Raw genomic sequence first — 94,345 nt, forward strand, 5'->3', positions numbered from 1 at the left:
CATTGTAAGATTGTACCGTATCCTTGAGTCCACCAATCTCCCGCACGATTGGTAATGTACCATAACGCATGGCAATCAATTGCCCAATGCCGCAAGGCTCATACAGGGAAGGCATAAGAAATAGATCTGCGCCAGCATAAATCTGATGAGCCAATTCATCATCGAACATAATATTTGCTGATACCTTTCCAGGATACTGCCAGGCCATATACTTAAAGAAGTTCTCGTATCTGGCCTCTCCAGTTCCTAAGACAACAAGCTGAATATCATAAAATTCTTCTCCTACCGCTGCAGCCTGCTTTACTAAATTAAAAAACATATGCTCTATTAAATCGAAACCTTTAGGGCCTACAAGACGAGAAACCAAAGCGATGATTGGAACATCCTCTCGAACTGGCAACCCCAAACGACGCTGCAGGTTTGTTTTATTTTTCATTTTCTGTTCCAAATGCTCTACATCATATTGACTGCAAATGTATTTATCATTCTTTGGATTATACACATCATAATCAATGCCATTTACAATACCAACTAAGTCTCCTTGGCGTTTCCGTAAAAACCCATCCAACTCTTCGCCGAAAAAGGGGTCTTGAATTTCTTGGGCATAGGTCCGACTTACTGTAGAAATCATATCGGAATAGGCTAAGCCCCCCTTCATAAAGCTAACACCTTCATGAAACTCTACACCTTCGGCGTTGAAATAACGCCAATCCAGGCTTAAAATGTCATGTAATATTTCCTTCGGGAAAACACCTTGGTAACGTAAGTTATGAATGGTAAATAAGGTTTTAATTTGTTTATATGCAGGCACATTTCGATAGTGAGCATCAAATAGAACACTAACCATTCCCGCATGCCAGTCATGGCAATGAATTACATCTGGCATAAAATCAATCTTAGCTAGTGATTCCAATACGGCACGGCAGAAAAAACCAAATCGTTCCGCATCATCATGATATCCATAGCACCCGTGGCGTTTAAAATAATATTCATTATCTACGAAATAGAAAGTAACACCTTGATAAACAAACTCTAATATTCCACAATATTGCTGCCGCCAACCAACCTGCACAAAAAAATGATTTTTAAACTCCATTTGTCGCTTAAAGCCATCAGGAATATCTAGATAATTAGGCATAATAACTCTAGCATCAACACCCTGCTTAATTAACTCTTTGGGTAATGAGCCAATTACATCCCCTAACCCGCCTGTCTTAGCAAAAGGTACCGCCTCTGCGGCTGCGATTAATACTTTTATCATAAGTTAAATCACCCTTCCTTTCTTTATTACAAGAGGATAACTAGCCTCACCCTTTAACTGCTTGTTTGCCGTTATGTATACATCTTTATCACAAATCACATTGTCTAACATAACTCCTGAAGCAATTATGCCTTTCTGCATAACAACACTATTTTTAATATATGCCCCCTTCTGAACTTTTACGCCACGAAATAAGATGCTATTTTCTACTCGCCCTTCAACATAACACCCACTGGCAATTAGAGAATTGCTTACTTCAGAATCCTGCATAAATTTGGCTGGAGGTTCATCTTTGGCCTTTGTATAAATCAAGCCAGACTTGAAAAACAATTCCTTCCAAATATTTGGATTGAGTAGTTCCATACTGTGCTGAAAGTAACTTTGTAAAGACGAAATACGAGCCACATAGCCTTGATGATGATATCCATATACTTTATATTTATTACTATTTTTAATGATACAATGTTTAACAAAGTCATAGTCACCATAGGAGATACATTGATTCACTAACTCGATCAGCAATCTTTTTTCCATAATAAACATTTCCATGCACATATTCTGATATCCACCTGAGTCTTTAAACTCTTTAATGGCAGAAACCTGTCCATCGGCTTTTATCTCCAATATATTCGCTCGCAAACAATCATGAGTGCCGCAATTTGCCTTAGTATACAAAATAGTAATATCCGCCCCTGTACTTTTATGAGCAGCTAGGGCTTCTCGGTAGTCCAAATTTGTCACCATGTTGGCCCCTGCAATGATTACATATTTCTGACGGCTTTGATAAATATAATCTAGATTGCTATAAATATTTTCTACATCTCCTCGATGAACCTGCATAGGGGTTTTGGTATAGGCAGGAGGTAGGATAAATAATCCATCTCGTTTACGAGCCAAATCCCAATCCTTACCTGAGCGCAAATGGTCCATTAAGGACCGGTATTTATGCTGAATAAAAATCCCTACATTAGAGATCTCTGAATTTACCATATTGGATAAAACAAAATCAATTAGACGATAGCGCCCTGCAAAAGGAACAGAAGCCAAGGATCGAGATCGACTTAGTTCTCCTAAATATTCTTCTGCTTCATTAAGATTAATAATTCCCATTAAATCTAACATAACTTGCTATTCCCCCCTTTTGCAAAAATCATCATCTGTTAGGACACAAGATATACTTCCTACCACCTTAGTATGAGGTGGTATCATCATATCTGCATCCAATACTACAATTTCCTGTTCTCCTGCTACTTGGTCTGCGGCTACAATACTTCCTTGTTTTAAAACAGTCTTACGACCGATAATCGCCTTATCAATCACCACATTATCCTCAATATGGACACTCGACATTATAATAGAGTCTTTGATCTTTGCTCCCTCTCCAATATATACATCCCGAAAAATGACCGAATTCTCTACCTCTCCTAAAACCAAACATCCCTCACTGATAATAGAGTTCCTAACCTTGGCCGTTGCCGAGGTGTAATGGGGAGGGCGAGGCGGATTAGCGGAATAAATGCGCCACTTAGGATCGTACATATTCAGCTCCGATTCCTCGCCTAATAAGTCCATATTTGCCTGCCAGTAGCTTTCTACAGTCCCAACATCTTTCCAATATCCTTTAAACGGGTAAGCTGTCAAATTTCGTTTATCGGCTAACATTTTTGGTATAATATCATGACCAAAATCATGAGTAGAACTTATATCTTGTTCATCTTCCGCTAAATATTTTTTTAAAAGGGCCCAACTAAATATATAAATTCCCATCGAAGCCAGATTGCTTTTTGGCTCTGCAGGTTTCTCATCAAATTCAATAATACGGTTGTCACCATCCGTATTCATAATACCGAAGCGACTGGCTTCCTCCCAAGGCACTTCGATTACAGCAATAGTGGCATCGGCTTTTTTGTCTTGGTGAAATTCTAACATTAAGGAATAATCCATCTTGTAAATGTGATCTCCGGATAATATCAACACATATTCTGGATTAAACCCCTCAATAAAGTTACTATTTTGGCAAATCGCATCCGCAGTTCCCTTATACCACTCTCCTCCTTGCTCTTTCACAAAGGGTGGTAAAACATATACTCCGCCATTCATTCTATCTAAGTCCCAAGCACTGCCAATACCAATATAACCATTTAATGCTAACGGTTTATATTGGGTAAGTACCCCTACTGTGTCAATGCCTGAATTGTTACAATTACTCAAAGGAAAATCAATAATACGATATTTCCCACCAAAAGGAACCGCTGGTTTGGCTACTTTTTGCGTCAAAATACCGAGACGACTTCCTTGTCCGCCTGCTAACAACATCGCTACACACTTTTTCTTGTGCATAATAACGCCCCCAGTATTAAATATCATTTATCTGTTCTAGTTCCTTATGTTTTAAATAGATGGTAGCCAAAGGGGGAAGAGTGATCTCTACTGACTGTGACTGGTTTTGCCAACTTACTGATTCTGCAGTTACTATCTTTGCATTTTTTTGCCCAGAACCACCGAACTCTTCCCAATCACTATTAAATACTTCCTGATAATTTCCCATAGCTGGTACCCCAATTCTGTAGGATTCATGTACCTCAGGTGTAAAATTACATATAACAAGCAGGGTTTCCCCCTGAGCCATTGCTTTACGCATAAAGCAAATCACGCTTTGCGTGTAGTCACTGCAGTCTATCCATTGAAATCCTTGCCAGTTTCCATCGACTTCCCACAACGCTTTTTCACGCTGATAAAAATGATTTAATTCACGGCAATAGTTCTGCATCTTTTTATGCATAGGAGATTCGAGGAGATGCCAATCTAAGCTTTCATGATCTTGCCACTCAATAAACTGTCCAAATTCACTACCCATAAATAAGAGCTTTTTCCCAGGATGAGCTATCCAGTAACCATAAAAGGCACGGAGATTAGCAAATTTTTGCCAATAATCGCCAGGCATTTTATTCAACATAGACTTTTTGCCATGAACCACCTCATCATGAGATAAAGGTAAGACAAAATTCTCAGAGAAAGCGTACATTAATGAAAAAGTCAATAAGTGGTGATTCCACTTGCGATGGACGGGGTCAATGGCCATATAACGCAGCATATCATTCATCCACCCCATATTCCATTTGAAGTTAAAACCTAGCCCACCACTATAAGTTGGCCAAGAAACCATCGGCCAGGCCGTAGACTCTTCTGCCATCATGAGAACATGAGAATTTCGTGCAAATACTACTTCATTTAGCTTGCGTAAAAAAGCTGCCCCTTCTAAATTCCCATTGCCTCCATATTGATTCGGAGTCCACTGCCCCTCTTCTCTCCCATAATTTAAGTATAAAATATTAGAAACAGCGTCAACACGAATTCCATCAAGATGATATACATCTAACCAAAACAAAGCATTTGAAATAAGAAAACTAAGCACTTCTTTGCGGCCTAAATCAAAATTAGCAGTACCCCAGCCTACATTCTCACCCCGCTGCACATCAGGATATTCATATAAAGGTGTTCCATCAAAACGCCTAAGTCCATGATCGTCTTTACAAAAATGTCCTGGAACCCAATCCATAATTACACCAATACCACGATTATGACAACAATCAATCAAATACATAAAATCTTCCGGAGTCCCATATCGACTAGTAATCGCAAAATACCCTGTAGCCTGATAACCCCAAGACCCATCAAAAGGATGTTCGGCAACAGGCATAATTTCAATATGGGTATATCCCATAGATACTACATATTCAGGGAGGATCTCTGCTAATTCACGATAGGTTAGCAGCCGATTTCCTTCCCCTCGCCGCCAGGAACCTAAGTGCATCTCATAAATTAGCACGGGTTGCTGATACGCAGGTTTTTTCTTTTCCAGCTGCCATGTTTCATCCTGCCATTGATAACGATTCAAATCATAGACAATTGACGCTGTATCTGGCCTTAACTGAGCATAAAAAGCATAGGGGTCTGCCTTTAGCAATCGCTGCCCATCTAACGTATCAATTTCATATTTATACAGTTCTCCAACTCCAAGATGAGGAACAAATAATTGCCAAATTCCAGACTGTCCTACCCGCTTTAGGACATGCTGATGGCCTTGCCAATTATTAAAATTCCCAACAACTTTTACCCCTTTCGCATTGGGTGCCCAAAGGGTAAAACGTACACCACGAGCCCCGTTTTCCTCAATTCCATGGGCTCCTAAGAGTTGATAACTACGAAAGTGACTGCCTTCATGAAACAAATATAGATCCTCTTCACTGACTGGTGAAACATCAATTCCCATACAATCCCTCCACCTTTCCCCTGGATCTAAGATACAATAATCTCTACAGGTTTTGTATGCCAAATGTCTTCTGCATATTCCGCGATTGTACGATCACTAGAAAAGACTCCTGCTTGCGCAATGTTATGAATACTCATTTGCGTCCATTTCCCTTTATTTTTATACTGTTTATCTAATTCGGATTGGCAGTCTGCATAAGCAGCAAAATCTTGTAGAACAAAAAATTCATCATTTTCTGTCAGTATAGAATTGTAAAGAGGCCTGAACTCCTCTTTTTGATAAGGTAAAAATCCATTCACCAGCTGCTCTAAGACAGTTTTAATCCGTATATCACTATTGTATACATTCCAAGCATTGTAACCGCCATGTATGTAGTAATCGAAGACCTGCTGACTCGTCAGACCGAAAATAAAAATATTATCATCGCCGACAGCATCATGAATCTCCACATTTGCTCCATCTAAGGTACCAATGGTAAGAGCGCCGTTGAGCATAAATTTCATATTTCCTGTACCAGAGGCTTCTTTACTTGCCGTAGAAATTTGCTCACTGACATCTGCAGCAGGAAACAACATTTCCCCAAGTGACACACTATAATTTTCTAAGAAAATTACCTTTAACTTACCTTTTATTGTTTTATCCTTATTAATTAAAGAAGCCAAGACACTGATTAACTTAATCGTCTGTTTTGCAATATAATAGCCAGGTGCTGCCTTACCAGCAAAGATAAAGGTGCGGGGGGTAATAGGCAGATCCGGATTTTCCTTCAAGCGATTATACAAATCCATAATATGAAATATATTCAGCATTTGGCGTTTATAGGAATGAATACGCTTTATGTGAACATCAAAGATAGAACGCACATCTACAGTAACGCCGGTTTTTTCTTTAATATATTTAGCCAGTATTTTTTTCTTATTTAATTTTGCCTTACGCACTCGATCCTGTACCGTCTTATCTGTGGCGAATTTGGAGAATTCCACTAAATTCTGTGGTTCTTTGATCCAACTTGGCCCGATACATTCCGTTATCAAAGCAGCCAATTCAGGATTTGCTTTCAGCAGCCACCGTCTATGGGTAATACCGTTCGTCTTATTGTTAAACTTTTTCGGATAAAATTGGTGAAAGTCCCGCATAATATGCTCTTTTAAAATATCTGTATGTATTTGCGCCACTCCATTTACACTATGACTGCCAACGACAGCAAGTCTTGCCATATGCACAAGGTCATCAGCAATGACTGCCATTCCTCTAATTTTTTCCCACTGTCCTGGATACCGTCCCCATAATTCATGGCAAAATCGTTCATTGATTTCGTGGACAATCATGTACATTCTCGGCAATAAGCTCTTAAACATACCTACTGGCCAAGTTTCTAAGGCTTCTGGCATGATAGTATGATTCGTATAAGAAATGGTTTCTGTCGTAATTTTCCAGGCATCATCCCAAGATAAACCTTCTTCGTCCATTAACAAACGCATTAACTCCGGTACTGCGATAGCGGGATGTGTATCATTAATATGCACAGCGACCTTTTTAGGAAATAGCTTCATAGAGGTGTGTCTCTTCTTATACCGCCTAACAATACTTTGTAACCCTGCGGAAACGAAGAAATATTGTTGTTTTAAACGTAAAAGCCGTCCTTCGTAAAAATTATCTTGAGGATAAAGAATCTTAGAAATCAAGCCAACAGAGGTTTTATAGCCCATAGCCTCCAGATACTCGCCCCGGTTAAAGGAAGCGAAATCGAATCCATCATTAATAGACTCAGCACTCCATAGCCGCAAAGTATTCACCGTATTATTTTTATAACCAGCAATGGGAACATCATAAGGCACAGCTAAGACAGCCTCATAATTTTCATGGGTAAATACCCATTTATCACCTTGCTGGTTACATTGAATTGTTCCACCAAATTTTACTTCTACCGACTTATCTGCTTTACGAAATTCCCAAGCATAGACATCTTGAAGCCAATTGTCGGGTAATTCCACTTGATTATGATCCACTATCTTCTGCTCAAATAAGCCATATTTATAACGAATACCGCAGCCATGGCCTGGCAAGCCAATTGCAGCCATTGATTCTAAAAAGCAAGCAGCTAAGCGCCCCAACCCTCCATTGCCAAGACCAGGATCGGATTCTTCCTTTTCTAAATCATCTAATTGTATACCTAGTTCTGCCAGGGCTTCTCTATAAGAATCCTTAACCCCACTATTTACTAAATGCATGTCTAAGGCCTTACCTAAAAGAAACTCCATAGAGAAGTAATATACCTGCTTATCCCCATTCGCAGTATACTGCCTGTTAGTTTCTATCCAATTTTGACTAGTGCAATCACGAATAACACGACTTAAGGCCATATATTTATTTGTGATAGACGCTTCCTCAAGTCCCTTGCCAAACATAGTTCTCAGTTTGTTTACAAAAACGACTTTAAACTCATCCTTATCCATTAACATGGAAGCTTGTCCCCCCTATTCAAAATTACATTTAGTTACCCAAACATTGGATTTTATTATGATTTATTTGGATTTTTTTGTTATTCTTCTTTTAGTATTATTTTCTCATTTGTTAGTAAAATCCCTTCTTTTTATATTGTAAATTTTTGCATTATTTTGTAAATTATTATTTATTTTTCCGCTATTTTTTTACAATGTTTAATTTATAAAAGAAAAATGTGAGGATATACTGTTTATCAAAGTATATCCTCAAAATCCTTTTATCCTTTTATATGCGACTTTTTCAAATTCCACATTTTGTAAGAGTATTCTTGTATCGTTCTATCGCTGGAGAATATGCCCGAGTGAGCAATATTATGAAGGCACATTGATTGCCACTGTTCCTGATTATGGTACTTAGCATCAAGCAATCGTTGGGCCTCTGCATAAGCAGAAAAATCTTTTAGCACAAAGAACTCATCATTATTACGTAGCAAATAATCATACAGAGGTCTAAATTCTTCTTTTTCATCATGTAGGAAGCCATTTACCAATTGCTCCATTACTTTCTTTACCCGCCCGTCCTGATTATATATATCCCACGCATTATATCCTCCATGGGCATAATAAGCTAATGCTTGCTCTGCTGTAAGGCCAAAAATAATGATATTGTCTGGACCTACGGCTTCCTCTATTTCAATATTAGCACCATCTAACGTTCCAATTGTGACAGCTCCATTCATCATAAATTTCATATTCCCTGTACCAGAAGCTTCCTTACTAGCTGTTGAAATTTGCTCGCTAACATCCGCAGCTGGAAAGATTATCTCACCAATTGATACACCGTAGTTCTCTATAAAGACTACTTTTAATTTATCTTGGATTGTCTTATCATTATTAATGATTACCCCAAGGCTATTAATTAACTTTATCGTTTGCTTTGCAATATAATATCCTGGAGCCGCCTTGCCGGCAAAAATAAATGTCCTTGGCATTATATCAAGATTAGGATTTTCTTTTAACTGGTTATATAAATGCATAATATGCAACACATTTAGTATCTGACGTTTATATGCATGAATACGCTTAATTTGCACATCAAAGATAGATTGAGTATTTATCGTTATATTATATTTTGCTTGAATAATCTGGGCTAATTTCTCCTTATTCTGCAGCTTTATATCCGCCAATTGCTCTTTAAAAGCAACATCTTGATCAAATCTTCTTAGAAGCAGTAGTTCACTTGGATTGGCAATCCAATTCTCGCCAATTGATTGATTTATTAATTCTGCCAAGGTTGCATTGGCCTTTAATAGCCAACGCCGATGGGTGATACCATTTGTTTTATTATTAAACTTACGGGGATCATATTCATAAAACTTATGCATTATATATTTTTGCAAAATTTGAGTATGTAACTTGGCTACGCCATTTACGCTGTAACTGCCCACTACTGCCAAACGGGCCATGTGCACCAACCCATAGGAAATAATCGCCATATCTCCAATATAACCCCATCGCCCCGGATAAAGATCCCATAGTTCTTGACAAAATCTCTTATTTATTTCCTCGATTATCATATAAATACGTGGTAATAAGGATTTAAATAGTTCTACTGGCCATGTTTCCAGTGCCTCAGGCATAACGGTATGGTTGGTATAAGATATTGTTCTCGTTGTAATTCGCCATGCTTCATCCCATTCAAGCCCTTCTACATCGATTAGAATGCGCATTAATTCAGGTACCGCTAGGGCTGGATGAGTGTCATTAATATGAACCCCAATCTTTTCAGGGAAAGAATAAAAACTCCAATACGTCCGTTTAAAACGACGAATGATGCTTTGCAAACCCGCCGAGACAAAAAAGTACTCCTGTTTTAATCGTAATAAGCGCCCCTCTACAAAAGTATCATCCGGATACAGGTATTTGGAAATCCTTTCTACGGAATTCTTGTACTCAAGAGCTTTTATATACTCTTCTCTGTTGCAACTTGTTAGATTGACATCACTTTGTGCTAATTCAGCACTCCACAACCGCAACGTATTTACCGTATTGACATGGTATCCTACCATAGGAACATCATAAGGTACAGCTAATACCACCTCTACATTTTCTTGCACATAATGAATTCTACCATCTGCATCCTCTCTTATAACTACTTGCCCGCCAAATTTAACCTCTACCGATTTATCTGGCTTACGATATTCCCATATATATCCATCATTGAGCCAGTTATCTGGCAGTTCTACTTGGTAGTTCTCGACAATCTTTTGCTCAAACAGACCATAAGTATAACGAATACCACAACCATGCCCCGGAAACCCTAATGCTGCCATCGAATCGAGGAAACAAGCCGCTAGCCGCCCTAATCCTCCATTTCCTAGCCCCGCATCAGGCTCCTCATCTAATAATGTATTTAAATTAATTCCTAGCTCGGCTAACCCTGTCTCGCAAACTTCTCTTAGTCCCATATTTATCAAATTCATTTCCAGCAGCTTGCCTAACAAAAATTCAATCGAAAAATAGTAAAGCTGTTTTTCCCCGCGAAACCGGTATTGCCGATTTGTTTTTATCCAGTTAGGACTTATATAATCACGCAGAAGACTTCCTAATGCCACATATTGATCATGAGTACTTGTTTCATCAATGCTTTCTCCATGTAATGCCTGTAATTTAGCGCAATAAAGCTTTTTAAAACTTTCTTTATTTATCAACAAAAAAAACCTCCTGAAAGACTCGATTCTGAAGGATTATCTTTTGTTTCCACTGTTTCGCCTATTTTATATGATAGTCCCCTTCTCTACTACCAGAGGATAATTCGTCTCTCCCTTGAGCCACTTTCCCTTAGTAATACAAACATTTTTATCACATATCACATTTTCAATAATGGCATTTTCAGCAATTTCACACTTTTGCATAATGATACTATCCTTAATATATGCTCCTTTATGAACCTTAACTCCACGAAACAATATGCTATTTTCTACCCGCCCTTCAATAATACATCCATTGGCTACCATTGTATTGAAAGTCCTGGCATTCTCTTTGTACTTAACAGGAGCCTCGTCTTTCACCTTTGTATACACCAATCCCGATCTAAAAAATAGCTCTTCCCACTTTTCCGGCTTCAATAATTCCATGTTATGCCGATAATAATTTTTTATGGAATCAATTCTAGCTATATAGCCTTTATAAGGAAAGCCAAACATCTTTAATTGATTTACATTTTTTATGAGAACATCCTTTACAAAATCCCATCCACCCCGAGTATGGCAATCTTTAATCATCTCTACTAATAAGCTTTTCTTTATAATGTACATTTCCATGGACACTTTTCGCGAAGTGGTCTTTTGAGATATAACCCCCATATCTACGATACGGCCATCAGGCTGACAATCTAAGATAGCATATTGGGATACATCTTCTTCGAGATCATCTTCTTTGTACAATACCGTAATATCGGCCCCCGTGTCTTGATGAAATTTAAAGACTTTGCGGTAATTCAGATTACAAACTATATGACCGCCAGCAATTAACATATATTCCTGTCTGCTACTCTCAATATAATCTAAATTATTGTAAAAGTTTTCAATATTACCCCGACATCCCCCAGGCGAGCACGGATTCTGATTGGGGGGCAAAATAAACAATCCATCCCTTTTCCTCGCTAAGTCCCAATCCTTACCAGACCTTAGATGATCCATTAATGCCCGATATTTATCATGTACCAAAATTCCTACATTCTGCATCCCTGAATTCACCATGTTAGACAACATAAAATCTACGAGCCGATACCTGCCGCCAAAGGGAAGGGCTGCTAAGGGCCGTCCCTTTGTAAGTTCTTTTAGTAAATCCTGACCTTCGTTTAAATTAATAATACCCATTACATTTTGCATTTTATCCCACCTGTTTCTGTGTACTTATCATACTATTATCTAAAACTTGCGCATTACTTGGAATCACGATATTTTCCTCAATCACGGTAATCTCCAACTGGTCTTTTGCACCAATAACAGCGCCTCTTTCTACCAGGCTCTTACGACCAATAATTCCACGATATACTTGAGCATTCTCACAAATCGTTGCATAAGGCATAATAATTGAATCTTTAATGACGGCTCCTTTACCAATATGTGCCCCTGGGAAAATTACAGAGTGATCAACTTCACCTAAAATCGAGCACCCCTCGCCAACTAAAGAGCGAGTTAAGCTGCCTGTTACCCCTACATAATGAGGCGGTCTCGTCGCATTCACCGAGTAAACACGCCAATTAGGGTTATGTAAATCTAGCTGAGGATCATCTTCTAATAAATCCATATTTGCTTCCCAAAAGCTCTCCACTGTCCCTACGTCCTTCCAATAGCCCTTAAAATAATAAGCGTATAAGCGGTGGCCATCCGAAAGCAGCTTAGGGATGATATCTTTGCCAAAATCATGGCTAGAAAGAGCATTTTTTCTATCTTCCTCCAAGCTTTTTCTTAGTAAGCGCCAATTAAAAATATAGATACCCATGGATGCTAAGTTACTCTTAGCGTCTTTAGGTTTTTCTACAAATTCGGTTATCCTGCCTGTTGTATTCGTATTCATAATGCCAAATCGAGAGGCCTCGTGCCATGGTACTTCTATGACAGAAATAGTAGCTTCTGCTTTTTGTTTCTTATGATGTTCTAGCATAAGAGAATAATCCATATTGTAAATATGGTCACCTGATAACACTAGTACATAATTTGGATTCATCATATCAATAAAATTTAAGTTTTGATAAATAGCATCTGCCGTTCCCTTATACCATTCTGCACTTCCCTCTTGGGCATAAGGAGGTAAAACATAAACGCCCCCATCCCTACGATCTAGATCCCATGAACTGCCGATTCCAATGTAACTATGCAAAGCCAAAGGACGATATTGAGTTAATACTCCTACCGTATCAATTCCCGAGTTATGACAATTGCTTAAAGGAAAATCAATAATACGATACTTACCTCCGAAAGGCACGGCTGGCTTTGCGATCTTCTGCGTTAGACTCCCTAACCGACTACCTTGCCCCCCTGCCAATATCATGGCAACACATTCCTTTTTACGCATAGAATAAATCCTCCATTCATTTTCTAACCACACTACAAAACTTCATGCAGCCCATTGCCTATCCTATGCACTACTGTTTATCCTCATGACTAATTTATTGTGCATTTATAAACTGTAAATTTTTACCTATTTCTTATTTGACGTAATACTATAAATTCCCTTTGGGGAATTTGTAATCCGTAAAACAAAATAACCACAGAATTAGGGAGAATTCTTCAATAAATACCATCACCTTCTCTTTCTTTGCAAGAGTTGAAGTTATTTCTTAGCAAAGCGAAGCCAGTTACTAATAGATAAAAAAAAAAAATCAGATGTAGTTATACTAACTACATCTGATTTTCTATTCATTTTCCACTAAGTTCACAAATACATTCACTAAATGAGGATCAAATTGAGTTCCTGCGCATCCTTTTAACTCCGCTAATGCCTCATGCTCTTTCATCGCTTTACGATAAGGACGATCGTTTGTCATAGCATCATAGGCATCTACAATTGTTAGCATACGGCATTCTATGGGAATATTATCTCCCTGGATACCAAAGGGATACCCCTGACCATCCCACCATTCATGATGCTTAAGTATCCATTCCGCAATCGGCTCTAGATCAGGAGCCGACCGGGCAATACGATAACCGATCTCAGCATGCTGCCGCATAACAATTGTTTCATCTACAGTTAAACGACTAGGTTTAAACAAAATGTGATCTGGAATCCCAACTTTACCAAGATCATGAAATTGTGCAAATAAACGAAGATCTGCTAACTTTTGTTCCGGCAAACCAATAGCTGCCGCGAGAGCGACAATCAAGTTTTTCAGACGGTCACCATGTCCTTCCGTAATAAAATCTCGAGCTTCTAGAGCACTCATCAGCGCTTGAACAATCGCGCTCTTTGTACTTTTATGCCTGTGTAATTTCTCTCTATACATGTAGTTATCTGCTTCCTTAAACAGAGCATCTACATCCGTAGGCATTTCTTTGCTTACAGCAAACCCCATAGATAAACTAATTGGTACTTTAGGACTTGTTTCATTATATTCTTCTATTATTGTTCTCATTCTTGAACACGCGGTTTTAAGAGCAAGTATGGAATTAGTCGTAAGAAGTATTGCAAATTCATCCCCACCAATACGCGCTATCAAATCATCAGGACGAAACGACTTCTTTAGAACTTGAGCAACTGCTTTTAAAACTTCGTCACCCATACTATGCCCCAAGGTATCGTTAATCAACTTCAAGCCGTCTAGATCACAAATAATCAATCCGATAGGAATCTCTCGAGCATTCCCTCTGCGTTTCATTTCTTCTTCAAAATAGGCACGATTATATAAACCTGTCATTGCGTCATGTAAACTAATATAAGCAAGTTTCTCTTCAATCTGTTTGCGATCGGTTACATCCCGGATAATGACCAGTACCTCTTCTTTACCGCTTGGTAAAATCCTTGCTTCATAATGATATTGCCCTTGGTCCACCATTACCTCAAATTCATACAGTTGAAAGGTTTCTTTTATAATCGCTTGCTCAATTGCAAGCATTATCTCCTCGGAAACCCCCTCACGAAATACTTCAATAACGCTTTTGTAAACTTTATCTGATAACAAGTAATAGGGTAATTGTCCTTTTATTTTACTTTCAATTAAAGTCCCATTGCGTTTAATTAAAAACATGTCATCCGGCATTGCATCAATCAATGCTTGATTATTCGCTTGCATCTTATAAAGTTCCAGCTCTCTTTTTTTTCTTTCTCTAATATCACGAACTACGGCCAATATGCGGTCATCATCGCCAATTTTAGCATATTTTAAATTTATTTCAACCCAAATATGTTCTCCTGCTTTGTTTTTGATTATCCATTCGAAAAGCTGTGGTTTACCCTGGGCTGCCCGACTAAGCCACTCCCTTGCTTCTTTTCTGCCGTAGGGAGATTCCTGATTCCCCAATCCATCTAAACCTTGTAAAATTATCTCATCATGTGTTAATCCATATAGTTCTTGCGCTTTTTTGTTACTATCTATAATCTCATATGTCTTAGCATCATGTACAAATATCCCATCATTGGCAGTATCAAATATTGCGTGATAATTAGCTTGGGAGATCTCTAGAGCCTTCTCTGCATATCTTCTTTCTTTTAATTCGTTTTTATATGTTGTCAAAAGGTTTGTACTATCCAATGCAATGGAGGTTAATTCTGCGAAACGATTGAGTAAGTCAACCTCGCTGGCTGTAAATTTTCTTTCAGGTTCTGCATAAGACAAGCCTAATGTACCAAATACTCTACCCTCCGATTTAAAAGGTACTTGTATCGTGCAATGCATTTGATCAAAATAGGAATCCTTCAAGCGTTTATTCCAAGTGCTATAGTCATCTACGATCATCGACTCTCCTGTTCTATACACTTCACCTACAAGACCATCGATAAGTCGATCTGTCCTTCCCGCATCTTGGTTATATTCCCCAATGCCGACAAGTCTTTTGTAAACCCCTTTTGGGGCATCAATTAAGCAAATATATCCGTGAGGCGTCCCAACTAGCCTGGCTGCACTTTCTACAATATCTTTGATTAATTCGCTGGAATCAAGCCGGTTCATAAGACCCATTGCAGTTTCATTTAAAGAACCCAATACTAAATTTTGTTTTTGAATCTCTTGCTCCCGACTTAATAACTCATCTAGCTGCTGACGCAGCTCCTCTTCAGAAGCTAACCTTTCTTCGCCTAAATTCTCAAGAGCAATATTTTGTTCCATTAATATTTTATGAGATTGTTTTACCATGCCATACAAGAGCCATCCTGTACATAAAACAAAAAACCAACCTTTAGAAATAGAAAGCAGCGTTATTATTCCAGGATCGGAAAATACTCTTTCTATTATTTTATCCGAAAATAAAATCCACATGATTCCAATGCAGATGTAAGTAACTGTAATACGCAACGCATTCCATCCAATAAAATTCATAACAATCACCACCCATTCATTGTTATTTTTCTACTTACTAATTCCAATATTTTTATCCATAAGGTGGATTGATTCCCATACCTTTCCTTATCCTTCGACATTTTTTTTATTTTTCCTATTTAAGATACCATTTTTTCTAATAAATACTAAATAATTCTTATTACAAGTTCTCAGTAAGACAAAAAAGCCATTCCCGTAGGAATGGCCTTTTTAATTACTATATAATGCAATCTTTTTATCAGCTTTTAAACGCGTCATAAATCTTTTGATATTCTGGCGTTGGAGAAATTGGTGTATAAATATACAGATGAACTCCATTCGGATCGTTAACTACAAAACTTCTCTCTCCCCAATGCTTGTTCTGTAGCTCTTGATAAATATTAACTCCCTCTTCCTTTAAACGATGGTATTCGGCATCTACATCATCTACCTGAAAAGAAAGAATTAGACCCTTACCATTAAAAAATTCGCCCTCTTCTCTTTGAGGCAATGTAAAACTTATGCCATTTGTCGGCAAATCCTTTGCAATTAACTCTATGTACCAATCACTTTCATAGACAAGTTGAAAGCCAAAATGACGGATATAAAATTCTTTGGATTCTTGCAACTTATTTGTATTAATCGTTGAATCAACACGTTTTATTTTCATGCAAAATCTCTCCTCTCACTACATCGTGAATCTTTATTTTAGAAAATTGAAATTCAATATAGATATGTTGTAAAAGTAAGTTAGTACCACATATTAATTATATTATTTATTCCACGTTTTATACTAAACTCCTCCAAAAAAAACAGCATCAAACATAACACAATCCTTTTTCTTCCTTATCAGCCTAACTCTCATTAAAAGTAACGGTACTTCACACCCCATTACTTTTGATGAGCTGGATAAAAGCCTCAACTACTTCTGACTTAAACTGCGTTCCTGCTCCTCGCTGTAATTCTTTTAGTGCCTCTTCAACACTCATTGCCTCTCGGTAAGGACGCTGATTTGTCATTGCATCATAGGCATCTACAATTGCAAAAATGTAGTTCTATATCTATTCTCACGCCTTACCTTTTTCATTTAGCAACTAGCAGCCAAGAAAATACCGCTGTTTTATGTATCTCAGCGGTATTTTGGGATTAACATCTTCGGTTGCAGTTTTAAATTTCTATCCTAGGCTTAAGTAGTCGGTAATTCCTCTCGCAATTGCCGCCGCTAATTGATCTCGCTTGGCCTCATCAGCAAGTAATATTTCTTCATCCTTATTTGAAATAAAGGCCGTTTCGACAAGAACCGCAGTACAATTTGCAATACGCAAAACAAAAAAATTCCCGGTTTTCACACCACGATCAGCCGTCCCTATACTGCTAACTATTTGTTGTTGAATACAGGCAGCAAGTTTTTCGCTATCACTTCCAAGTTCATAGCAATAGGTTTCTGTACCTTTTGCATTTGTATCAACAGCTGCGTTGCAGTGTATAGAAATAAACAAATCAGCTCCAAATCGATTCGATGCATCTGTAATTTGAGACAGTGTATTTTCTTGTACCTCTAAAACATCACAATCCACAGCACGAAGATAATTCGCAACCCGTGACATTAAATCACAATTGACATCTGACTCTTGCAAACCCGTAGGTCCAACTGCACCACTATCCCGTCCAGGATAATGCCCTCCATTAATAGTTATTTTCATTTTCCACGCCCCCTTTATAAAATCATTTATAGTTGATTACATTATTTTCCAACTTATAATTCAACCAACAAAAAAATTATTTTAATAATAAGTTGTAACACTGTACCTTATTTATAGATATTTCATATTATGCTACCAAATCATGAACTGCCCAAGCAAAACAAAATACCCCGCATTCTGCGGGGCTCACATTACTAATAATTTGCTATATATACTTAATCTTTACAAGTTATTGTCTACAAATTGTATAGGTCTTTTGCCAACTTATGGTTACTAATGCTTGTATTCAAAAAACCTAATGCATTCCAGAAATCACATCTAAACTTATCCATTATTATATTAATAGTTAAACCTTCCACATTAAATTCATCTAATATTATCCTATCAGTTAGATAGGCATCAAGTACCCCTTGTAAGCTTGAATCGATGATACTTAAATCATAAAATATCATGTCTATCTCACCTTCATCTGAATAGCCTTCTTCCAATAGTATATTATTTATAGTCGTTTTATCAAAAGTAATCATATTCCCTCCTATTTTCTTCTCTTTTCCCTTTCGTCATATTTTTAGGATATACTACCGTAGGAAATATTTCCTCCCCTAAAAGGTGTAGACTTTAATATTTTTTCATGAAAAATCCTTATTTTTTTATCATATCGAATACTCTGGAAAATCAAATTACGGCTAAACAAAAACGTCTCTCAGAAAAGTAAGGCGCCTTATAATTGCTAATACTTATTTATCTAAAGTTAAATTGGAATTGCTTTAGCTCGGCGCAAGAATAGGTACTGATCTATACGCTCAATATAAAAGGCTCCTGAGATAATTCTCAAGAGCCTTGATTTCATTGGAAGCGATATGTAGATTCGACCTACAGATCGGCTCATTCAAAAGAAGGTTTTATAATTGTCACATGTACAGAATCCTTTATTCCTTGGGTTTAAAACCTATAGTTCTTTCAAATAACCAGCCGTGTAGTTTATTTTGACATCTTTTTGAGGTTTACGATTATTATTATATTATATTTTGTGGATAACCCTGTTAATAAGATGTGAATTATTGTGGATAACTTTATTTCATTTCTATTAGCAGTGCAAGAATATAATGATTTGATGTAATAATGAGAAGTGACTATATAAAAAGGAAGCTAGCCAGTATTAAATCTAAATTACCTTACAGGTAGCAACAAAAAAGCAGACAAGTAATCTTGTCTGCTTTTCTTTATAACCAATTGCACCACTGAGCCCGCTCATTTTCACTCCACAGGCGCAACCATCAGATTTCACTGGAGCCGATATGCAGATTCGAACTGCAGACCTACTCATTACGAATGAGTTGCTCTACCAACTGAGCTATACCGGCAATCTACCTTTACTATTTTATGCTTCTACTACCGCAAAGTCAAGATCTCTGCCTGTACTTAATATTACAAAATTTAATGTACCTTAACTTATTTATATAGTTGACTTACCAGGACTCCAAAGCCAACTACCCAACAGTACCAGGCAAATGGACGCATTGCATTAATTTCGTTAGTACCGAACCATCTCATTAAAGCCCATACGCTTAAAAAAGCTGCTATACCAGATGCAATACCTCCAATTAAGGAGATTTGAAATAAACCAGTAATGTCAGTATGAATAAGTTTGGGAACTTCAATAATGCTAGCCCCAATTATTATCGGGGTGGCAAGCAGCATGGAAAACCGAGCAGAGTCCTTATGTTTTAAGCCCATCCAAAATCCCGCCGTCATTGTAGCACCAGAACGAGAAAAGCCTGGAACAAGTGCTAACGATTGAAATAAGCCGATTATAGCCGCTTGTTTATAACTAAGATCGTCAATACTCTTCTGCCCCTGTCCTCCTCCTCGTAATTTTTCGCCCCAATATAATATGCCGCCATTAATAATCAAGAAAAACGCCGCACTGCTTACATTACTAAACATATGGCGAAGTGGGCTTTCTAGGAAAAGTCCAATTAAAGCAGCTGGAATAGTACCAACTAATATAAGAAACATCAACTTTCTTGACTTATCATCTTTGTTGAATATAGATGCCATAATTTTTGTCCATTCTGTTCCGAAATACAATAAGAGAGTTATAGCAGTTCCTAAATGTAACATAACTAAAAACGGAAGAAAATGTTCCTTCAAAAAGGCGGGATCTAAATTCCAATTAAAGAAATATGGCGTTAAAACACCATGCGCTACACTACTGATGGGGAAAAGTTCTGTAATTCCCTGAACGATTGCAAAAATAAGAGTTTGAAGTACGGTCAATGTAAGAACCCCTTTGTTGTGTTATTTTTAAAAGAAAGAGACAAGCTCTAACTCCAGATAAGTCATACCTTGAATTACCCCGCCTATAATCCGAAAGGTTACTGCACAAAGTGGCTTATTTACCCTTTGCATCAGTCATACTATTCTTATGAACTACTCCAGTACTGTCTCCTTGAACGTCTGCGCTTGGACTATTCATATTTTTAGTCATCTTGGGATCAGAAATCTTTTTTCCATTTGCAGAAGTAGTCTCAGTTTCATTAGAGATGGGAATTGCAGTTATCTTAACAGTATTTACAATATTTTTATTACCATCTGTAGTTTGTTTATCTAAATTCGAGGGTTTTTGAGTAACTGGTGAAGACTCAGCTACCCTTATTTCCTGCGGCACTGAATTTGTATATTCTTTGGCTAATCGATCCGTTACTTGTGCATATCGCTCGTCTACTGTAATACCTTGTATTTGAGCAACCTTAGACCTAAGCACCTTTATATCAGGCAACCAGTAACTAACATCTTGTATCCAACATGGAGTACCTAATAACAATTCCGTATGTAGGCCTGATTTTGCTGCCTCGTTTATAACAGGGATTAGCTTAGCCATATCTTTTGTTGACATATCGGTTCTGACTGCTGCAACGAACTCTTTAATAACATCAGGTAGTTTTATAATAAGCTGGGGTTTGCTGATTTCCTGTAATAATGCTTTCATAAACTTTTGTTGTCTGCTTACACGACCTATATCGCCTTCTTCATCTCTATAACGTACATATTCGATAGCAGTTTTTCCATTTAGTTTTTGAACACCAGGGTGAAGATCAATGTACAATCCTCCATCATCATCATATGGATCAGAGTAATACATTCTTTTATCTATATCAATAGTAATTCCACCAACTGCATCAATCATGCGCACAAACCCCTGAATATTTATGACTACAGTATAATCTAATGGTATACCCATCAGATTTTCAACAGTAGATTTAGAAAGTTTAGAGCCACCAAAGGCATAGGCATGATTAATTTTATCCCACCCATGCCCATCAATTTTCACGCGAGAATCGCGCGGAATAGAGAACATGGTGATTGTTTTTGCCCTTGTATCTATCGTAACGACAAAATTGGTATCAGATCGCCCCACATCATCTTCACGTGTATCAACGCCAAGAACCAATATATTAATTTTTTCTTTCATGAAAAATGTATTCGCCAACGTGCTGGTTGCAGAAGATCGCCCTAATAGTACATAATAAACACCTGCGACTAAAAATATAATAATTGTTAATAACATTGCAGCTCGCCCTTTTCTGAGATGACGAGTTTGTTTTTGTCCCATTCTTACACCTCTCTGTCCTCCGGAACCAAAATGCCATCTATTCCATACCATATAGCAATGTTCTATTAAGGAGTGGATTTGATGAGCCTCTTGCTTTTTAGTATTTTGATTGCTATAGCAGCAAACCTTGATAATCTTGGAGTAGGCATTGCCTATGGCGTTCTAAAAATTAAAATATCACATATGGCCAACTTTACTATTGCAGTAATATCTTTTATTGCCACATGGATATCAGCCAAAGCTGGTGAAGTAATCAGTTGTTATTTAAGCCCCCAAATTGCAATTATCATAGGGGCAACCTTACTTTGCGGAGTGGGGATATGGGTTATCTCTCAGCCGATTATTACAGCCTACAAAATGAATCAACCAATAGTAGATTTACAAATATTTAATACAAGAATATACATGGGGCCCTCAGAAATACTACGTTATCCAGAAAGAATTGATTTAGATAACTCAAGAGATATTGGTTATTGGGAAGCTATGTTACTTGGCACTGCTCTTTCGATAAACGCATTAGCAGGTGGACTTTATGCTGGTACAGCCGGAATATCATCATTATTGCAAGCAAGCCTAGTGGGAATAGTTAGCTTTTTTACAATAGCTGCTGGATATTACTTTGGCAAAAGATACGCCGCAGAACAACTGGGTAAGTATGCAACCATAGTCTCAGGTACATTATTAATAGCAATAGGGGTTCATCAGCTATTTTGCTAACAAAATAAAACTATTGATAGAAATATATTAATAAGCCCTGCATCACCGGAGTAGTGCAGAACTTATTTGATATTTAGTTAATTAACACTTTTCCTGCTATAACCAACAATATAAACTCCAATGGCCACGAAAACGGTTCCTACTAAAGATTTAATGGTTAGTGGCTCACCCAAAAAAAAGTGGGAACCAAAAGCAATTGTCACAAAGATGATAGATGCACCGGATAACGCGATGTATAGAGGCGTTGTTTTTAAAATCTGCATCCACAACAAAAAAGAAAATATATATAGCGAGTACCCTGATAGAATAAAGAAATTAGGTCCCCATGTAGTAAGGGCGTTTTCTATTGTCCCCTTCTTTAATAGCAATTGCGCCGTAGTATCCGATATAATAAGGCAAATCCAGATCATCAAATTAAGCATTTTACACCTTCTTCATTTAAGAAACCAAAGATACTCCAATGGCTATTAAAAATACACCAAACCAGGCCAATGGTGCTACCTTCTCCTTCAATGTCACGGCAACAAATAAGACCAAAATCATTTCCTGCAAACCAGATAGGGGAAAGGCAATTGAAAGGGGTATATTAGAAATAATATACAGCCAAACAGCCATTTCCCCTAAATATAAAATAATCCCTAGATAGAGATAATAACTTTTGGCAAGCCCCTTAAAATAGAAGTAGCCCGACAAATGCTGAGTAGATAACGCTGCCTTTTTAAATAAAACTTGTCCGTAACTTTCAAAAATGGCAGAAAGAACAAACCACGGAATCCAATTCATCAGCCACATACATATACCCCAACTATATATTACTTACTTGTCCCTCGAAGAGAAGGATTCATTCTTTAGCTCTATGCATCTTTAAACCGTTTACTTAAAGTCATCAATCATCTGTTCACTGACGGGTGCGTCGCAGCCTGATCTTATACACAATCCCAAATAATCAACAAAACGTGGAGGACACGCAAAACCCTCTGCTAGCAATCGAGAATTATCAAAAGTTACGTTCAGATTTGCAAAGTTATAGTACAAATTAATGGCTCTGAGCATCATTCGAGAATTGCCTGGGCCAAACCATTCATTGAACTGGTTCCTATTTTCTCGATAATGCTCAATGGTAACCTCTAATGGCGCAGTTAGATTTTCTTTACCCGTAATCATAAAAGTGTTCATTATCTCACCAAATGTGGAACTAAATTCCGATCCAGCAGCAATATGATACCGTGAATATGCTAATTCTTCTTTTAAGCCGATATAAGCTATCGCCTTTGCTACATAATCCGCTGGCAACACATCAATTTTAAAATTCAAAGGAAAAGGAGATCGCCAAGCTTGGTATAACATCCGAAATACCCAGAAAATACTTGTTGAAGGCTTACAACCTAAGCGAGAGTGCCCTACAACAATGGAAGGACGCACAACAACAAGGGAAACCTTTCCTAATGCTTCTGAAAGCAGCGATTCTACTTCTGCTTTACTTTCCGTATAGGGTACAAAATGCTGTGTATCTGCCGGAAAATCATCTTCGTGTATTGTACGGTTAGGTGAGTCTCCACATATCATTGCTGTCCCAACATATAGAAAGCGCTTCATGTTAGGAAGTTTAGACACCATTTGTGCAAATTCCAATGTATCATGAACATTGACTTTCCGGATGGATGGTCGTTGAGAAAAGGCAGTTACTGCTGCGCAATTGAAAACATGAGTAACTTCCTGTAACCTAGGATCATTCATTAATTGAGCAGAGGAAGATAAATCCCCGCATACAATTTGTCCTTCTGTTAGACCTGCTAGCGTTTGTAATTGGACACCAGCTTTGCCTAGGGACTTTCGTACGCGTTCAAGTCCAGCCTTCTGATTGACTGCCCTTACTAAAAATAGAATTTCGACCTTCCCAGCGTTTTCAAGTAGCTCTGCCACGGTACAACTTCCTAAAAGTCCTGTTACTCCCGTTACCAAAATTTTTATCTTCATAAGTTTCATACCTTTCTTTGCTATACATATCTAGGCGCAACAAACATCCCTTAGAGTCTTTGTAATAAAGGGTTATTCTTGCTCGCTCAATATAGCAATTCAAACTGAAATTTCGCTGTAAGAAAAATCGAAGATAGTAAGGTAAGATTTACATATTTGGAATTAGGACAATAAATTCACTGCCTTTTCCCGGTTCACTATTAACATAAATTTCACCTTGATGAGCATCTACAATCCATTGAGCAATTGACAATCCTAAGCCTGAACCTTCAACATCTCGTGATCTTGACTCATCAATTCGAAAAAAACGTTGAAATATTTGTTCTTTAAATTCTGCAGGGATACCTGGACCATTATCTACCACAATGATTTTGACAAAAGGACCATTCACATTTTGCATCGCTTCAAGATGTACTGATACATCACTATCGGATAAACTATATTTTATGCTATTGTCAATTAAAATGAAAAGCAGCTGGTAAATGCGTTCTGGATCTGCATTTAACTCAATTGATTCATTGGCCTCAAACAAAACATTAATATTCTTCTCATCCGCCGTAAACTTAAGTGAGCGTAATACTTGCTGCGTGATTAAGGTAAGAGAAAATTTTTCTTTTTTTAATTTAATATCTCCCGTATCTGTCCTTGCAAGGGTTAACAAGTCATTGACTAGTCTTTTCAAACGAAAAAACTCATCCTTTGCCTCACTCATTATTTGTAAGGAAAAAGGAGACAATGTATTATCCCTATCCATTTCTATAGCCTCTATTGAAGTTAGGAGTACACTCAAGGGAGTACGCAATTCATGAGATGCATCCGCAATAAATTTTTTCTTTCTTGCAATAGATTCTTCCATTGGAATTGTGACCCTGCCTGCTAGATAGTATCCAATTAACGCGGCTAGAAATAAAAACAAAACAGATACTGCCATTAATGTGAGTATACTGCGTATAAGAACACGAGCATACGCAGTCACATCTCTGCCAGCATAAACTGTAGCCAGCAGTGTTTCCCCACGCCGTACCTCATGTGCGGCAAAGATGACTACTGCAGTTTCATGATTTGGTAACGTTACGTTGGTAACCTTCGTTTTTTCTAGAGGATTCCAACTCATAATTTGAGTGTAGACAGAATCCCGCAATATAGGAACAGGTTGATCCGCCTTAATCAGCTGACCTTTTGCATCAAGGATATAGAAAAAAACTTGTCCGCTTATATCATAATCATCTTCAATCGTTGTCGTCATTACTTTATCATTTCTCTTTTGGTAATATTCCGTAATCATACCTAGTTGTCCTCGGGCTATCTCATTTGCTAATACCTTGATTTCCTCTGTCCTTTCCACATAGGTACCCCAAATAAGACCTGAGCATACAATCCCAACAAACGTCATGAGGAATAATCCAAAAACTGTCGTATATACGGTAGTTAATTTTTTACGAGTCTTGGGTATCATTTTTTGCCCCCATCTTATAGCCAATTCCTCGAATATTTTGGATTAATTCCGCCTCTCCAGGATCATCAATCTTTTTACGAAGCAATCGCACGAAGGCCTCTAGTGTATTGGGAGACACCTCACTCTCCAGACCCCAGATATGGTCTAAAATTCGCTCTTTGGGCAGAACTCTTCCGAAATTTTGCATTAACATTTCTAATAATTGAAACTCCCGTCCCGTCAATTGTATGGTCCTTGTCCCCCGCGTAGCCACTCTTGTTGTTAGGTTCAATTCAAGATCTGCTGCTTTTACCACTTTTTCTTTTATCATAATCTTACTTCTTCTGGCTACGGACTGAATCCGGGCCAATAGTTCTTTGAATGCAAAGGGCTTAACAAGATAATCATCGGCACCAGCCTCTAGACCAACTACTAAGTCGTCTACAGTATCCTTTGCCGTAAGCATAAGTATGCCACCCTGATAACATTCTTCTCGCAACTTTTGACACACCTGTAAGCCAGACATACCGGGCATCATCCAATCCATGATAACAACATCATATGCTTCGCCCCGAATAACATCCAGAGCACAATCTCCCGAAAGCACCCAGTTGACCTGCATATCTTGTCGCAGCAGCATTTGATAAAGGAGGTTGCCAAACCGTTTATCATCCTCGGCCAGTAAAACTCTCATTGCTTAACCCCATTCCACCCAATTAATATTCCTAATAATTAAATATTACACCATAAATTAATGAAATTCTGCTGAAATTGCAAGGTAGTCTATCTAAAAAATTGCAAGTCTATAATTTATTTTTACCCAATTCATCTACTGCAAAACTTTCTAAGAAATGCCGTGCAGCAACAGTTAAAGAACGACCTCGTTTCCAAATAATCGCTGCTGTTACCTTTAAAGGTGGGTCAATAACTTCTTTGTATTGTAAATTATTATTCTGAACAAGGCTGGCTGCAGATCGGGTAACAATTGCTGCTCCCAAACCAGCATCGGCCCACACTAGCATAGAACGAACATCTTCATGCCTGCAAAGTATTCTAGGCTGTAATCCACGTTGCTCATAATATTCAATAACATTTTCATTTCTGCGGTGAAGTATCAATGGAATATTCATTAGCTCCAATAGACTCGTATATGGCTTAGATAAATCATAGCCCCAGACATTGCTGATCGCTGCTATTATAGGTTCCTCTGGCAATCGTATTGATTCATACTTTTTCGAATCAAAAGGCAGTCGAACAATTCCAATATCAATAACTCCTGTATCTAAGAGCTCCCTAATTCGATGACCGTCGCCTTCCCAAAGTTGAAAATTAAGTCCTGGGTATTGCTCATGAAGACTAGAAATCCGATCTGGTAAAAGGGTGGCTCCCCAAGCTGCAACTGTACCTATGGATAAAGTTCCTTGCAAGCCTTCGTTTAATTCTTTTAATTCCTTTTCCGTCTTATCAATTAATTCTAAAATTTGTCCACCTCGTTCTTGCAAGGCTCGTCCAAGTTCAGTGAGCTGAATCTTGCGGCTGCCTCTTTCAATTAGTTTGACTCCTAGTTCATCTTCAAATACCTTAAGTTGATGACTAAGCGGCGGCTGGGCCATGTGTAAACGCTGAGCAGCTTTTGTGATCTGACCTTCTTCTGCAATCGTGAGAAAATATTGAAGTTTTTTAAAGTCCATAATGAAAGACTCTCCTTATGAATTACTATACATTTTTTGTATGGATAGCGAACATTTTCAATATTATACATATGGTTTTGTTTTTGCTATAATACTACAATAAATCAAAAAGATCGTCAAAGTTTGGGCGGATACGCTTATCATTCTAACGATTGATGAAACTACGGGAGTGTTTGTATGAGTGAGGTAAGTTCTAAAATAAGTAAAAAAACAATAATCATCATTATAATTCTACTTGCAGCATTATTAGCAGCAGGTCTATCTTGGTGGTGGATTCATAGCCAGCGCGTTGTATCAACAGACGATGCCAGAGTGAAAGGTACAATTGTTGCTGTCAGCCCCAAGGTTTCCGGTCGTATTGAAAAAGTTCTCGTTACTGATGGAGATCACGTAGAAGCAGGCCAAGTCATTGCCATTCTTGAAAAACAAGAATATGAAGCCCAAGTAGAGCAAGCTCAGGGTAATTTAGCTGCTGTACAGGCAAAACTTGCAGCACTAGAAGCCGGGAACAGGCCACAAGAAATTGCCCAAGCCAGTGCATCGGTTGCACAACAAAGGGCAAATTTAAATAATACGAAAAAAAATGCAGAGCGTGCTGAAGGATTATATAAGCAAGGTGCTATTTCCGAACAGCAAAGAGACTCTGCTCAAACTTCTCTAGAAGTTGTAGAAGCACAGTATGCCTCAGCCGGACAATCCTATAATTTATCACTGGAAGGGTCCCGTTCCGAAGATATTGCTATGGCAAAGGCTCAAGTGTTACAAGCGCAAGCGGCTTTAAAAAGCTCCCAGATCCAATTAGATAATGTAATTATCAAAGCACCCGTTCCAGGAACAGTTGCTTTAAAATCAGTAGAAGATGGGGAAATTGTTGCAGCAGGACAACCGATCTTTAGTATTGCTAATTTAGACGATATCTGGATTGAAAGCAACATCGAAGAAACCTACATAGGGAAAGTCAAAGTTGGACAGCTGGCCGAATTTACAGTAGACTCCTACCCTGGAGAGAAGTTTTCAGGCGAGGTCATTGCCGTTGGTCCAGCAGCTGGATCGCAGCTAACTCTTTTACCCGCCGAAAACGCTTCCGGCAACTTTACAAAAACAACACAGCGCCTACCAATAAAAATTAAAATTTACCCACATGAAAATTTCTCTCTTAAGCCTGGAATGTCTACAATTTTAAGTATTTATATTAAGTAAAAAACATATCAGCATTAATACTAGTTCATACCGGCTGATTGGAAAGGTTTTTTATATGAAATATCTAGTTTTATGCACTGTTTGCCTTGGCACTGTGCTAAGTTCTTATGTCAGTAGTTGTACCAACATTGCTTTACCAAATATCATGGCAGCTTTAAATTTTGACATGAATTCGATTGTCTGGGTTTCGCTAAGTTATCTTCTCCCTTACGGTTCTATCCTGCCGTTAACTGGCAAACTAGGTGATCAATTCGGAGCAAAAAAGATGTATATCGCTGGCCTTATTACCTTTACCATTGGCTCTTTATTATGCGGCGTAGCCTCAAACTCAACTACCATGCTTGTATATCGTATTATCCAAGGAATTGGGGCAGGGATGTTATTACCCAATGCTATGATCATTGTAGTAGAAACCTTTGAGGCCCATGAACGTGGTCAAGCGCTAGGAATTTGGAGTGCGATGGCTGCTGCTGGCAGTGCTATGGGACCGACTATCGGTGGTTACTTAATTGAAAATATTGACTGGCGCTCCATTTTCTTCTCTGTGTTACCATTTTGCGCACTTAGTATTGTTTTGGCTTTTTTCATAATACCTAAGTCTAAACGTAATGCAAATTCACAGGCTGATTTTTGGGGGGCAACTTTGCTAACTATTAGTTTGAGTGCCTTACTGGTTGCCTTGAACAAAGGTCAAATCGAGGGGTGGACGTCTCTTTATATTACAATGCTGTTCTATCTATCGTTTGCCGCTTTTGTTCTTTTCATTGTCGCAGAACTGCGTGTTGAACACCCAATGGTGGAAATTAATTTGTTTCGTAATGTTAATTTTGCCATCGCTAATATCCTTGGATTCATTTCATTTTTAGCACTATATGGCGTAATGTTTCTACTCCCCTTTTTTTTAAAGTCTATACTACTCTATAGTTCTATATCCGCCGGAGTCATGCTGCTCCCTTTAACGGTAACTATGGTTATCTTTGCACCCTTAGGCGGAGGAATCGCGGATAAATTCGGCTCTCGCATTCCTGCTTTTTTAGGAATTATGCTCATCTCTTTTTCCATCTATTTGCTGACTAGCATCAATGCCAATTACTCTGCTCGTGATTTTTTTATCCGCCTTGTATTAATGGGAATGGGGTTAGGCTTTACCATGTCGCCCCTTAGCAATTGTGCTATATCATCCTTGTCGAAAGATAAAGTAGGGATGGGCTCTGGCATACTAAATTTATTTAAGATCATCGGCGGCAGCATCGGTGTCGTATTCGTAGAAACAATATTAAGCAACAGTGAAGTACGCCACTATCAGATTTTAAGTGAATATTTAAATGCACCAAATCGGGCACCTCAAGAAGTTTTTAAAATACTCCAAGCACTATGGGGTAATCAAGGAATGAATTCAGAGATGCTAACAACGGCTGCTCATGGATGGTTCACTGGGGAAGGTTTTTTAGTACCGCAACGATACGCCATTTTTAAAGCTACGCTAGCCAAAATAGTGCATCAGCAAGCCAACATTTTATCTTTTGAAGATGTCTTTTATATCTTAGCCATTCTTTGTTTTTGCAGCAGTTTCCTAGCTTTATTCATTAAAACTAACAATCACCCACCCAACCTAAAGAAATAGGGAGGAATCTACATGAATCAGTCCCGCTTTCAAAAAATTCTCGTACCCCTAGATGGCTCTAAAAACGCCTTCAGAGCATTATCCTGTGCCTGTGACTTAGCTGAATCTTCTAATGGCACCATAGAACTGCTCTATGTCCTGCTTCTTTCTAAAGAAGTAGCGTCTACTCATATCAATAATATTTCAGTTCCTGATAGTGTAATTAATGATCTCCAAGAAAATGGTCAAAATATTTTAAAAATGGGTTTACAGCAAATCCCCTCTTCCATAAATGTAACCTATTCACTTGAACTAGGCTCCCCTTCCGAAAAAATTATTGAGATTTCCCAAAATAACAAAACTGACTTAATTGTTATGGGCAGCCGAGGCTTAGGAGTGCTTAAGGGAATATTAGTGGGAAGTGTCAGCAGTTATGTCGTTCATCATTCCCAATGCCCTGTTATGGTAGTAAAATAAGTTCAATGAGACAGGAAGACCAGCATGAGCCCATGCTGGTCTTTATTAATACATTCTTCTAACTTCCTTAGCACAACCAATCTACTTTTCAATTAGAACTCAATAAAGCATACTATATTACCTCTCTTAGTCATTTCAATATTTCAATACATATCTTCAATATTTTTAAGTCCGTAATTATATTTTACAAATCTTCATATACTAAACGTGGCGTTGACTGGCATTAGACTTTTGGTCAATAAATTCTGATTTAATTCACTTTATAAGTTAGCCCCAACCTATCTCTGAGGGTTGGGTATTTTTTATGAGCGTTACATTTCATATTGTCTACAACTTTTTCCTATCCCATTCTTTTAGCTTATCAACATATAATCCCGCCAGCTCCATTTGGTTCGTGTTATAGGCTAAGGCATCTTCTGGAGTAATGACAAGAATACGAATGTCATTATAATTTATAACTATATTGTCACCGTCATAATCTAAGATATATGTATCGGGATTATATTCTGCCAATTGACTGACGCGGTATAATGCTCCTGCCGTTTCATAGGCTCTATATAAGGGTGTGACTCCATTGTATAATGCCGTAATGGTTGGTAATTTCCATGTTCCGTCCACCACGGTTGCACCTTTCTTATCTGCTGTTAATTGAGCTTTTGGATGGACGTGATCCTTCTCTAAATAACCTTGTATTAATGCAATACGTTCCTTTCCCTCAGGATGGTCTGAAAATAAGTCATATTGATAGTGCTGATCCAAGCTGGAAAGTTTCATTAACCCCATCGTCATGCTATAAGGATTGTATCCAGCTTTAGACGAATGAACATAACCTAAGTAATCAGCTTCCCGCTCATCACTGCGACTATAACCAGCCATGATAACATCCATTGCAAGACTTTGTAATGCAATACCTCGATCACCAAATACAGCTATAAATCCTACATTCATCAAAAGATTTTTTTCAATTTGATGTACGGTATGACGTTTAACTACATGGCCTATTTCATGGCCAATCACTCCGGCCAATTCATCATCTGACGGCATCAAATCTACCAAACCCTTGAACAGATAGATAAATCCACCAGGTGCGGCAAGGGCATTCACCTCTTTCGAATTTAGTACTTTAAAAGTATAAGGCAATCTTTTTCGCTCACTCACAGCCACCATATTCATACCTATTTTAGTTACACGTTCTTGCAAAGCCGGGTCATCCACTAAGCCATATTGTTTTTCAAGCTGTTTCCCTACATCTCGTCCAATATCAATCTCACCCTGAGTACTGATAATAGCAGCTTGAGCACCATTTGGTACCACCCCAAATATAATAAAAAGGCTAACAAGTGCAATCATAGTAATTTTGGCCTGCCGCGCTATACTATGTGTCATATTTCCCCCTTTAGTTCTTATCACGACTTTGCTCTATCGTTAGTATATTTTAGAAAAGGTTTCCTAATAATAAAAAATCACAATTAGCTCTGTACAAACTAATTCACCCACTATTATAAATTTCCTTTTATTGATTTGAAAAGTCTATCTTGATTTTACTTTTTGATAAAGTGTACAAAAACTATAGTATTTTACAGGGACAGCCGCATATAAATAGTAAAGTAGAGAGACTTATTCTCCTCGCGGTGTCAGAGTTTGTCAAAAATACAATAATATTTTGTTAAGTAAGCAGGTATTTCAGTTTCAATGTAGTATACTATATACTATAAAATCACTATATGTTGTTTACTTTATCGTTTGGAAGGTGAATATATTATACAACTTACAATGCGACAGACTCATATTTTAGAAATAATCCAGTCTCTCGGCCCTATTACGGGTAACCAAATTGCAGAAAAACTTAACCTTAGTCGGGCTGCATTACGCTCAGATTTGGCCATTTTAACAATGTCTAAATTAATCGGTGCAAAACCTAAAGTAGGCTATTACTTTATAGGCCAAGATCTGCAGAAACTAAAAACGATGTCTTTTGATACCATCCTTGTAGGGGATACTCATTCCTTACCCATTGTGGTGAAAGAGAATAGTTCTGTTTATGATGCTATCGTCACTTTATTTATTGAAGACGTAGGCACTATTTTCGTTGTTTCGGAAGGAAATTTTCTTGAGGGTGCAATCTCTAGAAAAGATTTGTTAAAGGCTGCAATGGGCGGAAAAAATAATAATGAACTTCCTGTTAGTATCATTATGACACGAATGCCTAAGATTATTTTGACTACACCAGAAGAATCAGTATTGTCAGCAGCGCAAAAACTTTTATACCATCAAGTGGATGCATTACCAGTGGTAAAATCGGTAAAGGAGGGTGTAAATACAAAATTTCAAGTTGTTGGTCGTTTTACCAAGACGAATATTGCACGTCTTTTTGTCCAATTAGCAGAAAGCTAAAAAACTAGCCTTATAGCAAGGTAAAGGAGGCTCTCTTTGAATACTTTATATAACGGCCAAACACCTGCTGTCTACGTATTGTCTGATTCCATTGGAGAAACAGGCGAATTGGTTGTAAAGGCGGCAATCAGTCAATTTGATGGAGCACATATTGAAATTCAACGTAAACCCTACTTAAAATCCTCTTTACAAATCGATGCCGTTCTCGAAGAGGCATCTAAAACTAAAAGTGCTATCGTGTATACATTGGTTCGCCCTGATTTAAAAAGCGCATTAGAAACCAAAGCCCATACATTAGGACTTATTCATGTAGATATTATGGGTCCTGTCATTTCTGCCTTGCAGAAAATCACCAATTTAACTCCTCGCAATGAACCAGGACTCATTCGTAAAATAGATGAAGCTTATTTTGCCAAAGTAGAAGCCATTGAATTTGCTGTAAAATTTGATGATGGCAAAGATCCTCGCGGCCTATTACAAGCCGATATTGTCATCACTGGAGTATCAAGAGCCTCTAAAACGCCTTTGTGTATGTATTTGGCACATAAAGGCATTAAGGCTGCTAACGTACCTCTTGTAAAGGAAATTCCACCGCCGCCTGAACTTTTTCAAGTGCCTGCTCATAAAGTCGTTGGACTTACCATCAAGCCATCCTTATTGTTTGAGATACGTAGAGAAAGGCTAAGAGCTATGGGGCTTCAGCCATCCAGCAGCTACGCAAATCTAGAGCGTATCGTCGAAGAACTAGATTATGCGCAAGCAATTATGCGTAAAATAGGCTGCCCCACTATCGATATCACAAATAAAGCTACTGAAGAAACTGCTGCAAGAGTTCTAGATTTTTATCGCAAAGGAGTCGCTGAACAATGAAAAAATTCGTATACTTATTTAACCAAGGTTGCGCTGAAATGCGTTCACTACTCGGAGGCAAAGGAGCCAACTTAGCAGAAATGACTAATATTGGTCTACCCGTGCCGCCGGGCATGACGATCACCACTGCTGCTTGCAAGGAATATTATCAAAACAATAAGAAGCTCCCTGCCACTATCATAGAAGAGGTGCGCCAAAATTTGGCGCACCTAGAGCAAGCCATCGGTAAAAAGTTAGGGGATGAAGTTAATCCCCTATTAGTTTCTGTCCGCTCTGGAGCAGTATTCTCTATGCCTGGCATGATGGATACGATCTTAAATCTTGGTTTAAATGAAAAAACGGTACAAGCCCTCGCTAAAAATACGAATAATCTCTCCTTTGCTTATGATTCTTATCGCCGATTTATTCAAATGTTTGGTGATGTTGTACTAGAAATTCATAAACATGACTTTGAGCAACTTCTGTCGGAGCACAAGAAAAAACAGGGTGTTACTTATGACCAAGAAATGTCTGCCGAAACGTTGCGGGCTGTAATTGATAGTTATAAAGGTTTGGTCTTAGAGCGGACAGGCTCTCCTTTCCCTGAAGATCCTGTTGAGCAGTTATTCCTATCAATTGAAGCCGTATTCCGTTCTTGGAATAACGATCGCGCCTTCATCTATCGGAATTTAAATAAAATTGACCACGAATTAGGCACAGCTGTAAACATTCAATCTATGGTTTTTGGTAATATGGGTAATGACTGCGGTACAGGTGTAGCCTTTACTAGGAACCCTTCTACTGGGGAAAATTTGCTATATGGAGAATACCTAACAAATGCCCAAGGAGAAGACGTAGTCGCTGGCATTCGTACGCCGCAACCAATTGCTAAATTGGCTGAAGAGATGCCTACTGTCTATGCCCAATTTGCTAAGATTGCTAACATATTAGAAACGCATTACAAAAATGTACAAGATATTGAATTTACCATTGAAAAAGGTACCTTATACATTCTACAAACTAGAAATGGCAAGCGCACTGCCCAAGCAGGAATCAAAATTGCCCATGATTTAGCAGCAGAAGGTTTAATTAGTAAGCAAGATGCCTTGTTGTTAATTGAACCATCTCAATTAGATCAACTACTTCATCGCCAGATTGATCCTGAAGCCAAACTTGATATCATGGCTACCGGTCTACCAGCCTCCCCTGGTGCAGCATCAGGAACTGTAGTTTTTGATGCCAACCATGCAGAAGAGTTAGGTAAAAAAGGGCAAAAGGTAATGTTAGTTCGCACAGAAACTACACCCGATGATATTCATGGCATTATTGCTGCTCAGGGTATTTTAACGAGTCGTGGTGGTATGACTAGCCATGCGGCTGTAGTAGCTCGCGGTATGGGAAAACCTTGTGTTTGTGGTTGTGAAGCAATCAAAATTAACTATCATACAAAGACCTTTGTTATTGGACAAACCATCGTCAACGAAGGTGATCTTATTTCCATTGACGGCACAACGGGCCGGGTGATGTTAGGTCTTGTGCCAATGAAAGATCCTGAGCTATCTTTAGAATATTTGACACTCTTAGATTGGGCTGACAAGTGCAAACTCCTTGAAGTTAGAGCGAATGCGGATAACCCTGCAGATGCAAAACGAGCGTTAGACTTCGGCGCCAAGGGCATCGGATTGACTCGTACGGAGCATATGTTTATGGGACAAGACCGCTTGCCTTTTGTACAAGATATGATTTTAGCAGAAAACTTTGAGGAACGTAGTAAAGCTCTATCCCATCTCTTACCAATGCAAGAGGAAGACTTTTATGGGATATTAAAAGTCATGGCCGGTTATCCCGTATGCATTCGTCTCTTAGATCCTCCACTTCATGAGTTTCTTCCTAGTATGAATGAATTACTCATTGAAACGACTAAGCTCCAAATGGCAGGAGAAAATATGCAACTATTAGCAGAAAAAGAAGGATTACTGCGAAAAGTTCGCACTCTCCATGAATCCAACCCAATGCTTGGGCATCGAGGTTGCCGTCTAGGCATTACCTTCCCCGAGATATATGAAATGCAAATACAAGCTATCTGCAACGCAGCTGCGCGTTTAACGCTAGAAGGCTACACCATTTTACCGGAAATAGAAATTCCTCTAACCATTGGTATTGCCGAGATGAACTTCTTTAAAGAAAAAATTGATAGTATTGCTAAAGCTACCATGGACAAGCATAAGGTAAATTTCCACTACACTTCAGGTACCATGATAGAATTGCCAAGGGCAGCACTCTTGGCTGGTGAGCTGGCAGAGTCGGCCGAATTCTTCAGTTTTGGTACCAATGACCTTACACAAACTTGCTTAGGTTTCAGTCGAGATGATGCAGAAGGCAAATTCTTAAATGATTATCTAGAGATGAAAATTTTAGCTGACAACCCCTTTATTACGTTAGACCAAAAAGGTGTCGGTAAGTTAATGGAAATGGCCGTAGAAAACGGCCGAAAAACAAGGCCTGATCTCTTGATTGGTATTTGTGGTGAACACGGTGGCGAAGCCCGTTCCATTGCATTTTGCCACCAAATTGGCCTTGATTTCGTTAGCTGCTCCCCTTACCGCGTCCCTATTGCTCGTTTAGCCGCTGCCCAAGCTGCGATTAGCAAGGGAGAAACTTACGGAACTAAATAATTGCAAAATTAAAAGATCGCAGACCCATTGTTGCCAAACAATGGAGCTTGCGATCTTTTTTTATATAGTTTGGGATATAAATGAAATGCTACGATATCTCCACTCAAAATCCGAACTATTTTTAACCTTCTACATAAACATTTTTATTGAATTTCAATAAATCCTTAGTAAGCCAACTTTAGCTTCTACTTCTCCAACCAGTCTACCGCCAGCAATTAAATCATGGAGACTCTTTATATCCGGTGCCGGTACCCGGTCTTCATCCAGATGCGATACAACATTGCGAATTGCTTGATGCGCTTTAATAGTACCATCTCCAGGTGTAAGCGGTGCTAAGAAATCAATTCCTTGCGCAGCTGCCAGCATTTCAATAGCTATCACATTACAGACGTTATCCAAAATTTCTCTTGCTTGACGGGCAGCGATAGTCCCCATGCTAACATGGTCTTCTTGGTTCGCTGAAGTGGGAATAGAATCGGCGCTAGCCGGATGTACTAAGACTTTATTTTCCGAAACCAATGCAGCTGCGACATATTGTGTAATCATTAGACCGGAGTCAACCCCCGGAAAGGCTGTTAAAAATGGTGGTAGCTCACTTAAATGCACATCCAACAAGCGATTGGTACGCCGTTCGGAAATATTGCCTAATTCAGCAATAGCGAGCTTAAGATAATCCATAACCAAAGCGATGGGCTGACCATGGAAATTCCCCCCCGAAATGGCTTCGCCTGTTTCCGGCATAATAAGTGGATTATCAGTCGCCGCATTAATTTCGATAGTCAATGTTTCCTCAACACGCCGCAGCGCATCCTTAGAGGCGCCATGTACTTGTGGCACACAGCGCAGTGAGTAGGCATCCTGTACCTTGTTGCAATTACTGTGAGAAGCAATGATAGCGCTATGTGCCGTTAGGTTCAGCATATTTTCGGTAGTCGCTATCTGACCGAGATGCGCTCTAACCTGGCTAATGCGCGGATCAAAAGCCGCTCTGGTACCTTTTAATGCTTCTACGCTTAATGCGGCTGCAATATCTGCTGCCTTCATCAGATTAACGGCATCATGCCAGACAATGGTGCCAACCGCTGTCATAATCTGTGTTCCGTTGATTAAAGCCAACCCTTCCTTACCACTCAATACAATTGGCTCTAAGCCGCAAGCTTTCAGCGCTTCATCACCTTTTACCAACTGCCCCTTAAGATAAGCCTCTCCTTCCCCCAGCATAACTAATACTATATGGGAAAGGGGAGCTAAATCCCCACTGGCACCAACAGATCCTTTCGCGGGAATTGCAGGACAGATTTGTTTATTAAGCATATTCAGCAGCATTTCCACTGTCGATAACCGAATACCCGAATAACCTTTTGCCAATGAGTTGGCTCTAAGTAGCATAGCAGAGCGGACAACATCTTCGGGCAGATGTTCACCAACACCGGTAGCATGACTTAAAATCAAATTGCGCTGCAATTTAGCTCTTTCGTCTTTTGATATAAATATAGTGCTGAAATTACCAAACCCGGTTGAAATGCCATAGACAGGCTTTTCTTCTTCCAATATTTTATCAACAATTCTTCGACTGGCAATGATTTGCTCGCGACCTTCATCACTAATTCTAACCTCTTCATAGTTGCGCGCTACCTTTATCACATCTTCTAAAGTCAAAGAATTTCCATCTAATAAGATCATGCTAGAATCGCCTCCGCTTCTTAAAATCTTGCTGATTTATTTTGCAATTTCTGCTGGCTTTTGTTCATGTTTGCTGTGAATAAAAATATAATACAGATAAATACCTGCAACAATTGGTAAGCCCGTATAAAGGACAATTTGTTGACCTTCAATAAATGCTAAACTGGCGATAATACAAATATTTAAGATAATTGCCACAATTGGCAAAACGGGATATAAGGGTGTTCGGAAGACCAAATCTTTTAAATCGCCGCCAAGTTCCAAAAAGTGTTTGCGGAAATTAATCTGGCACCAAGAAATGACAATCCAAATTAAGCAACCAGTTAAGCCGACACTAGACATCAACCATATATATACGGTGTCAGCAGCGTATTCACTAGTCAACAGTGATAATCCGGATAACACCAGCGTTAAAAATATGCCGTTAATGGGAACGCCTCCCGAATTTAGATGACCCAACCATTTTGGTGCATGCCCGTCTTTAGACATTGACCACAATAATCGTGAACAAACATAAAGCGCAGAATTACTGGCTGATAATGCTGAAGTCAGTACAACAAAACTCATGATATCCTTTGCAATGGGAATACCGATACGACCAAATACGTATGCAAAGGGACTTTCTAATACACCTGCTTCTTTGTAGGGAATCGTTGCGCCTAGTACAATAATTGCCAATACATAAAACACAATGATTCTAAAAACAACACCTTTAATAACCTTAGGCACATTTTTACCGGGATCTTCACATTCACCAGCTGCCACCCCCACCAGTTCCGATCCCTGGAAAGAATATACGACTGTAATCATAGTTAAAAACAACGCCCAACCACCATTAGGAAATAATCCCGCTCCCGTATTAAAATTAGAAAATCCAATAGCGCCCTCGTTACCAACAGTACCAAACATCAAACCAGCACCTGCAAGTATAAAGGCAATAATCGCAGCAACTTTGATGCCAGCAAACCAAAACTCAGTTTCACCATAAACCTTTACCGAAATCAAGTTCAAAACAGTTACCAGCACGGCAAATAATACACACCATATCCAAATAGATACATCAGGAAACCATAGAGCCATAATAATAGCTGAAGCGGTGAAATTAGCGGCAATACAAACTGCCCAATTAATCCAATATAGCCACCCCACGGTAAAACCTACACCTGGAGAAATAAATTTCACTGCATAGCTTTGGAATGACCCTGATACTGGCATTGCCACGGCCAGCTCCCCTAAGCATAGTAAAGCCAAATACATCACCATGCCACCAAAGAGAAACGCTAGTACAGCACCAACGGGGCCGGCCTCGCTTACCACCTGTCCGGCACCCAAAAAAAGTCCGGTACCAATCGTGCCACCAATCGAAATCATCATCATATGCCTTGATTTCAGCCCACGATTAAGACCTTTTTTCTCTGGAACCAACTCTTCCACATTTACTGCCGGTTTATTGGAATTCGTCAGTTTCGTCACAACAGTCCCTCCATTTCCTTAATTCTCTTTACTTAGGTTCTTTTTCTTGCCCGCACTAGCTTACATTAAATGCCCATTTATATTTTTTCATCCACGGTCTTAGTCAATTGAGCCATTAAAGCCTCAGAGCGCACTACAATGTCCTCTATATTGCCTTTCAATTCAGCAACAAAATCTAAATCTTTAATGGAACCCAGGTTAATCCGTACATTATAGATAGCCGACCACATGGCAGCTTGCGCCATTCTCCCGGCTACCGCTGCATCACTAGCCGCATTCGTGTTGCCAATAGAAAGCATTTTCTCCGATAATTCCAATACCTCTAAACAAACCTTGGCAACCTTAAGGGGTAGATTCGATGCACCTTTAAGTGCTTCTTGGATGGCATCGCTGCGCCGTAACTTTTCTTCTTCGATGCTCTTCGGTAGCTTATATGCGTTTATTACATTATTGAATGCCTCGGTATCCTCATCGATATACTTTTCCAGTACCGCTAAACATTTTTCTAAATCTGAAATCAGCTTTCTACTTTCTTCATGCGCAGCCTCATATTTCACACTACTTACCGTTAGATTCCCTACCATAATTCCCAGTGCCGCCCCGATAGCACCTGCTAAGGCAGCTGCACTCCCGCCTCCAGGTGCGGCGGAGTCTGATTTTAGCTCAGCTAAAAAATCCGTAATGCTTTTATCGATTAGCAAATTCATTCCTCCCAGCTTTTATCATGATTCCTAGTTAAATGTTTTCTTCCATAACTTGCTTACGACTGAATCCTTCCAGACGTAGGTAATAGTCCGCTGTATCAATCAGTGCCTGCATTGGTACCAATCCTACAATCTCACTGCCAATAATATTCACACCGTAACGGGCTGCTTCATTTTTGACCGTTTCGAAAACCCGGTAGAGAGGTGTACCTTCATAATTAATCATGTTAATGGTTACCTGCGCTACATTCCGTTCTTCAATCATAATTCCCATAGCACGGCAGTATTTAAAACCGCCTTTGGCTTCCCGGATGGCATTAGCAATCTTCTTGGCTATTGCAACATCGCTGGTACTTAAATTGATGTTATAGGCAATTAAGCATTGTCTAGCCCCCACCACTGTAGCACCAGCCTTAGGATGCATCTTTGCTGGACCATAATCAGGCTTTCTTTCAGGCTCGCTAATGGCTGCTTTTAAACCTTCATACTGTCCTTTACGAACGTCTGGCAAGTTCTTACGTTCGCTTCTTTTTGCAGCTGCTTCATACATATACACTGGAATATCCAGCTTCTCGGCAATTTCTTGGCCTAATTCATTGGCAAGTTCAACACACTCATCAAGACTGATCCCTTTTATCGGAATAAATGGAATTACGTCAGTAGCTCCTACCCGTGGATGCTCGCCATGATGTTGTTCCATATCAATCAATTCCGCAGCCTTCGCACAAGAGGCAAAAGCTGCCTGTTTAACGGCTGCCGGTTCACCAACAAAAGTTACTACCGATCGATTATGACTCGCATCCGATTGTACATCCAAAAGTTTGATTCCTTCTACTTTTTTAACTTCATTTACAATGGCTTCAATGACCTCAGGACGACGTCCTTCACTAAAGTTAGGTACACATTCAACTAATTTACTCACTATCAATTACCTCCAAATTTGCCATACGTTTATCTACAACCACTTGCCCTTTTTTAATGACCTTATCGATGATATCCATTCCAACATGATAACTCAGAAATAAATGTGATGGGTATTTGAGTATAAGAATATCCCCCTGCTTCCCACGTTCTAAAGTCCCAATGTGATCTGCCCTCCCGACAGCAGCGGCTCCGTTCAGCGTTAACGCCGTCAGAATTTCTGCTGGCGAAAGTTTTAGCTGAATAGCCGCTAATGCGATCAACATGGGGATTGAATGACTAAAACAGCTGCCTGGATTATAGTCGGTTGCTAACGCAATTGCTCCGCCGCTATCAATCATCGCTCTGGCTTTGGCATACTCTTCCCTCAGACAAAACGCTGTCATTGGCAATACCGTCGCTACTACACCTCGTGCAGCCATGTCAGCAATCCCCTTGTCTGATGCCTGCAACAAGTGATCAGCAGAAATAGCTCCTAGTTCCGCTGCAAGCTCAGCTCCACCAAAGGATACAATCTCATCCGCATGGATTTTTGTTTTAAGCCCCAGAGTACTTGCAGCTTGCAGAATTTTTCTTGTTTGTTTTACAGAAAATACCCCCTTCTCACAGAACACATCGCAAAACTCTGCAATTCCCTGCTCGACTACTGCCGGCAGAACTTTTTGTATGATAAATGCCACATAATCATCTACTCGCCCTCGATACTCAGGCGGCACAGCATGTGCCCCCATAAAAGTGGGAACAACTTCGGCAGCATGACGATTGTTTAATTCTCCCATGACCTTTAATTGCCTTAGTTCCGTATCCAAATCCAGCCCATAACCACTTTTGCCTTCGACAGTAGTAACTCCCATGGCGAGCATGGCATCTAGCCGTTTTGATGCAGTCTGTAGCATTGCCTCATAGCCCATAGATTGCGTAGCTTTAACGGTATTTAAAATACCACCGCCACGTTCTAAGATATCTAAATAAGGCGTCCCGTCTAGTCTCCAGAAAAATTCTTCGGGACGATAACCGCCGAAGACAAAATGTGTGTGGGAATCTACAAACCCAGGAATTACACTACAACCTGAAGCATCAATGATTTCCGTATTTGCCTCATTATAGACAGGCAAGTCAGAGGTTAATCCTACCCATTCAATGATGCCTTTTTTTACTAGGATTGCTCCGTCTTCAATTTTCTCTAATTGATTCATCGCTGCACCTTTTTTTGCTGCCGTTCCAGTATTGGTAACAATTTCAGCTGCATGTTTGATTAGTAAGGATCTGCTGCCACTTTCCCTATGCAAAATATCTCCCCCTTTGCACTTTAACCCTTGCTATTAAAAAAAAGCCGCTACAACTTTATCTATCAGTTCATCTGTTGGTATATAAGGAATAGTCACATGAGCTTTCTCTTTATAATCGCGATTAAATTCAATAATTGTTTCGATGGAATGTTCATTTCTTGCCCATGAACGCCGGGCTACGCCGCCAATAACATCCCATAGTATTGCCGATCGCAAGATTTCATCCACCCTTTTACTACCATCCAAAACCATGCCAAATCCACCATTAATAGACTTACCAATTCCAACACCGCCGCCGTTGTGCAGCGCTACTAGGCTCATCCCTCTAGCAGCATTTCCGGCGAAACATTGCACTGCCATATCTGCCATTACATTACTACCATCCCGGATGTTCGCCGTTTCACGGAAAGGTGAATCAGTACCGCTGACATCGTGATGGTCCCGCCCTAACATAACTGGACCAATCTCACCGGTACGTACCATTTCATTAAACCGTAAAGCAATCTTCTTACGACCTTCTGCATCCTGGTATAAAATTCGCGCTTGGGTTCCTACAACCAATCCATTCTTCTCAGCATCACGAATCCAAATATAATTGTCCCTGTCCTGACCACGCCGTTCAGGATTAATGCATTGCATTGCTGCCTGGTCAGTCTTATGTAAGTCCTCTGGTTTGCCGCTCAAGCAAACCCAGCGGAACGGTCCATAGCCGTAATCAAACAACTGCGGCCCCATAATGTCTTCCACATAAGAAGGAAAAATAAAGCCATCTTTTTCATCATGCCCGTTTTTAGCAATTTCTTTAACCCCGGCATCATAGATGGCCTTCATAAATGCATTGCCATAATCAAAGAAATACGCTCCTCGCTCTACCAATTCTTTAACTAATTCAAAATGACGTTGTAAACTTTTATTGACCAATTCATGAAATTGGCTGCGATTATTCCTCAATAGTGCAGTTCTCTCTTCAAAAGTCAGCCCTTGTGGGCAATAACCACCGTCATAGGCTGCATGGCAAGAAGTTTGGTCAGACAATAAGTCAATATGCTTCCGATTCGCTACTGCATATTCCAGTAAATCCACTATATTGCCATGATAAGCTATGGATATCGCCTTACCCTTAGATTGATATTCCTCCGCAATCTTAAATACCTGATCAAGATCATCGCTGCATTGGTCGACCCATCCCTGTTCCAGCCGTGTATGAATACGAGAAAAGTCTACTTCAGCGATAATACCGACTGCACCAGCAATTTCCGTTGCCTTAGGTTGTGCACCACTCATACCACCCAATCCAGAGGAAACAAATAACTTTCCATGCAAATCATCGTCAGGTGCTACGCCCAATTTAATCCTGCCTGCAGTCAATAAAGTGTTAAATGTTCCATGAACAATGCCCTGTGGGCCAATGTACATCCAACCGCCGGCTGTCATTTGTCCATAATTAGCAACTCCCATTTGTTCAGCGACTTCCCAATCATTCTGATTATCGAACATCCCCACCATTAGTGCATTCGTAATAATTACCCTAGGCGCTTCAGGTTTTGACGGAAACAATCCCAAGGGATGACCGGACTCTATAACCAACGTTTGATCCTGAGTCATAACTTCCAAATACTTTTTAATCAACCGATACTGCATCCAGTTTTGACATACACTGCCTGTTTCTCCGTAAGTCACCATTTCGTATGGATAAAGTGCTACATTGTGATCTAGGTTATTATCAATCATGACCTGAAACGCTTTACCTTCTATGCAATCTCCTTTGTATTCATCTAAGGGTTTTCCGTAGATCCTTTCTGAAGGCATATATCGATAAGCATAAATACGCCCATATGCTTTTAATTCTTCCATGAACTCCCTTGCCAATTGACTATGTAATGCTTCTGGGACATACCGCAGAGCATTTTTTAATGCCACTTTACTTTGTTCAATTGTTAAACGAAAACCTCTATCTGGCGCCCTACGCACCCCTTTTTCAAATATAGGTGGCTCCGGCAAAACATCGTCCAACTTAACAGTCATGGCACAAGTGATTACTGTATTGTCAATATTCATCATCAAATCCCCTTCCCCAAAAACTATATTCAGTAAAACAATGCAAAAAATCAATATATACTCTAAATATTTATTATATTCTGATTATATTGCAACTACTGTCAAAATAACGTCAAAAACCGTTTCCTGATTTTAAAGAAAATACCTTATATCGTCTAAATAAAATTTAGAACTTCGCTTTCATCTTGCTAATCCTTTCAGTCGACAGAGAGTATCGACTACTGCGAAAATAATCACTTTTGCTAAGCTTGCAGTTGCTCGGTCATGATCAAATCGCGGTGACACTTCGGCAATATCAAACCCAACTACTTTTTTTGTGCGAAGTATATGTTTTAAATACTTTAGCACTATCTCGGGATGCAACCCTAGGGGTTGTGGCGCACTTACCCCGGGAGCAAAGGAAGAAGCAAACACATCTGCGCAAACTGTTACATAAAGATGGGGCACCAACTGCATAAAATAATCGAGTTTCTCTATAATAAGCTCATCATTGTTCGTGAAAATATCACCTGCTAATAAATAATCAACGCCTAATTGCTGAGCTGTTTTAAATAATTCAAGTGTATTGCTGCTACGTTGGATTCCCAGACAAAAATAGTGGAACATTTCCCTCCATTGGTTGGCATCATCAGCAATCTGGCTAAACATCGTCCCTGAATTTCCGCCGCCGACAAAAGGGCGAAGGTCAAAATGAGAATCAAAATTTAAGATACCCAATTCACATTTGCCATCGTTTTGCCGTAGAAAATCTGCTTGCCCCCGAAAGTGTCCTAAGGCGGTTTCATGCCCGCCGCCAATAACAAGAGGAAACAGTCCGGCCTGCCTGAGACGAAAAACAGCTTGTTCCAGCGCCACCTGGCTTTTCATTAATTCTCCATCTGTGCAGGTAATATTCCCTGCATCAAACAAAGATACCTCAGAAGAAAATGAACACGGTAAGTTGGAAAGTTCACTGCGAATTCCCTCGGGTCCCGAGGAAGCTCCCTTGCGTCCATTGTTCCGTATAATACCTTCGTCACAGCAAAAACCTAGCAAAGCAAATCCCATTTTACCCGTAAATTCACCGATTGGCTGCCTTAAATCCAATGGTTTTATCCATTGGTGCCACCGGAAGGCATCATAATTTTCTTTACTGTCAATCCGTCCTCGCCATATCGTAAAATCTGCTACTTCATATCGATTCTGAAACATAAAATCCTCCAGCTAGTCATACATTATGTTTTTTAAAATAATCCACTAATTTTACCGTTATTATCTATATCCATTATTTCCGCTGCTGGTTTTTTAGGAAGCCCAGGCATGGTCATAATATCTCCGGTAATAACCACTAAAAATCCAGCGCCAGCAGCTATACGTATTTCTCTGACCATCAATGTAAATGTTTCAGGACGACCAGTTTTTGTTGCATCATCAGACAAAGAATATTGGGTTTTAGCAATACAAATTGGCGTTTTATCTAAGCCTATCCCAGTTAACTCCTGAATGCTTTTTTCAGCTGCCTTGCTATAATTAACAGCATCAGCACCATAAATTTCTTTGGCGATCACACTAATTTTCTCTTTAACAGGTAACGTTTCATCATACAAAAATCTAACAGCCTTTGGCTGTTTAAACATGTCAAGAAGCTGTTCTGCAAGTTCCATACCCCCTGCACCACCATCGGCCCATACTTTTGAAAGGGTTACGGTGACACCAAGCGTTTTGCACTGCTCCCTGACAAAGGCCAATTCTGCTTCTGTATCATTGGGAAAAACATTAATAGCAACGACTGTAGGCAAATTAAATTTATGCATGTTTTCTATATGTTTTTTAAGGTTTTCCATCCCCTGTTCTAGTGCTTGCTGATTTTCTTTGGTAAGCTCAGTTTTGCTAACGCCACCATGTGCCTTAAGTGCCCTTATCGTTGCAACCAGCACTACCGCATCCGGCATAAACCCTGCAAAGCGACATTTAATATCAATGAACTTTTCTGCCCCTAGATCAGCACCAAAACCAGCCTCGGTAATCAATATATCTGATAACTTTAAAGCAAACTTCGATGCCATCACACTATTGCAACCATGTGCGATATTGGCAAATGGTCCTCCATGTACAAAAGCCGGTGTATTTTCTAAAGTCTGCACCAAGTTAGGTTTAATTGCATCTTTGAATAAGAGTGTTAATGCACCAGTAACTTTTAAATCAGCCGCCGTAACCGGTTGATTGTTATAGGTATAGCCTACAATGATCTTGCCGATTCGCTGCTTCATATCATCTAGATCTTTCGCCAAACACAAAATAGCCATTAGTTCTGATGCAACGGTAATGTCAAAGCCGCTTTCCCGTGGTACGCCGTCAGTCTTTCCGCCAAGCCCAAGTACAATATGGCGTAATGCCCGATCGTTAAGATCAATTACCCTTCTCCATGTCACGCGACGCGGATCAATCCCCAGTACATTGCCTTGTTGGATGTGATTATCAATGATCGCTGACAGCAAATTATGGGCTGACGTCACGGCATGTATATCGCCAGTAAAGTGTAAGTTAATATCCTCCATAGGAACAATTTGTGCATAACCACCACCAGCAGCACCGCCCTTCATACCAAAGCACGGTCCCAATGATGGTTCACGTAAGGCAATCATCGCTTTTTTTCCTAATCTGCGAAAAGCATCGCCCAATCCAACTGTTGTTGTCGTTTTCCCCTCACCAGCCGCCGTCGGGTTAATCGCACTTACAAGTACTAATTTACCATTGGGACGTTGTTTGATTTTATCCCATACTGACAGGGATATTTTAGCCTTATACTTCCCATACTGCTCAATGTCATCTTCCGTTAACCCAAGACCTGCCGCGATTTGGATAATTGGCTGCATTTTGGACTCCTGGGCAATCTCCACATCACTTTTCATTACCTTCACCTCTTCAGCATTTTATTTTCTTATATAATGGGGTATTTCAGCGGGTATTACCATAGATAGTTCTACCAAACCTGCATATTGCCCATCTTGATACCAAGGAGTTTGATAAACTAGCTTTTTTACACCGTTTTTTTCAATTGTATAGCTATTGGCAGTTTTAGTTTCGATAATTTCGGCAATTTTCTTGTATGCATGTTCAGAATGAACGTCTTTTATGTTTTTTCCAATTAAGTCCTTACCGCCATACTTCTCGAATGTTTTGACGGATTGATCATTCATTTCTATGATTTTACCAATTTTATCTGTAACAGTGACTGCAAAGGGTAGTTCCTTTACCCATCCATTAGACATTTTCTTGACCCTCCTTCATAAACAATTTTGTATTTAAATTAATTTTATAATCAGCACTGTCAAAATATCGTCAAATCGCTTTCAATGAACTCAAACCGTCTAAAAGTTACAAATCGGATAAGTTGATTGTTAACCGCCTTAGCTTAGAGTCCCAGAATATACAATAGCCTGATTAAGATGAGAAATTTGCATAAAAAATAGGGGCTGGAGATGTTACAAAATTGCCTTTCATTTTGTAACATCCCCAGCCCCTATGCCAGTGAAGCGACCTTGATTATGACATTTTTATTATTCATGTGTTTTTCTTATATAGAATCAGCAGCTTGCCGCTTACAATTACCCTGTACTGTATATTCAGCTATCATCTCCTCAAGAGATGTAATCTCAGCCGTCCTGCCAGTTTTTTTAAAAGCTTTTCGGGCCCTCATATAATATTCCGCCGCAGGCAAAGTCAACGAATCTTTAAATACTTCCGCTATCGCTTTTTCCTGCTCCATTAGCAGCCTTATTTCTGCTTGCGTGCGAAAAATTACTCCACTTTGGTATTGATCATTATACTTCTCCAGAAAATCTTTTGCCTGCTCTAGGTACTGTTTTGCTTCGTGAGGGCGGTGCAGCCTCACTGCAATCAATGCCAATATACAGTGAAGTGTGCTATAACCTCGCAAACACCAATAGCCCTTTTCATCGCCAAACCCATCTGCGACCGCCAAAGCATCCATAAGGTATGCACTAGCTTTTCCATAGTCATTTAGTTGAAAGGCTGTACAACCGGCATTAATATAAAACAAAGCCACACCCTCGCTAACATTTTTGCGTCCGGCTATTCTGGCTGCCTGCTCATAGTGGTACAGTGCTGCTTTATAATCAAGACTTTCTCGCCGCAAATCACCAATATAATTATTGGCTGCTGCAATGGTGAAAACATAGAAACTATTGTGAACAGCCAGCTTTTTTAACAACGTTAGCGATTCTCGGTAATACTTCTCAGCCTGCTGATACTGGCATTTGAGCGCAGAGGCCACCCCTAGAAATCGTAATGCGGTCGCCTTTTTCTCTGAAAGTTCGTCCTGTTCGGTCAAATGCAATAACTTAATGGCAAAGTTTTCTATTAGATGTGCTTTCCGCGTCTGAATACCACAATAAATAATTTGCTGATAGCCCTTGATTTGATACTCTCTGAGGTTTTTCTTTGATGCCAGCCGTAGCATCTGATGCATTAATTTCAATCCCGCTAAGTGTTGCCCTCTCCAGATATGATATCGCCCAGCCATCTCCCAATAAGCAACTTGATAAGTGTCCAATCGCTCATCTGCTATTGTTTTAGACAATAATACATCTAATAATTCCCTTATCTTACCGAAATACGTAGTAATCTGACTCCTACTTTCCCGAAAATCAATACCCGTTGGATAGTAATGATTAAGTTCCGGAAACATCTCATATTGGGGGCAATAATATCTTTCAACCATTTTAATCGTATAATCTAAGATTTTCAGCTTTTCATCCGCGTTTGTGTAATGGTATAAAATATGTTCATAAACATCTTTGCTTTGCATACCACATTGCAATTGTTGTTCTAAATAAACTGCCGATCGCTTATGCAAAATTCGTTGCCTTATTGTCGACATCTCACTATACACATAATCACGAATTTTTAAGTTATAAAATTTATAACTAGAATCACCCTTGTCTGAATCAAACTCTTCCATTAGCAGTTGCTTTTGTTGTAACTCTTCAATTGCTTCAACTAGGTCAAATTCATTGATTGCTGAAACGGCAAGCAGCACCTCATAATTGGCATTATCAAAAAATACGGAAGCTATTTCAAGAACTTTTCTACCATTTTCAGAAACATTAGCCGTCCTTTCCTTTAATACGCTATTTAACTTGATTGAACAGTGACTGATATCTTTGCCGGCTGCAATCAAATTCAGACATTCAATTAGAAATAATGCATTGCCGCCTGTATATTCGTATAACCTGGATTGCATCTCCTTGCCAATGCTAGGTATGCGTATTTTTGATAAGCTCATCACGTCTTGTGCACTGAAACGTCTAATGTTCATCTTTTCCAGCATACCGTTACGTTCAAACTCTTCTATTGATTTATCAATTTGCGGTAAATATTCCGTATGGCAAGTCGCAATACAAATAATATTGGTATGTAGGCGTAATAACTGCCATAACAACAACCACCCTTGCTTATCCATCCAATGAATGTCTTCAATCAAAATAATAGTTTTTTTCAAACTAGAAGCCTTAACCAATACTTCGCACATGATCTCTTCAACCATTGTTGTACTGAATTTATAGGTGTCCACTGTTATTTTTGTCTGTAAAAGCTTTTCACCTATTTTTGCTGTCGGAAAAGCATACGCAATAACTTGCTTCCAAAGGGTTGGCAAATCAATCTCGGCTTGCATTAAAACCGCTATAACTTGTAAAAAAATATTATTCCATGCTTTATAAGTATACTCAAATTCAGCTTGATAGCATTGGGTACGAAAAACATTACAATTTACTGTTGAAATCGGTGAAAGCAGTTGCTCAACAATTGCAGATTTACCAACGCCCTGATCTCCCTGTAACAGTAGCATTCGTTTGTTCTGCTCCTTTTGGAACGATCTATCCATCAATAGGCGCAATTGCCCCAATTCTTTTTCGCGACCATAAAACTTTGGGTTGCTAAACACCTCTTCCTGAGTGACCCTACTCGTCCTATCCTTAATCCGTTTATAGATTTCCTGTGTCCGAGCACTGGGTAACAAACCTAAATCCTGTGCCATTTTCCGTTCCAACTCTTGATAGATTTCCACTACTTTATGAGAATCTTCTTTTTCATAGATCTTCATTAGTAGCCGATAAGCTCCTTCGTTATATGCATCTAGTCTAATCAAGTACTTTAGGTATCGTTTCATAGACGTATAATCTTTAGAGTTCATTTTCTTTACGATCAATTTAGTCAAACAGCTTATGCTATCCTTTCGAAATCGTTCACGAAATTCAGTAACCCACTCATCAAAATGGATTGCATCTTTACAATAAAATCCTTCTAGAAACTCACCTGTATTTTTTTCTAAGAATTTAGCAATATTGTTTACTGTTAATAACTCCAATTCCGTCATTACAACAACTTCTGGATTTAATACAATCTTTGCTCGTGATGAAGTAATCAATAAATCCACCGAAAACATTTTTTTTAGTAAATAGACTGTATTGCGTAAATTCCTCTTAGCGGCACTATCTCTCATATCTCCCCAAAAGAGCGCTGCCAGACTATCACGTGTAGCCTCACCTATAACCAAAAGATAGTACAACAAAGCTTCCATCTTAGCAAATGGAAACACCATCTTTTGATCATTCCAATATACTGCTGGCTTTCCAAACAACTCCGCACGTAATTTAGTCACACGCTCATCTCCTTGGAAAAAAATGTTATATATAGCTATTTTATACTGACTCATCTCACTATTGCAAATTATTATCTTGGTAATCTCTTACTACAATCAACTGATACGTATGTATGCTGTACTCAAGCTTAAAGTAGGGTATTAGAAATACTTTACTATTCATCAATTATGCAGATAAGAAAAGACTTGGCTTGTGCCAAGTCCTCGGACGCAGGCAGAAGCCTTAGTCGTTCTTACTTGGAATCAAGAAAGTGTTATACTTTCTGATTCCGTAAAAAATTAAAAGGGAGGAATTTCATAAAAAATTCTCTCCCTTTTCAACAACCCTTTCAAATGGCTATTTTTTTCTGTTATTTCCACTTTTGTACAGTACGATTAAATTTCAGCCAATATTTATCTAGTTTTTTCCTTAGCGTTAAGGTTTCGTGGCATTGCCAACCAATCAACATGCCTGCCTCTAATGGTAAACCTTTACTCGATTTCCCTCGTAATAGTTCCCTAAGTAATCCTTCCGTACTTTTCGCATCACTAATGATTCCTAAAGTGTCTTGGAGTTTTTCTAATTTTAATAATAAACGAGGGGTTCCTTTCAAATCAGGCTGCAATACTTCCATTGTGTATCTTATCTTCTTAACCCAAAGCCTAATTTTGTGGACATTTTCAGCATCCGTCCACTCCACTGATTTTTCCTGCTTTCCCACTATTCTGAGCCAGCTTAATAAACCAGTAATCACATAATCATCAACTGTACAGTCATGGGGAATAATATGCTGACAATCTTCATCAAGAAGTTCCGCCCACAACCCTAACAAAGTAGACGTTGTTAAGCCAGAATTATACTCTGCATAGATCTTTTCGGCTTCCTGGCTACGCTTTTCTGTTAAAACTTCTCCTAGCCATACCTTACCTTCCATAGATACCATTTGATAACCAAGGAACTGTTGCCAACTACAGTAGGCTACATCAAGTTCTCGTAAAGCCTCTACTTTCCTCCCAAACTTTCGCAATTCGTCTTGATAGCGGGAATACTCCTTGATCACAGCTAAAGGTTCAGAGAATTCCAATACAGACCGCAAGCGACGCAGACAGATACGTAGCTCATGAACCAGCCCCGGTTGCTCTTTGTGTTCTAAAAAAGACCGTTGCGCTAATAATACTTGAGCTATCAGATCCACCAATACAACTCTTAATACCTCACTTACAGGTCTACTTTTATCCACCTGCGGTAACTCATTTCTCCTTGGTATCTCGGTAGACAACCCTGCTAATAAAAGTCCACGATAATATTTACTATCAGGCTCTGGCAGTAAAGGATATTCTTTAGCTAAGGCAGCCCCTAACAAAAATAAATCCCTAGGTTGTCCACTCTTAAGCTCCAATTCTACTTCTAAAATTGGTGCTGTCTTCTCTCCCGCTATAATTTCACCTTTATCGGCGGCCACTTCAATTGTAGCACCATCATGCATAATAACCTCTAAGATTTGCCTTTCAAAACGAGTGATTAAAATAGGCTCTAGTATTTGGTCGCCTATTACTTTTTGTAACCGAGAACCAACCTCCGTATTTAAAAACACTGTTATATCCGGTTCTTCCCTGTCTACAGCAATATTCCATTCCTGGCGGGCATGCAGCCCTCCTTTAGATGATCCACCACTCTTTACCGTAGCCACCCAAACCTCACCCTCACGACGAACACGATAAGCTAGTTTCGCGTTTTGTAATGAATGATTCGCTGTGTCAAAGTAACGGGCTTCCAATTGCTCAGTCTTCGCCGTTCCTAGAACGGCAAGGTTCGTGAGTGCTTCTGCTGTCATAATCCTTTCCCACACACTCTCATCTGTACACCGAAGTTTCAATTCTGTTTCTGTATGCTTAGACAATAGGTATCACCATCCTATTAACATTATGCCATTTTACTTACTCTTTCAGCGTATATCATACATTAATCATTGTCAATGGAAACCACAAATGGAAGATTGCTATAAGAAAAGACTTGGCTTGTGCCAAGTCCTTGGACGCAGGCGGAAGCCTTAGTCGTTCTTACTTGGAATCAAGAAAGTGTTATACTTTCTGATTCCGCAAGACAAAAACGCCTCAAAATCGGTATATTACCGACTTTGAGGCATTTTTTAAAAGCTTGCAGAATCTTGAGGAATTTCTAAGAACTCTACACCAGGATTCCGTTCACTTACCCAGCGAATGGCCCATTCATTACTTAAGAGCAGCACAGGCCGATCCTTTATATCACGAATCATCATACCACTGTCAATGCTCTTCATTGATTTAATGGCAGCTTCATCACCAACTAACCAACGGGCTACGCTAAAGGATAAGCGATCCATAATTAACTCTACACCATATTCATTTTTCAATCGATATTCTAGTACTTCAAACTGCAATGAACCAACTACGCCAATGATGAAAGCCTCAGAGGCAAAATCACTCTGGCGAAAAACTTGAACAGCACCTTCCTGGGTCAATTGCGTCATGCCTTTAACGAATTGTTTACGTTTCATAGTATCCTTAGGCTGTACCTTTGCAAACTGTTCAGGAGGAAATACAGGAAAATCCTGAAATGTAAACTTGGTGTTTTCTGGACATAAGGTATCACCAATCCCAAAAATTCCTGGATCAAAAAGCCCTATAATATCACCAGGATAGGCTTCATCAATAATGGTCCGCTCTTGCGCTAAGAATTGCTGGGGCTGAGATAATTTAATGTTCTTGCCCGACTGAGCATGGTATACAGACATACCTCTCGTAAATTTACCCGAGCATATCCGAATAAAAGCAAGTCGATCTCGATGAGCGGGATTCATATTTGCCTGTATTTTGAAGACAAAGGCGGAAAAATCCTCACTTGCAGGATTCACCTCTCCTACGCTGGATGTACGCGGAACAGGGGCAGGTGCTAACTTCAAAAATGCCTCTAAGAAAGGACGAACACCAAAGTTTGTCATTGCGCTGCCAAAAAACATAGGTGTAAGCTCGCCAGCTGCCACTTGCTCATAATCAAAAGCATCACCAGCCATATCTAATAGCTCAATATCTTCAATTAAAGCTGCATGAACAGTTTCCCCTAACAGTTCACGAAAAGCAGGGTCACTTACACTTCCCATAGTGGAAGGCAGTACAGACTGACCATGGGCGCCGTCTTTGGCAAATAGTTCTACTTGTGCCTCTTGGCGATTATAGACCCCAACATAACTACCGTCTATTCCTACAGGCCAGTTCATTGGATAGGCTCGTATTCCCAATACCTGTTCAATTTCTTCCATTAACTCAAAAGGACTCTTACCATACCGATCCAGTTTATTTACAAAAGTAAACACGGGGATTTTCCGCTGACGACACACGTGAAATAACTTCTTTGTCTGATCTTCTACCCCTTTAGCCACATCAATCAGCATCACAGCGCTATCAGCCGCCATGAGAGTGCGATACGTATCTTCACTGAAATCTTGGTGACCAGGTGTATCCAAGATATTAACTCGATACCCATCATAATCAAACTGCAATACGCTAGAGGTTACAGAAATACCTCTTTGTTTTTCAATCTCCATCCAATCAGAAACAGCGTGTTTTGCCGCCTTACGGGATTTTACCGAACCTGCTAAACGAATGGCACCACCGTATAATAATAACTTCTCAGTCAACGTAGTCTTCCCTGCATCCGGGTGGGAAATAATAGCGAATGTTCGCCTTTTATTAATCGTCAATTGTAAATCTTCCATTATATCGTAAAAAACCCCCTACACTCATACCTGTACTATATAAATTACTCTCTATTACTATATGGTTACCTATCTAAAATGTCAAATATTATCCTTATATATACACTTATTGATCATACATTCCCGGCGTTTTTCTTTCTCATGATGATTTGTTGTATCCTCCGCGGTCTCATTCAAAACCATCCTCCCCGATCTTTCTAAAATAAATTCTTGACACGAATTAAAAATACCTTTTTACTTTCCTAATTTTGCTAACAATGCAAACATATTATTCCAGTATAAAAAGAGTAGAACTCATAGGATACTATGAATTCTACTCTTTCAATTAATATAGTAAATAACCCCTGTAGCTTTATTTCAATATAGCTTACATCCTTACGACTTTTTGCTAATCTCGTGCCTGTTTACTTTGTCGCCCTTTAGGGTATCTGCCGTCTGCTTGTAAACAAAAGTCGTATTTAAGGCAGTAACAAAACCAGCAAACCATTTTTGGTAACACTCTTTCATAAAGGCTTTATCTACACCAGCCTTTATCCAATTGCGCTCCTGCAGGCAGGTATTTCCTTCCCAGCTCACTTTATCAGCTTCATTTACTGTCACTTCATCACCTTGATCACAAGGCATGCCATTCAATAAATAATCATTAATGGCCTGATAAATGCCGCCAGCTCTTTCTACATCATATTTTTGTTGGGCTTTGGCATGTTCACCGCATATTTTACCATGATCTGCAAAAGCATCTAATACTAGCGTCTGGGCTGAACCACCGCAAGTATCCAATAATTCTTTAATAAAGGCAGCTTCGCGAGTTTCAGCAATGGTTACTTGACGCTGCAGCCAGCCGTGGATATTACTATGATCAATTAGTTCTCCAAGTTCCGTATCCGGTAAAGGTTGACCATAAATTTGCCACACTTGCGATTGTAGTTCTTCAGCCGTACCGCCACATAGCTCTTCAGCCTTTTGAAAAATTAGTTGCTCTCGTTCTGCAACCCGCCCTATTTTATGATACAACCAATAGTGAATATGACCTAAAAAAGCACTCATTATAAATTTCCTCCTAAATTACCTTATTTAAACCTGCTACAATTTCGTTTACATCTAGACCATGAATTTCTGCTGCTTTACTTAGCGCTTCGCCTGTAGCAGAAGGGCAGCCAAGACACCCCATGCCAAAAGAACGGAATATAGGGATTGTTTGTGGATAGACTCTGATAATGTCACTTATGACACTATCCACTGTGATTTTGTCCCCAAATACTAATGTGCCTTCTGTTAGACCACCTGCAACGGGGATAATTTCACGCCCTTCTTCCGATTGAGGTACTAAGGGCTTTGTTGTTTCACTCACACCTTGATAGAATTGAGCTAATACGTCGGCTCGAAACTTTTTAAATCCAACCCGGTCAATAAACTGACCTATACGCTCAATATCCGCATTTTTTTGATAGTACTGAATGATAACGCCTACAATTCGCAGAACCTCGTCGTAATCTAACCCTTCAATTAAAAGATCCGCCAAACGAGGGTGCGAACCAGCAGTTCCACCTACATAAATATCCCAGCCAATGTCCGTCCCCATAACACCAATATCTCTTACGTGTACCTCAGAACAGGAATTTTGACAACCCGCTACACTAAATTTCATTCGGGATGGCATTTCTTTTTTATGATACAACTTGTCAAGTTCCATACCCAGCTTAATACTATCTTGCTTGCCACGCTTACAAAATACACTACCTGGGCATATCTTAACACTACGCACACAATTGGCGAAACCCATAGCAGGCTGCATACCGAGTTCTTCCCAAATTTGATCAATGTCTTCTGCTTTAAGCCCCGTAATCATGATACGTTGTGCAGAGGTCAATTTCATTACACCATGATACTTTTCGGCAACATCCGCATATTTTCTCATTGCATCAGGTTTTATGAAACCTCCTGGCAAATGGGGTGTTATCGCATATGTACGATTACCATTATGGATCTTTTGTAAATTAGCACCTTTAGGTAACATTGTGCCACCTCCCTCAAATATTATCTTTATCATACCCGATAATAGCTTTCTTATCTGTGATCTATATCATCTTTTGTAAAAAACTAAAAAATATTTGACACCTGCTTTTTTTCCGCTATAATAAACATATACTAAGTTTACAACTTTACACTTTTTTTAAAAGTTATGATGGAGAAATAAAGAAATACCCCTATGTTTCAGAGAGCCGGAAAAGGTGTGAACCGGTAACATATGTATTTTGTAAGTCACTCCTGAACTGCAAAGCTGAAAATAGTAAGTAAGCTGCGCCGGAAACAGTTCCATTGGAACGCAACCGTTATCTTGCTAGGGTTGATAGACCTGATGAGATGCATACACCTTCGTGTGGATGCAATAAGGGTGGTACCGCGAGATAACCTCTTGCCCCTTTTGAGGGAGCAGTGGGTTTATTTTTTTTATCTAATTTAAAAGGAGGCTATTACTTATGCGTAGTGACATTGTAAAAAAAGGTTCAACTCGGGCAGCTCATCGTTCCCTTTTCTATGCTATGGGATACAATCAAGAGGATTTGGATAAGCCTCTCATTGGCATTGTAAATTCCTTTAATGAAATTATCCCTGGTCATGGGCATTTAAAAGATATTGCCCAAGCGGCGAAACTTGGAGTGGCAGCTGCAGGCGGAACACCCTTAGAATTTCCCGCTATTGGGATTTGTGATGGCATTGCCATGGGACACAAGGGTATGAAGTACCCCTTACCGAGCCGTGAATTAATTGCCGATTCCATTGAAGCAGTGGCAGAGGGTCATGCTTTTGATGGTCTCGTCCTCATTCCTAACTGTGATAAAATTGTGCCTGCTATGCTTATGGCAGCTGCTAGAATCAATATTCCTTGTGTAGTGGTTAGTGGTGGCCCTATGCTGGCGGGACGTTATCAAGGCAAAGACATTAGCGTCAGCAATATCTTTGAGGCGGCTGGAAAATACGAGTCAGGAAAAATCAATGCAGAAGAATTAGCTGCGATGGAAGCATCTGCTTGTCCAGGCTGTGGATCTTGTGCAGGACTTTTCACTGCGAATACAATGAACTGTTTGACAGAAGTCTTGGGCATGGGCCTCCCTGGTAATGGTACCATTCCTGCAGCCTTTACTGGAGCTCGAAAAGTACTTGCCAAGCAGGCTGGCGCCGTTATTATGGATCTAGTGAAAAACAATGTCCGCCCACGAGATATTTTGACCAATAAAGCCTTTGAAAATGCAATTACCGTCGATATGGGAATTGGCGGCTCTTCCAATACTGTATTACATCTTACAGCTATCGCCCATGAAGCGGGACTTCCCCTTCCTCTCTCTTTATTTGAAACCATCAGTGCCAAGACCCCTTACATTACAAAACTCAGCCCTGGTGGAACCCATCACATGCAAGACTTACAAGAAGCCGGTGGTATTAGCGCTGTCATGAAAGAACTGGCAAAAGCGAATCTCATCCATACAGATGCTCTAACCGTAACAGGCCCCTTATCTCAGCGTTTGATAGATGCCGAAATTACACGACCTGATGTAATCCATACCATTGATAACCCCTATAAGAAAACTGGCGGCATTGCAGTGCTTGCCGGCAACCTTGCTCCTGACTGCGCTATTGTCAAAGAAAGTGCCGTAAAGGAAGATATGCTTGTCTTTGAAGGCCCTGCCCGTGTGTTTGACTCTGAAGAAGAAGTAATTGAAGCACTCCTGGCTAAACAAGTAACAGATGGTGAAGTTGTTGTCATCCGCTATGAAGGACCAAAAGGTGGTCCAGGCATGAAAGAAATGCTCAATCCTACAGCCATTATTACTGGCATGGGACTTAAGGTAGCACTTCTCACTGATGGACGGTTTAGCGGAGCCACCCAAGGGGCCTGTATTGGGCACGTATCACCAGAAGCCATGGAGGGAGGGCCTATTGCTCTAGTCGAAAATGGGGATGTAATTTCCATTAACATTCCGAATCGTACTTTGGTTTTAAATATCACAGAGGAAGAGATGGCCAAACGCCGCCAAAACTGGGTACAACCAGAACCAAAGATCAAAACAGGTTACCTCGCTCGTTATGCCCGCATGGTTACATCCGCTAATACAGGTGCTGTATTAAAATAAGGAGATTATTACAATGAGATTTATTAGAACTTTAAGCAACTATATTACCCAGTACTTCCCCTTATGGGTTGTATTATTTGCCGCTGCTGCCTTTTTTCAGCCGGCCCCATTTAAACCACTCGGCACCTATATTCCTTATCTACTTGGGCTTATTATGCTTGGCATGGGACTGACAATGTCCCTTAATGATTTCAAACTGGTTCTTACTCGCCCTAAGGATGTTCTTTTTGGCATTGTATTGCGCTATATTATTATGCCAGTTGTTGCCTTTCTGGTGGCTAAGCTCCTAGGCTTACCGCCAGCTTTGGCTGCTGGACTCATTTTAGTAGGCGCCTGCCCTAGTGGCACAGCCTCGAACGTTATGACTTTTATTGCCAAAGGAGACACTGCTTTATCCGTCACCGTATCTAGCTTTAATACCATATTGGCTCCCATTCTTACACCCTTTATCTTTTTATACTTTGCCGGCACGATGATTCCCATTCAAGCGGGCGCCTTGCTAGTAGACATATTAAAAATTGTTTTATTACCTGTATTTATTGGTATTACCCTGCGTATGATTGCCTCCTCTTTGGTTGATAAAGTAAACAACCTAATCCCCGCCTTCTCAGTTATCGCTATTATTATGATTATTACTGCCGTAGTCGCCCTAAACGCCACCAAACTGGTTACTATTGCTGGCATGGCCTTCCTAGCCGTTATTCTGCATAATAGCATTGGTCTTTTCCTAGGTTATGCCTCTTCTCGCGTCACAGGCATGAGTGAAAGTAAAGCAAGAGCTATTTCTTTCGAAATCGGCATGGAAAACTCCGGTCTCGCTGTCGCTTTAGCCATGGCTCATCTTGATCCTATCGCAGCGATTCCAGGTGCTATCTTTAGTGTGTGGCACAACTTCAGTGGCAGCCTACTCGCAGGATTTTGGAGTACTCGTAAAATAAATAACCAAAAGACTCTCTAATCGTTTTAAATTATGAAAGGTCCTGTTGTGGCACATAAGCCTAGCAGGACCTTTTACTTTTACTTTTATCAATATTTATGTTTATATCTTCTGTTGTTTTTTCTATTTGATTAGCAATAGTTCATTATTATTTTCCTTTCCTGTTTGAGTATTACATATTATGGAAATACTCTTATAGGTATGGAGGTAATGCAATGAAAAAAACGTTTATAACTCTAACTATTGTACTTGGCTTTTTACTTTTTGTTCCTGCTTTGACTTTTGCAAGTTGGGGCTGGGAGCCTACTGATAATCCCGTTCCTTATTATTATCAAGCATGGGGAAAATGGTATAATAACGAGGATTTCAGAGTTTTTATGGTGCAAATAGAGGAATCAACCTATAAATACGTCTTCGACTACAATGGAACTTTTATCGGTGGCTGGATGACATATATGCCCATGCGATTGCCATAAGCCTTTAACTTTCTTTTTATACTGATCTAAACAATAAGTAGCTCATGAATTAATTCAATTCATGAGCTACTTTACTTACTATTGTGTATATATTTCCTAATAAATTCTTACATATTTTATCTAATAAAATGAGTAAAGACTTTATCTTCTCTTTCTGGTTGCTTCACTTGGTCTTTTCCAAACTCTACTAATTTCATCAGCCAAGCCATATTTTTACCAAGGACTCTTGTGATTTGGTTCCCCTCTCCATCTTCCTGAGCATCCCCTGGTTTTGTACCGTGTATAACATTCCAATAATTTGACGTTGGCATTAACATTTCTGCATATGTAACATAATGATTTAATTGATCGAAAGTCGTAACGCCGCCGGAACGTCTCACAGCAACAACACTTGCTCCGATCTTATGTCGCAACATGGATTTATTAACAGATGTAACATAAAACCCTCGATCCAAAAATGCTTTCATCGTTGCTCCGATTCCAGAATAATGAACAGGCGATCCTAGTATAATACCATCTGCTTCTTTCATCTTTTGAATCCACTCATTTACCTCATCGCCAATTACGCACTTTTCATTTTGATTTCTTACACAGCCGCCACAAGCCGTACAGCCTCGAATCACCTTATTGCCAACATGTACAATTTCAACTTCTATACCCTCTGCTTCTAGCTCCTGGGCTACTCCCTTTATTGCGTGGTATGTATTCCCTTCTTTTGTAGGACTGCCATTAAAAGCTACAACTTTCATTTTTATACCCTCTTTCTTTTTTCTTTAAAATCACCTAGTATCATAGTAGATGATAAGACCTTCTTTGACAAGTACGCACTTAATGGTATGGTAGTTCCTATATATATACTTTCATCCTTACTGTGTTCCTACGCGGCGAATAATTTCAACGACAGTTTCAGCAGACTTTACCAGCGATTGTACTGGCAAAAATTCATATTTCCCATGGAAATTGTGTCCTCCCGTAAATAGGTTTGGACAAGGTAATCCCATGAAAGATAAGCGCGCACCATCGGTACCACCACGAATTGGTTTGGTTATAGGATGTACGTCAACAGCCTTCATCGATTGGCATGCTAAATCTATGATATGCATTACTGGCTCAACTTTTTCTCGCATGTTGTAGTACATATCGGTAATTTCCAAGGTAATGGTTCTTGGGCCATATTTAGCATTAAAGGTGTTAGCCATAGTGACTAACAGTGCTTTACGTTGTTCATATTTTTCAGAATCATGATCCCGCACTAAAAGACTTATTTCGGCGTATTCTACACCACCATTTAATTTATTGACATGAAAAAATCCTTCATAACCGTCTGTATACTCAGGCCGTTGACCAGCAGGTAACAACTGTTGCCACTCTGCAGCAATACTCAGAGCATTGACCATCTTACCTTTTGCTGCTCCTGGATGAACGCTTCGCCCTTGAACCTTTATTGTGACATTAGCTGCATTGAAATTTTCATACTCAATAGCCCCAATTTCTCCGCCATCTACAGTATAAGCAAACGCAGCACCAAAAGCCGGTACATTAAATAGGTCAGCACCACGACCAATTTCTTCATCAGGAGTAAACCCAATTCGTACCTTACCATGCTGGATTTCTGGATGTTCTATTAAATATTTAACTGCACTAACAATTGCACACATGCCAGCTTTATCATCGGCTCCAAGCAACGTCGTTCCATCTGTAACCAATAAATCTTGCCCTACATAGGCTGTAAGCTCAGGAAAATCCCGCGGTGACAGAACAATGGAATGTTCTTTATTAAGGAGAATATCATTTCCATCATAAGATGGAACCAAACGAGGTTTAGGCGAAGTACCAGTCATATCAGGACTAGTATCTAAATGAGAAATAAAGCCAACGACGGGCGCCTGACGGAATCCGTTTTCCGGCAAGGTAGCCGTCACATATCCATTCTTATCGATTTCCACCTCATCCAGCCCTATTTTTTCTAATTCGTCAGCTACATACTTCGCGAGTATTTTCTGACCTTGAGTACTAGGACACTGGTGGTTTTGATCGTTAGATTGGGTATCAATTGCAACATATTGCAAAAACCGCTGTATTAACTCCTCTTTCTTTATTTTCATGTTATTATCACACCTTTCTAAATCTGATTTTCGCCAAAAAGTATAAATTCCCTTATTATCTATCATAACAAAAATATCCTGTAAAAATTCACATTTGAATTCTACAGAATATTTTTTGCTAATAGAATAACTTAAAGTAAGCTATGCCCGCCATCAATATGAAGAACAGTGCCAGTGACAAAAGTGCTGGATAGTAAATATAAGACTCCTTGTGCCACATCTTCGGCCTGCCCTATTCTTTGTACAGGCAGTTTACTGGCTAATCCATTGTAAAAACTATTACGGGCTTCTACTGGCATTTTGCTGCGGGATGGTGTATCAATAATGCCGGGAGAAACGACATTCACCCTGAGAGGGGCAAGTTCTAAAGCAAGAGTTTTTCCAAGATTAGCAACTGCCGCATTAATCGCTCCAAGGGTTGCAGATCCTACCATGGCTTTAAAGGCTACGACTCCTGAAAACAGAGTAATAGATCCATTTGCAGAAAGATATGGTGCCCCATATTTTGCCGCGTAGTACTGACCCCAAAATTTGTTCTCAAACATTTGATGGTCTTTGGCGGCATCTGCCTCAAGGAAGGGCCCTCCCGAAGTCTCCGCTGCTGTAACCACTAAATGATCAAAACTGCCTACCGTCTCAAAAAATTCCTTCATCTTATCTTCTTGGCTCGTATCCAATACATAAGAGGTTATATTTCCACCTAACTGTTCTTTTGCTTTTTGTAATTTTTCTTTAGAACGACTGGCTATCGTTACTTTTGCCCCTTGCCCTATAGCAAGCCTAGCTGTTTCCAAACCAATTCCGGAACTTCCACCAATAATAACAATACGCTTACCCTGTAACATTTTTCATACCTCCAACTTTTTATTTAATTGCTGTTGAGGCCATTGTAGCAACACTACTTCCCATTGTAAAGTAGTGATATTAAATACATATAGTTACCTTTTGGAAAGCTTTGTTTGTTATCAGGAGTAACGGCAAAAATATTTTTTTATTATTTATTGTTCCTCTAAGTTAATTATCGGGTAACGTTAAGCCAAATCGTTTTAGTTCTTTAAATATACCTTCTAATTTTTTCCCCTTTTCCGTTAAGGAGTATTCTACACGAGGTGGAACCTCTGGATACACTCGTCTTGTCAAGATTCCTTGTTCTTCTAATTCCCTCAGTCGTAAGGAAAGGGTCTTCGGACTAATTCCCTGCATCGCTCTATGTAGATCACTAAATCGCATCGTCCCCTCAATTAGTAAATCTCGTATAATCAAAAATGTCCATTTTGTGCCAATAACATCAAGTGTTTTAGCAATTGGACAAGGTGTTCCTGGCGTTCCCTTTGTCAGCTCAATAGGTTCCAACATATCCATTATAAGTCTCCCCTAGCTTTTTTTCTCTTTTTTGTAGTATATCATAAAATACCCATTAGGTAATTAGTGTAAAATAAATGGCAGGTAAATATATCTAATACGGAGAATCAAGAACCCTAGAAAAAAACAAAAAGGCAGGTATGATAGTAATGGATTTGATTCAAGTCAATCAAGAAAAATGTATCCGCTGTGGCCTCTGTGCTACGGTATGTCCAACAGATGTTATTGGCATGGATAGCTCTGGTCCGAAAACCATTGGACAACACTGTATTGCTTGCGGTCACTGTGTGGCCGTTTGCCCAGAAGAAGCATTAGATAATATAAAAGCTCCTTTAGCTAACCAAACGCCTTTAGGAGAAACACCTGTTTTAGACTCAGATACAGCAGCACGCTTTCTCCGTTCACGGCGGTCCATTCGCTCCTATAAAGAAACTACAGTTCCTCGAGAAAAGATTCTGCAGCTTCTTTCCATTGCTCGCCTTGCTCCGACTGGTGGAAATACACAGGGTGTCAGTTATCTTGTTATTGACAATAAGGCTACATTACGCAAAATCACAGCAGCAGTTGTTGACTGGATGGAGGAGGAAATAAAAAAGAATTCTCCTTGGGCAGCCTACTTTTCAGGAAATGTTACTAAGTATCGTAAGACAGGCAAAGATGTTATACTACGGAGTGCACCCTGCTTAATCATTGCCAAAGCACCAAAAGACTTTATGCCCCGGGGAAGGGATAATGCTCATTTTTCCTTAACTTATGCTGAATTGTTTGCGCCAACTATTGAACTAGGAACCTGTTGGGCTGGCTACTTTGAAGCCTGTGCCCTTTCAGGTTATCAGCCCCTTCTCAATCTTTTGCAACTTCCAGAAAAAATGGCTGTTACTGGTGGGCTGATGGTCGGTTATCCCCGATTTTCTTATAAAAGATTAGTGGATAGAAGCCCCTTAGACGTAGCTTTCCAATAGGATTTACTTCACAAAATAGATAGACCAGTAGTAAATTAAACTCCTACTGGTCTATCTATTTTGCCGTAAAAGTAAGGCAATACCTGTACAAATAGTAACAAAACATAGTATAGTAGTAGCATCACTACTAACAAACTTTATAGATTAAGCAACGATTTATAGGGAAATACTTTACACATGGAGGTGATTGTATGGGAAAAGTATCGCCTAAGGATAGCTATAAAAATATCAAAACTGCTGCTAAAAGCACACAGTTCTTCACTGCCAAACAAGCACCGAAAAAACCGAATAAGAAGTAATAAAAGGTGGAGGAATCTACCTTTTTTCTTTTATAGATATTTTATTTTTCAAATGTAATCAACAGATCAATAATCTCTGGATGATTTCCTATACGAATCGGTGGTCCCCATGTCCCAATTCCGCAAGATACTATGACCTGATATTCACCGTTTCGCAAGTAACCCCAGTCAATTTCAAAGACGCGTTGTATAATCAGATTATTGGGGAAAAACTGTCCATGATGGGTATGCCCTGATAACTGAAGATCAACTCTATTACGCTGTCCTTCTTCTAATTCATAAGGTTGGTGGTCTAACAAGATAATCGGAAGCTCATGATCAATACCTTGCATGACTCTATATAAAGGAAATCGCCTTTTTCCGTTTGCTTTCTTTGCACTCCGATCATCTCGGCCAACCACATAGAATTGTTTATTGATCATTAGGTACTCGTCCCGTAATAACTTAATATTAGATTTGCCAATATGTTCTGCAGCGAGATCGCTTTCTCCACCAAGATACTCGTGATTTCCAAGCACTGCAAACACACCATAAGGAGCATGCAATTTACCCAATGTCACAGACATTTCCTGTTCTATGAAAAATTTTACATCTTCGTCAATTGTGTCCCCAACTAAAAATATAATATCGGGATGCAGCGCATTAATTTGCTTAATGATGGCCTCCAGCCGATCCTTATCAACAATCACACCAAGATGTATATCAGATATCATTGCAATATGAAGCTGTGACAATCCAGGTGCTGTTTTATTGACCGTCAATTCGTATTTACGAATACGCGGTTTTTTGGCATTCCAATTTCCGTAAAGAATTAGAGCAACCACTAAGAAGAGGACGCTAAATCCTAGTACCATTGATGGATATGGGAGTAGCAAAAATTGGGGTAACAACAATTTATTCAGAAATCGCAAGAGATCCACAGCCACCCAAACCAAGAAAAAGTAATAGCTTGCGGCAAGCCAATAATCCCCAAAGATAGTCATTCGAGTATTGAAAGTGCCGGGAAAATTTTTTCTTCCGATTCTAGCCACAATTTTTGTCACAGCAAATAAGGTATATCCACCCCAATAAAATAAGGAATAAGGCTCAATGATACTACGAAGACATTGAAAAAAACGAAGTGCTATATAGTAATTTCCCGCAGCATATAGTAAGAAAATAATGCCTAGTATCATAAAAAAAGAATTCATCTACTATTCCTTTCTGTATATCCCTTAAAACCTCATATCTTAGATTATTCTTATATTTCCATCCTAGATTAACAACTACAAAAAATCATCTTTGGACTATGTTATAGCAAACAAGCATCATTCTATAAAGAATGGTGCTTGTTTGTTAAGAGTTACACACTCCTTTTTTCTAATTGCCTTGCTCTTTGCTGATTCATTTTTTGTTTCGCGAGTTGCTTTGCATCTACTGGCTCAATTTTTGTGCCATATGCAGATGATAGCAAATTCTCTAGTTCTTCCTGAGGTAAGGTATAAGAAATCATTTTTTTAGTCATAGTATTCTCCTTTGCCAAGTAGTTTGCAAAACGGTATATACAGTTTACTTCTATAGAAGTATATGCAAAAGATCCCTTTTTTATAAGGCCTAACCATATCTAAACCAACTCTTTAATTATAATAAATTCCTTTTAGGGTATATTGAGCGAGTATATGGCCTTCCATCGCCTTGTAAAGTTCATTTACATAAAACCCATCTTGCAAATCTAAGGATCGATCAAGAGCAAATACATGTATTTCATAAGTATGGGGTTTATCGGGAGGCATCGGCCCACCAAACCTAGCAGCTTCGTAACGATTTAAAGGTTCAGAGAGTAATCCACTCGACCAGCTATTTGTTCCTTGGACGAACTCTCTTGCATTCACACTTACATTTTCACCAAGTGAATCTTCAACTAAATTAGCAACAGACCAATGTATCCAAGAAAATCCCGTTGGCGGTATGGCATCTTTATCCTCCATAAGAATGGCAAAGGTTTTTACATTGGAGGGATACTCTTTAATCTCTAGTGGCAAAGAAAGGGTCGGCATGCCTTTATAAAATTGTTCCCCATATTTTCCGTACTTTTTGTCTATGATGCCATTCACAATACCACTGCTCGTAACAATCATAATACAACCTCCTATTTTCTTTAGTGATTTATATTAGTTCCTCATTATTCCCTCTATCACCTTCAGTAAGAATTCATTTCTCTGTTGCGCCTTACTTACAGCTTATATTAGTCTCATCTAACTTCGACTATCTTCTAATTATGCCCATTTCTGTAAAATAACCTAATCTAAAATGGTAATCAAATTACAATCCAATCATCTACCCTCTAATCAAGAATATTAATTTCTTTTACTATAGAATTCTATAATTAAAAACTAAAATAACAATAAGTCAGTTGACAGTACTTATTAACTTTGATAAGATGGTAAAAATTTATATAAGAAGGCGGCAGTGAAATAATATGGCATTTTATTATGAAGAAGTTTCTAGAACTTTTAGTGAATATCTTCTTGTACCTAATCTTACAAGAAAAGATTGTATCCCTAGCAACGTTAACTTAAAAACTCCTATTGTAAAATTTAAAAAGGATGAGAAACCTCCTATTGAAATAAATATCCCATTTGTTTCTGCAATCATGCAATCTGTATCCGATGATAATCTAGCAATTGCTCTTTCCAAATGCGGAGGATTATCCTTTATTTTCGGTTCTCAATCCATAGAAAGACAAACAGAAATGGTAAAAAGAGTAAAGAATTTCAAAGCTGGTTTTGTAGTCAGCAATGCGAATCTATCTCCAGAACATACTGTAAAAGACGTTATTGAATTAAAAGAAAAAACGGGACATGCTACCATCGCAATTACAGAAGATGGAACACTAGCTACTAAATTATTAGGGATTGTCACCAGTAGAGATTATAGAACCAGCAGGGATTCTTTAAATAAAAAAATTAAAGAATTCATGACCCCTTTTTCAAAGCTTATTGTTAGTACAGTTAATACTAGTCTAAAAGAAGCAAATGATATAATTTGGGAGCGTAAACTTCACTGTTTACCAATTATAAATGATAAACAACAATTAGTATATTTCGTTTTTAGAAAAGACTATGAAGATCACAAACAAAATCCCTTAGAGCTTTTAGACTCTGAGAAGAGACATATGGTTGGCGCGGGTATAAACACAAGAGATTATAAAGAAAGAGTACCTGCTTTAGTTAAAGCTGGCGTGGATGTTTTATGTGTCGATTCTTCTGACGGCTTTAGTGAATGGCAATCAGAAACAATAAAATATATAAAAGAAGAATATAAGGATACTGTTAAAATCGGCGGCGGGAATGTGGTCGACAAAGAAGGGTTTATGTACTTTGTTGAAGCAGGTGCTGACTTTGTAAAGGTTGGAATCGGCGGTGGATCAATCTGCATAACTAGGGAAACTAAAGGAATCGGTAGAGGACAAGCTTCTGCAATTATAGAAGTTGCCCAGGCTAGAGACGATTATTTTAAAGAAACAGGCATCTATATTCCAATTTGTTCAGATGGCGGAGTTGTGCATGACTACCATACCGTATTAGCTCTAGCAATGGGTGCTGACTTTATTATGATGGGACGATATTTCGCAAGATTTGATGAAAGTCCTGCTCCTAAAACCAAACTTGGCAATAACTATGTTAAAGAATATTGGGGGGAAGGTTCAAAACGCGCTCGTAACTGGCAACGTTATGATTTTGGCGAAGGAAGTAATCTTAAATTTGAAGAAGGCGTAGATAGCTATGTACCCTATGCTGGTAAACTGAAAGATAATATTGATGTTACTTTAAGTAAAATAAAATCAACAATGTGTAGCTGCGGAGCTATCTCGATTAAAGAACTGCAAAGAACCGCAAGAATTACTCTGGTGTCTTCTACAAGCATTGTAGAAGGTGGCGCTCATGATGTTATCTTGAAGGAAAACAACTATTAAACTTGCTACTACTTCCTGAAAATAAAATTATTTAGCGATGTGTACTCTGTACTTCCAAAAAAATAAGAAACACCTTCCAAACGTTGGCAGGTGTTTCTTATTTTTTTGCTATATATACTTTTAAGAGTCACTTATGCTTATTCTTTTAAGAGAGTTCCCCTCTAAGACGTGCCAATTCAGCCTGATCTTCAGAGTAATACCATCTAACGGATTTTCCAACGACACATTGCATAGCGTCGACTTTCCCAGCCAAAGCAAGTTCTCTCATTTTCTTTATGTTAAATCCATTAGCAGAAAAATAATTAGTGGGAATAAAGCCTCTATTAACTAGTCTTTTTCGATATTGTTCAAAGTCTCTAGAATCCATTTTAATTAGCCATATTGACATTTATCCTACCCCCATCTTACTTCAATAACTATATCATAATGTAGTTGCTTTCTAATTGCTTCTATCAAAAGGTAGAGAACCACAAAAAAATTTTAAAGGATTACGTTTTTTCTAAGATAGTAGTCATAAATGGAATTCTCTTATAATAATAGTTATTCCCCCTACCTTGCTAGTAACTTAATAAAAGAAGGGCGGAGATTGTACTTCAGATCTATTTTTTACTCAATGCATGCTTTTCCCGCATTTTTTCACAGCAAATTGGACAAAAATCATGAGTCAACTCTGCTTCTGCATGTAGCATGAGATACTTTTCTAGAGCCATCCATTCCCCTTTATCATCACGAATGTGATGGCATACGGAGCAGATAGGAATCAAACCTTGTAGCTGGGTAATGAGAGATATATCTTCTGCAAGCACAATAACCATCTGGATATTTTCGCATATTATAGGAGATGCAGTCACTAAAAGCGTTAACCTGATAACCTCTCCATTAACAAGAGTGTGAAAGTGTCCTTTGTTACGAGAAACAACTCTCCCTTCAAAAGCTTCAAGAACACTTTTACGCAATACGCATCTTGAGCAGATAGGTAATTCACCACACCCCTCTGATCCCCTTGTAGCATTGACACATTTCAAAACGTCCCCACATTTACGTAGATAGGCTCCTCCACTTGAAATACAAAGAAGCTGTTGGGCTGCTTCGTTGATTGCCCAAACTTTAACTTCTTTATTTACAATCATTACAGGCAGGGGCATCGTCTTCAAAACAAATGCTGCAAAACTTTCATCTAGTTCACCTGATAAGTTTAGCTTTTCTAGCATATCTCCACCGCCCTACTTTATAAAATTTGTTTTTTGGCCGCATCATCCTGTTCATTTAATTTTGTAATATATACTAGAAAAACAAGGATGAAATCAATCAATTTATTATTTTCAAGTCAAAATATTCTTACATTTATCAATAAAAAATTTTATACTCATTCGAACCTAGCCCATACTCTGAGGAAGTATAAAAATTTTAACTCTCTATAAAAACCTTTTAGACATCTATTTGCTATAAGGGAATAAAATCCCTGCCAATTTTCTACATCATTAGATAGAAACTTCACCATCATCAATATCACTATCTTTAATATTGTCCTCACTCTTTCGATTCTGCGTCATGCTCAATATATCTTACATATGTTTGGCATGATATTATCCTTATTAAATTAAAGCTTTAGCCTTGTAAATAAGCCCACAACCGTACCAATCATCTGGTACGGTTGTGGGCTATATTACTTATTTTTTAATCCACTCTGTATGAAAGCTGCCTGATCGATCAATTCTTTCATAGGTATGAGCACCGAAATAATCTCTCTGTGCTTGAATTAGATTTGAAGGAAGTACAGCTCGGCGATAGCTATCATAATAGTCTAAAGAAGCGCTAAAGGCAGGAGTTGGTATCCCCAATTCTTTACAATTCTTGACTGTCAGTCTCCAGTTATCCTGGACTCGGCCTAAAGCGTCTTGAAAATAAGGGGCAAGTAATAAATTGGGAAGACTCCCATCCCGCTGAAAGGATTCTTTGATCCGATCTAAAAATTGAGCCCTAATAATGCAGCCGCCACGCCAAAGAAGGGCAATATCGCCATAATTTAAATTCCAGCTATATTCTTTGTCCGCTGCCTTTAGTAGGGCAAATCCCTGGGCATAGGAGCAAATTTTAGAAGCGTACAAGGCATCATGAATGGCTTGAATAAATTTTTGCTTATCTCCTAGATATTTATCACTACTTGGTCCTTTTAGAAGGCTAGAAGCTACCACTCGTTCTTCTTTGTAGGCTGACATGCAACGGGCGAATACCGCTTCTGTAATTGTTGGTGTGGGTACGCCTAAATCCAAAGCGCACTTCGAAGTCCACTTGCCCGTTCCCTTTTGTCCCGCTTTATCAAGAATCATTTCTACCAGGGGCCTGCCTGTTTGTTCGTCTTTTTGCAGAAAAATGTCCCTAGTAATTTCAATGAGGTAAGAATCTAGATCTCCTTTGTTCCACTCATCAAATACTTCGTATAGTTCCTCAGCTGATAAGCCTAAGGCAATTTTCATTATATAATATGCCTCACTAATGAGCTGCATATCTCCATATTCTATACCATTATGTACCATCTTAACGTAATGTCCAGCACCGTCAGTACCTACATAAGCGCAACATGGACCGTCAGCCACCTGTGCGGCTATAGCAGTAAAAATAGGTGCAATTTCTTGGTAGGCAGATAGCTCGGCTCCTGGCATCAAACTAGGCCCCTTTAATGCACCCTCTTCTCCACCAGATACTCCCATACCAATAAATCGAATACCTTGGCGAGATAACTCCGTAAACCTCCTGCGGGTATCTTCAAAAAAAGAATTTCCCCCATCAATAATAATATCGCCTTGCTCTAAATAAGGTAGCAACTCTGCAATCATGTCATCAACAGGTTTTCCTGCCTTAACCATCAGCATAATCTTACGGGGCTTAGTTAATAGTTTTGTCAGTTCCTCGATAGAATGCGCCCCACCAAGCTTTTTCCCAGAATTACGTTGAAGAAAATTGTCTACCTTGCTTGTGGTGCGGTTATAAACAACTACACCAAAACCTTTGTTTGCCATATTCATGACTAGGTTTTCACCCATTACTGCTAAACCGATCAACCCTATATCATATGCCTTTTCCATGTTTCTACCTCCCACTGCAAGTCTTCGTATCTAATTAATACTGTATTATTCTCGTATGTTTCCGAGAATACCTGCAAGTCAAGAAAATATAATCCTTTTTATTGTTAATTTCGGGGCATTTATTCCATTCATTGCAACTTTATAAGAAAAGACTTGGTTGCACCAAGTCCTTATAAGCAGGTAGAGACCTTATTCACTTTACACGCAAAATCATGAAGAATTACGATAATTAGAAATTCTATTCCTGTTTATCATATTCAATTTCATCCTTTGGTTCGTAGTGAAATTCGGGAACAAAAGGAGTAATAAATTGCTGTACCTTTACTGCATCATAGTCAGATAGGCTATCAATCCATTGATGAAGTTCGTCCTTTATATTCCTCATATGATAAACTCTCCTTTCATGATTTTAATCTATAGAAATAGAATTCCATTATCCTTAAAAAATATAACCGTTTTTTTTATATTAAGAAATAAATTTCAGCAGATTAAAAAGTTCACCCACTGACGAAACCATATGATTCGGCTCGGCAGTAACTAATTCTTCCTGGCTACCATATCCATACGCAACTGCAATAACATCTATACCATTTTTCTTAGCGCCGATTACATCATGCTTGCGATCACCGACCATAATAATCCTTTCTCGTTCTTTAAGATTTTGATCTTGCAGAGCAAATTCTATCACATCGCCTTTTTCGGTCCTCGTGCCATCCAGATTACTCCCGATAACAGCAGTAAAAAAGTGGAGTAAGTCGAAGTGTTCCAAAATTTTTACGGAAAATACGGTTGGCTTAGAAGTTGCTACAATCAGTTTTTTTCCTTGTTTCTTTAGCTCCGCAAGCAATTCTCTAATACCTAGGTAAACTTCATTTTCATATAATCCGACTTTTGAAAACCTTTCTCGATAGTAAGAAATAGCCAAGGTAGCTTCCTCATCATTCATATGATAAAACTCCTTGAAAGCACTTAATAAGGGTGGTCCAATGAAAGGTGTCAGTTTTTCCGCATCTTCTTCATAAATCCCCATTTTTTCTAGCGCATATTGAACGGACAATGTAATGCCCACTTTAGGATCTGTCAATGTGCCGTCAAGGTCAAATAATATTACTTCATACATAGTAGTACCACCCTTCTCCTCCATTTAAACTAACTATAAAATATAGCTCACAACAGCTAACTGTCAAGTAAAAAATATAAACCTGCAGAATATATTCTGCAGGTTTATATTATCAAGCTGTTTTATTAACAACAAAGGCGTTTAACTTATCTTGGAGCGCCCCAAAACCAATACGGTTGACAAAGTCAGTAAAAGATTCAGCCTTGACCTTATTTTCTTTGTAGAACCCAATCATTTCGACTAAGGCTTGACCAACCTTTTCTTTTGTCACAAGCCCTGACAATTTCGTCGCAAAGGAAGCAGAAGGTCCTAGTATCCCACCAAGCCATACTTCAAAGCTTTCGATTGCTTTGCCATCAACTAATACTACATTCCCTTGCAGTCCAATATCAGAAATTTGCGGCTGTCCACAAGAGTTTTTGCATCCGCTGATGCTAAGACGAATGGGTTCCTCAAGAGAAATATGTTCGTCCAAATATTGAGCAATTTCTTGTATGCTGTGCTTCGTTTCTGCCACAGCAAAAGGACAAAATTCTTTTCCTGTACAGGTAACTGCAGTAGCAAGGAAGGATTGAGAGTCGGGAGAAAATTTATTTACGATTTCCTCTGTCAATAGGCCTTCTAGCTTTTGATCAGGAATATTGATCAGAACAATATCTTGTGAGTTGGTAGTTCTTATTTCTCCATCACCATAAGCATCCGCTAACCCTGCTATTTTTTCTAGCTCACTTGCACTCATTCTTCCCGCAGGTATTGTTAAGCCAACATAAGAAAGACCAGACTGCTTCTGCTTATGAACTCCGTGGAAAAAGCCCTTGTTCCAGTTACGTGTCAAATCAGTACCTCTTGTTACAAATGGTCCTGTAATCTTAAGTAATTCTTCTGTAAATTTTTCCATGCCCCAGTCAGCAACCAAAAATTTTAGTCTTGAATGATTACGTTTTTCACGGTAACCGTAATCACGGAAAATAGTGGCAACAGCTGCCGAAACTTTCAGAACTTCTTCAGGACGAACAAAAATATCTACATCTTTAGCCAACTGTGGTTCTGCTGATAAGCCGCCGCCAACTGCTACGTGAAAGCCTTGTACTATTTTTCCATGTAATTCTTTCTGGGCAGGAGTAAAGGCAACATCATTGATCTCTGCATGGATTGAATTGTGAGGAGCTGTCGTAATGGAAATTTTAAATTTTCTTGGTAAGTTAGAGAAATCTCGATTGTACTCAAAGAAACGATTCAACTCGCGAACAATCATGCTAGCATCAAAAATTTCATCAGGGTCAATCCCTGCTAAAGGACTGCTGACAATATTTCTCGGGCAGTCACCAGCTGCCGCGACTGTCGTAAGGCCAACATCTGCTAACTTTTCAAAAATATCTGGTAAGCTTTGTACCCTTATCCAATGAAATTGAATGGAATGACGACTTGTAATATCAAGTAATTCCCGCCCATGTTTTTTTGATATCTCTGCAATTACCCTCGCTTGTTTTGCAGTAAGGACTCCACCAGGAATTTTGACCCTAAGCATAAAAAACTCATCCGTCTTAGGCCTTTGTACATAAAGTCCTAACCATTTGAAGCGGTCAAAATCATCCGCAGTAATCGCGGCAAAGCCCTCTTTGGCATATTTGTCCAAACTTTGAATAACATCTAACCCATCTTTTTCTAATTTGGCGATCTCAACATGATTTAGCTTAGTAACATCTTGACTCCATTTTTGCATTAAAAAAAACCTCCACTTTTCTTTATCTTTTGAAAATTAATGATCACAAATACAGGGTTCTAAGATTTTTAATACATTATAAGAATATACTTTCTGATTCCGCAAAAAAAGGCTAAGGATTCCTCCCACTGTAGAGAAGCCGTCCTTAAGCCTTTGGTTTTCCAATCAGCTAACTATTATTTTTTTTACTATAGCACGCAGAAACTATAATGTCAAATCAGATTGCTCTGTTTTATCCAATTCCAATGTTTAGCTCAATGACTAACGAATCTGCCACCATTTCAACTACCAGAAATTTCGTACTACTAACCTTCACTTTGAAGTTTTCTCCAACAACTATACTTGGTGGTGAAATATCTACCCTTAGTCCTTCTTTTTCAAAATTGGTTGCCGCATTTCCTGTAACCATATTTGTCAATTCAGAAATTGCACTTTGGGCTAATTCATCTAGAGAAGTAACAGGCATTCCCATCATCATTTTTGAAGCAATTTGCATGGCAGTTTCTTCTTTCAAATTATAAGCAATATTGCCTCGCAATTGATCTGTCAACCCTACTAGTACCGTAATCCCTTTACTCTCAACAAACTGATCACCAACAGAAAGTTTACCCTTTACAATATTTTGAAAGCCTAGTTGAGGCATTATCGTCATAATTGCATCAATAAATGGATTGATCATTTTTACATCCAAGATTATTTCCCTCCAACGAACCCAACATTCATATGTAATGAGCCAATAATTGTCTGGGTTGTGACTGTATTAGAAGCCATTTTAGGATTAATAATTGCAACTGACTCACCGATTAAAATACTTGGTGGTGTCAACCGAAGCTCAAATTCTTTATCTCGTAACAAATTATTAATTTGAGAAACACTATGCCCTGCAATAATATTGGCTAATTCAGCAATACTATTAAATACATCTTCACTTGCTACTACATCTGTCCCTAATAATTTCTTAGAAAGTTCTTCTGCAACAGACATGGATAAATCTAAGACAAATTTTCCTGGATGGCTTCCTGTAATACCAATAATAACTGCTAACCCATGTGACTCTAACTTATGACCAGGAGTTTGAGTTATATCGCTAGCATCCATTCCAGTCATATCTATAATATTCTGCTTAAAAGCTGTAATAAAATATTTCAGATATTGATCCTTGTCAGCATTATCCTTCTCTCCAGCATCCAAGATATCACGTAGCCCCGCTAACAATTCATCTGATTTTACTGGTTTTTGGAAGAACGCCTTTACGCCAATTGCTGTTCCTTTAGTGATAATTGCTTCATCCTTCATAGCACTTACTACAACTACTTTAGCATTTGGATCAATCGTTAATATTTCTCTGCAGCATTCCAATCCATCCATATCAGGTAACGTTAAGTCCATGGTCACTACAGCAGGACGTAGCTCGCGATATTGAGTTATTCCCTCGCTACCTGTACCGGCATAGCTACATACTTCATAATGGGAATTTGCCAAAGCATCTTTAATTAATCTTTGGCTAAAAGGAGAATCATCCACTACCAACACACGAACTTTATCCATACTTTCACCACCAACACAATTTTTAGACCCTTCTCATTGCTATTTTATACTATATATCTATTCTCTTAGATTTCCTTTTTACCTGCGTCATATTCCACCTTTCCCTATAAAATTACATTTTTTTATCATTTATTCAGTTATGGCTCTTGAATATTATAAAACTTACACACTTTACCAATAAAGGGTTATGGGTTACTATTATTTTATAACTTTGGTATCAAGGAGGACTTTATGCTTGTTCATGATATTATCCAAAAAGGTGACAAAGATCAAATCGCCTTTTTAGAAAAGACACCAATTACCTATGGTCAAGCGGAAGACGCGGTTGCAAAATATAGGGACTTTTTCTACCAGCAAGGTATTCGTTCCGGAGAAAACGTTGGCTTATTTTCTAAAAACTCCGTTGATTTTATTTACTGCTATTTAGCAATTACCAGCTTAGGTGCAGTTATAGTTCCTCTCAACTTTCAGCTTGTCCCACGAGAAGTTGCCTATGTAATCTATAATGCAAATATAAAAAAGTTAATTACAATGACTACATTGGATTTGGATACTGAACTTGCTACATATGACTATCCAGAAAAAATAATTCAACTTCTCATTCCTGAAATTTCTAAGGCCATTAATAATCTAAATATCCCTCCAGCCCCTGTACCTCAAAGCATTCATGAGGATGAGATATGCACAATTATCTATACTTCAGGTACTACTGGTCAGCCGAAAGGTGCTATGTTGACTCATAAAAATCTTGTCAGCAATGCCCAAGCATTTTCACAGGTTTTTACCTATCAGCCTTCTGATCGTATACTTTGCGTTTTACCTATGTATCACTGTTTTGCCTGGACTGCCGCGGTTTTGACCCCTTTACTCAACGGCTGCTCTATTGCAGTTTTAGAAAACTTTCTAATTAGAGATACAATTTCTATGATTCGAGACAATGCTTTAACCATTATTTTTGGTATTCCCAACATGTTTAGACTCTTTTCCCAATGGGCGACAAAAGATGATTTCTCCCATGTCAGACTTTATGTCTCAGGTGGCTCTTCCTTGCCTCAAGAAATTTCAGAGCAATTTACGAAGAAATTTGATAAACAAATTGCGGAAGGTTATGGACTTTCGGAAGCTTCTCCCATCGTATCTCTAAATCCAATCGATAACATAAAATTTTGTTCCATCGGCAAGCCTTTACCTGGAATAAAAGTAAAGATCAGTAGCGAGGAAAATGAGGATGAGGATCTTCCTCCCGGTGAAATTGGCGAACTACTCGTTAACGGTCCAAACGTTATGAAAGGTTATTATAAACTACCAGCGGACTCGGCCAAGGCATTACAAAAAGGCTGGCTCCATACTGGTGACTTAGCTTACATGGATCAAGATGGTTATCTATTTATTGTTGATCGCCTAAAAGATATGATTATTATCAATGGAGAGAATATTTACCCGCGAGAGATTGAGGAACTTTTATATGCTTATCCAACTATATCTGAAGTTGCTGTAATTGGCGTCCACAATAAACTACATGGTACAGCTGTGCATGCTTATATTGTCCCTAAAGAAGAATCAATCATCGACAAGAAGCTACTCAAAGCTTATTTACAAGGAAAACTAGCCCCCTTTAAAATCCCTAAAGAATTTATTATTGTTGATTCGCTACCCAAAAACACTACAGGAAAGATCTTAAAAACTGTTTTACGGCAACAATATGAAACTCGAATTAATAAATAAGCTATAGTTATATACCTCCATATTGATTTATCCAAATTTTAACTAAAATATATAGAGAAAAGTCAGTTAAATTGACCTGAGTATGATATAATTTTTTTAAGTGCTGTTATATCTTTAGGAAAATATACATAAATCAATTTACGGAGGTTTACAAAATGAGCAATTTGTTAACTAGGTTACACTTGATAGCCTCGCAATTTACCATTTCCCCCGATCAAATCCGCCAAATAGCGAATGACTTTGAAAGATCAATGCTGGCTGGGTTACATGGATCACCTAGCACACTAAAAATGTTACCTTCCTATCTAAGTAAACCTTCCGGAAAAGAAGTCGGTACGTTCCTAGCTTTAGACTTTGGTGGCACTAACGTTAGAGTGCTCTTAACAGAGTTATTTGGCCAGGGGCAGTTCACGGTACACGCTCGAGGGGGTAAACCTCTTAAAGATAGAGCAGAAACATATAATCATATTTCCGGGAAATCTACTGCCGAACAGTTATTTGACTTTATTGCGCAGCAAATTGCTACTCTTGTAAAACCTGGTATTATATATCCTTTAGGTCACACCTTTTCTTTTCCCACGGATCAAACTGGTCTAAATACAGGCACACTCATTCATTGGACGAAGGAAATTGAAACAACAGGCGTAGAGGGTGCCAATATTACAGCTCTTCTAAAAGATGCATTGCTAAGGCAAAATCTTTCTAATGTTGTTCCAGAGGCTATTATCAATGATACGGTAGGTACATTACTCGCTGCAGCTTATACGAATCAATTCACCGATATTGGCTCTATATGCGGCACAGGCCATAATACAGCTTATCTTGAACCCTCCCCTCCCTGGACAAAAGAGCCAATGATTATCAATATGGAATCAGGTAACTTTGATCAACTCCCCTTTACACATTACGATATGTTATTAGATACTGGTAGTGAAAAACCTGGTGCCCAACGACTTGAAAAAATGGTTTCAGGTCATTATATTGGTGAACTTGTACGCATCATTGCCTGCAGCTTGTTTGATGAAGGTCTGCTAGCAGCAAACTCTAGCCGCGAGGCATTAACTGCACCTCACATATTAAATGGTGCCCATATATCACTCCTCTTAGAAGATGAAACTCCAGAATACTCAAATATTAAATCATTCTTAGAAAAAAGTCTTAAAATCGTAGGCTCTACAAAAGAAGATCGTGAATCGTTAAAAAAGATAGCTTCTTTTGTGTCAACTCGCTCAGCGCGCTTAGTCGCTGCCACATTTTTAGGTATTATTCATCATATGGATCCAAACTTGGCTGAGCATCATAATATTGCTATTGATGGATCACTTTATGAAAAGACTCCAGGCTACGCCGAAACGATTAATCTAACCTTAGCCCAAGAGCTGGGCAACAAAGGAATGAATGTAACAACAAGCCTCACCAAAGACGGTTCTGGTATTGGTGCAGCAATCGCAACTGCCATTGCTGTTACAATGAAAAAAGAATAACCTTTCCTCATCCAAAAGAGTGATTGTATACCAATGGTAACAATCACTCTTTTCCTATCGCTATTCGTTTATCATAGAAATAAAATATTTATGGATACGATCATCTTCTGTCAATTCCGGGTGGAATGCGGTTACAAGTATCTTTCCTTGTCTCGCAATGACTATTTTATCTCTTACCTTAGCTAGAACCTTTACGCCTTCGCCTGCTTTTTCAATGTATGGTGCACGGATAAAAACAGCCCTTAACGGTTCTACGCCAAATTCAGGTACCACCATATCGGCCTCAAAACTTTCCCGTTGGCGACCAAAAGCATTGCGACGTACTTCAGCATCCAATAATCCTAAACGAGGCTGATCACTATCTATGATGTCTTTCGCTAGCATAATCATACCGGCACAAGTACCATAGACCGCCATACCCTGGCTAACTCTACTCTTAATTTTATCCATTAATCCCCATTGGACCATCAACTTGCCAATGGTAGTGCTCTCTCCGCCAGGGATAATTAAGCCAGCTACATCATCCAGTTCTTCTGGTTTTCTAATTTCAATCGCTGTTGCGCCACAGCCTTCAAGCATCCAACAATGCTCACGAAAAGCTCCTTGTAATGCCAGAACCCCTATCTTCATTTATTATCCCTACCTTCTAGCCTTTTACCAGCCACGCTCTTGCATGCGCTCATGCTCTGGCAAGGTAGAAATCTCAATCCCTACCATAGCTTCACCAAGATCGCGGGAAACTTCGGCCAAAATTTTAGGGTCATTGTAATACGTAGTGGCAGCAACAATCGCTTTGGCTCTTTTTACAGGATCGCCGGATTTAAAAACACCAGACCCGACAAAAATCCCATCGCAACCCAAATGCATCATAAGGGCTGCATCTGCTGGAGTCGCAATACCGCCTGCTGCAAAATTAACAACTGGCAGGCGCCCTAATTTTTTAACTTCCATAACAAGTTCTAGCGGAGCAGCAATATTCTTAGCGAAGGCAGCTACTTCTTCATTCGGCAAGTTTTGCAATTGGCGAATTTCGCTCATCACCATGCGGATATGCTTTACTGCCTCTACTACATTACCTGTTCCCGGTTCGCCTTTTGTTCGGATCATAGCGGCCCCTTCACCAATACGACGCAAGGCTTCGCCAAGGTTTTTTGCACCACAAACAAAAGGAACTTTAAATTGGTGCTTATCAATATGATATTTGTCGTCAGCAGGAGTTAATACTTCACTTTCATCGATATAATCTACACCTAACGATTCTATGATTTGGGCTTCTACCAAATGACCGATTCTTACTTTAGCCATAACTGGTATGGTTACAACATCCATAATTCTTTGAATAATCGTAGGATCCGCCATACGAGCAACCCCACCTGCAGCTCGAATATCTGCTGGTACACGTTCTAATGCCATAACAGCACAAGCCCCAGCTTCCTCGGCAATTTTTGCTTGCTCAGGAGTAGTTACGTCCATAATGACGCCACCCTTAAGCATTTCTGCTAAACCAGCTTTTACACGAAAAGTTCCTTGTAACATCTATCTTACCTCCATCTGTACCTATCATTTATATAGGTTTCTTATATATAGATACGACATGATTACACTTTCTCCTGCAATCATTTAACTAAACTGCAATAAATGTGGTATTACATTTACTTCATATTTAGCTTAGTCCGTACTGAATGTACTATTTCTTGAGCAAAGGGCCCCAGGTTATCATCTGCATAGGACTTCATTATTCCAGCGGCTACCTGTCTTATTGCGCTTTTAATTATTGCTGGATCTGTGATTTTATTATCTTTTAATTCCCTTTCAATACTTACTGCTGCTTCAATCGCCTTTTGGGCCGCTATTGTATTAATCTTTTGCACCACATCAGCATCACCTACGATTACTTGCCCGATTAACTGAAAAACTTCTACTGCTATGGGCACTAATTCCTTGGGAGATTGATTTACTATAATGACTGGTCTCTCTCCGAAAGCCATCTCACCTGCATGTCCGATAAATTTGACAGATATGCATTTCACATGGGAAGCAGCAATGCTATTAAGTGTATGTTGCCCTACATTTGTAGCTATATTCATAACAGTAATCGGTTCATTCAATTGGTTCAATTCTTTAATACAAGTAATGACTTCCCGATCAGGTAAAGCTAGAAGAATTGATTTTATTTTCACGATTTCCTTTAAATTATTGGCAACAGAGGCCCTCAGTTCTTCCGCTATCAAATTCATCCGTGTAGTATTCTTATCAAATAAATAAAGCTCACAATGGTCTGCCAAAATAGTTGCTAACACACTTCCCATACGACCTATTCCTACCAAACCGATTTTCATATAAACACCCCAATATTAGCCTATGATCTGATTGGATACTCTATGTCATTAGACAATCTTGAGCCTGATACTTACCAATTAGAATTTCACATCCAACAGCAACGAAAAATAGAAATCAACAAGTTCTCCTTGATTATCTATCTCTCCTATTTAAAATTTTTATGCCAATTTCATTGAAAAATCTTATATCGTAAATAAAAGAAGAGATGGTTCATGATAACTCATAAACCATCCCCAAAAGTACAATGCCATGAAGCACCCTTTATAATTTTGCGTTAATTTCCTCTATATCACTTTCACTAATTGGACCAAACCAGGATTCTAATTTACTCTTTGCCTTATTCTTTACTTCTTCATCAACATACACAGACACAACAGCTAATGCAACTAGCAAAGCTCCAAAGTCATCCGTATATCCAATAAATGGCGTAATATCTGGTATTGCATCTATCGGAGAAATAAAATATCCCAATACGCCAATGATAATGGCTTTGGCCTTCATCGGTACGTTGTCTTTTTGCAACGTATAATACAGAAGCAGCACCACATATACCAGTTTTTTACCAGCCTTGGCAGCAAATCGCCCTATTTTTTCAAACAACTTCTTTTCAGAATATTTTTCTGCATATGTATCATAATCTTTATCATCCATACCAAAACCTCCTGCAAATCCTTCATCTTACTTTTTCGCTGCCTATCTACCTTTCCCTCTAAAAAAATTTTATATACTGATGTGAATACGACAGCCAAGTCAAATTATTAAAGTAAAAGACCATCCTCCTGCAAAAAGCTGAAGGATGGTCCTCTTACTTAATAACTTTCACCTTTAAACTCACTAATACTTAATGTATTTTCCCTCGTATCATTCGCTGTTACAGCTACTATGTCACCAACTTTAGCCAAGGGAACCTTGGGTGAGGTAGAAACACTCCCTACAAAAATTCGATTATCGCCCTCTAACATAAAGTAGAAATAAGAATCTCCACCTTTAACAACTTGGGAAATGCGACTGATCTTACCTTGCAATTTTATTGTTTTATTTTCTTGACTAGGAATGAACTGATTTCCCTTACTCGCTAATACCTGTTGATACGTTCGCAAACTGCTTTCGATGTCAGCCCCTACGCCTACTAAATTATAATTTTCTACAGAAATAAAAGAAACAGCTTTTAGTAACCCTTCTTTATCTTTTAAAGGAGCAATGTAGGTAGGCACACCGCCAATATTATATAGAATAGGATATCCTGCACGGTACGATTTTTCCTGCACTTGACCTTCAGCGGATTTTTTAGCCCCTGCTTCATCAGCTCCAGATACCTTATACCATTTTGCTTCTTTTGTACGCGAATTAATCAAAATGAAACCGACAGAGCTTCCATCCTTCCCTGAAGATGTAATACCCGTATACCAATATACCTTATCATCATTGCCATAAATAAGATGAAGATCAGTACCAGTTGGCTTTAATGTACCTGTTTTAGCAAAAATGCTATTCCAGAATCCATTAATATATTCACCCCAATCACGAACTTGCCGATAAATAAGTTCTTCAGGCTGCACCCTGTCAACCCAACGAGGTAAATCTTCTATACTATATCTCGCAATTTCTCCCGTTTGCGCATTAACAGTAACTGCGCCAACTGCATCAGCACCATGATAACCTATTTTATTCTTATACAAAGTAACAACCCAGTAAGGGTTCAGATCATCATCAACTTCAAAAGAATAATCCGTAGTACCAATTGTGAATAAACCATTGAAGTAAACGTATCTTGGCAAATAATCAAAGAGAAAGCCTCTCATTTGATATTTCAAAAATACTTCTTTTCCGTTTATATTTTGAATTAGGCGTACATCTTGCGGATTAGTGGCTGAGACCATTACATAGCCTTTACTCCCCTTACTATGATTCGTTAGCCATTGAAAGATACCACGATGTTCTAGGGGAGCAACATAATATAATTTATCCTGTACCTTCTGCAACGATAACTCGCCTATTTGAACTTCACTACCTAATGCAGGTACTTCACCAATCTTCTTCTCTGCTAATTTTCGGGCTGTTTCATCATCTACTATTCGTATTTGAGATAAATTAATTGGCTCAATATCAGAAGTAAAAGAACTCTCGCTTACTTCTCCTAACAGCTCCCTGTAAGAATTACTATACAATATCGGTGCACTCGTTAAGATAGGTAAAATTAATAAGTTACTTACACCAATTACCAGTAATATAATCCCTACGATCCCCAGCATCTTGTAACGTTTGAAATTTTGTCCATTATTTTGATAATTAGCAATATCAACAACGTGTGGCCTTTCTTGAAATAATTGTGGGAATATTTTTTTTAAAAGTTCTCCCCAGGCTGTCTTAGCAATAAACTGTCTAAATTTATTAAGTAATATTAATGCCGAAACAAAGAGTAAAACAATTCCCCAGGCAATAATTAAGTTAGACCAATCTGTAAATCCGAAAGCCAATACAGGCATTTCCATAAAGAAGTATAAAAAATTGATTACAAAAAATACTATTATAAGAAATGGCAACACATTTATTCACTCCTTGCAAATATTAACCATACTACCTTAAAACACTATTCGCCATGAGGCTATCCTCATCCTTCTCTAATTGTTACTAAACACCATCTTATTATTAGTGAGCTTATAGCGTCAAATAACCCTCCCCTTATATATTATGAAAAAGTATTCTAATATATTGCCATCCTGCATTATAATTTAACGTAATGTTAACACCAATTATGTTATAATTTATATATCTATAAAAAGGTAGGTGTTATCATGAAAACCGTCGCATTAATTGCCCACGATCGTAAAAAGGAATCTATGCTTGCTTTTGTAAATCAACATCGAGATATTTTAGCAAAACAAGATTTATTGGCTACAGCCACTACTGGACGTCTTATTAAGGAAAACACTGGATTAGAGGTTACTACCTATCTATCTGGTCCACTGGGTGGTGACCAACAAATAGGTGCACGCATTGCTAGCCAAGAAGTTGACTTGGTTATATTCTTGAGGGACCCTTTAACAGCACAACCTCATGAGCCCGATATTACAGCACTTCTGAGAGTTTGCGATGTACATAATGTGCCTGTTGCTACAAATGAAGTCTGCGCACACTTACTTGTTTCAACATTAGATTAATATATATTTACATTCCTTTAAAAGAATGAAAAGTAGGGGCGGTTTTACGCAACCCCTACTTTTTATTGTGAACATTTTTTGTAATTACATACATTTATTTAGCTAATCAGCCGCTTTCTTAGAAAGTACACGGGTACTGGTGCTAAAATAATTGTAAATATCAACAAGCTTATAACATGCTGCCACAACACCATGCTAATACTACCAACTACTAATCCACGACATACTTCCACGCTATGATACAGCGGATTAAGCCAAGCTAACGTCTGCATCCATCCTGGCATAGATGAGACAGGAAAAAAAACACCAGCAAATAGATACATTGGTGTTGTTACTAAGGTAATATAATAATTCAAATAATCGATATGATTAATCAACCCCGTATATGATAAAGCCATTAAAGAAAAAACGGCTCCAGGAAAAATAAGAAACAGAGGAATTAACAAAGACCATACCGACTGTACTTGTCCCATAGCAGCAATCACCATTAAAATGACAATGCCAAAGACAATATTTTTAACAATACCAAATAATACTTCACCTATAACTACATCAGTCACAGTCGCAGGTCCAGCCAACATGGCGTGAAATGTTTTCTGATAGTGTAAACGAACGAAACTAGAGTAGGTACACTCGAAAGTCGCTGCCCACATAGCCGCAGAAGCAACCATTCCTGGTGCAATAAACTGAATGTAGCTCATGCCACCCATATCTTGTACATAGGCCCCGAGACCAAACCCCATAGCTGAAAGATATAAAAAAGGTTCCAAGACATTTAATACCGTATTGGACCACAAAGTACGACGAAATACAATTAGATGACGCTTTAAAATGCCCACTGCCGTTTTCATTCTTCGTCCCTCTTCCCTGTCAATTTCAAAAATACATCTTCTAAATTAGTAGGTCGTAGATAGCAAACGCGCTCAGATAATCCGAGGTCCCCTAGCTTATTCCATAGGCTCTTACCATCATTAGTAAAAATAAATAAGCTATCAACAATGTACTCTGCCCTACCGCCCATTTCTTCGATTTTCTCATTGATTTGGGAAGGCAGCAAAGCAATAGGGATTCGTACTTCTATCACGAAGGGTAATACATACTGGCGAGTTAATTCCTCAGGACTACCCTCTGCTAATATTAGCCCGTCATTCATAATTACTAATCTGTCACATAGCTGTGCTGCCTCTTCCATATAATGAGTCGTCAAAATCATGGTAACTCCCTCTTCTTTAAGACGCCTAAGCTTTTGCCAAACCAAACGACGAGCTTGGGGATCAAGACCCGTTGTTGGCTCATCTAAGATAATTATTTGTGGGTTATTAATAAGAGCTCTAGCTATCACTAACCTACGTTTCGCTCCACCAGAGAGTAACTCAACATTTACATCGGCTTTATCTGCTAACCCCATGAACTCTAACAACTCTTGCCCATATTCTCTTGATTTCTTACGTGTAATACCAAAATATCCGCCATAAACCTCTAGATTTTCGATAACAGATAAGTCTGGGTCTAAATTATCTTCCTGTGGCACAATGCCAAAAATCTGCTTAATATGAGGTGGGGTAATAGGCTGAATTCTCTCACCAACAATTTCAAGAAAACCCTCATCCACTGTAGACAGTCCATATATCATTTTCATAGTAGTAGATTTACCTGCCCCATTATGGCCTAGAAAACCAAAGCACTCTCCTTTGTTAATGCCAAAAGAAATACCCTTTAAAGCACGAAAACCTCCATATGTCTTTGCTAAGTTTTCAGCTTGAATAACAAAACTCATTATTAGCCTCCTATGACCTATTTACATCCACCCTAATTAATAGTAAGAAAGAACAGCCGCTATATTCGTTAGGCTGTTCTTTTTTCACTATAATATTTTAACTATATTGTACATAGAATCTCGTTCAGCAGGAATACGCCCTGTCTGACGAATGGCCGCAATAATATCTTCTTTACTGAGAGATGTAGCTGATTTTGCTCCTGCAGCGTGCATTATTTTTTCTTCACTTACTGTACCATCAATATCATTTGCACCAAATCCTAATGCCACTTGGGCTATAGGCAATGTTAGCATAACCCAATATGCCTTAATATTTTTAAAATTATCTAGCAACAAACGAGAAATTGCCATAGTTTTAAGCTCATCCCATACGGAAGTCCGGTCAACCCGTTTACCGAGCTCCGTATTATTCGGATGAAAAGGAAAGCAAATAAAAGTCTGAAAACCACCCGTTTCATCCTGCAACTTTCGTAAGGATAATAAATGATCTACGCGCTCCTCAATTGTCTCAATATGCCCATATAGCATACTAGCATTACTGCGAATTCCCAATTTATGGGCAGTACGGGCCACCTCTAGCCATTCTGTTGCCGTTGCTTTCTTGGGGCAAATTTCTGCCCTCACTCGGTCGGATAAAATTTCTGCCCCACCCGCTGGCATAGAATCCAGCCCTGCATCCTGTAACTCTTCTAATACTTCCGTAACAGACTTACCAGAAATCTTCGCAAAATAAGTTATTTCTACGGCTGTAAAAGCCTTCAAATGAATGTGAGGTAATGCCTTCTTTAATGCCCTTATAACGTCAACATAATATGTAAAAGGCCAATCCGGATGAAGCCCACTTACTATATGTAATTCTCTAAGATCACTGTCTTTAGCGGCTTGTGTAGCAATTTCTAAGGCCTTCTCTTTTGTCATTGTATAAGACTGGGCGCTATCCGCATCACAGCCGAAGGCACATAAGTCACATCGAGCAGTACAAACATTTGTTAGGTTAATATGGCGGTTGACATTAAAATATACATAGTCACCACTCACACGTTGTCTAACTATATCTGCTAAATAACCCAACCAAGTCAAATTATTACTTTCAAATAGAGCAATGCCGTCTTCCCTCGTAAGTCGAATCCCGTTGATAACCTTTTTCTCTATTTCATCTAAAATTTTATTCAAATAATGACACTCCTTCCATTTTGTATTCTTCCCCAAAAAAGCATTGTCTTCCTGCAAAATAGTAAAAAAACATATAATATATAAAAAAACACTCACAAAAAGTGAGCGTTTTTTCTTTAACCAGCAACTATCTATCCTCCCAGGCCGTTTCCAACCAAGTACTTTCGACGTATAAGGGCTTAACTACTGTGTTCGGTATGGGAACAGGTGGAACCCCTTAGCTATCGCCACTGGATTTTAGAAGTACATATTTTCATATGTTCCTTCAAAACTTCACAGAAGAAAGACTACATGTTAGTCGTTAGTAGCTGCGCTACTAACTAAATTAAGTCAAGCCCTCGTCCTATTAGTACCAGTCAGCTGAATCCATTGCTGGACTTACACACCTGGCCTATCAACCTTGTCATCTACAAGGGGACTTACTAGCTTACGCTATGAGAGACCTCATCTTAAGGCTGGTTTCACGCTTAGATGCTTTCAGCGTTTATCCTTTCCGAACGTAGCTACCCAGCTGTACCCCTGGCGGGATAACTGGTACACCATTGGTTCGTCCACTCCGGTCCTCTCGTACTAGGAGCAGTTCCCTTCAAGTCTCTTGCGCCCGCGATGGATAGGGACCGAACTGTCTCACGACGTTCTGAACCCAGCTCACGTACCACTTTAATGGGCGAACAGCCCAACCCTTGGGACCTACTACAGCCCCAGGATGTGATGAGCCGACATCGAGGTGCCAAACCTCCCCGTCGATATGGACTCTTGGGAGAGATTAGCCTGTTATCCCCAGGGTAGCTTTTATCCGTTGAGCGATGGCCCTTCCACGCGGTACCACCGGATCACTAAGTCCGACTTTCGTCCCTGCTCGACCTGTACGTCTCGCAGTCAAGCTCCCTTCTGCCTTTGCACTCTTCGCGCGATTTCTGGCCGCGCTGAGGGAACCTTTGAGCGCCTCCGTTACATTTTCGGAGGCGACCGCCCCAGTCAAACTGCCCACCTGACACTGTCCTTAATGTCGTTACTATTAAAGTTAGAATTCCAGTAAATAAAGGGTGGTATCCCAACAATGACTCCATACATACTAGCGTACATATCTCGCAGTCTCCCACCTATCCTGTACATCATTTACCAAAATTCAATGTCAGGCTACAGTAAAGCTCCATGGGGTCTTTCTGTCCAGTCGCGGGTAACCTGCATCTTCACAGGTATTTCAATTTCACCGGGTCCCTCGTTGAGACAGTGCCCAAGTCGTTACACCTTTCGTGCGGGTCGGAACTTACCCGACAAGGAATTTCGCTACCTTAGGACCGTTATAGTTACGGCCGCCGTTTACTGGGGCTTCAGTTCACACCTTCGAATTGCTTCTAAGCACTCCCCTTAACCTTCCAGCACCGGGCAGGTGTCAGCACCTATACGTCAGCTTTCGCTTTAGCAGGCACCTGTGTTTGTGGTAAACAGTCGCTTGGGCCTCTTTTCTGCGACCCTCTTTAGCTCATACCGCAAGGGTAATCACCTAAAAGGGCTCCCCTTCTCCCGAAGTTACGGGGACATTTTGCCGAGTTCCTTAACGAGGGTTTTCCCGCGCACCTTAGGATTCTCTCCCCGCCTACCTGTGTCGGTTTGCGGTACGGGCACCCACAGCCTCGCTAGAAGCTTTTCTTGACAGTGTGGGATCAGTAAGTTCATCGCTATCGCTAGCAACTCCCCGTCACTCCTCAGGCTATTCGTTTAGCGGATTTGCCTACTAAACACCCTACAAGCTTAGACGCATTTCTTCCATTCATGCGATTACTTACCCTTCTGTGTCACTCCATCACTCAAACGGATGTGGGTGGTACTGGAATGTTTGCCAGTTGTCCATCGCCTACGCATTTACGCCTCGGCTTAGGCCCCGACTTACCCTGAGACGACGAGCGTTGCTCAGGAAACCTTAGGCTTTCGGTGGACAAGATTCTCACTTGTCTTTTCGCTACTCATACCGGCATTCTCACTTCTATATACTCCACAGCTCCTTACGGTACTGCTTCAAAGCGTATAGAACGCTCCCCTACCACTTGTACCAAAGGTACAAATCCATAGCTTCGGTTCCGTACTTTAGCCCCGGACATCTTCGGCGCAAAACCTCTCGACCAGTGAGCTATTACGCACTCTTTAAATGGTGGCTGCTTCTAAGCCAACATCCTGGTTGTTTCTGAAGTTCCACATCCTTTGCCACTTAGTACGGCATTTGGGACCTTAGCTGATGGTCTGGGCTGTTTCCCTCTTGACTACGGGTCTTATCACTCGCAGTCTGACTCCCAAGGTCCGAGTACAGCCATTCGCAGTTTGACAGAGTTCGGTAACCTATAAGGCCCCTAGCCCAATCAGAGCTCTACCGTCTGTACTTATTTCTTGAGGCTAGCCCTAAAGCTATTTCGGGGAGAACCAGCTATCTCCGCGTTCGATTGGCATTTCACCCCTATCCACAACTCATCTCAAAACTTTTCAACGTTCACGAGTTCGGTCCTCCACGCAATTTTACCTGCGCTTCAACCTGGCCATGGATAGATCACTGCGGTTTCGGGTCTACAACAACTAACTATTCGCCCTATTAAGACTCGCTTTCGCTGCGGCTCCACATCTTCTGCTTAACCTCGCTAGTTACTGTAACTCGCCGGTTCATTCTTCAATAGGCACGCTGTTGACCACATAAGGGTCTTCAACTGCTTGTAGACATACGGTTTCAGGTTCTTTTTCACTCCCCTCCCGGGGTGCTTTTCACCTTTCCCTCACGGTACTATACGCTATCGGTCGCCAAGGAGTATTTTGCCTTGGAGGGTGGTCCCCCCTGCTTCCCACAAGGTTTCACGTGTCTCGTGGTACTCTGGAACTCGGCCATCTTGCTCTGCTTTTCGTCTACGGGACTGTTACCCCCTATGGTCTACCTTTCCAGGTAGTTCGACTAAGCCTGACTCGAATTATGCCGGTCCTCAACCCCGAATCAGTAAACTGACTCGGTTTGGGCTCTTCCCCGTTCGCTCGCCGCTACTTAGGGAATCTCACTTGATTACTTTTCCTCTGGGTACTTAGATGTTTCAGTTCCCCAGGTGCCCTCCTCATACTCTCAGGTATGGGTAACAGTGCATTACCACTGTTGGGTTTCCCCATTCGGAAATCTAGGGATCAAAACCTGCTTGCGATTCCCCCTAGCTTATCGGAGCTTACCCCGTCCTTCATCGGCTCTTGGCGCCAAGGCATCCACCGTATGCCCTTATTAGCTTGACTTATGTCTTGCTAATCGACTGCTCATAAATGAACAATCATTAGTGGTGTACAATCCCAAAGGATCATACGTTTTTTAAAAAATCCTAACATGCTCGGTAATCACCCTAATATTGCTATTAGAATTATTACTTTGCTTTCTTCTGTGCAGTTTTCAAAGAACATATAAGGTACTACATTTCTTATCACTACAATTTCTTGTAGCAACAAGGACGTATTCCCTCAAAACTAAGCAATGTAAGTAGATGAACAACCAGATGTGTCGACCTTGGATTAGAACCATGTATTTCAATGATTCAAATCTCCATAGAAAGGAGGTGATCCAGCCGCACCTTCCGATACGGCTACCTTGTTACGACTTCACCCCAATCACTGATCTCACCTTCGACGGCTGGTTCCATTGCTGGTTACCTCACCGGCTTCGGGTGCTCTCAACTTTCGTGGTGTGACGGGCGGTGTGTACAAGGCCCGGGAACGTATTCACCGCAGCATGCTGATCTGCGATTACTAGCGATTCCGACTTCATGCAGGCGAGTTGCAGCCTGCAATCCGAACTGAGAGCTTGTTTTTGGGTTTGGCTTCACCTCGCGGCTTCGCTACCCTCTATTAAAGCCCATTGTAGTACGTGTGTAGCCCAAGACATAAGGGGCATGATGACTTGACGTCATCCCCACCTTCCTCCGTGTTATCCACGGCAGTCTCCCATGAGTTCCCACCATTACGTGCTGGCAACATAGGATAAGGGTTGCGCTCGTTGCGGGACTTAACCCAACATCTCACGACACGAGCTGACGACAGCCATGCACCACCTGTCTATCTGTCTCCCGAAGGAGAACTCTCTATCTCTAGAGTCATCAGACGATGTCAAGCCTTGGTAAGGTTCTTCGCGTTGCGTCGAATTAAACCACATACTCCACCGCTTGTGCGGGCCCCCGTCAATTCCTTTGAGTTTCAACCTTGCGGCCGTACTCCCCAGGCGGGGTACTTATTGCGTTAACTCCGGCACTGGAGGGGTCGATACCCCCAACACCTAGTACCCATCGTTTACGGCCAGGATTACCGGGGTATCTAATCCCGTTCACTACCCTGGCTTTCGCGCCTCAGTGTCAGACACAGTCCAGAAAGTCGCCTTCGCCACTGGTGTTCCTCCTAATATCTACGCATTTCACCGCTACACTAGGAATTCCACTTTCCTCTCCTGCACTCAAGAATAACAGTATCCAAATGCTTCACGGGGTTGAGCCCCGAACTTTAACATCAGACTTATTATCCCACCTGCGCGCGCTTTACGCCCAATAATTCCGGACAACGCTTGCCACCTACGTATTACCGCGGCTGCTGGCACGTAGTTAGCCGTGGCTTTCTTGTCAGGTACCGTCATTACAACACATTATTCACATATCGCACATTCGTCCCTGAAAACAGAGTTTTACGATCCGAAAACCTTCTTCACTCACGCGGCGTTGCTCCGTCAGACTTTCGTCCATTGCGGAAGATTCCCCACTGCTGCCTCCCGTAGGAGTCTGGGCCGTGTCTCAGTCCCAGTGTGGCCGTTCATCCTCTCAGACCGGCTACTGATCGTCGCCTTGGTGAGCCATTACCTCACCAACTAGCTAATCAGACGCAGACCCATCTTCTAGTGGTAGCTTATAAATAGAGGCCACCTTTAGTATCTTAAATATGCATCTAAAATACAACATTCGGTATTAGCACCACTTTCGCAGTGTTGTCCCCATCTAGAAGGTAGGTTGTCTACGCGTTACTCACCCGTTCGCCACTAAGATTCCATTGCTGAAATCTCCGTTCGACTTGCATGTGTTAGGCACGCCGCCAGCGTTCGTCCTGAGCCAGGATCAAACTCTCCAATAAATTATATTAGAGAACCTTGATGGCTCTTTAAAAAACTAGCTTTTTGTCAATCTCACCGAAGTGGATTAACTTTGTTTTGTACTCAAACGAGTACCGCACATCTGGCTTATTTTAACCTTACTTACATTGTTTAGTTTTCAAGGAACACATTACCGCTTCTTAAGGCGGATCTCTATGTTAACACGTTTGTTACAGCATGTCAACATTTTTCTTTTAGCACTTATTGCCAGTCTCGCTGACAACTTACCTAGCATAACATCAAGTCACACGTTATGTCAAGTACTTTTTTTAGAAGAACATCCTATTATGGTGTTCTAACTGGCAGCTACCTATCCTCCCAGCTCGTTTCCAAGCAAGTACTTTCGGCGTATAAGGGCTTAACTACTGTGTTCGATATGGGAACAGGTGGAACCCCTTAGCTATCGTCACCAGATTGAAGCAGCGAACCAAAACTTTGATGTTTTTCCAAAGTTTTTCGTAAGTCGCGACCTTAGCATTACAATGCTAACATCATTTTAACTCTACGACTCGTTCACGTACTGAAGCTTACCTTTTTTTAGAGAAAATAATAGAGCACTCACAAAATAATGAGTGCTCTAACCGGCAACTACCTATCCTCCCAGGCCGTTTCCAACCAAGTACTTTCGGCGTATAAGGGCTTAACTACTGTGTTCGGTATGGGAACAGGTGGAACCCCTTAGCTATCGTCACCGGATTAAAGTTTTTAAAGAAGTACATATTTTCATATGTTCCTTCAAAACTTCACAGAAGAAAGACTACATGTTAGTCGTTAGTAGCTGCGCTACTAACTAAATTAAGTCAAGCCCTCGTCCTATTAGTACCAGTCAGCTGAATCCATTGCTGGACTTACACACCTGGCCTATCAACCTTGTCATCTACAAGGGGACTTACTAGCTTACGCTATGAGAGACCTCATCTTAAGGCTGGTTTCACGCTTAGATGCTTTCAGCGTTTATCCTTTCCGAACGTAGCTACC

Annotated in this window: 74 protein-coding genes, 1 tRNA gene, 6 rRNA genes and 1 other annotated feature (2 of these 82 only partly in view); of the genes, 15 read left to right on the forward strand and 66 right to left on the reverse strand. The window is 39.5% G+C overall.

Annotation, left to right across the window (positions count from 1 at the left end; all coding sequences use genetic code 11):
- The 16 genes from glgA to UFO1_RS21820 form a co-directional block, all read right to left on the reverse strand.
- Nucleotides 1–1,261 carry the 5' portion of a glycogen synthase GlgA gene (glgA, locus tag UFO1_RS21750; protein WP_038674177.1) on the reverse strand. Its footprint begins 206 nt before the window's first position, so 1,261 of the gene's 1,467 nt are visible here — the first part of the coding sequence; its start codon is at nucleotides 1,259–1,261; its stop codon lies off the left edge, out of view.
- A 3-nt stretch (nucleotides 1,262–1,264) separates the two neighbouring features.
- Nucleotides 1,265–2,383, reverse strand: a complete 1,119-nt coding sequence (gene glgD, locus UFO1_RS21755; RefSeq protein WP_038674178.1) for a glucose-1-phosphate adenylyltransferase subunit GlgD — start codon at nucleotides 2,381–2,383, stop codon at nucleotides 1,265–1,267.
- A gap of 6 nt (nucleotides 2,384–2,389) precedes the next feature.
- Nucleotides 2,390–3,601 (reverse strand): glucose-1-phosphate adenylyltransferase, encoded by a 1,212-nt coding sequence (locus UFO1_RS21760; RefSeq protein ID WP_038674180.1) that lies wholly within the window; start codon nucleotides 3,599–3,601, stop codon nucleotides 2,390–2,392.
- Nucleotides 3,602–3,617: 16 nt separating this feature from the next.
- Entirely contained in the window at nucleotides 3,618–5,534 is a 1,917-nt protein-coding gene (gene glgB / locus UFO1_RS21765) for a 1,4-alpha-glucan branching protein GlgB (protein ID WP_038674182.1), read from the reverse strand.
- A 26-nt stretch (nucleotides 5,535–5,560) separates the two neighbouring features.
- Nucleotides 5,561–7,996: a glycogen/starch/alpha-glucan phosphorylase gene (locus UFO1_RS21770; protein WP_038674183.1), complete on the reverse strand. Its 2,436-nt coding sequence runs from the start codon at nucleotides 7,994–7,996 to the stop codon at nucleotides 5,561–5,563.
- Between the two features lie 260 nt (nucleotides 7,997–8,256).
- Complete coding sequence (locus tag UFO1_RS21775; protein WP_038675547.1) at nucleotides 8,257–10,686, reverse strand: glycogen/starch/alpha-glucan phosphorylase; 2,430 nt, start codon at nucleotides 10,684–10,686, stop codon at nucleotides 8,257–8,259.
- Between the two features lie 69 nt (nucleotides 10,687–10,755).
- Nucleotides 10,756–11,871, reverse strand: a complete 1,116-nt coding sequence (glgD, locus tag UFO1_RS21780) for a glucose-1-phosphate adenylyltransferase subunit GlgD (RefSeq protein WP_038674186.1) — start codon at nucleotides 11,869–11,871, stop codon at nucleotides 10,756–10,758.
- 1 nt (nucleotide 11,872) lies between these two features.
- On the reverse strand, nucleotides 11,873–13,060 hold the full coding sequence (locus UFO1_RS21785; protein ID WP_038674187.1) for a glucose-1-phosphate adenylyltransferase: 1,188 nt from the start codon (nucleotides 13,058–13,060) through the stop codon (nucleotides 11,873–11,875).
- A gap of 340 nt (nucleotides 13,061–13,400) precedes the next feature.
- Nucleotides 13,401–16,016: a diguanylate cyclase domain-containing protein gene (locus UFO1_RS21790; protein WP_038674189.1), complete on the reverse strand. Its 2,616-nt coding sequence runs from the start codon at nucleotides 16,014–16,016 to the stop codon at nucleotides 13,401–13,403.
- 238 nt (nucleotides 16,017–16,254) lie between these two features.
- On the reverse strand, nucleotides 16,255–16,665 hold the full coding sequence (locus UFO1_RS21795; protein ID WP_038674191.1) for a VOC family protein: 411 nt from the start codon (nucleotides 16,663–16,665) through the stop codon (nucleotides 16,255–16,257).
- Between the two features lie 211 nt (nucleotides 16,666–16,876).
- On the reverse strand, nucleotides 16,877–17,044 hold the full coding sequence (locus UFO1_RS25330; protein WP_371256735.1) for an HD-GYP domain-containing protein: 168 nt from the start codon (nucleotides 17,042–17,044) through the stop codon (nucleotides 16,877–16,879).
- 126 nt (nucleotides 17,045–17,170) lie between these two features.
- On the reverse strand, nucleotides 17,171–17,698 hold the full coding sequence (locus UFO1_RS21800; protein ID WP_038674193.1) for an N-acetylmuramoyl-L-alanine amidase: 528 nt from the start codon (nucleotides 17,696–17,698) through the stop codon (nucleotides 17,171–17,173).
- Between the two features lie 236 nt (nucleotides 17,699–17,934).
- Nucleotides 17,935–18,225, reverse strand: coding sequence for a hypothetical protein (locus tag UFO1_RS21805; RefSeq protein WP_038674194.1), 291 nt, complete (start codon nucleotides 18,223–18,225; stop codon nucleotides 17,935–17,937).
- Between the two features lie 761 nt (nucleotides 18,226–18,986).
- Nucleotides 18,987–19,062 (reverse strand) — tRNA-Thr (locus UFO1_RS21810).
- Between the two features lie 88 nt (nucleotides 19,063–19,150).
- Nucleotides 19,151–19,978 (reverse strand): undecaprenyl-diphosphate phosphatase, encoded by an 828-nt coding sequence (locus tag UFO1_RS21815; RefSeq protein ID WP_038674196.1) that lies wholly within the window; start codon nucleotides 19,976–19,978, stop codon nucleotides 19,151–19,153.
- A 115-nt stretch (nucleotides 19,979–20,093) separates the two neighbouring features.
- Nucleotides 20,094–21,314, reverse strand: a complete 1,221-nt coding sequence (locus UFO1_RS21820; RefSeq protein ID WP_051789048.1) for an LCP family protein — start codon at nucleotides 21,312–21,314, stop codon at nucleotides 20,094–20,096.
- An 81-nt stretch (nucleotides 21,315–21,395) separates the two neighbouring features.
- Here UFO1_RS21820 and ytaF point away from each other — a divergent pair, with 81 nt between their 5' ends.
- Complete coding sequence (ytaF, locus tag UFO1_RS21825) at nucleotides 21,396–22,031, forward strand: sporulation membrane protein YtaF (RefSeq protein ID WP_051789049.1); 636 nt, start codon at nucleotides 21,396–21,398, stop codon at nucleotides 22,029–22,031.
- Nucleotides 22,032–22,108: 77 nt separating this feature from the next.
- On the opposite strand, the gene UFO1_RS21830 is transcribed toward ytaF, so the two are convergent.
- From UFO1_RS21830 to UFO1_RS21855, 6 genes are all read right to left on the reverse strand, one after another.
- Complete coding sequence (locus UFO1_RS21830) at nucleotides 22,109–22,453, reverse strand: hypothetical protein (RefSeq protein WP_038674200.1); 345 nt, start codon at nucleotides 22,451–22,453, stop codon at nucleotides 22,109–22,111.
- A 16-nt stretch (nucleotides 22,454–22,469) separates the two neighbouring features.
- Nucleotides 22,470–22,823, reverse strand: coding sequence for a hypothetical protein (locus UFO1_RS21835; protein WP_038674201.1), 354 nt, complete (start codon nucleotides 22,821–22,823; stop codon nucleotides 22,470–22,472).
- 81 nt (nucleotides 22,824–22,904) lie between these two features.
- The gene (locus UFO1_RS21840; RefSeq protein ID WP_038674203.1) at nucleotides 22,905–24,008 is read right to left on the reverse strand and encodes an SDR family oxidoreductase; all 1,104 of its coding nucleotides are present in this window, start codon (nucleotides 24,006–24,008) and stop codon (nucleotides 22,905–22,907) included.
- A gap of 148 nt (nucleotides 24,009–24,156) precedes the next feature.
- Nucleotides 24,157–25,464 carry a cell wall metabolism sensor histidine kinase WalK gene (locus UFO1_RS21845; protein WP_038674205.1) on the reverse strand — a complete coding sequence of 436 codons (1,308 nt, stop codon included), beginning with the start codon at nucleotides 25,462–25,464 and terminating at the stop codon, nucleotides 24,157–24,159.
- Nucleotides 25,445–26,137: a response regulator transcription factor gene (locus tag UFO1_RS21850; RefSeq protein ID WP_038674207.1), complete on the reverse strand. Its 693-nt coding sequence runs from the start codon at nucleotides 26,135–26,137 to the stop codon at nucleotides 25,445–25,447. The genes UFO1_RS21845 and UFO1_RS21850 overlap by 20 nt, the downstream gene beginning before the upstream one ends.
- Before the next feature lie 109 nt (nucleotides 26,138–26,246).
- Nucleotides 26,247–27,134 carry a LysR family transcriptional regulator gene (locus tag UFO1_RS21855; protein ID WP_038674208.1) on the reverse strand — a complete coding sequence of 296 codons (888 nt, stop codon included), beginning with the start codon at nucleotides 27,132–27,134 and terminating at the stop codon, nucleotides 26,247–26,249.
- Nucleotides 27,135–27,311: 177 nt separating this feature from the next.
- Between UFO1_RS21855 and UFO1_RS21860 the strand changes: the two genes are divergently transcribed.
- The 3 genes from UFO1_RS21860 to UFO1_RS21870 are packed head-to-tail and all read left to right on the forward strand — an operon-like array spanning nucleotide 27,312 to nucleotide 30,414.
- Nucleotides 27,312–28,334: an HlyD family secretion protein gene (locus tag UFO1_RS21860; RefSeq protein ID WP_038674210.1), complete on the forward strand. Its 1,023-nt coding sequence runs from the start codon at nucleotides 27,312–27,314 to the stop codon at nucleotides 28,332–28,334.
- 55 nt (nucleotides 28,335–28,389) lie between these two features.
- Nucleotides 28,390–29,958 carry a DHA2 family efflux MFS transporter permease subunit gene (locus UFO1_RS21865; RefSeq protein ID WP_071842046.1) on the forward strand — a complete coding sequence of 523 codons (1,569 nt, stop codon included), beginning with the start codon at nucleotides 28,390–28,392 and terminating at the stop codon, nucleotides 29,956–29,958.
- 12 nt (nucleotides 29,959–29,970) lie between these two features.
- Entirely contained in the window at nucleotides 29,971–30,414 is a 444-nt protein-coding gene (locus tag UFO1_RS21870; RefSeq protein WP_038674211.1) for a universal stress protein, read from the forward strand.
- A 327-nt stretch (nucleotides 30,415–30,741) separates the two neighbouring features.
- Here the strand turns inward: UFO1_RS21870 and UFO1_RS21875 are convergent, their stop codons facing one another.
- Nucleotides 30,742–31,800 carry a M48 family metallopeptidase gene (locus UFO1_RS21875; protein WP_038674213.1) on the reverse strand — a complete coding sequence of 353 codons (1,059 nt, stop codon included), beginning with the start codon at nucleotides 31,798–31,800 and terminating at the stop codon, nucleotides 30,742–30,744.
- Between the two features lie 357 nt (nucleotides 31,801–32,157).
- Between UFO1_RS21875 and UFO1_RS21880 the strand changes: the two genes are divergently transcribed.
- The 3 genes from UFO1_RS21880 to ppdK are packed head-to-tail and all read left to right on the forward strand — an operon-like array spanning nucleotide 32,158 to nucleotide 36,332.
- Nucleotides 32,158–32,808 (forward strand): helix-turn-helix transcriptional regulator, encoded by a 651-nt coding sequence (locus tag UFO1_RS21880; RefSeq protein WP_236639278.1) that lies wholly within the window; start codon nucleotides 32,158–32,160, stop codon nucleotides 32,806–32,808.
- A gap of 36 nt (nucleotides 32,809–32,844) precedes the next feature.
- Nucleotides 32,845–33,678 carry a pyruvate, water dikinase regulatory protein gene (locus UFO1_RS21885; protein WP_038674214.1) on the forward strand — a complete coding sequence of 278 codons (834 nt, stop codon included), beginning with the start codon at nucleotides 32,845–32,847 and terminating at the stop codon, nucleotides 33,676–33,678.
- Nucleotides 33,675–36,332: a pyruvate, phosphate dikinase gene (gene ppdK / locus UFO1_RS21890; RefSeq protein ID WP_038674216.1), complete on the forward strand. Its 2,658-nt coding sequence runs from the start codon at nucleotides 33,675–33,677 to the stop codon at nucleotides 36,330–36,332. Before UFO1_RS21885 ends, ppdK begins: the two co-directional genes overlap by 4 nt.
- A 153-nt stretch (nucleotides 36,333–36,485) precedes the next feature.
- Here the strand turns inward: ppdK and hutH are convergent, their stop codons facing one another.
- The 14 genes from hutH to UFO1_RS21960 all read right to left on the reverse strand — a co-directional run bounded on the left by hutH (nucleotide 36,486) and on the right by UFO1_RS21960 (nucleotide 56,875).
- Nucleotides 36,486–38,015: a histidine ammonia-lyase gene (gene hutH / locus UFO1_RS21895; protein ID WP_038674218.1), complete on the reverse strand. Its 1,530-nt coding sequence runs from the start codon at nucleotides 38,013–38,015 to the stop codon at nucleotides 36,486–36,488.
- Nucleotides 38,016–38,051: 36 nt separating this feature from the next.
- Entirely contained in the window at nucleotides 38,052–39,488 is a 1,437-nt protein-coding gene (locus UFO1_RS21900) for an amino acid permease (RefSeq protein WP_038674219.1), read from the reverse strand.
- 77 nt (nucleotides 39,489–39,565) lie between these two features.
- Nucleotides 39,566–40,189, reverse strand: coding sequence for a cyclodeaminase/cyclohydrolase family protein (locus UFO1_RS21905; RefSeq protein ID WP_038674220.1), 624 nt, complete (start codon nucleotides 40,187–40,189; stop codon nucleotides 39,566–39,568).
- Nucleotides 40,190–40,223: 34 nt separating this feature from the next.
- Nucleotides 40,224–41,114 (reverse strand): glutamate formimidoyltransferase, encoded by an 891-nt coding sequence (gene ftcD / locus UFO1_RS21910; RefSeq protein WP_038674223.1) that lies wholly within the window; start codon nucleotides 41,112–41,114, stop codon nucleotides 40,224–40,226.
- Nucleotides 41,107–42,402, reverse strand: coding sequence for an imidazolonepropionase (hutI, locus tag UFO1_RS21915; protein ID WP_038674224.1), 1,296 nt, complete (start codon nucleotides 42,400–42,402; stop codon nucleotides 41,107–41,109). Before hutI ends, ftcD begins: the two co-directional genes overlap by 8 nt.
- 33 nt (nucleotides 42,403–42,435) lie before the next feature.
- Nucleotides 42,436–44,460, reverse strand: coding sequence for a urocanate hydratase (locus UFO1_RS21920; RefSeq protein ID WP_173406265.1), 2,025 nt, complete (start codon nucleotides 44,458–44,460; stop codon nucleotides 42,436–42,438).
- A 180-nt stretch (nucleotides 44,461–44,640) separates the two neighbouring features.
- Complete coding sequence (gene hutG / locus UFO1_RS21925) at nucleotides 44,641–45,651, reverse strand: formimidoylglutamase (RefSeq protein WP_038674226.1); 1,011 nt, start codon at nucleotides 45,649–45,651, stop codon at nucleotides 44,641–44,643.
- A gap of 32 nt (nucleotides 45,652–45,683) precedes the next feature.
- Entirely contained in the window at nucleotides 45,684–47,351 is a 1,668-nt protein-coding gene (locus UFO1_RS21930; protein WP_038674227.1) for a formate--tetrahydrofolate ligase, read from the reverse strand.
- A gap of 21 nt (nucleotides 47,352–47,372) precedes the next feature.
- The gene (locus tag UFO1_RS21935; protein ID WP_038674229.1) at nucleotides 47,373–47,711 is read right to left on the reverse strand and encodes an alpha/beta hydrolase; all 339 of its coding nucleotides are present in this window, start codon (nucleotides 47,709–47,711) and stop codon (nucleotides 47,373–47,375) included.
- A gap of 305 nt (nucleotides 47,712–48,016) precedes the next feature.
- Nucleotides 48,017–51,124: an AAA family ATPase gene (locus UFO1_RS21940; RefSeq protein WP_051789051.1), complete on the reverse strand. Its 3,108-nt coding sequence runs from the start codon at nucleotides 51,122–51,124 to the stop codon at nucleotides 48,017–48,019.
- A 350-nt stretch (nucleotides 51,125–51,474) separates the two neighbouring features.
- Complete coding sequence (locus UFO1_RS21945) at nucleotides 51,475–53,004, reverse strand: CYTH and CHAD domain-containing protein (protein ID WP_038674230.1); 1,530 nt, start codon at nucleotides 53,002–53,004, stop codon at nucleotides 51,475–51,477.
- Between the two features lie 249 nt (nucleotides 53,005–53,253).
- Nucleotides 53,254–54,858, reverse strand: a complete 1,605-nt coding sequence (locus UFO1_RS21950; protein ID WP_038674232.1) for a peptide chain release factor 3 — start codon at nucleotides 54,856–54,858, stop codon at nucleotides 53,254–53,256.
- A 375-nt stretch (nucleotides 54,859–55,233) separates the two neighbouring features.
- Entirely contained in the window at nucleotides 55,234–55,905 is a 672-nt protein-coding gene (locus UFO1_RS21955; protein ID WP_038674235.1) for a hypothetical protein, read from the reverse strand.
- A gap of 13 nt (nucleotides 55,906–55,918) precedes the next feature.
- Nucleotides 55,919–56,875: a DUF1858 domain-containing protein gene (locus UFO1_RS21960; protein ID WP_038674236.1), complete on the reverse strand. Its 957-nt coding sequence runs from the start codon at nucleotides 56,873–56,875 to the stop codon at nucleotides 55,919–55,921.
- A 156-nt stretch (nucleotides 56,876–57,031) separates the two neighbouring features.
- Nucleotides 57,032–57,285 (forward strand) — a binding site (T-box leader).
- A 53-nt stretch (nucleotides 57,286–57,338) separates the two neighbouring features.
- Between UFO1_RS21960 and ilvD the strand changes: the two genes are divergently transcribed.
- The 3 genes from ilvD to UFO1_RS21975 all read left to right on the forward strand — a co-directional run bounded on the left by ilvD (nucleotide 57,339) and on the right by UFO1_RS21975 (nucleotide 60,404).
- Nucleotides 57,339–58,991: a dihydroxy-acid dehydratase gene (gene ilvD / locus UFO1_RS21965; protein WP_038674238.1), complete on the forward strand. Its 1,653-nt coding sequence runs from the start codon at nucleotides 57,339–57,341 to the stop codon at nucleotides 58,989–58,991.
- A gap of 13 nt (nucleotides 58,992–59,004) precedes the next feature.
- On the forward strand, nucleotides 59,005–59,949 hold the full coding sequence (locus tag UFO1_RS21970) for a bile acid:sodium symporter family protein (protein WP_084159895.1): 945 nt from the start codon (nucleotides 59,005–59,007) through the stop codon (nucleotides 59,947–59,949).
- A gap of 194 nt (nucleotides 59,950–60,143) precedes the next feature.
- Nucleotides 60,144–60,404, forward strand: a complete 261-nt coding sequence (locus UFO1_RS21975) for a hypothetical protein (RefSeq protein ID WP_038674240.1) — start codon at nucleotides 60,144–60,146, stop codon at nucleotides 60,402–60,404.
- Between the two features lie 116 nt (nucleotides 60,405–60,520).
- Here the strand turns inward: UFO1_RS21975 and UFO1_RS21980 are convergent, their stop codons facing one another.
- From UFO1_RS21980 to UFO1_RS21995, 4 genes are all read right to left on the reverse strand, one after another.
- Nucleotides 60,521–61,153, reverse strand: coding sequence for a flavodoxin family protein (locus UFO1_RS21980; RefSeq protein ID WP_038674242.1), 633 nt, complete (start codon nucleotides 61,151–61,153; stop codon nucleotides 60,521–60,523).
- A gap of 117 nt (nucleotides 61,154–61,270) precedes the next feature.
- Complete coding sequence (gene pepT, locus UFO1_RS21985) at nucleotides 61,271–62,509, reverse strand: peptidase T (RefSeq protein ID WP_038675560.1); 1,239 nt, start codon at nucleotides 62,507–62,509, stop codon at nucleotides 61,271–61,273.
- 131 nt (nucleotides 62,510–62,640) lie between these two features.
- Nucleotides 62,641–63,354, reverse strand: coding sequence for an SDR family oxidoreductase (locus tag UFO1_RS21990; protein ID WP_038674243.1), 714 nt, complete (start codon nucleotides 63,352–63,354; stop codon nucleotides 62,641–62,643).
- A 169-nt stretch (nucleotides 63,355–63,523) separates the two neighbouring features.
- Nucleotides 63,524–63,871, reverse strand: coding sequence for a helix-turn-helix domain-containing protein (locus UFO1_RS21995; protein WP_038674244.1), 348 nt, complete (start codon nucleotides 63,869–63,871; stop codon nucleotides 63,524–63,526).
- A gap of 149 nt (nucleotides 63,872–64,020) precedes the next feature.
- Here UFO1_RS21995 and UFO1_RS22000 point away from each other — a divergent pair, with 149 nt between their 5' ends.
- The gene (locus UFO1_RS22000; RefSeq protein WP_038675562.1) at nucleotides 64,021–64,833 is read left to right on the forward strand and encodes a nitroreductase family protein; all 813 of its coding nucleotides are present in this window, start codon (nucleotides 64,021–64,023) and stop codon (nucleotides 64,831–64,833) included.
- Nucleotides 64,834–65,173: 340 nt separating this feature from the next.
- On the opposite strand, the gene UFO1_RS22005 is transcribed toward UFO1_RS22000, so the two are convergent.
- The 3 genes from UFO1_RS22005 to UFO1_RS22010 form a co-directional block, all read right to left on the reverse strand.
- Nucleotides 65,174–66,322 carry a metallophosphoesterase gene (locus tag UFO1_RS22005; protein ID WP_038674245.1) on the reverse strand — a complete coding sequence of 383 codons (1,149 nt, stop codon included), beginning with the start codon at nucleotides 66,320–66,322 and terminating at the stop codon, nucleotides 65,174–65,176.
- 152 nt (nucleotides 66,323–66,474) lie between these two features.
- Nucleotides 66,475–66,636, reverse strand: coding sequence for a hypothetical protein (locus UFO1_RS25510; protein ID WP_173406235.1), 162 nt, complete (start codon nucleotides 66,634–66,636; stop codon nucleotides 66,475–66,477).
- A 112-nt stretch (nucleotides 66,637–66,748) separates the two neighbouring features.
- Nucleotides 66,749–67,249 (reverse strand): YbhB/YbcL family Raf kinase inhibitor-like protein, encoded by a 501-nt coding sequence (locus UFO1_RS22010; protein ID WP_038674247.1) that lies wholly within the window; start codon nucleotides 67,247–67,249, stop codon nucleotides 66,749–66,751.
- A gap of 341 nt (nucleotides 67,250–67,590) precedes the next feature.
- Between UFO1_RS22010 and UFO1_RS22015 the strand changes: the two genes are divergently transcribed.
- Complete coding sequence (locus UFO1_RS22015; protein WP_038674248.1) at nucleotides 67,591–69,087, forward strand: IMP dehydrogenase; 1,497 nt, start codon at nucleotides 67,591–67,593, stop codon at nucleotides 69,085–69,087.
- 145 nt (nucleotides 69,088–69,232) lie between these two features.
- Here the strand turns inward: UFO1_RS22015 and UFO1_RS22020 are convergent, their stop codons facing one another.
- From UFO1_RS22020 to UFO1_RS22050, 8 genes are all read right to left on the reverse strand, one after another.
- Nucleotides 69,233–69,475: a hypothetical protein gene (locus tag UFO1_RS22020; protein ID WP_038674250.1), complete on the reverse strand. Its 243-nt coding sequence runs from the start codon at nucleotides 69,473–69,475 to the stop codon at nucleotides 69,233–69,235.
- Nucleotides 69,476–69,686: 211 nt separating this feature from the next.
- Nucleotides 69,687–70,298, reverse strand: coding sequence for a hypothetical protein (locus UFO1_RS22025; RefSeq protein ID WP_038674252.1), 612 nt, complete (start codon nucleotides 70,296–70,298; stop codon nucleotides 69,687–69,689).
- A 459-nt stretch (nucleotides 70,299–70,757) separates the two neighbouring features.
- Nucleotides 70,758–72,173 (reverse strand): decarboxylating NADP(+)-dependent phosphogluconate dehydrogenase, encoded by a 1,416-nt coding sequence (gene gnd, locus UFO1_RS22030; protein ID WP_038674255.1) that lies wholly within the window; start codon nucleotides 72,171–72,173, stop codon nucleotides 70,758–70,760.
- 238 nt (nucleotides 72,174–72,411) lie between these two features.
- The gene (locus UFO1_RS25335; protein ID WP_158442853.1) at nucleotides 72,412–72,558 is read right to left on the reverse strand and encodes a hypothetical protein; all 147 of its coding nucleotides are present in this window, start codon (nucleotides 72,556–72,558) and stop codon (nucleotides 72,412–72,414) included.
- An 81-nt stretch (nucleotides 72,559–72,639) separates the two neighbouring features.
- The gene (locus UFO1_RS22035; RefSeq protein WP_038674256.1) at nucleotides 72,640–73,293 is read right to left on the reverse strand and encodes an HAD family hydrolase; all 654 of its coding nucleotides are present in this window, start codon (nucleotides 73,291–73,293) and stop codon (nucleotides 72,640–72,642) included.
- A gap of 112 nt (nucleotides 73,294–73,405) precedes the next feature.
- Nucleotides 73,406–75,016: a nitrite/sulfite reductase gene (locus UFO1_RS22040; RefSeq protein WP_038674258.1), complete on the reverse strand. Its 1,611-nt coding sequence runs from the start codon at nucleotides 75,014–75,016 to the stop codon at nucleotides 73,406–73,408.
- Between the two features lie 232 nt (nucleotides 75,017–75,248).
- On the reverse strand, nucleotides 75,249–75,707 hold the full coding sequence (locus UFO1_RS22045; protein WP_038674259.1) for a chemotaxis protein CheX: 459 nt from the start codon (nucleotides 75,705–75,707) through the stop codon (nucleotides 75,249–75,251).
- Between the two features lie 2 nt (nucleotides 75,708–75,709).
- The gene (locus UFO1_RS22050; protein ID WP_038674260.1) at nucleotides 75,710–76,564 is read right to left on the reverse strand and encodes a response regulator; all 855 of its coding nucleotides are present in this window, start codon (nucleotides 76,562–76,564) and stop codon (nucleotides 75,710–75,712) included.
- A gap of 231 nt (nucleotides 76,565–76,795) precedes the next feature.
- Here UFO1_RS22050 and UFO1_RS22055 point away from each other — a divergent pair, with 231 nt between their 5' ends.
- Complete coding sequence (locus UFO1_RS22055; RefSeq protein ID WP_038674262.1) at nucleotides 76,796–78,289, forward strand: class I adenylate-forming enzyme family protein; 1,494 nt, start codon at nucleotides 76,796–76,798, stop codon at nucleotides 78,287–78,289.
- Between the two features lie 155 nt (nucleotides 78,290–78,444).
- Nucleotides 78,445–79,773, forward strand: a complete 1,329-nt coding sequence (locus tag UFO1_RS22060) for a hexokinase family protein (RefSeq protein WP_038674264.1) — start codon at nucleotides 78,445–78,447, stop codon at nucleotides 79,771–79,773.
- Between the two features lie 60 nt (nucleotides 79,774–79,833).
- Here UFO1_RS22060 and pdxT read toward each other — a convergent pair whose 3' ends face one another.
- The 5 genes from pdxT to UFO1_RS22085 all read right to left on the reverse strand — a co-directional run bounded on the left by pdxT (nucleotide 79,834) and on the right by UFO1_RS22085 (nucleotide 84,659).
- On the reverse strand, nucleotides 79,834–80,403 hold the full coding sequence (pdxT, locus tag UFO1_RS22065; RefSeq protein ID WP_038674266.1) for a pyridoxal 5'-phosphate synthase glutaminase subunit PdxT: 570 nt from the start codon (nucleotides 80,401–80,403) through the stop codon (nucleotides 79,834–79,836).
- Nucleotides 80,404–80,427: 24 nt separating this feature from the next.
- Entirely contained in the window at nucleotides 80,428–81,309 is an 882-nt protein-coding gene (gene pdxS, locus UFO1_RS22070) for a pyridoxal 5'-phosphate synthase lyase subunit PdxS (protein ID WP_038674267.1), read from the reverse strand.
- 116 nt (nucleotides 81,310–81,425) lie between these two features.
- Entirely contained in the window at nucleotides 81,426–82,112 is a 687-nt protein-coding gene (locus tag UFO1_RS22075; RefSeq protein WP_038674270.1) for an NAD(P)-binding domain-containing protein, read from the reverse strand.
- Nucleotides 82,113–82,374: 262 nt separating this feature from the next.
- Nucleotides 82,375–82,764 (reverse strand): YkvA family protein, encoded by a 390-nt coding sequence (locus UFO1_RS22080; protein WP_038674272.1) that lies wholly within the window; start codon nucleotides 82,762–82,764, stop codon nucleotides 82,375–82,377.
- Between the two features lie 158 nt (nucleotides 82,765–82,922).
- Nucleotides 82,923–84,659 carry a hypothetical protein gene (locus tag UFO1_RS22085; protein ID WP_038674274.1) on the reverse strand — a complete coding sequence of 579 codons (1,737 nt, stop codon included), beginning with the start codon at nucleotides 84,657–84,659 and terminating at the stop codon, nucleotides 82,923–82,925.
- A gap of 249 nt (nucleotides 84,660–84,908) precedes the next feature.
- Here UFO1_RS22085 and UFO1_RS22090 point away from each other — a divergent pair, with 249 nt between their 5' ends.
- Nucleotides 84,909–85,274, forward strand: a complete 366-nt coding sequence (locus UFO1_RS22090; RefSeq protein ID WP_038674276.1) for a methylglyoxal synthase — start codon at nucleotides 84,909–84,911, stop codon at nucleotides 85,272–85,274.
- Nucleotides 85,275–85,372: 98 nt separating this feature from the next.
- Here UFO1_RS22090 and UFO1_RS22095 read toward each other — a convergent pair whose 3' ends face one another.
- The 9 genes from UFO1_RS22095 to UFO1_RS22135 form a co-directional block, all read right to left on the reverse strand.
- A complete protein-coding gene (locus UFO1_RS22095; protein ID WP_038674278.1) occupies nucleotides 85,373–86,125 on the reverse strand; it encodes an ABC transporter permease in 753 nt (250 codons plus the stop codon).
- A complete protein-coding gene (locus tag UFO1_RS22100; RefSeq protein ID WP_038674280.1) occupies nucleotides 86,122–87,051 on the reverse strand; it encodes an ABC transporter ATP-binding protein in 930 nt (309 codons plus the stop codon). Before UFO1_RS22100 ends, UFO1_RS22095 begins: the two co-directional genes overlap by 4 nt.
- Nucleotides 87,052–87,138: 87 nt before the next feature.
- Nucleotides 87,139–88,224, reverse strand: coding sequence for an aminofutalosine synthase MqnE (gene mqnE / locus UFO1_RS22105; protein WP_038675565.1), 1,086 nt, complete (start codon nucleotides 88,222–88,224; stop codon nucleotides 87,139–87,141).
- Nucleotides 88,225–88,342: 118 nt separating this feature from the next.
- Nucleotides 88,343–88,459 (reverse strand): 5S ribosomal RNA (gene rrf, locus UFO1_RS22110).
- Nucleotides 88,460–88,550: 91 nt separating this feature from the next.
- Nucleotides 88,551–91,482: ribosomal RNA gene (locus tag UFO1_RS22115) — 23S ribosomal RNA — on the reverse strand.
- Between the two features lie 307 nt (nucleotides 91,483–91,789).
- Nucleotides 91,790–93,348 (reverse strand): 16S ribosomal RNA (locus tag UFO1_RS22120).
- 316 nt (nucleotides 93,349–93,664) lie between these two features.
- Nucleotides 93,665–93,781 (reverse strand): 5S ribosomal RNA (rrf, locus tag UFO1_RS22125).
- A gap of 165 nt (nucleotides 93,782–93,946) precedes the next feature.
- Nucleotides 93,947–94,063: ribosomal RNA gene (rrf, locus tag UFO1_RS22130) — 5S ribosomal RNA — on the reverse strand.
- Between the two features lie 100 nt (nucleotides 94,064–94,163).
- A 23S ribosomal RNA gene (locus UFO1_RS22135) occupies nucleotides 94,164–94,345 on the reverse strand (it continues 2,750 nt past the right edge of the window).
- The 16S, 23S and 5S rRNA genes sit together here, the layout of an rRNA operon.

Source organism: Pelosinus sp. UFO1, assembly GCF_000725345.1.
In the GTDB taxonomy this organism is placed as follows: domain Bacteria; phylum Bacillota; class Negativicutes; order DSM-13327; family DSM-13327; genus Pelosinus.

Bases quoted from the DNA above. Each gene is read 5' to 3' on its own strand.
- glgD (WP_038674178.1), bottom strand. From the start codon at position 2,383: ATGTTAGATTTAATGGGAATTATTAATCTTAATGAAGCAGAAGAATAT.
- UFO1_RS21760 (WP_038674180.1), bottom strand. From the start codon at position 3,601: ATGCACAAGAAAAAGTGTGTAGCGATGTTGTTAGCAGGCGGACAAGGA.
- glgB (WP_038674182.1), bottom strand. From the start codon at position 5,534: ATGGGAATTGATGTTTCACCAGTCAGTGAAGAGGATCTATATTTGTTT.
- UFO1_RS21770 (WP_038674183.1), bottom strand. From the start codon at position 7,996: ATGTTAATGGATAAGGATGAGTTTAAAGTCGTTTTTGTAAACAAACTG.
- glgD (WP_038674186.1), bottom strand. From the start codon at position 11,871: ATGCAAAATGTAATGGGTATTATTAATTTAAACGAAGGTCAGGATTTA.
- UFO1_RS21785 (WP_038674187.1), bottom strand. From the start codon at position 13,060: ATGCGTAAAAAGGAATGTGTTGCCATGATATTGGCAGGGGGGCAAGGT.
- UFO1_RS21790 (WP_038674189.1), bottom strand. From the start codon at position 16,016: ATGAATTTTATTGGATGGAATGCGTTGCGTATTACAGTTACTTACATC.
- UFO1_RS21795 (WP_038674191.1), bottom strand. From the start codon at position 16,665: ATGAAAATAAAACGTGTTGATTCAACGATTAATACAAATAAGTTGCAA.
- UFO1_RS21800 (WP_038674193.1), bottom strand. From the start codon at position 17,698: ATGAAAATAACTATTAATGGAGGGCATTATCCTGGACGGGATAGTGGT.
- UFO1_RS21805 (WP_038674194.1), bottom strand. From the start codon at position 18,225: ATGATTACTTTTGATAAAACGACTATAAATAATATACTATTGGAAGAA.
- UFO1_RS21820 (WP_051789048.1), bottom strand. From the start codon at position 21,314: ATGGGACAAAAACAAACTCGTCATCTCAGAAAAGGGCGAGCTGCAATG.
- ytaF (WP_051789049.1), top strand. From the start codon at position 21,396: ATGAGCCTCTTGCTTTTTAGTATTTTGATTGCTATAGCAGCAAACCTT.
- UFO1_RS21830 (WP_038674200.1), bottom strand. From the start codon at position 22,453: ATGCTTAATTTGATGATCTGGATTTGCCTTATTATATCGGATACTACG.
- UFO1_RS21835 (WP_038674201.1), bottom strand. From the start codon at position 22,823: ATGTGGCTGATGAATTGGATTCCGTGGTTTGTTCTTTCTGCCATTTTT.
- UFO1_RS21840 (WP_038674203.1), bottom strand. From the start codon at position 24,008: ATGAAGATAAAAATTTTGGTAACGGGAGTAACAGGACTTTTAGGAAGT.
- UFO1_RS21845 (WP_038674205.1), bottom strand. From the start codon at position 25,464: ATGATACCCAAGACTCGTAAAAAATTAACTACCGTATATACGACAGTT.
- UFO1_RS21850 (WP_038674207.1), bottom strand. From the start codon at position 26,137: ATGAGAGTTTTACTGGCCGAGGATGATAAACGGTTTGGCAACCTCCTT.
- UFO1_RS21855 (WP_038674208.1), bottom strand. From the start codon at position 27,134: ATGGACTTTAAAAAACTTCAATATTTTCTCACGATTGCAGAAGAAGGT.
- UFO1_RS21860 (WP_038674210.1), top strand. From the start codon at position 27,312: ATGAGTGAGGTAAGTTCTAAAATAAGTAAAAAAACAATAATCATCATT.
- UFO1_RS21865 (WP_071842046.1), top strand. From the start codon at position 28,390: ATGAAATATCTAGTTTTATGCACTGTTTGCCTTGGCACTGTGCTAAGT.
- UFO1_RS21870 (WP_038674211.1), top strand. From the start codon at position 29,971: ATGAATCAGTCCCGCTTTCAAAAAATTCTCGTACCCCTAGATGGCTCT.
- UFO1_RS21875 (WP_038674213.1), bottom strand. From the start codon at position 31,800: ATGACACATAGTATAGCGCGGCAGGCCAAAATTACTATGATTGCACTT.
- ppdK (WP_038674216.1), top strand. From the start codon at position 33,675: ATGAAAAAATTCGTATACTTATTTAACCAAGGTTGCGCTGAAATGCGT.
- hutH (WP_038674218.1), bottom strand. From the start codon at position 38,015: ATGATCTTATTAGATGGAAATTCTTTGACTTTAGAAGATGTGATAAAG.
- UFO1_RS21920 (WP_173406265.1), bottom strand. From the start codon at position 44,460: ATGAATATTGACAATACAGTAATCACTTGTGCCATGACTGTTAAGTTG.
- hutG (WP_038674226.1), bottom strand. From the start codon at position 45,651: ATGTTTCAGAATCGATATGAAGTAGCAGATTTTACGATATGGCGAGGA.
- UFO1_RS21930 (WP_038674227.1), bottom strand. From the start codon at position 47,351: ATGAAAAGTGATGTGGAGATTGCCCAGGAGTCCAAAATGCAGCCAATT.
- UFO1_RS21935 (WP_038674229.1), bottom strand. From the start codon at position 47,711: ATGTCTAATGGATGGGTAAAGGAACTACCCTTTGCAGTCACTGTTACA.
- UFO1_RS21950 (WP_038674232.1), bottom strand. From the start codon at position 54,858: ATGGAAGATTTACAATTGACGATTAATAAAAGGCGAACATTCGCTATT.
- UFO1_RS21955 (WP_038674235.1), bottom strand. From the start codon at position 55,905: ATGAGTGCTTTTTTAGGTCATATTCACTATTGGTTGTATCATAAAATA.
- UFO1_RS21960 (WP_038674236.1), bottom strand. From the start codon at position 56,875: ATGTTACCTAAAGGTGCTAATTTACAAAAGATCCATAATGGTAATCGT.
- ilvD (WP_038674238.1), top strand. From the start codon at position 57,339: ATGCGTAGTGACATTGTAAAAAAAGGTTCAACTCGGGCAGCTCATCGT.
- UFO1_RS21970 (WP_084159895.1), top strand. From the start codon at position 59,005: ATGAGATTTATTAGAACTTTAAGCAACTATATTACCCAGTACTTCCCC.
- UFO1_RS21975 (WP_038674240.1), top strand. From the start codon at position 60,144: ATGAAAAAAACGTTTATAACTCTAACTATTGTACTTGGCTTTTTACTT.
- UFO1_RS21980 (WP_038674242.1), bottom strand. From the start codon at position 61,153: ATGAAAGTTGTAGCTTTTAATGGCAGTCCTACAAAAGAAGGGAATACA.
- pepT (WP_038675560.1), bottom strand. From the start codon at position 62,509: ATGAAAATAAAGAAAGAGGAGTTAATACAGCGGTTTTTGCAATATGTT.
- UFO1_RS21990 (WP_038674243.1), bottom strand. From the start codon at position 63,354: ATGTTACAGGGTAAGCGTATTGTTATTATTGGTGGAAGTTCCGGAATT.
- UFO1_RS21995 (WP_038674244.1), bottom strand. From the start codon at position 63,871: ATGGATATGTTGGAACCTATTGAGCTGACAAAGGGAACGCCAGGAACA.
- UFO1_RS22000 (WP_038675562.1), top strand. From the start codon at position 64,021: ATGGATTTGATTCAAGTCAATCAAGAAAAATGTATCCGCTGTGGCCTC.
- UFO1_RS22005 (WP_038674245.1), bottom strand. From the start codon at position 66,322: ATGAATTCTTTTTTTATGATACTAGGCATTATTTTCTTACTATATGCT.
- UFO1_RS25510 (WP_173406235.1), bottom strand. From the start codon at position 66,636: ATGACTAAAAAAATGATTTCTTATACCTTACCTCAGGAAGAACTAGAG.
- UFO1_RS22010 (WP_038674247.1), bottom strand. From the start codon at position 67,249: ATGATTGTTACGAGCAGTGGTATTGTGAATGGCATCATAGACAAAAAG.
- UFO1_RS22015 (WP_038674248.1), top strand. From the start codon at position 67,591: ATGGCATTTTATTATGAAGAAGTTTCTAGAACTTTTAGTGAATATCTT.
- UFO1_RS22020 (WP_038674250.1), bottom strand. From the start codon at position 69,475: ATGTCAATATGGCTAATTAAAATGGATTCTAGAGACTTTGAACAATAT.
- UFO1_RS22025 (WP_038674252.1), bottom strand. From the start codon at position 70,298: ATGCTAGAAAAGCTAAACTTATCAGGTGAACTAGATGAAAGTTTTGCA.
- gnd (WP_038674255.1), bottom strand. From the start codon at position 72,173: ATGGAAAAGGCATATGATATAGGGTTGATCGGTTTAGCAGTAATGGGT.
- UFO1_RS25335 (WP_158442853.1), bottom strand. From the start codon at position 72,558: ATGAGGAATATAAAGGACGAACTTCATCAATGGATTGATAGCCTATCT.
- UFO1_RS22035 (WP_038674256.1), bottom strand. From the start codon at position 73,293: ATGTATGAAGTAATATTATTTGACCTTGACGGCACATTGACAGATCCT.
- UFO1_RS22040 (WP_038674258.1), bottom strand. From the start codon at position 75,016: ATGCAAAAATGGAGTCAAGATGTTACTAAGCTAAATCATGTTGAGATC.
- UFO1_RS22050 (WP_038674260.1), bottom strand. From the start codon at position 76,564: ATGGATAAAGTTCGTGTGTTGGTAGTGGATGATTCTCCTTTTAGCCAA.
- UFO1_RS22055 (WP_038674262.1), top strand. From the start codon at position 76,796: ATGCTTGTTCATGATATTATCCAAAAAGGTGACAAAGATCAAATCGCC.
- UFO1_RS22060 (WP_038674264.1), top strand. From the start codon at position 78,445: ATGAGCAATTTGTTAACTAGGTTACACTTGATAGCCTCGCAATTTACC.
- pdxT (WP_038674266.1), bottom strand. From the start codon at position 80,403: ATGAAGATAGGGGTTCTGGCATTACAAGGAGCTTTTCGTGAGCATTGT.
- pdxS (WP_038674267.1), bottom strand. From the start codon at position 81,309: ATGTTACAAGGAACTTTTCGTGTAAAAGCTGGTTTAGCAGAAATGCTT.
- UFO1_RS22075 (WP_038674270.1), bottom strand. From the start codon at position 82,112: ATGAAAATCGGTTTGGTAGGAATAGGTCGTATGGGAAGTGTGTTAGCA.
- UFO1_RS22080 (WP_038674272.1), bottom strand. From the start codon at position 82,764: ATGGATGATAAAGATTATGATACATATGCAGAAAAATATTCTGAAAAG.
- UFO1_RS22090 (WP_038674276.1), top strand. From the start codon at position 84,909: ATGAAAACCGTCGCATTAATTGCCCACGATCGTAAAAAGGAATCTATG.
- UFO1_RS22095 (WP_038674278.1), bottom strand. From the start codon at position 86,125: ATGAAAACGGCAGTGGGCATTTTAAAGCGTCATCTAATTGTATTTCGT.
- UFO1_RS22100 (WP_038674280.1), bottom strand. From the start codon at position 87,051: ATGAGTTTTGTTATTCAAGCTGAAAACTTAGCAAAGACATATGGAGGT.